General features: G+C 47.1%; 111 protein-coding genes and 1 riboswitch (2 of these 112 cut by a window edge). Of the genes, 59 read left to right on the forward strand and 52 right to left on the reverse strand.

The window, feature by feature from the left end; genetic code table 11:
• The 10 genes from rpoS to HCJ96_RS09805 form a co-directional block, all read right to left on the reverse strand.
• A protein-coding gene (gene rpoS / locus HCJ96_RS09760) for an RNA polymerase sigma factor RpoS (RefSeq protein WP_169211141.1) crosses the window boundary here: on the reverse strand, positions 1-23 show its beginning. It extends 904 nt beyond the left edge of the window; 23 of the gene's 927 nt are visible here — the first part of the coding sequence; its start codon is at positions 21-23; the stop codon falls past the left edge of the window.
• Between the two features lie 134 nt (positions 24-157).
• Positions 158-1,036: a peptidoglycan DD-metalloendopeptidase family protein gene (locus tag HCJ96_RS09765; protein WP_169210869.1), complete on the reverse strand. Its 879-nt coding sequence runs from the start codon at positions 1,034-1,036 to the stop codon at positions 158-160.
• Between the two features lie 9 nt (positions 1,037-1,045).
• On the reverse strand, positions 1,046-1,624 hold the full coding sequence (locus tag HCJ96_RS09770; protein WP_169210870.1) for a YqaA family protein: 579 nt from the start codon (positions 1,622-1,624) through the stop codon (positions 1,046-1,048).
• The gene (locus HCJ96_RS09775; RefSeq protein ID WP_169210871.1) at positions 1,621-2,256 is read right to left on the reverse strand and encodes a protein-L-isoaspartate(D-aspartate) O-methyltransferase; all 636 of its coding nucleotides are present in this window, start codon (positions 2,254-2,256) and stop codon (positions 1,621-1,623) included. Before HCJ96_RS09775 ends, HCJ96_RS09770 begins: the two co-directional genes overlap by 4 nt.
• Before the next feature lie 46 nt (positions 2,257-2,302).
• Entirely contained in the window at positions 2,303-3,052 is a 750-nt protein-coding gene (gene surE, locus HCJ96_RS09780; protein WP_169210872.1) for a 5'/3'-nucleotidase SurE, read from the reverse strand.
• A 10-nt stretch (positions 3,053-3,062) separates the two neighbouring features.
• A complete protein-coding gene (gene truD / locus HCJ96_RS09785) occupies positions 3,063-4,115 on the reverse strand; it encodes a tRNA pseudouridine(13) synthase TruD (protein WP_169210873.1) in 1,053 nt (350 codons plus the stop codon).
• Positions 4,112-4,591 carry a 2-C-methyl-D-erythritol 2,4-cyclodiphosphate synthase gene (ispF, locus tag HCJ96_RS09790; RefSeq protein ID WP_169210874.1) on the reverse strand — a complete coding sequence of 160 codons (480 nt, stop codon included), beginning with the start codon at positions 4,589-4,591 and terminating at the stop codon, positions 4,112-4,114. Before ispF ends, truD begins: the two co-directional genes overlap by 4 nt.
• A gap of 3 nt (positions 4,592-4,594) precedes the next feature.
• Positions 4,595-5,311: a 2-C-methyl-D-erythritol 4-phosphate cytidylyltransferase gene (ispD, locus tag HCJ96_RS09795; protein ID WP_169210875.1), complete on the reverse strand. Its 717-nt coding sequence runs from the start codon at positions 5,309-5,311 to the stop codon at positions 4,595-4,597.
• A gap of 3 nt (positions 5,312-5,314) precedes the next feature.
• Complete coding sequence (ftsB, locus tag HCJ96_RS09800; protein ID WP_246261286.1) at positions 5,315-5,629, reverse strand: cell division protein FtsB; 315 nt, start codon at positions 5,627-5,629, stop codon at positions 5,315-5,317.
• A gap of 62 nt (positions 5,630-5,691) precedes the next feature.
• On the reverse strand, positions 5,692-7,407 hold the full coding sequence (locus tag HCJ96_RS09805) for a TIGR03545 family protein (protein WP_169210876.1): 1,716 nt from the start codon (positions 7,405-7,407) through the stop codon (positions 5,692-5,694).
• 338 nt (positions 7,408-7,745) lie between these two features.
• Between HCJ96_RS09805 and putA the strand changes: the two genes are divergently transcribed.
• Entirely contained in the window at positions 7,746-11,549 is a 3,804-nt protein-coding gene (putA, locus tag HCJ96_RS09810) for a bifunctional proline dehydrogenase/L-glutamate gamma-semialdehyde dehydrogenase PutA (RefSeq protein WP_169210877.1), read from the forward strand.
• 60 nt (positions 11,550-11,609) lie between these two features.
• Here the strand turns inward: putA and HCJ96_RS09815 are convergent, their stop codons facing one another.
• From HCJ96_RS09815 to HCJ96_RS09825, 3 genes are all read right to left on the reverse strand, one after another.
• Positions 11,610-13,508, reverse strand: coding sequence for a hypothetical protein (locus HCJ96_RS09815; RefSeq protein WP_169210878.1), 1,899 nt, complete (start codon positions 13,506-13,508; stop codon positions 11,610-11,612).
• Positions 13,509-13,526: 18 nt separating this feature from the next.
• The gene (locus HCJ96_RS09820; RefSeq protein ID WP_169210879.1) at positions 13,527-13,811 is read right to left on the reverse strand and encodes a hypothetical protein; all 285 of its coding nucleotides are present in this window, start codon (positions 13,809-13,811) and stop codon (positions 13,527-13,529) included.
• A gap of 175 nt (positions 13,812-13,986) precedes the next feature.
• On the reverse strand, positions 13,987-14,589 hold the full coding sequence (locus HCJ96_RS09825; protein WP_169210880.1) for a TIGR04211 family SH3 domain-containing protein: 603 nt from the start codon (positions 14,587-14,589) through the stop codon (positions 13,987-13,989).
• Between the two features lie 179 nt (positions 14,590-14,768).
• Between HCJ96_RS09825 and HCJ96_RS09830 the strand changes: the two genes are divergently transcribed.
• Complete coding sequence (locus HCJ96_RS09830) at positions 14,769-16,298, forward strand: CYTH domain-containing protein (protein ID WP_169210881.1); 1,530 nt, start codon at positions 14,769-14,771, stop codon at positions 16,296-16,298.
• Between the two features lie 72 nt (positions 16,299-16,370).
• On the opposite strand, the gene HCJ96_RS09835 is transcribed toward HCJ96_RS09830, so the two are convergent.
• Positions 16,371-17,333, reverse strand: a complete 963-nt coding sequence (locus HCJ96_RS09835; protein WP_169210882.1) for an integron integrase — start codon at positions 17,331-17,333, stop codon at positions 16,371-16,373.
• 262 nt (positions 17,334-17,595) lie between these two features.
• Between HCJ96_RS09835 and HCJ96_RS09840 the strand changes: the two genes are divergently transcribed.
• Positions 17,596-18,075, forward strand: coding sequence for a GIY-YIG nuclease family protein (locus tag HCJ96_RS09840; protein WP_169210883.1), 480 nt, complete (start codon positions 17,596-17,598; stop codon positions 18,073-18,075).
• Positions 18,076-18,175: 100 nt separating this feature from the next.
• Positions 18,176-18,493, forward strand: a complete 318-nt coding sequence (locus tag HCJ96_RS09845) for a hypothetical protein (protein WP_169210884.1) — start codon at positions 18,176-18,178, stop codon at positions 18,491-18,493.
• Positions 18,494-18,981: 488 nt separating this feature from the next.
• Here HCJ96_RS09845 and HCJ96_RS09850 read toward each other — a convergent pair whose 3' ends face one another.
• Positions 18,982-19,299, reverse strand: coding sequence for a CcdB family protein (locus HCJ96_RS09850; protein ID WP_155015102.1), 318 nt, complete (start codon positions 19,297-19,299; stop codon positions 18,982-18,984).
• Entirely contained in the window at positions 19,299-19,583 is a 285-nt protein-coding gene (locus tag HCJ96_RS09855; RefSeq protein WP_246261288.1) for a type II toxin-antitoxin system CcdA family antitoxin, read from the reverse strand. The genes HCJ96_RS09850 and HCJ96_RS09855 overlap by 1 nt, the downstream gene beginning before the upstream one ends.
• A 161-nt stretch (positions 19,584-19,744) precedes the next feature.
• Between HCJ96_RS09855 and HCJ96_RS09860 the strand changes: the two genes are divergently transcribed.
• Together HCJ96_RS09860 and HCJ96_RS09865 are read left to right on the forward strand one after the other, a co-directional pair.
• Entirely contained in the window at positions 19,745-20,071 is a 327-nt protein-coding gene (locus HCJ96_RS09860; RefSeq protein ID WP_169210885.1) for a YceK/YidQ family lipoprotein, read from the forward strand.
• 134 nt (positions 20,072-20,205) lie between these two features.
• On the forward strand, positions 20,206-20,583 hold the full coding sequence (locus HCJ96_RS09865) for a DUF7674 family protein (RefSeq protein WP_169210886.1): 378 nt from the start codon (positions 20,206-20,208) through the stop codon (positions 20,581-20,583).
• Positions 20,584-20,684: 101 nt separating this feature from the next.
• Here HCJ96_RS09865 and HCJ96_RS09870 read toward each other — a convergent pair whose 3' ends face one another.
• Together HCJ96_RS09870 and HCJ96_RS09875 are read right to left on the reverse strand one after the other, a co-directional pair.
• Positions 20,685-20,987, reverse strand: a complete 303-nt coding sequence (locus tag HCJ96_RS09870; RefSeq protein ID WP_169210887.1) for a type II toxin-antitoxin system RelE/ParE family toxin — start codon at positions 20,985-20,987, stop codon at positions 20,685-20,687.
• Positions 20,984-21,226, reverse strand: a complete 243-nt coding sequence (locus tag HCJ96_RS09875) for a type II toxin-antitoxin system ParD family antitoxin (RefSeq protein ID WP_169210888.1) — start codon at positions 21,224-21,226, stop codon at positions 20,984-20,986. Before HCJ96_RS09875 ends, HCJ96_RS09870 begins: the two co-directional genes overlap by 4 nt.
• A gap of 254 nt (positions 21,227-21,480) precedes the next feature.
• Here HCJ96_RS09875 and HCJ96_RS09880 point away from each other — a divergent pair, with 254 nt between their 5' ends.
• From HCJ96_RS09880 to HCJ96_RS09905, 6 genes are all read left to right on the forward strand, one after another.
• Positions 21,481-21,714 carry a ribbon-helix-helix domain-containing protein gene (locus HCJ96_RS09880; RefSeq protein WP_163088620.1) on the forward strand — a complete coding sequence of 78 codons (234 nt, stop codon included), beginning with the start codon at positions 21,481-21,483 and terminating at the stop codon, positions 21,712-21,714.
• Positions 21,701-21,964 carry a type II toxin-antitoxin system RelE family toxin gene (locus HCJ96_RS09885; protein ID WP_169210889.1) on the forward strand — a complete coding sequence of 88 codons (264 nt, stop codon included), beginning with the start codon at positions 21,701-21,703 and terminating at the stop codon, positions 21,962-21,964. The genes HCJ96_RS09880 and HCJ96_RS09885 overlap by 14 nt, the downstream gene beginning before the upstream one ends.
• Before the next feature lie 221 nt (positions 21,965-22,185).
• On the forward strand, positions 22,186-22,404 hold the full coding sequence (locus tag HCJ96_RS09890) for a VF530 family protein (RefSeq protein ID WP_169210890.1): 219 nt from the start codon (positions 22,186-22,188) through the stop codon (positions 22,402-22,404).
• A gap of 424 nt (positions 22,405-22,828) precedes the next feature.
• The gene (locus HCJ96_RS09895) at positions 22,829-23,254 is read left to right on the forward strand and encodes a DUF4177 domain-containing protein (RefSeq protein ID WP_169210891.1); all 426 of its coding nucleotides are present in this window, start codon (positions 22,829-22,831) and stop codon (positions 23,252-23,254) included.
• A 197-nt stretch (positions 23,255-23,451) separates the two neighbouring features.
• Complete coding sequence (locus HCJ96_RS09900) at positions 23,452-23,940, forward strand: AAA family ATPase (RefSeq protein WP_169210892.1); 489 nt, start codon at positions 23,452-23,454, stop codon at positions 23,938-23,940.
• Between the two features lie 297 nt (positions 23,941-24,237).
• The gene (locus HCJ96_RS09905; protein ID WP_169210893.1) at positions 24,238-25,398 is read left to right on the forward strand and encodes a PQQ-dependent sugar dehydrogenase; all 1,161 of its coding nucleotides are present in this window, start codon (positions 24,238-24,240) and stop codon (positions 25,396-25,398) included.
• Between the two features lie 170 nt (positions 25,399-25,568).
• On the opposite strand, the gene HCJ96_RS09910 is transcribed toward HCJ96_RS09905, so the two are convergent.
• Complete coding sequence (locus HCJ96_RS09910) at positions 25,569-25,817, reverse strand: type II toxin-antitoxin system Phd/YefM family antitoxin (protein ID WP_169210894.1); 249 nt, start codon at positions 25,815-25,817, stop codon at positions 25,569-25,571.
• 220 nt (positions 25,818-26,037) lie between these two features.
• Between HCJ96_RS09910 and HCJ96_RS09915 the strand changes: the two genes are divergently transcribed.
• The 5 genes from HCJ96_RS09915 to HCJ96_RS09935 all read left to right on the forward strand — a co-directional run bounded on the left by HCJ96_RS09915 (position 26,038) and on the right by HCJ96_RS09935 (position 30,181).
• Complete coding sequence (locus HCJ96_RS09915; protein ID WP_169210895.1) at positions 26,038-26,439, forward strand: GFA family protein; 402 nt, start codon at positions 26,038-26,040, stop codon at positions 26,437-26,439.
• Positions 26,440-26,478: 39 nt separating this feature from the next.
• Entirely contained in the window at positions 26,479-26,835 is a 357-nt protein-coding gene (locus HCJ96_RS09920) for a nuclear transport factor 2 family protein (protein WP_169210896.1), read from the forward strand.
• 72 nt (positions 26,836-26,907) lie between these two features.
• On the forward strand, positions 26,908-27,267 hold the full coding sequence (locus HCJ96_RS09925) for a DUF1428 domain-containing protein (protein ID WP_169210897.1): 360 nt from the start codon (positions 26,908-26,910) through the stop codon (positions 27,265-27,267).
• 150 nt (positions 27,268-27,417) lie between these two features.
• Positions 27,418-27,738 (forward strand): DMT family transporter, encoded by a 321-nt coding sequence (locus HCJ96_RS09930; RefSeq protein ID WP_169210898.1) that lies wholly within the window; start codon positions 27,418-27,420, stop codon positions 27,736-27,738.
• A gap of 274 nt (positions 27,739-28,012) precedes the next feature.
• Positions 28,013-30,181: a S9 family peptidase gene (locus HCJ96_RS09935; RefSeq protein WP_169210899.1), complete on the forward strand. Its 2,169-nt coding sequence runs from the start codon at positions 28,013-28,015 to the stop codon at positions 30,179-30,181.
• Between the two features lie 52 nt (positions 30,182-30,233).
• On the opposite strand, the gene mutH is transcribed toward HCJ96_RS09935, so the two are convergent.
• Complete coding sequence (gene mutH / locus HCJ96_RS09940; protein ID WP_169210900.1) at positions 30,234-30,911, reverse strand: DNA mismatch repair endonuclease MutH; 678 nt, start codon at positions 30,909-30,911, stop codon at positions 30,234-30,236.
• Positions 30,912-31,016: 105 nt separating this feature from the next.
• Between mutH and rppH the strand changes: the two genes are divergently transcribed.
• The 7 genes from rppH (at position 31,017) to HCJ96_RS09975 (ending at position 38,445) form a co-directional block, all read left to right on the forward strand.
• Entirely contained in the window at positions 31,017-31,547 is a 531-nt protein-coding gene (rppH, locus tag HCJ96_RS09945; protein ID WP_169210901.1) for an RNA pyrophosphohydrolase, read from the forward strand.
• Between the two features lie 51 nt (positions 31,548-31,598).
• The gene (gene ptsP, locus HCJ96_RS09950) at positions 31,599-33,887 is read left to right on the forward strand and encodes a phosphoenolpyruvate--protein phosphotransferase (protein ID WP_169211143.1); all 2,289 of its coding nucleotides are present in this window, start codon (positions 31,599-31,601) and stop codon (positions 33,885-33,887) included.
• 65 nt (positions 33,888-33,952) lie between these two features.
• Positions 33,953-34,759: a sulfite exporter TauE/SafE family protein gene (locus HCJ96_RS09955; RefSeq protein WP_169210902.1), complete on the forward strand. Its 807-nt coding sequence runs from the start codon at positions 33,953-33,955 to the stop codon at positions 34,757-34,759.
• 3 nt (positions 34,760-34,762) lie between these two features.
• Positions 34,763-35,578: a prolipoprotein diacylglyceryl transferase gene (gene lgt / locus HCJ96_RS09960; RefSeq protein ID WP_169210903.1), complete on the forward strand. Its 816-nt coding sequence runs from the start codon at positions 34,763-34,765 to the stop codon at positions 35,576-35,578.
• A gap of 2 nt (positions 35,579-35,580) precedes the next feature.
• On the forward strand, positions 35,581-36,414 hold the full coding sequence (locus HCJ96_RS09965; RefSeq protein ID WP_169210904.1) for a thymidylate synthase: 834 nt from the start codon (positions 35,581-35,583) through the stop codon (positions 36,412-36,414).
• A 52-nt stretch (positions 36,415-36,466) separates the two neighbouring features.
• Entirely contained in the window at positions 36,467-37,489 is a 1,023-nt protein-coding gene (locus tag HCJ96_RS09970) for a response regulator (protein WP_169210905.1), read from the forward strand.
• The gene (locus tag HCJ96_RS09975) at positions 37,486-38,445 is read left to right on the forward strand and encodes a sensor domain-containing diguanylate cyclase (RefSeq protein WP_169210906.1); all 960 of its coding nucleotides are present in this window, start codon (positions 37,486-37,488) and stop codon (positions 38,443-38,445) included. Before HCJ96_RS09970 ends, HCJ96_RS09975 begins: the two co-directional genes overlap by 4 nt.
• A 19-nt stretch (positions 38,446-38,464) precedes the next feature.
• On the opposite strand, the gene HCJ96_RS09980 is transcribed toward HCJ96_RS09975, so the two are convergent.
• The 6 genes from HCJ96_RS09980 to HCJ96_RS10005 form a co-directional block, all read right to left on the reverse strand.
• Positions 38,465-39,814, reverse strand: a complete 1,350-nt coding sequence (locus HCJ96_RS09980) for an AmpG family muropeptide MFS transporter (protein ID WP_169210907.1) — start codon at positions 39,812-39,814, stop codon at positions 38,465-38,467.
• Between the two features lie 74 nt (positions 39,815-39,888).
• Positions 39,889-40,212, reverse strand: a complete 324-nt coding sequence (locus HCJ96_RS09985) for a hypothetical protein (protein WP_169210908.1) — start codon at positions 40,210-40,212, stop codon at positions 39,889-39,891.
• Positions 40,213-40,370: 158 nt separating this feature from the next.
• Positions 40,371-41,213 (reverse strand): DUF3530 family protein, encoded by an 843-nt coding sequence (locus HCJ96_RS09990; protein WP_169210909.1) that lies wholly within the window; start codon positions 41,211-41,213, stop codon positions 40,371-40,373.
• 88 nt (positions 41,214-41,301) lie between these two features.
• Complete coding sequence (rluA, locus tag HCJ96_RS09995) at positions 41,302-41,991, reverse strand: bifunctional tRNA pseudouridine(32) synthase/23S rRNA pseudouridine(746) synthase RluA (RefSeq protein ID WP_169210910.1); 690 nt, start codon at positions 41,989-41,991, stop codon at positions 41,302-41,304.
• Positions 41,991-44,813: an RNA polymerase-associated protein RapA gene (rapA, locus tag HCJ96_RS10000; RefSeq protein ID WP_169210911.1), complete on the reverse strand. Its 2,823-nt coding sequence runs from the start codon at positions 44,811-44,813 to the stop codon at positions 41,991-41,993. Before rapA ends, rluA begins: the two co-directional genes overlap by 1 nt.
• A gap of 63 nt (positions 44,814-44,876) precedes the next feature.
• On the reverse strand, positions 44,877-45,272 hold the full coding sequence (locus HCJ96_RS10005; protein WP_169210912.1) for a hypothetical protein: 396 nt from the start codon (positions 45,270-45,272) through the stop codon (positions 44,877-44,879).
• Between the two features lie 339 nt (positions 45,273-45,611).
• Here HCJ96_RS10005 and HCJ96_RS10010 point away from each other — a divergent pair, with 339 nt between their 5' ends.
• Positions 45,612-47,009 (forward strand): PhoH family protein, encoded by a 1,398-nt coding sequence (locus tag HCJ96_RS10010; protein WP_169210913.1) that lies wholly within the window; start codon positions 45,612-45,614, stop codon positions 47,007-47,009.
• Positions 47,010-47,011: 2 nt separating this feature from the next.
• Here HCJ96_RS10010 and HCJ96_RS10015 read toward each other — a convergent pair whose 3' ends face one another.
• From HCJ96_RS10015 to HCJ96_RS10030, 4 genes are all read right to left on the reverse strand, one after another.
• The gene (locus tag HCJ96_RS10015) at positions 47,012-47,779 is read right to left on the reverse strand and encodes a transporter substrate-binding domain-containing protein (protein WP_169210914.1); all 768 of its coding nucleotides are present in this window, start codon (positions 47,777-47,779) and stop codon (positions 47,012-47,014) included.
• Between the two features lie 22 nt (positions 47,780-47,801).
• A complete protein-coding gene (locus tag HCJ96_RS10020; protein WP_169210915.1) occupies positions 47,802-48,746 on the reverse strand; it encodes a hypothetical protein in 945 nt (314 codons plus the stop codon).
• Between the two features lie 97 nt (positions 48,747-48,843).
• Complete coding sequence (gene cysG / locus HCJ96_RS10025) at positions 48,844-50,229, reverse strand: siroheme synthase CysG (RefSeq protein WP_169210916.1); 1,386 nt, start codon at positions 50,227-50,229, stop codon at positions 48,844-48,846.
• 98 nt (positions 50,230-50,327) lie between these two features.
• Positions 50,328-52,052 (reverse strand): DEAD/DEAH box helicase, encoded by a 1,725-nt coding sequence (locus HCJ96_RS10030; protein WP_169210917.1) that lies wholly within the window; start codon positions 52,050-52,052, stop codon positions 50,328-50,330.
• Between the two features lie 185 nt (positions 52,053-52,237).
• Here HCJ96_RS10030 and prsT point away from each other — a divergent pair, with 185 nt between their 5' ends.
• The gene (gene prsT, locus HCJ96_RS10035) at positions 52,238-54,991 is read left to right on the forward strand and encodes an XrtA/PEP-CTERM system TPR-repeat protein PrsT (RefSeq protein ID WP_169210918.1); all 2,754 of its coding nucleotides are present in this window, start codon (positions 52,238-52,240) and stop codon (positions 54,989-54,991) included.
• 855 nt (positions 54,992-55,846) lie between these two features.
• Here prsT and HCJ96_RS10040 read toward each other — a convergent pair.
• Positions 55,847-56,662: an ion transporter gene (locus tag HCJ96_RS10040; protein ID WP_169210919.1), complete on the reverse strand. Its 816-nt coding sequence runs from the start codon at positions 56,660-56,662 to the stop codon at positions 55,847-55,849.
• Between the two features lie 210 nt (positions 56,663-56,872).
• Here HCJ96_RS10040 and HCJ96_RS10045 point away from each other — a divergent pair, with 210 nt between their 5' ends.
• Positions 56,873-57,040: a hypothetical protein gene (locus HCJ96_RS10045; RefSeq protein ID WP_169210920.1), complete on the forward strand. Its 168-nt coding sequence runs from the start codon at positions 56,873-56,875 to the stop codon at positions 57,038-57,040.
• A 46-nt stretch (positions 57,041-57,086) separates the two neighbouring features.
• Here HCJ96_RS10045 and tolC read toward each other — a convergent pair whose 3' ends face one another.
• Complete coding sequence (tolC, locus tag HCJ96_RS10050) at positions 57,087-58,442, reverse strand: outer membrane channel protein TolC (protein ID WP_169210921.1); 1,356 nt, start codon at positions 58,440-58,442, stop codon at positions 57,087-57,089.
• 241 nt (positions 58,443-58,683) lie between these two features.
• On the opposite strand from tolC, the gene nudF reads away from it, so the two are divergent.
• The 7 genes from nudF (at position 58,684) to HCJ96_RS10085 (ending at position 65,146) form a co-directional block, all read left to right on the forward strand.
• Positions 58,684-59,313, forward strand: a complete 630-nt coding sequence (gene nudF / locus HCJ96_RS10055) for an ADP-ribose diphosphatase (protein WP_169210922.1) — start codon at positions 58,684-58,686, stop codon at positions 59,311-59,313.
• A 34-nt stretch (positions 59,314-59,347) separates the two neighbouring features.
• Positions 59,348-59,743 carry a DUF1249 domain-containing protein gene (locus tag HCJ96_RS10060; protein ID WP_169211144.1) on the forward strand — a complete coding sequence of 132 codons (396 nt, stop codon included), beginning with the start codon at positions 59,348-59,350 and terminating at the stop codon, positions 59,741-59,743.
• Positions 59,743-60,477, forward strand: a complete 735-nt coding sequence (locus tag HCJ96_RS10065) for a metallophosphoesterase (RefSeq protein ID WP_169210923.1) — start codon at positions 59,743-59,745, stop codon at positions 60,475-60,477. The genes HCJ96_RS10060 and HCJ96_RS10065 overlap by 1 nt, the downstream gene beginning before the upstream one ends.
• The gene (locus HCJ96_RS10070; RefSeq protein WP_169210924.1) at positions 60,477-61,064 is read left to right on the forward strand and encodes a YqiA/YcfP family alpha/beta fold hydrolase; all 588 of its coding nucleotides are present in this window, start codon (positions 60,477-60,479) and stop codon (positions 61,062-61,064) included. The genes HCJ96_RS10065 and HCJ96_RS10070 overlap by 1 nt, the downstream gene beginning before the upstream one ends.
• 112 nt (positions 61,065-61,176) lie before the next feature.
• Entirely contained in the window at positions 61,177-63,069 is a 1,893-nt protein-coding gene (gene parE, locus HCJ96_RS10075) for a DNA topoisomerase IV subunit B (protein ID WP_169210925.1), read from the forward strand.
• A gap of 23 nt (positions 63,070-63,092) precedes the next feature.
• On the forward strand, positions 63,093-63,764 hold the full coding sequence (locus HCJ96_RS10080; RefSeq protein WP_169210926.1) for an HAD family hydrolase: 672 nt from the start codon (positions 63,093-63,095) through the stop codon (positions 63,762-63,764).
• 77 nt (positions 63,765-63,841) lie between these two features.
• Entirely contained in the window at positions 63,842-65,146 is a 1,305-nt protein-coding gene (locus HCJ96_RS10085) for a YfiM family lipoprotein (RefSeq protein WP_169210927.1), read from the forward strand.
• Here the strand turns inward: HCJ96_RS10085 and HCJ96_RS10090 are convergent.
• Complete coding sequence (locus HCJ96_RS10090; RefSeq protein ID WP_169210928.1) at positions 65,132-65,443, reverse strand: hypothetical protein; 312 nt, start codon at positions 65,441-65,443, stop codon at positions 65,132-65,134. The two genes, HCJ96_RS10085 and HCJ96_RS10090, sit on opposite strands and share 15 nt — an antisense overlap.
• A gap of 174 nt (positions 65,444-65,617) precedes the next feature.
• Between HCJ96_RS10090 and HCJ96_RS10095 the strand changes: the two genes are divergently transcribed.
• Positions 65,618-65,809: a putative motility protein gene (locus tag HCJ96_RS10095; RefSeq protein ID WP_169210929.1), complete on the forward strand. Its 192-nt coding sequence runs from the start codon at positions 65,618-65,620 to the stop codon at positions 65,807-65,809.
• A gap of 24 nt (positions 65,810-65,833) precedes the next feature.
• On the opposite strand, the gene epmB is transcribed toward HCJ96_RS10095, so the two are convergent.
• A complete protein-coding gene (gene epmB, locus HCJ96_RS10100; RefSeq protein WP_169210930.1) occupies positions 65,834-66,859 on the reverse strand; it encodes an EF-P beta-lysylation protein EpmB in 1,026 nt (341 codons plus the stop codon).
• 35 nt (positions 66,860-66,894) lie between these two features.
• Between epmB and efp the strand changes: the two genes are divergently transcribed.
• From efp to HCJ96_RS10125, 5 genes are all read left to right on the forward strand, one after another.
• On the forward strand, positions 66,895-67,464 hold the full coding sequence (gene efp, locus HCJ96_RS10105; protein WP_169210931.1) for an elongation factor P: 570 nt from the start codon (positions 66,895-66,897) through the stop codon (positions 67,462-67,464).
• A 63-nt stretch (positions 67,465-67,527) separates the two neighbouring features.
• On the forward strand, positions 67,528-68,499 hold the full coding sequence (gene epmA, locus HCJ96_RS10110; protein WP_169210932.1) for an elongation factor P--(R)-beta-lysine ligase: 972 nt from the start codon (positions 67,528-67,530) through the stop codon (positions 68,497-68,499).
• A 96-nt stretch (positions 68,500-68,595) separates the two neighbouring features.
• Positions 68,596-69,090, forward strand: coding sequence for a GNAT family N-acetyltransferase (locus HCJ96_RS10115; protein ID WP_343034702.1), 495 nt, complete (start codon positions 68,596-68,598; stop codon positions 69,088-69,090).
• Positions 69,091-69,187: 97 nt separating this feature from the next.
• Positions 69,188-70,036 carry a hypothetical protein gene (locus HCJ96_RS10120; RefSeq protein ID WP_169210934.1) on the forward strand — a complete coding sequence of 283 codons (849 nt, stop codon included), beginning with the start codon at positions 69,188-69,190 and terminating at the stop codon, positions 70,034-70,036.
• 264 nt (positions 70,037-70,300) lie between these two features.
• Positions 70,301-71,233, forward strand: coding sequence for a hypothetical protein (locus HCJ96_RS10125; RefSeq protein ID WP_169210935.1), 933 nt, complete (start codon positions 70,301-70,303; stop codon positions 71,231-71,233).
• Positions 71,234-71,243: 10 nt separating this feature from the next.
• Here the strand turns inward: HCJ96_RS10125 and HCJ96_RS10130 are convergent, their stop codons facing one another.
• The gene (locus HCJ96_RS10130) at positions 71,244-71,855 is read right to left on the reverse strand and encodes a peptidylprolyl isomerase (RefSeq protein ID WP_169210936.1); all 612 of its coding nucleotides are present in this window, start codon (positions 71,853-71,855) and stop codon (positions 71,244-71,246) included.
• 20 nt (positions 71,856-71,875) lie between these two features.
• Positions 71,876-73,069 carry a methyltransferase gene (locus HCJ96_RS10135; protein ID WP_169210937.1) on the reverse strand — a complete coding sequence of 398 codons (1,194 nt, stop codon included), beginning with the start codon at positions 73,067-73,069 and terminating at the stop codon, positions 71,876-71,878.
• A gap of 27 nt (positions 73,070-73,096) precedes the next feature.
• Between HCJ96_RS10135 and HCJ96_RS10140 the strand changes: the two genes are divergently transcribed.
• The 3 genes from HCJ96_RS10140 (at position 73,097) to HCJ96_RS10150 (ending at position 74,832) form a co-directional block, all read left to right on the forward strand.
• Positions 73,097-73,720: an alpha-ketoglutarate-dependent dioxygenase AlkB family protein gene (locus HCJ96_RS10140; RefSeq protein ID WP_169210938.1), complete on the forward strand. Its 624-nt coding sequence runs from the start codon at positions 73,097-73,099 to the stop codon at positions 73,718-73,720.
• A 2-nt stretch (positions 73,721-73,722) separates the two neighbouring features.
• The gene (locus HCJ96_RS10145) at positions 73,723-74,046 is read left to right on the forward strand and encodes a BolA family protein (protein ID WP_169210939.1); all 324 of its coding nucleotides are present in this window, start codon (positions 73,723-73,725) and stop codon (positions 74,044-74,046) included.
• Positions 74,047-74,151: 105 nt separating this feature from the next.
• On the forward strand, positions 74,152-74,832 hold the full coding sequence (locus tag HCJ96_RS10150; RefSeq protein WP_169210940.1) for a phosphatase PAP2 family protein: 681 nt from the start codon (positions 74,152-74,154) through the stop codon (positions 74,830-74,832).
• On the opposite strand, the gene HCJ96_RS10155 is transcribed toward HCJ96_RS10150, so the two are convergent.
• Positions 74,829-76,262: a sensor domain-containing diguanylate cyclase gene (locus HCJ96_RS10155; RefSeq protein WP_169210941.1), complete on the reverse strand. Its 1,434-nt coding sequence runs from the start codon at positions 76,260-76,262 to the stop codon at positions 74,829-74,831. The genes HCJ96_RS10150 and HCJ96_RS10155 overlap by 4 nt on opposite strands.
• Before the next feature lie 392 nt (positions 76,263-76,654).
• On the opposite strand from HCJ96_RS10155, the gene HCJ96_RS10160 reads away from it, so the two are divergent.
• Positions 76,655-78,220 carry a SulP family inorganic anion transporter gene (locus HCJ96_RS10160; protein WP_169210942.1) on the forward strand — a complete coding sequence of 522 codons (1,566 nt, stop codon included), beginning with the start codon at positions 76,655-76,657 and terminating at the stop codon, positions 78,218-78,220.
• Between the two features lie 183 nt (positions 78,221-78,403).
• Here the strand turns inward: HCJ96_RS10160 and HCJ96_RS10165 are convergent, their stop codons facing one another.
• The 4 genes from HCJ96_RS10165 to ccoG form a co-directional block, all read right to left on the reverse strand.
• Positions 78,404-79,030: a thiol:disulfide interchange protein DsbA/DsbL gene (locus HCJ96_RS10165; RefSeq protein ID WP_169210943.1), complete on the reverse strand. Its 627-nt coding sequence runs from the start codon at positions 79,028-79,030 to the stop codon at positions 78,404-78,406.
• Between the two features lie 117 nt (positions 79,031-79,147).
• On the reverse strand, positions 79,148-81,070 hold the full coding sequence (locus tag HCJ96_RS10170) for a TonB-dependent receptor plug domain-containing protein (RefSeq protein ID WP_169210944.1): 1,923 nt from the start codon (positions 81,068-81,070) through the stop codon (positions 79,148-79,150).
• A gap of 60 nt (positions 81,071-81,130) precedes the next feature.
• Positions 81,131-81,382, reverse strand: a riboswitch (cobalamin riboswitch).
• A gap of 69 nt (positions 81,383-81,451) precedes the next feature.
• The gene (locus tag HCJ96_RS10175; protein WP_169210945.1) at positions 81,452-82,426 is read right to left on the reverse strand and encodes a serine/threonine protein kinase; all 975 of its coding nucleotides are present in this window, start codon (positions 82,424-82,426) and stop codon (positions 81,452-81,454) included.
• A 9-nt stretch (positions 82,427-82,435) separates the two neighbouring features.
• Positions 82,436-83,869 (reverse strand): cytochrome c oxidase accessory protein CcoG, encoded by a 1,434-nt coding sequence (ccoG, locus tag HCJ96_RS10180; RefSeq protein WP_169210946.1) that lies wholly within the window; start codon positions 83,867-83,869, stop codon positions 82,436-82,438.
• 279 nt (positions 83,870-84,148) lie between these two features.
• Between ccoG and HCJ96_RS10185 the strand changes: the two genes are divergently transcribed.
• From HCJ96_RS10185 to HCJ96_RS10195, 3 genes are all read left to right on the forward strand, one after another.
• A complete protein-coding gene (locus HCJ96_RS10185; RefSeq protein ID WP_169210947.1) occupies positions 84,149-84,514 on the forward strand; it encodes a hypothetical protein in 366 nt (121 codons plus the stop codon).
• Between the two features lie 156 nt (positions 84,515-84,670).
• Positions 84,671-85,195 (forward strand): DUF3016 domain-containing protein, encoded by a 525-nt coding sequence (locus HCJ96_RS10190; protein WP_169210948.1) that lies wholly within the window; start codon positions 84,671-84,673, stop codon positions 85,193-85,195.
• A gap of 313 nt (positions 85,196-85,508) precedes the next feature.
• Positions 85,509-89,045, forward strand: a complete 3,537-nt coding sequence (locus HCJ96_RS10195; RefSeq protein ID WP_169210949.1) for an ExeM/NucH family extracellular endonuclease — start codon at positions 85,509-85,511, stop codon at positions 89,043-89,045.
• 56 nt (positions 89,046-89,101) lie between these two features.
• Here the strand turns inward: HCJ96_RS10195 and HCJ96_RS10200 are convergent, their stop codons facing one another.
• The gene (locus HCJ96_RS10200) at positions 89,102-90,856 is read right to left on the reverse strand and encodes an acyl-CoA dehydrogenase family protein (protein WP_169210950.1); all 1,755 of its coding nucleotides are present in this window, start codon (positions 90,854-90,856) and stop codon (positions 89,102-89,104) included.
• Between the two features lie 249 nt (positions 90,857-91,105).
• On the opposite strand from HCJ96_RS10200, the gene HCJ96_RS10205 reads away from it, so the two are divergent.
• Positions 91,106-92,164, forward strand: coding sequence for an efflux RND transporter periplasmic adaptor subunit (locus HCJ96_RS10205; protein ID WP_169210951.1), 1,059 nt, complete (start codon positions 91,106-91,108; stop codon positions 92,162-92,164).
• A 2-nt stretch (positions 92,165-92,166) separates the two neighbouring features.
• A complete protein-coding gene (locus HCJ96_RS10210; protein WP_169210952.1) occupies positions 92,167-95,277 on the forward strand; it encodes an efflux RND transporter permease subunit in 3,111 nt (1,036 codons plus the stop codon).
• 3 nt (positions 95,278-95,280) lie between these two features.
• Here the strand turns inward: HCJ96_RS10210 and HCJ96_RS10215 are convergent, their stop codons facing one another.
• A complete protein-coding gene (locus tag HCJ96_RS10215; protein ID WP_169210953.1) occupies positions 95,281-96,843 on the reverse strand; it encodes a sodium:solute symporter family transporter in 1,563 nt (520 codons plus the stop codon).
• A 33-nt stretch (positions 96,844-96,876) separates the two neighbouring features.
• Here HCJ96_RS10215 and HCJ96_RS10220 point away from each other — a divergent pair, with 33 nt between their 5' ends.
• A complete protein-coding gene (locus tag HCJ96_RS10220) occupies positions 96,877-97,230 on the forward strand; it encodes an FkbM family methyltransferase (RefSeq protein WP_169210954.1) in 354 nt (117 codons plus the stop codon).
• Between the two features lie 175 nt (positions 97,231-97,405).
• Complete coding sequence (locus HCJ96_RS10225) at positions 97,406-98,215, forward strand: hypothetical protein (RefSeq protein WP_169210955.1); 810 nt, start codon at positions 97,406-97,408, stop codon at positions 98,213-98,215.
• Positions 98,216-98,346: 131 nt separating this feature from the next.
• Here the strand turns inward: HCJ96_RS10225 and rpoD are convergent, their stop codons facing one another.
• The 4 genes from rpoD to rpsU form a co-directional block, all read right to left on the reverse strand.
• Entirely contained in the window at positions 98,347-100,182 is a 1,836-nt protein-coding gene (rpoD, locus tag HCJ96_RS10230) for an RNA polymerase sigma factor RpoD (RefSeq protein WP_169210956.1), read from the reverse strand.
• Between the two features lie 254 nt (positions 100,183-100,436).
• Positions 100,437-102,215 carry a DNA primase gene (dnaG, locus tag HCJ96_RS10235; RefSeq protein WP_169210957.1) on the reverse strand — a complete coding sequence of 593 codons (1,779 nt, stop codon included), beginning with the start codon at positions 102,213-102,215 and terminating at the stop codon, positions 100,437-100,439.
• Between the two features lie 76 nt (positions 102,216-102,291).
• Positions 102,292-102,738, reverse strand: a complete 447-nt coding sequence (locus tag HCJ96_RS10240) for a GatB/YqeY domain-containing protein (protein WP_169210958.1) — start codon at positions 102,736-102,738, stop codon at positions 102,292-102,294.
• A 112-nt stretch (positions 102,739-102,850) separates the two neighbouring features.
• On the reverse strand, positions 102,851-103,066 hold the full coding sequence (gene rpsU / locus HCJ96_RS10245; RefSeq protein WP_012517258.1) for a 30S ribosomal protein S21: 216 nt from the start codon (positions 103,064-103,066) through the stop codon (positions 102,851-102,853).
• A gap of 235 nt (positions 103,067-103,301) precedes the next feature.
• Between rpsU and tsaD the strand changes: the two genes are divergently transcribed.
• Positions 103,302-104,315 (forward strand): tRNA (adenosine(37)-N6)-threonylcarbamoyltransferase complex transferase subunit TsaD, encoded by a 1,014-nt coding sequence (gene tsaD, locus HCJ96_RS10250; RefSeq protein ID WP_169210959.1) that lies wholly within the window; start codon positions 103,302-103,304, stop codon positions 104,313-104,315.
• 13 nt (positions 104,316-104,328) lie between these two features.
• Here tsaD and plsY read toward each other — a convergent pair whose 3' ends face one another.
• Entirely contained in the window at positions 104,329-104,931 is a 603-nt protein-coding gene (gene plsY, locus HCJ96_RS10255; protein WP_169210960.1) for a glycerol-3-phosphate 1-O-acyltransferase PlsY, read from the reverse strand.
• Between the two features lie 127 nt (positions 104,932-105,058).
• Here plsY and folB point away from each other — a divergent pair, with 127 nt between their 5' ends.
• From folB to HCJ96_RS10275, 4 genes are read left to right on the forward strand one after another with little or no spacing between them, the layout of a single operon-like run.
• Positions 105,059-105,415, forward strand: a complete 357-nt coding sequence (gene folB, locus HCJ96_RS10260; protein WP_169210961.1) for a dihydroneopterin aldolase — start codon at positions 105,059-105,061, stop codon at positions 105,413-105,415.
• The gene (folK, locus tag HCJ96_RS10265; protein ID WP_169210962.1) at positions 105,412-105,909 is read left to right on the forward strand and encodes a 2-amino-4-hydroxy-6-hydroxymethyldihydropteridine diphosphokinase; all 498 of its coding nucleotides are present in this window, start codon (positions 105,412-105,414) and stop codon (positions 105,907-105,909) included. Before folB ends, folK begins: the two co-directional genes overlap by 4 nt.
• 3 nt (positions 105,910-105,912) lie before the next feature.
• On the forward strand, positions 105,913-106,713 hold the full coding sequence (locus HCJ96_RS10270) for an undecaprenyl-diphosphate phosphatase (protein WP_169210963.1): 801 nt from the start codon (positions 105,913-105,915) through the stop codon (positions 106,711-106,713).
• A 42-nt stretch (positions 106,714-106,755) separates the two neighbouring features.
• Positions 106,756-107,124, forward strand: coding sequence for a histidine triad nucleotide-binding protein (locus tag HCJ96_RS10275; RefSeq protein ID WP_169210964.1), 369 nt, complete (start codon positions 106,756-106,758; stop codon positions 107,122-107,124).
• 43 nt (positions 107,125-107,167) lie between these two features.
• Here HCJ96_RS10275 and HCJ96_RS10280 read toward each other — a convergent pair whose 3' ends face one another.
• The gene (locus HCJ96_RS10280) at positions 107,168-108,874 is read right to left on the reverse strand and encodes a dipeptidyl-peptidase 3 family protein (protein WP_169210965.1); all 1,707 of its coding nucleotides are present in this window, start codon (positions 108,872-108,874) and stop codon (positions 107,168-107,170) included.
• Positions 108,875-109,260: 386 nt separating this feature from the next.
• Here HCJ96_RS10280 and HCJ96_RS10285 point away from each other — a divergent pair, with 386 nt between their 5' ends.
• A complete protein-coding gene (locus HCJ96_RS10285; RefSeq protein WP_169210966.1) occupies positions 109,261-110,097 on the forward strand; it encodes an HDOD domain-containing protein in 837 nt (278 codons plus the stop codon).
• A gap of 65 nt (positions 110,098-110,162) precedes the next feature.
• Here the strand turns inward: HCJ96_RS10285 and rdgC are convergent, their stop codons facing one another.
• Positions 110,163-111,068: a recombination-associated protein RdgC gene (gene rdgC, locus HCJ96_RS10290; RefSeq protein ID WP_169210967.1), complete on the reverse strand. Its 906-nt coding sequence runs from the start codon at positions 111,066-111,068 to the stop codon at positions 110,163-110,165.
• A gap of 84 nt (positions 111,069-111,152) precedes the next feature.
• Complete coding sequence (locus HCJ96_RS10295) at positions 111,153-112,886, reverse strand: sensor histidine kinase (RefSeq protein ID WP_169210968.1); 1,734 nt, start codon at positions 112,884-112,886, stop codon at positions 111,153-111,155.
• A gap of 323 nt (positions 112,887-113,209) precedes the next feature.
• Between HCJ96_RS10295 and phoB the strand changes: the two genes are divergently transcribed.
• On the forward strand, positions 113,210-113,899 hold the full coding sequence (phoB, locus tag HCJ96_RS10300) for a phosphate regulon transcriptional regulator PhoB (protein WP_169210969.1): 690 nt from the start codon (positions 113,210-113,212) through the stop codon (positions 113,897-113,899).
• 75 nt (positions 113,900-113,974) lie between these two features.
• Positions 113,975-115,273, forward strand: coding sequence for a phosphate regulon sensor histidine kinase PhoR (gene phoR, locus HCJ96_RS10305; protein WP_169210970.1), 1,299 nt, complete (start codon positions 113,975-113,977; stop codon positions 115,271-115,273).
• A 17-nt stretch (positions 115,274-115,290) separates the two neighbouring features.
• Here phoR and HCJ96_RS10310 read toward each other — a convergent pair whose 3' ends face one another.
• Positions 115,291-115,343: the 3' end of a substrate-binding periplasmic protein gene (locus HCJ96_RS10310; RefSeq protein WP_169210971.1), read on the reverse strand. Its footprint extends 616 nt past the window's final position; only the last 53 of its 669 coding nucleotides appear in the window; the start codon falls outside the window, past its right edge — the gene reads right to left on this strand; the stop codon is at positions 115,291-115,293.

Consider the following 115,343-nt stretch of genomic DNA (forward strand, 5'->3'; position numbering starts at 1 on the left):
TCAGCTTTTAAGTCAGCTGGCATTTCTATATCGTCGAGTTCATCCCGCGATCTTCTTGCGACTACAGTGTTTTTATTTTGATCCACAACTGCATCTCCTGCTTTAAGGTTTATTTATAACATTCGCTCCCTTGGCTTATTATTGTTGTTTATAGTTTTTATGGACGTGACGTTGGCAGGTATCGCATCGGATCTAACGACTTTCCCCGATACCTCACTTCAAAATGAAGTCTGACCGAATTTGTACCGCTATTCCCCATAGTGGCAATTTGTTGACCAGCGTCAACCCATTGCTGTTCGCGCACCGTAATGGTGTCGTTGTGTGCATACGCACTCAGAAAAGTGTCAGTATGCTTTATAATTATTAAATTTCCGTAGCCTCTTAGCGCGTTACCGGCATATACCACTTTTCCAGTGGCGGCTGCTCGGATAGGGCTACCTTTTTCGGCACTGATATCAATTCCTTTGCTGCCGTTTTCTCCTGCTGAAAATGTTGCTACCAACTTGCCATAGGCTGGCCAGACCCACTTGTCAACCTGCCCAGGGAACCCATTTTTAGCGGGTTTAGCTGTTTTAGGCTGCGTGTTACTGACAACCTTAACTGGCTGGTTGTTAACATTATTTTCACTTTCACCATACGCCTGCTGTTTTCTACGGTCAACTTTATTTGTAGATTTATTAGCTGAGGTCGGACCAGAAGTGGATCGGGGTTTGGATCCGGCAGATCGGCTGGATCGACTGGAAGCCACAACGGGGTTGAGTTTCAACTCCTGGCCGGGGAAAATATTGTAAGGAGGCTGCAAATTATTATAGCGCGCGAGATCAAGATAATCTTTTCCGGTGAACCAGGCGATGGCATAAAGTGTTTCGCCTCGGTTCACCGTGTAGGTGGGTTCTGTGTAACCTTGTTCTTCAACGGGTTGACTGTCCAGCAGTACCAGCGGAGCTGGTGCGCGTCTGCCGGCGCATGCGCTCAACAGCACCAGCAGACAAAGTGTCATCCAAATCGTTTTATTGATAGTCCTTGATCCCTTCATTAAACAACGTCAGCGTAGAAGGAGATATGCGCCAATTGCCAACAAGACGGTTGCCCAGCCCAACACCTCCACATACTGGCGCAGTTTTGCCTCCATTGCTGCGCCACCCCATCTCATCAGTCCCGCTACCAGAAAGAAGCGCGCGCCGCGACCAATGGCCGACGCAATCACAAACGGTAAAAACGCCATTTGCATGACACCTGCCCCCACGGTAAACACTTTGTAAGGAATCGGCGAGAACCCGGCGATGAAAATGACCCACACCCCATATTGTTCAAACCACGAAAGTGCCATGTCAAATTTAGGTTGATAGCCTGATGACGCAATCCAGGGTTCGATCCACGCATCAAAAGCAAAATAACCCAGCAGGTAACCGCCAATCCCTCCCAGAACTGAGGTTAGCGTGGTCAGAAATGCGAAAAACCACGCTTTGTCTGGACGCGAAAGCGACATCGGCGCCAGCATGACATCAGGAGGAATGGGAAAAAACATCGATTCAGAAAAGCTTAAGCCTCCCAGATAAACACTGGCGTGGCGGTGGCGCGCCCAGCGTAAAACCAGGTCGTACAAAGGTTGAAATACCTTCAAAGAATATCTCCAGCAACAAGAGGAACAAATCGCACCGATTCAATCGTTTGTGTAGACAGCTCACCTTCTTTGGAATCCACACAGGTCAACGTTTGCTGTTCACTTCCGATAGGAATGATGAGTCTTCCACCCTCATTTAGCTGATTGCAGAGATCGGTAGGAAGTGAACTGGCTGCGGCAGTTACGATGATGGCATCGAATGGACCTTTGGATGCCCATCCTTTCCAGCCATCGCCGTGTTTCATAGATATGTTGTGCAAATCCAATTGGTTCATTCTGCGTTTAGCCTGAAACTGCAGTGATTTGATTCGTTCTACAGAGAAAACCTTCTTAAATAGCTGCCCTAGTATAGCGGTCTGATAACCAGAGCCTGTGCCTATCTCCAACACATTTTTTGCCTCGTTATCAGCAGATAACAGCAATTCAGTCATTTTAGCGACAATATAGGGTTGAGAAATCGTTTGTCCCTGTCCAATGGGGAGGGCGGTATTCTGATACGCTTTATGTTTTAACGCATCGGGCAAAAACAGTTCTCTGGGCGTCGATGCGATAGCATTGAGGACTTTCTGATTACGTATCCCTTCTTTGAACAACAGTTCTGCAAGGGCATCTCCTTTACGTGTCGATCTCATAATGACGTTACTTTTAAGATTAATTGTTCTAATTATTAAGTGGTTGCTACAATTTTTCGTCCAGCCAGACTTTCATGTCATCCAGACTCTGATACGCGGTCATATCCACCGTAAGCGGGGTAACCGAGCAGTAATTATTTGCAATTGCATCAAAATCGGTGCCGGGACCCGCATCCTGTTCCGCTCCCGCAGGTCCGTACCAGTAAATGGTGCGACCAAAGGGATCGGTATCCGCCACCATGCCTTCGGCTCTGTGACGTCGGCCCTGACGGGTTATTTTTATTCCTGCCAATTCATCATAAGGGATATCAGGCACATTAACATTTAATATTTGATTAGGTGGCAATGGGTGGGTTTTAAGTTTGTTAACAATGTCCAGTGCAACCCTGGCGGCGGTGTCAAAATGATTGCCCTCACGACCGACCAAAGAAACGGCAATTGCCGGCAAACCCATGTAGCGTCCTTCGGTAGCAGCGGCGACTGTACCTGAATAAATAACATCATCCCCAAGATTTGCACCATGGTTAATGCCCGATACAACCAACTGTGGGTCGTCATCCAAAAAGCAGTTCACGCCCAGGTGCACACAATCGGACGGTGTGCCGTTAACCGAGTAAAAGCCATTATCCATTTTCTGGATGCGGAGCGGACTATGTAGCGATAACGCGTTACTTGCGCCACTACAGTTTCGATCAGGCGCGATTACAGTGACATCGTGTTCAGCAGAAATTGCCTTGTACAATTCCGCCAGGCCCTTCGCAAACACGCCATCATCATTACTTAACAGTATATTCATGCGTTCTCCGTTAACTGGCGTGTTGTAATATCACGCACTCGCGTAGCACGCTCGTGGCAAAGCAACCGCCGGGTAAGGCAAAAGAAACCGTTAATTTATCACCCTCACTTTGCCATTCAAGCTCACGCGGCCAAATTTTTATTGCCCGGCGTTCCTGCTCCATACCAACTGAGGCTAAAAACGCTTTTACAGCAACATGTTCAGTGCTTTCCAGCTGCTCTAATTTTTTCGCATCAGCAGTGACGATACTGTCCCCTTTACCCCACAGGGGGGCGGTGGGCGACACGTCGCCTTGTTGATAACGCGACTGTTCTTCATCGGTGGGCTGCTCACACAGAAAAAAGCTGTTGGAACCGGACAGCATCAACGCATCGCCAGACAAGATCGTTTCAAAGCGGTTCGCACCGAGACGCGCTGAGACAACCTCATTAAATAACCAGCTTCTTAATGCCGACAACACAATGTTTCGTTTATTGCGGTTGCGAATGGCTTCGCCATCCAACATCCGTTCTGCCAACTCCAGGTTGCCGCCTTTGGTTGGTTCGCCGTCTGCATTAAAGGTGACGCCAAAGCGCTGTTCACCAAAATAGTTGGGCACACCGTTTTTACTTTGTTCAAGCGCCGCGCCTAGTGCCTGTGGATCGGACACGTTACGCAGACAAATGGTAAAGTGATTGGTTTTAGCCTGACCGGTGCGTAATTTTTTATTGTGACGGGTTTGCTTGAGTATGCTGACGCCGGGCATTTTCCATTGACTAAAGTCAATGTCGGCTTTACCCGGAGTGTGAATACCAAACCACTGACGGGTAAGGGCAAACTTATCTTTGCGTCCCGCGTAAGTGACCGCGCGTAGAGGCAATTTACAGAATTTGGCTAATTGCTCTGCCACAAATGCCGTATTCGCATTTACTTTTTCAATCCAGATAAACTGATGTTCACCTTCGCCTGTTGGGCTAAAGCCTAACTGCTCTTCCACCACAAAATCTTCAGGGTGTTGTTTAAACAATGCGGTGGTGGTTGGGCTGGCATACAAATAGTGCCAGTGTTCGGTCGCTAACTTCATGTGGTAACCCTGGTTAACAACACCACTGCATGAGCAGCAATGCCTTCTTTCCGCCCGGTGAAGCCCAATTTTTCGGTGGTGGTGGCTTTGACATTAATGTCACTGATAGCGCAGCGGCAATCGTCCGCCAGCGCTTCGCGCATGCTATGAATATGCGGCGCCATTTTCGGAGCCTGGGCAATAATGGTCATATCTGCATTGCCCAGTGCGTAGCCCGCATCAGCGAGCAGCTGAATCACATGTCGGAGCAAATTACGGCTATCAGCATTGGCATAGGCATCATCAGTGTCAGGAAAGTGCTGACCAATATCACCCATGGCAGCGGCACCTAACAGGGCGTCGCATAGTGCATGAATGAGCACATCGCCATCGGAATGGGCCAGCAACCCCTGTTCGTAATCAATTTTCACACCGCCTATAACAATGGGGCCGTCGCCACCAAATTTATGGACATCGTAACCATGGCCAATGCGCATGTTTTATTCCTTATTATGTTGCTGTGCCAACTGAGATAAATAAAATGCCGCCAGCGGTAAATCTTCCGGATGGGTAATTTTGATATTGGCCGGATTGCCCGCTACCAGCTTCACCTGATGGCCAACGGCTTCCATCGCGGATGCTTCGTCGGTAATCAGGGTGCCACTGGTAAGCCCGGCCTGGATCGCATGGGTTAATTCCCCCGCTTTGAATAATTGCGGGGTAAGCGCATGCCATAATGACTCGCGACTTTCCGTATGCGAAACAATCTGCGATTTAGTGGGGTGGGCACGTTTCATGGTATCGCGAACCGGCGTGGCTAAAATTCCGCCTGCCACTGACTCATCTTTCATCAAGGCCAAAAGCTTACCGATATCGTCTACGCTCAGGCAGGGTCTGGCGGCATCGTGCACCAGTGCCCACGCTGTTTCCGGAAGCGTGCTAACAGCATTTAGCACCGAATGCGCCCGTTCACTACCGCCTTGAACCACGCTCAGCCAACTTTTTTTATAAAAGGGCAGTGTGGGCAAAATGGTGTCGTCGGGATGCGCGGCAATGATGGTGTGGTTCACCAGAGGATGTGCCATCAACGCATTCAACGTATGTTCAAGAATCGTTTTGCCCGCGATCTCCAGGTACTGTTTAGGCTTGCCCGCCTGCATGCGGGTTCCGATACCCGCAGCTGGTACCACGGCGGTAACAGATAAATTAAAACTCATTGATTAGTTCGCTTCTGCAGGCAGGATACGATAAAAGGTTTCACCTTCTTTGATAAGCCCCAATTCGTTGCGAGCCCGCTCCTCAATTGCTTCAAGACCAATTTTCAGATCGTTTATGTCAGCTTCCAGCAACGCATTACGCTGTGCAAGGTTGGCGTTTTGCTGAGACTGTTCTTCTACCTGACGGGTGAGCGCATGGTAATCTGGAATACTGTGCTTGCCCAGCCACAGGCGATACTGGAGTAACCCCAGTAATACCAGCAACACCACTGTAATCCACTTATCCCGCCACACGGCCATAACCTGAAATTTCGACATAGCGGTTATTATGCCCACTCAACTGGGGCGCGTCTATGCTGGTTTTGACACAAAGCTGCCGGTTAATCGTTTTTACCTAATTTATCCTTTAATTTATCAAGCAGTTTCGATTTTTTCTGGTCAATTACATCGGCCAGCTTGGCTTGCAGTAAGGCTTGCAAATCGTCGCTGTTACCATTGGCCGCGGCAAGCATAGTGTTGAGTTCTTTCAATGCATTATTGGCTTGCTTTTGGTCGTCGGATACGCGCGCCGCAAGTTTTTGTTTCAACTCGTCAAGTTTATCTTTTTGCGAGGCGCTTAATTCCGCTAAGGCCAGCTTGGCAAACTGATTATCCAGATCAGAACTGAGATTGAAGCCTGGGTTATCCACCTGACCAGAAAAGCCGATATCGAAATTAAGCTGCTTCAGTTGGCCAAGCACATTGGCGATAGAAGTGGTCAGCTGGTTCTTACCTTCCGCCTGCATAGCCAACTCGGACAGTTTCACCGCACTGCTGCCACTGACCGCATTGTTGTCTACTATGAAGTTGCCGGAACTGGCCAGCAGCGCAGACTGCAACAGCGCCGACAGTTTTTCCGCCTGCACCACAGGAATGCTGGCTAAATCTATTCCTTCTAATGTCCATTGCTGTTGCGCATCCACGCCTTCATCATCTAGCCAAAACTGGCCGGTCGACTCGAATTGTTTAAAGGTGTTGCTATCAGCAAAAATAGAATAGGTGGTGGGTTCGCCAATTAAGGGATGCGTATTGGTAATGTTTTTCCATTCGCTGGTCAGCCGTTGCCCCAGCAATTCCACTGTCATGGTGGCGTCCTTCACCCATACTGAAGGCATCTCTGTTTGTTCCGCTGGCTGGTCCTTGTCGCCGTTAATCAGAGGTAAGATAAGCTGGGTTGCCGCGGTCAGGTATTCGGTCATCTGCTCAGCCTTATCGCCAAATACCATTTGAGTAACCTGTTGCAATGCTGCCTGATCACCCGTAAGGGCCCCTTTTAACAGCGCGTAATCCTGTTGTGGCGCTTGCTTTAGCGTATCAATCGAAGTCTTCAGCGCTGTTCTCGCCCTTTTTGCCTCATTGGTGAAGGCTTTTATGCGCTGCTGGTCCTGCTTTATTTCCTGTTTTATTTTATCCAGAGTTTCCTTTGCCCTGGCTAAGGCTTCAGGCGATTTATAATCCGTATTTTTAAGTTGTTCTATCTGCGCTTTATATTCGTCAATTCGGTTTTTGTCGGGCAACGCCTGATAATTGCTCTTCAGTGACTGATCAAATTGTTGATATTGCTGTTTCGCCTGTTCTGCAGCTTGAGTAGATTTAAGTTCAGAACGGGCGAGCAGTTCATCCACCGTGGGGATTGCCTCTTTAGCGCTGGCTTTTATATCGTCAAGCGTCATCGAATCAGCGGGCTGACGATACACTTCGCCTGGCGCCTGTCGCGGTTGATCAAATCGTATGGCCAGCAGATTGAGTTTTGACACCACAATCTGATCAGAAAGCAGCGGCAGTACTTCGACATCCGCGCTGGCTTCATCTATCTGCACTTTATTGTTAGCTGGTTGCGCGGGGTCGGTAAGTTGGATGTCATACAAACTGGCAGTGACGGGGATCAGCGTATGGGACACTTCGCCGATATTCACCTCTGCGCCATAGGCTTCGCTGACCTTATCTTCAAGGACCCATTTGATGATGGGATTAGCCAGAAACCAGTAGCCAATCACCAGGATGATCAGGATACCCAATAGAAAATACCAAAAGCTTACGCCACGTTGAGATGTCATATCAGCCTGCTTAAAAATTGTCTGTAAAAAAACTGTTTGCGCGTTTGATACCACTATAGTTCAGTTACTTAGGGAAAAAAACCTCACTTTGCGATGAACAACACAGATAAACTCGCTGGTAAGCTTGGCGTACGGCCAAATTGTGCTAGTATCCGCGAAATTTGCGCCGCATCTTGATCTTTGTCGCAGTGCAAGAGTTAAAAGAAACATTCATCCAGTTATTTGGTGGAAATTGAACATTTGAGTTGCTGTGCGATCCTGCCCTGTTTTAGCTGTCCTGCATTGGGGTCCGCGGTGACAATTTTTTAAAACGCATAGTAAATTATTGAAGGGTAGCAATGCTCATTAACGACGACCTCTATACTACGACACCTCTGCGTCAACGCATCCGTGATTATTATCGTGTGGGCGAATCCACCGCAATAGACCAAATCCTGCCTATGGCTGAAGTAAATCCCCGTGCACGAAGTCGTGCGTGGGAACGCGCCAGGAAGATGGTACTCAAGATTCGCAAAGATCAGGAAGGTCACGGTGGCATCGATGCGTTGTTAAATGAATTCTCGCTGTCCACCGCTGAGGGCGTGGTACTGATGTGTCTGGCCGAAGCCCTGCTCAGGGTGCCAGATGAAGATACCCAAAACGAACTGATCCGCGACAAATTATCTAAAGGGCAGTGGACTCCTCACTTAGGCAACTCGGATTCTCTGTTTGTCAACGCTTCAGCCTGGGGTTTGCTGATGACCGGTAACATGGTCAATTATGCCGACCGCCGCAAGAGCGAGCACTTAGGCATTCTTAAGCGTACTTTAGGGCGTTTAGGCGAGCCGGTAATTCGCCGGGCAATGAATGTCGCCATGCGCATCATGGGACGTCAGTTTGTCATGGGTGAAACCATCGAAACTGCCGTTGAGCGCGCAAAAGATAAAGAGAAAAAAGGCTACGTCTATTCATACGATATGCTGGGCGAAGGTGCGCGTACCATGGCCGATGCCGATCGCTACTACAAAGCCTATGAAGATGCGATCAAGGTTATCGGTGAAAATGCCCATGGTCGCGGCCCCATAAAGTCGCCGGGTATCTCGGTAAAATTGTCAGCTATTCATCCGCGTTTTGAATTCGTCAAATACGAGCGGGTGATGGAAGAAATCCCTCCGCGCCTGAAGGCGCTTTGTTTAATGGCTAAAGAATACGACATCGGCCTGACCGTCGATGCGGAAGAAGCTGACCGTTTAGACGTGTCGCTGGATATTATTGATAAGGTTTTCAGCGACCCGGATCTGGACGGCTGGAATGGCTTTGGCCTGGCCGTGCAGGCGTATCAAAAGCGCGCCCTATATGTCATTGAGTGGTTACGTGCATTGACCCTGCGTGTCGGCCGCACCATGATGGTACGTCTGGTGAAAGGGGCTTATTGGGATACCGAAATTAAACTGACTCAACAGGCCGGTTTAGAAGAATTCCCCGTGTTTACCCGTAAATCGTCGACTGACGTGTCATATCATGCCTGCGCTAATCGCCTGTTGGATTATCGCGACACCATTTATCCGCAATTTGCCACGCACAATGCCTACACGGCTTCGGTGATCATGGAGTTGGCGGGTGATGACAAGCAAAATTTCGAGTTTCAGTGTCTGCACGGCATGGGCGACACCCTCTACGACCAGATAGTGACTGAAGAAAAAATTCAGTGTCGGGTGTATGCACCGGTAGGTGAACACGAAGATCTGCTTGCTTATCTGGTAAGGCGGTTGTTAGAAAACGGTGCCAACTCATCATTCGTTAATGCGATTGTCGATGGTTCCAAGCCGGTTGAATCGCTGCTGGAAGATCCGGTCGAGAAAACCCAGCGCCTGAAGATTCGCTACAACAAACTTATCAGCAAACCGCGTGATCTGTACGCACCGGAGCGTGACAATTCACGCGGCCTGGATTTGTCTGATCATAATGCCGTGCACGCATTAAGTCATGAAATTGAGCGCTGGCAAAGTGTTTACAGTGTTAAACAAAGTGACTTGCCTGAAGGGGCGACAGCGGTCAGAAGCCCAACCAATCATGATGATCTGGTGGGGTATCATGTTTACGCCACCGAAGAACAGATGTCCGCGTCGTTAGATAAGGCGCATCAGGCATTTCAGGGGTGGTCGAAAACGCCCGTGTCAGACCGCGCTGAAATTTTACATCGCACCGCAGATGCGTTAGAGCGTCATATGTCCGAGTTGATTGCTATCTGTATTCGTGAAGCCGGTAAAGTGACGCAAGACAGCATTGACGAAGTGCGGGAAGCGGTTGATTTCTGTCGCTACTATGCCGTGCGCGCGAAAGAGCTGGATGAAGATCAGCGCTTGTTGCCGCGTGGTGTGGTGCTGTGTATCAGCCCCTGGAATTTCCCGCTGGCAATTTTCTTAGGCCAGGTGGCTGCCGCGCTTGCTACTGGTAATACAGTGGTTGCCAAGCCTGCAGAACAAACCAGTATTATCGCCAAACGGGCGATTGATATTATGCGTAACGTGGGCTTGCCTGATGATGCTGTGCAACTGATCATTGGCCCCGGTAAAGCGGTGGGCGACTTGCTGCTGCCCGATGAGCGCATTAAAGCGGTTATGTTTACCGGTTCAACCCAAACAGGCACATTGATTTCGCAGACGCTGGCCAACCGTGGCGGTGAACAAGTGCCACTGATTGCTGAAACGGGCGGTCAGAACTGCATGATCGTTGACTCAACCGCACTGCCTGAGCAGGTTGTGGATGATGTAATCCATTCAGGTTTCCAAAGTGCTGGTCAACGCTGTTCTGCCTTGCGCGTAATGTACGTGCAGGAAGATATTGCTGACAAATTGATCACCATGTTAACTGGCGCCATGAAAGAGTTAAAAATTGGTGACCCGGCAATGCTACGCACCGACATTGGTCCGGTGATTGACGAAAAAGCACTGAAAAGCTTAAAAGATCACGAAAGCTACATGGAAGACAATGGCAAACTGCTGTATCGAGCGGAATTGCCACAGGATGCCAAAAACGGCACCTTCTTCCCGCCCACCCTGTACGAGATTGACAATATCGACGTGCTCAAGCGTGAGGTATTCGGGCCGGTTATCCATATTATTCGCTTTAAGTCGAAGAACCTGGAAAACGTGATTAACGCAATCAATGGTACTGGTTTTGGCCTGACTATGGGTGTGCATTCGCGTCTGGAAGAACGCGCTAACGAGTTGGCAGCTAAGAGCCGCGCGGGTAACGTATACATTAATCGCAATATGATTGGTGCTATAGTAGGTGTGCAACCCTTTGGTGGCCGTGGGCTGTCGGGAACCGGCCCTAAAGCCGGTGGACCAAACTACCTGCCACGTCTGATGATGGAACGTGCCACGCCTAAGCCTTCCACTGTTGATAATATGGGGCAATTGGATACCGCCTTAACCGGTGATGAAGCAGAACGCAAAGCGGCGCAAAGGTTAATGGATCAAGCCACAGCAGTTGAGGCGAAATGGCGTCACACACCATTGAACGACCGCATTTCTATGGTGCGCCAGCTGCTGGCCAAAATTGCTAATGTGGACATTCTGGAAGAGTTTGCCGACGATTTAAACCGCACTCTGGCAACCTCGCGCCAGCAAATTACCAATGTTGAACGCAAATTAGCGAAAGCGACAGAATTGCCCGGCCCTACTGGTGAGTCGAATAAACTTTATCTTGAGCCGCGAGGCGTACTGGTATGTTTTGCCGATAAAGAGGTCACGTTCGAATACTGGACGCTGTCGATCGTAACTGCGCTGGCGACAGGTAACGTGGTGGTTTCAGTGGTATCAGAAACCTTCTATGAAGAAGCGTTGGAATTTCAGAGAAAATTTGAAGATACCGGTGCCGAGAAGGGTATTTTCCAGGTTGCGCGTTTGCAGCATCTGCACGATCTGGTGATGAATCCCCATCTGGCTGGCGTGGTCGTTGATTCCAACACAGAGCGTACTGCCCAGATTTCTGCGATGTTAGCCTCGCGCGAAGGCGGAGCGATTTTGCCAGTGATCAGTGCCGAATATAACGACAATCTGATCCAGCGTTTGATGACTGAGAAAACCATTAGCATTGATACCACCGCTTCAGGTGGTAACACATCGTTAATGACCCTGGTCGAAGACGACGAGTAGCCTTGGCAGACACTATGTCCTAAGTATCAAGCCCTCTTTACGAGGGCTTTTTTGTGCGCGTTACTTATTCTCTTCAGTATTGCTATCGTCTGCACTGGTTGGGTTATTGCGCAGATAACCCGCGGCCTGCTCATCTTCCTTAACGGTAAGTTTCTCTTTAGCAGTAGATGTCTCGCCATCCAGCGCACGGGTTTGCTGGTTAACCTGATGGATGGTGCTGGCGTTGCGCAAATCGGCCTCACTGGTGATCGAGGCGATTGACTCTCTTCCTTTCAAGAACGCTTTAAGTTCTGCAACAATTTTACCCAGTTCAGTGTCGTCTCTGGACATATTCATAATAAACCGGGGAGACTCAAGGTTAGAACGGCCGCTGGTGGCAAAAATAGACGAGGTGATGCGGGAAATAATAATCCATGGGGTGATAGAGCTTCTGACCACGGTATTTTCAGAGCGCGTGGAATCATGAATAGACATCCCCGTAGACACTTTAGACTCAGTAAAGGTGCCTTCTGTTTTCATAAACATTAACAGCGAAGAAAATTGCATCTCACCCCAGAACAAGTGTGACGCGCGGTTAAGAATTTTACCGGCCAGGTAAAAGGTCAGCCAGCCGAAAAAGTAAAACTTAGCGTCATTAATAATGTTGATGCCCGGTGTCATTTCTTTCATCGCAGGTAAGCGATCCTGTGCCTGAAAATATTCTATGGCAGCGCCGATATTAAGCAAAAACATGGCGAATAAGGCGAATCCGGTAAGCACACACAGTTGCGCCAGAAAACTAGTGAGATAGCGAAAACCGTTGTTATAGCATGGTTCGCTATCGGCTAACGCAGGCTGAGTTTCAATAATTAACTCACCGAAAAATGCGCCCTTATCCACCGCTTCAGCTTTAAGTTTGGGATCGAAATTCTGATAGACACGGTTTGGGATTTCCTTATAACGCCGGTTGGTGAGGATAATATTTTCAACATTAATGAACACTTCGTTAGGATGAATGCTTTCCTGCAAATTGTCGCGGTATTCACTGACCTCGGTTTTGGGCGTGGCTTTTTTCAGGCGTGTATACAGGTTGGGCATGATCCCCATCATGACCACTATGCAGGCGCCCAGCAATAACGCTAAATTGCTCCACACACTAAAGGTCAGCAAATGGCGGTTAATTTCTTCGACGGTTTGCAGATCAGCGGCAAAGATGTGATCGAAAAAGTAACCTGTTACCACAGGAACCAGGATGCTCAGTGCCAACAAAATGCCAAATGAAAGGCCACCGGTGCTATGCAGCGACTGATTGCCTTCGTTATGAATACGGTTGGCCGTATTGCGCCAGGTCACCATAAAGAAAATCAGCAACGCCAGTGCCATAATGGGCAAGGTAATTTGCTGAGCCACTTTTCCGGCCAGCCCGGAAGACACAACAAACCACACCACGGCAAATAAAATCAGACCGGCGACAAAGTTAATTATTAATGAGCCCATTTCCTGCGCCAGGTGGCGCAGAGGGTAGGGTAAAAACGTCAGGTTAGGTGAAAGCGAATGCAGCAGGCGCGCCATCCAGCCAACCGGCTCTGCAAAGGTGATATTTTTGCGCCCCATCAACATCGAGAACAGATCCTGACTGTCGTACAGCAAGGTGTTGTTATCTTTCTCCTGCTGGGCAACATCGCGTTCAGAAGGCGAGTGATTGAATGCCAGTGAACTGGGCACCGAGCGACCGACAAAGTAGCGAAACAGTTGCAGTAAGCCACGGCCCAAATGCCTGGCACCATCAGCTATCAGGATAAACCCCAGCACTGCATATATGTAGCCCAACACCGACCCCTGCTGCACCGCAGTGGCTACCTGCATTAATGGAAACACCCCGGCGCCGATGAGGATGGCTCCCGTAATCACCCTGAAGCGTCCTTCTGCCTTAAAAGGGTTTTTAATCCCTAAGGTTGCCGAGCCAAAATCATACGCCATACTTCACTCCCTGCTTTATTATTGCTTTTTAAATGTTATACCCATTGGGCCAACCAGGTCACCCGCTTCATTTATATGATAAACAAGGTTTGCCTGCTCGGATACTGCCACAACAATCTTATCGTCCTCTACTTTATAATCAAATGCGACTTCGGTACCCAGGGTGCGCTGGGTAAATTTACCGTTTTCAATGACCACAGTGGCCATGCCTTCTCCGTAGGTGCCTGCAACATTGGGTGAGCAGGCACTTAGGATGCTGCAAAGCATGATTGTGAATAATAGTGTGAGATGCCTTTTTGGCATGAAAATCTCCTGACGCAAAACATTTTTATAGCATTGCTTTTGTTTACATTAATGTAAGTCAGAACGATTTTTTTATTTTGTGCAGAGGAAGAAGTGGGCGAAGAAAGCGGTGTTCAGGAGCTGATGGACACCGCGTTTACTTTACAAGCATTGTTGGTAATAGTGACTCAATGACTTACATCCACTGATCATCCCGGCGTTTTTTCTTGGGCAGGTAAGTTAAAATAACACCCAGTAAAATGCCTGCACCTGCTACCATACCGCCACGGGTAAACCAGCGCACCAGTTCCTTTTGCTCGCTGTCATCAACCTGCTGCGAGAGCTGCTTAATTTCGCGTTCCTGCTCGCTGACCTGGGCTGAAAGCTTCGATACCTGTTGGCGTGCGTCATTAAGCTGCTGGTTCAACCGCTGGTTTTCTGATTGTAAGCCTTGCGTGCCCGACTCGGCTTGCGCTAAACGTTCAGTTAACACCGGCACCAGTTCGCCACGGGAAATTTCGTTACTGACAAACTTGGTTTCTACCCAGCCAGTACGGCCTTCATTGTCGCGTATTTCGGTAAATTCCTGTTCGCGGTTATGTTGCAACACCGTGATGGGGGTACCCGCCTCCACTGAGCCGAGAATACGATAATTTCTGCCAGCGCCAGCATGTAAAAATACAAACAAATCATCTCTGATATAGTGATTTGAAGATGGTTCGATATCCAGCGTATTTTCCTGTGCGATCACAGGCGCTGATAAAGAAATGACAGCAATTAGCAGCCAATTTCGAAACATAGAAAATCCGTCATACAATTTAAATCAACTCCCGATGGTAGGGCGAAGCCCGCATAAAGGCAAGCCCGTTGTGTTTTATCCAGGATCAGTGATAAACAATTTTATCCCGGTAGATTGCCAATGATGAATGACACGGGTAAGGTGTCGCATCATTATTATTACATTTGCCAGCCCTTCATATGGCCGAAATAGAAATTAAGTTTGCCACCCGTCAGTCAAGTCACCAACTACTTGAAGAGCGTGTTGCGCCGTTTGTTGAAAAGGCAGGGGCAAGATTACAAAAATTGCCGCCACAGTCACTGCAAAACGACTATTACGACACGCCAGATCAAGTTTTTCACGAGCATAAAATAGGCTTTCGCGTCAGGCAGAGTGACGAACTAATCGAACAAACGGTTAAAACTCAAGGCAAGGTTGATGCCGGATTGCACGCGCGGGGCGAATATAATGTCAAACTATCTAAGCCGGTACCCGATCTCACCCTTTTTCCTGACGATATCTGGCCACAAGATTGGAACATCGTCGATATTAATACGCAGTTAACCCAGCAGTTCACCACACATTTTGAGCGTGAAGGGTATCTTGTGCATTGGCACGACAGCCAGATTGAGATGGTGGTAGATAAAGGGGAAGCCGCGACAGAGAAAATCAGCGCGCCCATTAACGAAATTGAACTGGAGCTAAAATCGGGAAAGGTTGAAGACCTGTTTGCACTGGCAAACCTGGTCAATCAACAGGCTGAGGTACGCTTAAGCGATGTATCCAAAGCGGCCCTTGGCTATCAGTTGCTGCACGGCTGGTCACTGCATGTTGAGCCGTTACCCGCGGTGCTACCGTTGCATAAAGATATTTCTACCGAAGCCGCCTTTGCAGAAGCGGTAAAATGTGCGCTTCGTCATTGGCAACATCACGAACATCTGTTTATCGAAACCGGCTCGGTGAAAATGCTCAAAGAAGTGGGTATCAGTGTGCGCCTGTTACTACAGAGCGTGTCGCTATATCTACCCGTACTGCAATGTCCAGAAATGCTGGCGCTGCACAAGCAGCTGATGGACTACGCCCAGCAATGGAGTTGGGTGGACGATTTACAGAGCTTGCGTTACCTGCTGTCTAAAAAAAGTCTGTTCGCCCGTTTTCTAACTAAACAACCGGCGCTGGTAAGCTACCTGCAAGGCAGAAAAGCGGGCCTGTTACATGCTCACGAGCCTTCGCATGCCTTTTACGCCACCGAATCAACGGCAATTAAGTTAGGTGCCGCACAATTACTGGAACTGAAACCCTGGCAGTCCCATGCGCCGGGGGCAGATGTGCCGGTGATGGAACACGCCAAAGGCTGGCTTTCGCAAGGCTGGCAAACCGTGCAACAAAGCATGCCAAAACAGCGGAATATGAAAGAGGCAAACTATGCCGCGATTGAAATGTTGTTGCGTCAGACCCTGTGGAACGGCTTTTTGCTGGCCGATTTATTTCCCCGCGAACACCGACAGTTTCGCGCTCCCTGGCTTGATATAGTGATGGGAATCGACGAGTTAAAAGCATTGCTGATGTTGCAAAATGCGCTTAACGGTACAGAATTAACCGCCCCCGAGGAAGCACGAGCCTGGGTGAACAACAAGATTGCCAGTTTAGTGCAAGTGATGGAAAGAACCCGTGAAGTGGCCGTGCAGGGCGACCTGTACTGGCAAAATCTAAACTTATCCAGCGATTAGCCTAATGCGTAGCGGCAAATCATGTTACAGACAAAGCGAGCTTTGTTGGACATCAGCGACACATCACCTGCGTTAAACATGATTAAGCGGACTGACCACGCCGCCAGCCCCTTGCTGCAGTATATGGGTGTAAATTTGTGTAGTGCGCACATCGGAATGGCCTAATTGCTCCTGCACTGTGCGAATATCTGCCCCAGCCTGTAACATATGCGTTGCAAATGAGTGACGCAATGTATGCGGCGAGACTGGTTTATCGATGTCTGCCGCCGTAGTAGCGATATTCACGGCTCGCTGAATTTGCTTTTCATTAATGTGATGGCGACGCAATTTATTGCTTTCGGGGTCAAGGCTAAGCGCAGGGGCAGGAAATAAATATTGCCACTCGACCTTAAAAGGGTACGAAGGTGACTTTTTTCGCATCGAGTGAGGTAGCCACACACCCGCAAAGTCATTCACAGTGCGATCCTGTCTGTGCACAGTGGCGACTTTATCCAATTGGATTTTCAATTGCGGAATCAGTCTTTCAGACAGCGTCACAATGCGGTGTTTGCCACCTTTGCCAAACCAAATGCGCACGCATTTATACTGCAAATCAATGTCTCCAGCGCGCAGACGCGCACATTCCATCGACCTCAAGCCACTGCCATACAACATGGCCACCGCCAGATAATGTTTTTGCGGAACATGCTGCAATAACCGGTTTATTTCATCGCGCGTAAGCACAACCGGCAGCTTTTTGGTCTTGCTGCTGCCCACGAACGCCATGTCTTTTGGCAGCGGTTGCTTAACCACGTTCGCATATAAAAAAACTAACGCATTAAGTGCGATGGCCTGCGACGCAGTAGACATTTTGCGCTTTGTAGCAAGATAAGTAAGGTACGCTTCCACCGCATCAACATGCAGTTCAGCAGGGTGTTGGTATTTATGAAAGCGGATATAGTCGGTAATCCAGGTCAGATAAGTACTGATGGTGCGTTTGGCATAGCGCTTCATGCGCATAAAATCGGCAATGTGGGTTAGAAATGGGCTTTGCATAGCAATTAAAAATAAAAATATGCTAATCACAAAACAGTCTAAGAGAAACTGGCTGTGAGCCCAGTTTTAAACAGCAGAAATAAGTTAATTCTTATATTGGTATGTTTAAACACGACAATGTTTCTGAACCAACCTTTAGACTATTAAAATCTGAAAGCTATGGCATACTGAAAATATTAAATGAACAAATTACCCCGTTTTTGGGGTATTTAGACACCACAAAATTGGTGTCTAATAATATGTTAGCTGCCTAGGGTAAGTTATGGACATACCATCCTATAAGATGAAATTCAGCGGACAAGTTCTTGAGCGTGGATTCTGGCTTTATGTCTGGAAAATATGCTATGAATCAAATTCATATTTTTATGTTGGTAGAACTGGAGATAGCTCTTCTCCCAATGCTGCTTCACCATTCAATCGGATAGGTCAACATCTAGATTTTAGGATGAATGCAAAGGGTAGCTCGATGGCAAAACGTCTAAAGCAAGCAGGTATCGATCCTGTTCGAAGTGAATTTGAGATGATTGCTTTGGGTCCATTTTTTGAAGAACAATCAGATTTTGAAGCCCATAAACCAAAGAGGGACTTTATGGCTACCTTAGAGGTCGAAGCAGCAAATTTCCTATCAAAAAGATGTGGTCAAACTGTGCTTGGCGTTCATTATAAATCTGCTGAAGTTCCAGATGATATGGTTTTACATATTCAACAGAAAATTGAGTTGTTTTTAAATGAAGGCAGCTAACAAGAACTTTAAAACGCGCGCGGGCGCGCTGGGACAAAAACACTGTGCCGCAAAGAGCTTAGCACAGTGTTTTTGCCCTTTAAGTAGAAGTTAGGTGTACATGAAGAAGTGGTCCGCTCTTTTAATTTTGGTTGTATTTGGCTGCAGCACTGAGCCGAGTTTCAATTACCAACCCGTCAAATTCGGACTGGGCGAAGGATATGAAGAAGTTGAGCTGCAAGACGGCAGAGTGCAGCTCAGAGTTCTTTCTTTTTATGGCCATAGTGCAGAGACTTTACATCAATACTTTTATCGAAGGGTTGAGGAAAGTTGTGGTGGCCCCGAGTACCAAGTATTTGAACTTAACGAAATGATTGACGTATGTGCGGACGCCAAGTGCTTTAAAAGTGCAGTGCAAGGGCTCTATAAGTGCACCTAACAAGCGCATAAACACTCGCTTCGCTCGCGGGGGACAAATACACGTAGGCTCCCCTCGCTCTGCTCGGTATTTTAGCCTACGTATATTTGCCCGTTATGCGGGAAGTTAGGTGACCCTTGGAGAGAGTCTTTAAATTTACATGCCGAGTATTAGGCAAAACAGACTACTATACCGCAATTGAACTTGTAGCAATGGTTTGGGTTCTCGTAATCGCTTTGCTTGCTCACGGTTTGTTTTTATATTTCATCTTCGCTTTTGATCTAGATTGGATGGTTCTAGAGCATGGAAAGCTTTTGTTAATGTTAAGCTTGGTTGTGTTTAGTGCGCTCTATTTTTATTTAGTATATTCCTTTAGGAAGTTGCTCAAATAAACCAGAGTCTAGTTCACCTAACAAACAAATTATGGCACTCGCTGTCGCTCGCTGGGACACAAACACGCGGGGCGCTTCGCTATTATGCCCCACGCGTTTGCGCCCCATATTTGGAAGTTATATTCCAGTGATAGCGAAGTCTATTGCATCTATCAGCAGTTCTCTGGATTGCTCCAACGAACCAATGCGATCCTTGAGCACGTCTTCGGGTATAGAACTAAGTTGTTGTGCTAGAAATAGATATGTTGTGCCCTCGAATTCTATTTCCGGCGTCAGCTTCTTCATGTAAAAACTGTTTTTAGTATTGCTAGTTGTTAACGGTACAACCAGCCTTGTTGCCAATTGGTCAATTACAGAGTTTTGAACATCAACAAGAAAAGGGTAAGCTTTGCTAGTTTTCTTGCTTGGGTTTCTGTAAACATCAAATTGCGCCATTAGAAGTTCCTGTACTCATCACCTATACAACCGTTCTCAGCAACAAACTCGTTGTATGCAGCTATGGCAGCTTTGTTTTCTTTTTTCCATTTCTCTGCTTCAATACTTTTTAGCTTGTCTCTAAGTGCTTGCTCTAAGGTCGCAGACAGGTTAACTTTTAAACTTCGAGCTTTTTGCAATAAGTCGCTATTCAAGCTTAGATTTGTCGCTTTCTTGGGGGCATGGACGTCATATAAATCTTGCATTTTATCACTCCAACTAATTTCACCACCAAGTATACGCATGCAGATGCGCATTGCAAAGCATGGTTGTAATATAACGCATTAACACTCGCTGCGCTCGCTAGGGACAAAAACACGTAGGCTCCCTGCGCTTCGCTTGGTATTGTAGCCTACGTATTTTTGCCCGTTATGCGGGCCGTTATGTACTTAAAGGACTTGATAAAGTGAAAAGTATTGTTCTTCTTTTACTGTCTTCACTATGTTTCTCTTGCGCAACAGTTAAAACCATCGATCCGGTTAATAACCATGTTCAAATCGAACACCGAGGCAAAGAAAGTTACTGTTCAGAAATCCCAAGAATATACAGCGGACTTGTGTATAATTTTTGTCTGCTCTATGGTGAACCTAGCAGAGTCGAAAATCTTGGCTCAAGATTCGGCAATGTTCCATTTTTCGTCATAGACACAGCATTCTCGGTAGCCGCTGACACAATTGTCATTCCTTATACTGCGGTACAACAGGCGAGCAAAGGTAACATCAAAGTTAATTAGGAAGTTTATAAACGTACATAACAATCACAATAAGTCGCTCGCAGGTTCGCTGGGACAGTAACACGTGGGCTCTGTCGCTTCGCTCGGAGTTTAGCCCACGTGTTACTGCCCCTTATGTGGGTGTTAGGTGCTACTTGAAACATCTACCAGAATTTAAAATACGAAGGTTTATTCGAGAGATAAGAAAGAAGTTTCCCGATGTTATCCCATTGATGGAAAGGCATGAAATTTGGGCGCTAACGTTCCGAATGGGAGAGTTCGCAAATTTAACCAGTATTGCTTTTAATGATGGGGATTTGGAAACAGCTAAATCCCACTTGCACTACATGAGCGAAAAACTAAATGGTGCAAGTGAGATAGAGTTTGAATATATTGATGTTTACTACGTTGAGCATCTTTTTTGGAAATCAAATCAAAAAGGTATCGATCTAGGATGGCCATTGGTTCCAGAAAATCTAAAACAATTATATTTGTCTTATCATGGCAAAAAACCAGAACCTGTGAGGCGGTAGCACCTAACAAACGCATAAACCACTCGCTGCGCTCGCTGGGTACAATAACACATAGGCTCCCGTCACTTCATTCCGTATTATAGCCTACGTAAATTTGCCCGTTATGCGCCAAAGCGTAAAGGGTTTACATCCATACTTTTATGAAGGATTCTTATGATCAGAATTTCCTGACTGCCTGTTTGTTTGTAAAAAATAACGTGGCTACCTTGCGGAAATTTTCTGTATCCTTCTCTTATTTCGTCGCTGCTTTTGCCAATATCAGGATTTTCAGACAGCATCCAATATGAATCGTCGAATTGCTTAAGGTATACATTACGCTGTTCTCGGCCCCATTTCCGCTGCGTAAACAAAGCGATATCTTTCAAGTCGGATTTTGCTAGTACAGTTAACTTAAATGGTTTCACTCTTTCAATTCACCGTCTAATTCTGATATCAGGTGCTCTAGGTCGTATTCAACTTCGCCGCTTTCTTCGCCTGCTACAAGTAATTGACGTAAAGTGTTTAATTTGGTTTCCTGTGTTTCGAGCAAGCGGAGAGCTGAACGAATCACCTCGCTCGCTGAACCATATCGACCAGTTTGAATCTGACTAGCTATAAAGCTATCAAAATGGTCTCCAAGGGTAATGCTGGTATTTTTAGCCATTTACTTTCTCCAAGTACCAATATATACCTAATTATGGTACCCATACATTGTAAGTCAATAGCGCATAACAATCACATTAAGCCGCTCGCAGGCTCGCTGGGACAGTAAAACGTGGGCTCTGTCGCTTCGCTCGGTATTTTAACCTCCGTCTTTTTACCCATTATGTGGTAAGTCAGGGACCTTGGAGCATAAGTTAGCCAGAATAACATTTTGACGCTATAATGTTTTAACGTTACTTAAGTGAGGACTCATTCATGAGTACTTTATCTAAACGATCAACCGTCTATTTCGAGCCAGCAATTCACAACGCCCTCAAGCTGCGAGCAGCATCATCAGACACCTCAATATCAGAACTGATTGATGAGGCAGTGAGACTTCTCATGAAAGAAGATCAAGAAGATTTGGCCGCGGTAAGGCAAAGGGCCAAAGAGCCCGAAATTTCCTATGAGGACTTGCTAAACAGTTTGGAAGCTGATGGAAAAATATAGAATCACTGTCAAGAAATCTGTAACAGAAGATTTTAGGACAATTCCCAAATCAGACATTAAAAAGATCCTTGCAAAAATTGACCCTTTAGCTGAAAACCCGCGAAGAGATGGAACGATTAAACTTGGTGGACAAGACTTGTATCGTATCCGGCAGGGCCTTTATAGAATAATTTATGAAATCCGAGAAAACGAGCTTGCAGTACAGGTAATAAAAGTCGGGCATCGCTCTGATGTTTATAAACGTACCTAACAACTTAATAAACTCGCTCGCGTTGCTCGCTGGACGCATACACGGCGGCAGTGTCACTTCGTTCCGATTATAGCCGCCGTATTTATGCCTTTTACGCGGGTGTTAGCTGCAGGACTAACCCAACACAGTTCTTGGAAGCACTATATATGCAACGAAACATGATTACTTAACAAACTTCAACGGCTATCGTATAGCGCTAGCTAAAACTTCTAAGGTGCGTGATGAATCAGCAACAAATTAATAATCCTTTGCATGGACTTACGTTGGAAACAATTCTGACCCGATTACATGAGCACTATGGTTGGGATGGTTTATATCAACGGATAAGGGTTAATTGCTTTAGTAATGACCCTTCAATTAAATCATCTTTAAAATTTTTACGTAAAACACAATGGGCCAGGGATAAAGTAGAGTCGTTGTACATAGATACATTTACGTAAATAGGATTGCGTTGCTGTTCAGCAAGTCCTTCATAAGGCTCTCAGCAAGCGTCGCGTAAGGTAAGACTTTTCTTTCAGCCAGCATTCAAGCCGCGGGTTTGGTTTCTGCATCAACTCAAAATTGTGTGCGACTATTCATTGCAAACTTCTAATCCATATACACACAGAGTGAGCGCGTGCATTGAGTGAACGGCAATCAACAGACCCATTAACACTCGCTGCGCTTGCCAGAGACAAAATCACAGCGCCGCCTCGCGATGATAACAATGTACTTTGCCCATCAATGAGATCGAAAACCTTCCGTTATTGCAAGCTGTCGTAAAATGTCGTAAAACTTTCGTATTAGTGTCGTAGTAAATACGTAAATCTTTCCGCAGTTTTATCGAAAACTATAGCTGTCTCCCAAAATGGTCAAAAGGAATTTATGAAAATAAATGCAGAGCTTGTTCTGAACCTCAGAACAGAAAAGTGTTGGTCGCAAGAAGAGTTAGCAATGGCCTCTGGTTTAAACCTGAGGACCATTCAGCGTATAGAAAAGGAGGCAACGGCTTCATTGCAATCAAAGAAGGCTTTAGCTTCTGCATTAGATGTAGATTTCAGAGACTTAGAACACAAGGAAATATCAGCTATGAAAAGATACGAATTTAAAACTCTGGAAATCGAAACAAACGAAGGATTCTTAACGGGACTGAAAAAATCGAAGTTGCCCGATTTACCGTCAATACTGAATCAAGAAGGCAAGGAAGGTTGGATGGTAGTCCAAATATTAGCGCCAGAAATTGCACAAACAGCGTGGACAGCAAAAACGGGGAAACTTGTTGCTCTGCTTCAGCGGGAGATTCAGGGTTAGGGGGCACGGGAAAATTGTTAGTATCTCAGCGTGTAATAAGCCTGCAAACTATAGTCCGTAAGATGAAAGTAGATTTCTATAATTAAGACGTGCGCGGTACGCGACGGGGTAAAGGCTTAATGTCGCAGCTGTATTATTATCGCATTGTGTTTATTGCTCTTTAGCTGGTGCTAGGATGCAGAACTTAAAGAGAAGTTATGGCAAGAGTTGTTATCTTTGGTAATTCTGGTTCCGGTAAATCTACGCTGGCAACCAGAATGGCAAAGGAAAGTGCGCTTGCACATCTGGACCTTGATACATTGGCCTGGGAGCCGGTGTCACCACCGGTTCGTCGCCCTGTTGCCCAATCATGTGAATCCATTAAGCACTTTATGAACAATAACAAAAACTGGATAATCGAAGGGTGTTACTCCGATTTGCTGGCGTTTGCGATGGAGGGCGCCACAAAGGTTATTTACCTTTGTCTACCAATTGAACACTGTGTTGAAAACGCAAAGTCCAGGCCGTGGGAGCCGCATAAATACGAATCCAAAGAAGCGCAGGACGCCAACCTGGATATGCTAATCCATTGGATAAGACAGTACGAAAACCGCAACGATACGTTTAGCAAAACACCACACGAGCAACTATTTAGCCGATTTAGTGGCCAAAAAGTCAGATGCATTTCGAATGATCAGATTGTGTGAAAAGGTTCTAAACAAAGCATCAACTTAGATAACATTCAGCCCGTAATTCTGTATATCGCTAATTAATCTAAATCAGCCTGACAAAAAAACGTAGACTCACTCATATCGCTTGTTGCAAACCAGCACATCACCGCAAAAATGTTTGTCATGCTTTTGCAACGCGTAAGAGAATGGCTGAAAGCCAGAACAAGTTGAGCCTAAGCGAGTAAAAACCGTAACTACTACTATTGTTAATTATTTGCATGCCACCTCACCATGTGGCGGATGTTGCGCGAACCTAAAAAAATGAGAATCACCATGCTCAACAAAATTGTGTTTTTTATTACGCTGCTAACGATGTCATTTGTTACCTTTGGTCAGTCCGACCAGTCTGCGCAGGTTGAAATGAAGGGAAGTCAGGGCACGTCACTGACAGGTGATGTGATAACAACTTTCGATCAGCCCTGGGCGATGGCGTTTTTGCCCGATGGACATAGTCTGGTAACGGAAAAAGCAGGTAAATTGTGGTTACTGGATAAGGACCAGCAAAAACGTTTCTCCGTGTCTAACGTGCCTGAGGTCACCGCGCGCGGGCAGGGTGGTCTGGGGGATGTGATCATCCATCCTGACTATGCCACCAATAACATTATTTATCTGTCCTACATTGAGCGCGATCCGCAAAATGATGAATTCAGTGGCGCGGTAATTGAACGCGCCAAACTGAATATCACCGATAGTGGCGCAAGCTTGTCGGAAAGAAAACTGATTTGGCATCAGTCGCCCAAAGTAACTGGCAATGGGCATTATTCCCATCGCATGGTGTTTTCCCCTGACGGCTACTTGTTCATCACCTCCGGAGAACGACAGAAGTTTACTCCGGCACAAAATATGGCGATGAACTTAGGAAAAATATTGCGCTTGAACGATGACGGCAGTGTACCGGAAGACAATCCATTTTATGGTAATGGCAGTGTGACTGCACAAATCTGGACCCTGGGTCATCGTAATTCATTGGGCATTGATTTTGATGAGCAGGGCAATTTGTGGGCGCACGAAATGGGGCCAAAGCATGGAGATGAACTCAATCTTATTGAAAAAGCCCGCAACTACGGTTACCCCATGGTGTCACAGGGCGATCATTATTCTGACGTAAAAATACCCAATCACGAGGACTACCCTATTTTTAAAGCCCCCGAGCTTGCCTGGGTACCGGCCATCAGCCCTGCGGGATTTTTCATTTATAAGGGCGACTTACACGCTGACTGGAAGGGCAATGGCTTTATTGGTGGCTTGTCCTCCAAAGCGCTAGTGCGCGTAACATTCAATCAGGACGATGAAGGCAACTGGAAGGTTGAGGAAGCTGAACGATACGAGTGGGGCGAACGGGTGCGCGAGGTAGTGCAGGATGATATGGGTAACATTTATGCGCTGGAAGACCGCGAGGGCGGACGCCTGATAAGGCTTCAGCACACTAATTAGCGCACGATGAAATTAAAGCGCTGAAAGGCTTTAATTTCATTTCACTATGTTACGTCGAAGGACACGATGTTATGCGTGAGTTCCTTGCGGATTTCGACTTTACAATCATTGAGCAAGACGAGTTCGACGAGACGATTATGGAGCTGCCATACGCGTAACAGTCGGCTCGCTTACAAGTCATCCAGACTGACTGAAATACTCTCTTCACCTTTCCGTTCCTCAAATAGTTGGAAAAGATCGAGATCTTCTAATCGGTCCATCATTTTTTCATACGCATCCGCAGGAACACAGTAGAACGCCGGCTTATTTCTATTCAGTATGGCCACCGGATCGCCATATCCACTGCTTGCAACTTTCATCGGGTTAGCTTTTAATTCAGTAATGCTGGCTGCTACTTCGGCTAATACTCTGGCAGTCATAAAGATCTCCTGATCGGTCTTTTATTACGTTATTTTTAATAAGGTAAAAGCGTCTTACACTCATTTCACTCTGCGCGCCGAGAAGCGTAATGTGTTGAGTGTCCTCGTGCTTTTCGCTTTTATACGGGCTAAATGCACATTAAGGATAATTTTTTTATGAATGACGCCATAATTCGCAGCTCGTGTGTCCAATGAGTGCGATGACAACGGAAATAGTACTATGAATTACTCAGCCTCCTGTACTTGCGGCAAGGTCAGTCTGTCAATCGATTTACCCTCGCCGATAGACACTTACCAGACGCGTGAATGTGACTGCGATTTCTGCGTCGCGCGTGGCCTTGCTTACTTTTCAGACCCGGACGGTACGCTATCATTTGCACCCGAAGAAGCATTGAACCCACTCGAACAGGGTTCCGGGCAAGCAACATTTTGGGAGTGTGATCATTGCCATCAGGTTGTTGCTGTTACCAATGAACAAGATGGCGAAGTGAGAGGCGCTGCGTCCAGGCAACTGTTCGCACAGCAGTACAGGTTACAGGCCTCAATAACTGTTAGCCCTAAACAGTTGTCGCCCGCTGAAAAAGTCGAACGCTGGCGAACTGTCTGGTGCAAGGTGGTTTAATGTTAAGGCAAATCAATAAGTAGGCGAGGAAAGCAATTAATGGATAAGAATGATGTGCATCCGGTGATTAACAAGTGGCTGACGTGTTGGGAAACGGGCGATATCGATGCGTTGCCAATCGTCGATAGCTTTTGCCATACCAGTCCGTTTGGCACCATTAAGGGTAAACAACGCTATCTGGAGATTGTAGCAAAGAATAAATCTGATTTTCTGGGCAACACGTTAACCGTTATCAATCAGATAACAGAAGCAAATCAGGTCTGCGTGCAGTTTGAGCAGAAAAATGCGAATACCGGCCTGGAAATGGTGGTGTGCGAATGGTACACCCTGCAGGGCGATCAGATAAAAGCGATACGTTCTTTTTACAATGTTGGTGATGCACAAATAAAAGGCTGAACGTAAAAAGCTGCAACCAGTAAGCATTCTCCTCAACTAACAAAGCAATTTTACCCCAATGGAGTTAATCCGATGCAATATATTGATGGCTTTGCTTTTCCAATCGCCAGCCATTGTTTGGATAATTACCGACAGCTGGCAGCAGAGGTTGCGCTGATATGGAAAGAGCATGGCGCACTGCACTACTGTGAGTTTACGGGCGACGATATGCTTTTAGCAGGTACCCGCTCATTTACTGACGCGCTTGAGGTTAACGAAGATGAGACGGTGATTTTCGGCTGGGTGGCGTTCGCCTCTCGAGAAGATCGGGATAGGGCGAATGCCAAAGTGGCAACCGATAGCAGAATGGCGTCACTGATGGCGTCCATTGAGACCGGTTTTGATGCGAGCAGAATGGTCTATGGCGGGTTTCACGCTTTTACTGACCGCTAACGCGGCGTACCCCGTTACCCCTCGGTTAACGGGTGCAGCTGTCCATATGATTGCCTGACAATTTTACCTGTGCTACCTTGCCGCGGTATTCAGGGACGACCCTGAAAATATCGTTTAACTAATGGGGACGACCCCAGAGAAGGGTTCGTAATGAATTGGTTATTACTTGTCTTTGCTGGCTTGCTTGAAGTGGTGTGGGCGATAGGGCTCAAATACACCGATGGCTTTAGCAAACCCGTGCCCTCTGTGATCACCGTTGCCGCGATGGTCGCCAGTTTTTATTTCTTAAGTATTGCCATGCGCACTATCCCTTTGAGTATTGCATACACCGTATGGGTGGGTATTGGGATGGTAGGTGCCGTAATCGTGGGTGTATTTGTGTTTAAAGAAACCTTATCAATGGTTAAAGCAATCAGTCTGCTGCTGATTATCGCAGGTATTGTAGGGTTAAAACTTTCCTCGGTCAGCTAATGTGAAGGGGGGCGCGCATTACAGGTTGTGTACCACGTCCTCGCAGGTCTTCGCCAACTGTGTAGTTTTCATCGCGTTATAAAATTCAATCGTTGACGCATGCAGAGCGGTTGTTTACTCTGATAAATCTTTGCTCATGGACGAAGCTTGCGCAACTGCATATGCGTAAAGAGTGAAGTGTTTGCGATAATACATCCAGCTGACATTAACTTACATTTTCGCTCATTTTGTCCTGAATCCATGCTCCAAATCCTTTGTATTGATAGGACAATTTATGAATAAAACCTGGCTGCCATTTGCTGTTATCACCTTGCTAACGGCGTGCAATCAACATCCCAGTGAACCGTCTACACCGCCTGAGCCTGCGCAAAGGTTGCAAAGCGCTACCAAGATGACCCCACCCGTTGCGCGTAAAGAGGCGAAAGAACTTATTGCGCATGGTGACACGCGCATTGACCATTACTATTGGATGCGCGACGACAGCCGCACAGATGCTGAGATAATTGCGCATCTGGAGAAAGAGAATGAGTATACCGACGCCGTACTTGCACCGCTAAAAAACGATATCGAATCCCTGTTTGATGAGTTGGTTTCGCGCGTACCTAAAAGCGATGCAACGGTACCCTATTTACAAAATGGCTACTGGTATCACAAAGAATACGAAGACAATAAAGAATACCCTTTGCATTATCGCAGAGCGACAGATGCGGATGAGCCCGAGCTTCTGATTGATGAGAATAAACTGGCGACGGGACATGAATACTTCCGGCTGGGAGAGTTTGCCGTTGCCCCCAATAATGCTTTGCTCGCTTATTCTACGGATACAGTAAGCCGTCGAATTTATACCATTGTGTTTGAAGACTTGAAAAGTGGAGAAAGGCTCAACGACACTTTAGCTGATACTTCAGGGCAAGTGGTATGGGCGAATGATAGTGAGCATGTCTACTACATTAAAAAAGACCTGCAAACCTTACTGGGTTATCAGGTTTATCGCCATAAAATCGGTACGCCGCAGGCATCCGATGAACTGATCTACGAAGAAACTGATCACACTTTTTATACCAGCCTGGATAAAAGCAAAGATGGTGACGTGATTTATATTTACCATGACAGCACCGATAAGCGCGGTGTCAGTATTATTAATGCCAACGATACGAAGGCCAAAGCGCGACGCTTCACCCCAATGAAAGAGGGGCTGGAGTACGAAATAGCTAAACTCGACGATACCTACTACATCCTTACCAATTTAAACGCCACAAACTTTCGCATTATGAAAGTCAATGCCAGCCAAACAACCAATACCTCGGCCTGGCAAGAGGTAGTCGCGCATGACCCCGATGTATTTATCAGTGATATGGAAGTGATGCGCGGACATTTGGCGTACAACGAAAAAGAAGCCGGGTTAACACGGTTAAAAGTGCTTAACCTGGATAATAAGCAAACCCAGTTACTCACAATGCCTGATCCAATATTTGGGGCGTGGTTTAAAGAAAACACCCAGGTCGATACAGATAAACTGCGCGTTTATTATAGCTCGTTAACCACCCCGCCCTCGGTCTACGATGTAGATTTAAATAGCCTGGAATTGACACAGTTAAAGCAGGAAAAGGTTAACGAAGAGTTCGATGCAAGTGCCTATGAATCCAAACGTATTATGGTGCCTGCGCGTGATGGTAAAGAAATTCCAGTTTCGCTGGTTTATCGCAAAGCTGACTTTAAACAGGACGGCACCAACCCGCTTTATCAATATGCCTATGGCTCCTACGGTTCTACCATTGAGCCGCGATTCGTGCGTAACTGGATTTCGTTGCTTGACCGTGGTTTTGTAGTTGCACTGAGCCATATTCGTGGCGGACAAATGCTGGGGCGTGAATGGTACGAAGACGGCAAAATGTTCAATAAAATTAATACGTTCACCGATTTTATTGACGTCACCCGTTATTTAACGACAGAAAACTATGCTGATAAAGAGCGCGTGTTCGCCCAGGGTGGCAGCGCGGGTGGCTTACTGATGGGCGCAGTAGCTAACATGGCACCTGAAGAATATACCGGTATCGTGGCAAACGTACCATTCGTTGACGTGGTGACCACCATGAGTGATGAGACCATACCGCTGACCACCGGAGAATACAGTGAGTGGGGTAACCCGGCAAATGCTGACTCCTATCATTATATGTTGTCGTACTCGCCGTACGATCAGGTGAAAGCGCAGGATTATCCCCACATGCTGGTAACCACCGGCCTACATGATTCTCAGGTGCAATATTTTGAACCGATGAAGTGGGTGGCCAAGCTGCGTGAAATGAAAACCGATGAAAACCTGCTGTTGTTTGAAGTTGAGATGGATGCGGGACACGGTGGTGCTTCGGGCCGGTTCGAACGGTTGCGACTTTATGCGATGAGTTATGCGTTTATCTTTGAATTGGCGGATGTCGATATTTAGCCAGTTGCTGGTTGGGAGATTCCCGCCTGCGCGGGAATGACGGATAGGCGCATTAATTGGCAAACGCGTCCCGCAGTATTTGGCCGGTAAAGGTTTTGCGTAGATAAAAACCCCGCGGACGGGTTTTTATTTTCTCTCCTTCGGGGCCAAATGCATCCGTCAATACACTGCCATCTGCGGCCTTGGGGCGTAGTTGCATCACTTTACCGTGGCGTGCGGTGATGCGTTCAACTTCGCCTAATACAATCATCTCAGTTATTTCTTCCCAATCCTGTCTAAGGGCGGCATCCTGCTGCGCGGTGGGGGTCCACAAAACAGGCATGGCGATCCTTCTTTGCGCTACAGGAATGGCACGCTCACCCTCCACAGGCATCCACAACACGTTGGCTAATTTGTTGCGTACATTGCAGTTTTCCCAATTGGTGCCTGGAGGGATGAGCAAAGGCGCGTAACAGGCATACGTGGTTTCCAGCGGTTCGCCTGTGGCGTTGATGGGAATGGTTTTTAACTCAATACCCAGTTCCGGAAAATCCTGAGTAGGTTTAGATCCAGCACTTGCACCGAGCCAGGTTTCGATTAGTAGTCCCGTCCATCCCTTGTGTCGCTTGAAGTCAGGCGGGATCTGAATGCCCGCCAATGTCGCTAGTTCACCCAGGCTGAGCCCGGCAATTTGTTGACAGCGGGCTAGTAAATCGCTGGTATCAGCCGGTGGTGTGGTTGGAGGAAGCACGGATATTTTGCCCTTTTTGCGTTAGAAAAATATTAATACTTTGAAAGGGCTATAGTTTATGGAAGAATGCAGAAATAGAAAAGTTTATCGTGCCCGGGAGTCTAAGTGATAGATGCCGATGGATTCCGTGCGAATGTGGGTATAGTGATTTGCAACAGAATAGGACAAGTATTTTGGGCAAGGCGTTATGGTCAACATTCATGGCAGTTTCCACAAGGCGGAATTGATGAAGGGGAAACTGCAGAACAAGCTATGTATCGGGAGTTGCACGAAGAGGTAGGGCTAAATCCTGAAGATGTCTCTGTGCTAGGGGTTACCCGCAACTGGTTGCGCTACAAGTTGCCGAAACGGTTAGTCAGACAAGGTAGCAATCCGGTGTGTATTGGGCAAAAACAGAAGTGGTTTTTACTGCAACTGGAGTGCCCTGAAAAAGATGTAGATGTGCTCAAAACTGGTCATCCTGAGTTTGATGACTGGCGTTGGGTGAGCTACTGGTATCCCATCCGAAATGTGGTGTCTTTTAAACGCGATGTATATCGACGGGTGATGAAGGAGTTCTGCCCGGTGGTGATGGCACCGGGGCGAACGCAGCCTGCTCATCCCAAACGTTCCCGTAAAAAACGTAGAAGCGGTTAGGTTATGTAGTCGGTCAGGCAACACAAGGTGGCGACAATGCAAAGCGGCAGTATGCTGACAACTCTCAAGCGTATCGTTCAGGAGATGATCCAGATCCCTGTGCTTGATGAGGCATTGTTCCGCCTGACAACACGGGTAAAACAAACCACCAATGTTGACTCCTGCTCCATTTATTTAGCCGATTATGACAATCAGGAGTTTGTGCTTAAAGCCACTGACGGTCTGGCGCTGGAGTCGGTTGAGCTGGTGCGCATCGGCTTTTCTGAGGGCCTGATTGGGCTAGTCGGGCAAAGAGAAGAGCCGCTGAACATTGAAAACGCTCCAGCCCATCCGCGGTTTAAGCACTACCCGGAAGTCAAAGAAGAAAATTACCACGCCTTTTTGGGCACGCCGATTATTCATCAACGCCGCGTATTGGGTGTTATCACCATGCAGCAGGGTGAAATGCGCCGGTTCAGCGAAGACGAAGAAGCCTTTTTGGTTACCCTGGCGGCACAGGTTGCGTTAGAAATTACCAATGCCGATATTCGTGGCGCGCTAAGCAACACGTCAGTTGATGCTGCGCCCCGACAAAAAAATGTACGCGGGGTAGCTGGTTCACCGGGTCTTGCGGTGGGCAAAGGGTTTGCCTTTGACACCAAAATTGATTTACGTCAGTGGGTGGCGCGTAAAGCGCGTGGCGATATTGATGAGGTCAAAGCCTACCGTACGGGGGTGGAAGTTACCCGCAAAGAAGTGGATACCCTGTCGGAGGGCCTTGATGACGGCATACCGGATGATGTTAAGTCGATTTTTCAGCTTTATCATCACCTGCTGGATGCCAACAGTCTGGGGCGTGAAGTTGAGGCCAAAATTCATCAGGGCTGGGATGCCGCCTCGTCGTTAAAAATGGTGGTGGAAGATTACGCTGCGCGCTTTGAGAATATGGAAGATCCCTACATGCAGGAGCGCGCCATTGATATTATCGATTTGTCCAACCGCATCCTCACCAATATCCTCATCACCGTTAAAGGTCAGAAAGTCGAGCGTAAAGTACCGCAGGAAGATAGCATCCTTATTGCCAATGAAGTGTCGGCCTCCATGCTGGCTGAGTTTCCACCGCAGTACCTGAAAGGCATCGTCTCAGTGCGCGGTTCAAACAACTCACACGCGGCAATACTGGCCAGGGCAATGGGCGTGCCTGCGGTCATGGGCTGTCAAAACGTGTCGCCCGCGTTACTGGATGAGAAAGAAATTTTACTCGATGGTTATGCTGGCGAGGTCATCGTTACCCCTTCACCCACCATCCGGGCGGAGTTTCTGCAACTTATTCAAGAAGAACAGGTGCTGGCCGAACGCATTGCAGAAGAGGCGGATAGTCCTTCGGAAAGCCCTGATGGCTGGAGAATGTCGTTGTACATGAATGCGGGGCTGTCTACCGAAATCGAGATGGCGGGCAATTCGCAAAGTGCGGGCATTGGTTTATATCGCACCGAGATCCCATTTATGCTGCGCGAGCGTTTTCCTTCTGAACAGGAGCAGGTGCTGCTGTATCGGCAAATTCTTGAGTCAGCGCCTACCCAGCCCATTACCATGCGTACCCTTGACGTCGGCGGAGATAAGCCGCTTCCGTATTTTCCTATCAGCGAAGAAAACCCGTTTCTGGGCTGGCGGGGTGTGCGCCTGACGTTGGATCATCCGGAAATATTTCTGGTGCAGGTTCGCGCCATGCTACGCGCCAGCCTGGGGCTAAACAATCTGCAAATTATGTTGCCCATGATTACCTCAGTCAGCGAGGTAAAAGAAGCGAAGCGTCTTATCGACCAGGCTTTTTACGAAATTGGCGATGAAATAAAAGGGCAGGATGTGATACTGCACAAACCCCTTATCGGGATTATGCTGGAAGTTCCATCTGTGCTTTATCAATTACCGCAGCTAGCCAGGCAGGTGGATTTTTTCTCGGTAGGCAGTAATGATCTTACACAATATCTGTTGGCGGTGGATCGAAATAATTCACGTGTCGCCAATTTGTATAATTGCTATCACCCGGCAGTTCTCAGTGCCCTATATGACATCGTAAAACAAGCTGATCATCACAATATTCCGGTCACCGTTTGCGGCGAGATCGCCGGTGAACCCGGTGGCGCTATTTTATTAATGGGCATGGGCTATCGCAAACTGAGTATGAATGCGTATAATTTGAGAAAAGTGAACTGGCTCATTCGCAACGTTACACTTAAAGAAAGTAAGCGTTTACTCTCATGTGCGTTAACAACCACCAGTCATGAAGAAGTGTTTCAACACATTAACGAGTTTTTAGAACATAAAGGGTTAGGGGGTCTAATCCGCGCAGGTGGATAATTTCCGCTCATCTCGTACGCATTTTGTGATAGGCTACGCGCAAATTTTTTCGCATTGGAAGTGGCATGGATCCAGCAGCAATAATCTTTGCTTGTTGTTTGGTGATCGGGTTAATTGTGGGCTTTCTGGCCGGTATGTTCGGCATAGGCGGTGGGCTCGTTATTGTTCCCGCGCTGACCTATTTACTGATGAGCGTAGCAGGGTTACCGTTGGAGCAGGTCATGCCCATGGCTGTGGCAACCTCGCTTTCGACCATCATCTTTACTGGATACTCTTCAGCCAGAGCGCATTATAAATTGGGTAACCTAAAGCGTAATATCGTGATCTGGTGTGGCGTGGGAATATCCGTGGGTGCGATTGCTGGCGCTCAAGTAGCCAGCGCTATTTCAGGCGCAATGTTAAAAAACGTGTTTGCTACCATGCTGATTGTCATTGCCTTGCAAATGATATTTGGAAAGCGCACTACCTCTTCACATCACGCCAATCGTGCCACACTGAGCACCATCGGCGCAGGCAGTGGCTTTGTCAGTGCGTTGATGGGGATAGGTGGGGGTGTGTTACTGGTACCTGCGCTAGTCTGGTTTCGGGTGAACATGCGTCAGGCCATCGGTTGTGCTGCATTGTGTGGCCTAATAGTGGCTGTTTTTGGTACCGCCAGCTTCATTTTTGCAGGGCTTAAACAAACTGATTTACCGGCAATGACACTAGGGTACGTGTACCTGCCAGCAACATTTGGTATTGTAGCAACGTCAATTTTTACCGCCGGTATTGGCGCACGTGTGGGTCAGGGTGTTGACACTGAATTATTAAAAAAACTGCTGGCAGGGTTACTCATCCTGGTCAGTATTCGAATGATTGTAGGAATAAATTAAAGCATGGCAGAAAGCAGTTATCTGGTATTTCCCAGTATCGACCCCATAATTTTCAGTTTAGGGCCACTGAGTGTGCGCTGGTATGGGTTGATGTATCTAATTGGATTTGTTGCCGCCTATATACTGGCGCACAAACGTCTGGAACGCACGCCATGGACCAAAGATCAGCTTAGTGATTTGCTATTCTGGGGTTTTTTAGGCGTGATTTTGGGTGGCCGATTAGGTTATGTGCTGTTCTATCAGTTTGGCATGTTTTTAGAAGACCCGCTGTATTTGTTTAAAATATGGACCGGCGGCATGTCTTTCCACGGTGGTCTGTTGGGCGTTATTATTGCCCTGGTCATTCAGGCTCGACGTATGAACGCATCGTTATTGCAGGTGGGTGATTTCGTTGCGCCGCTGGTACCAATTGGATTAGGCGCCGGACGTATTGGTAACTTTTTAAATGCCGAATTGTGGGGCCGCCCCACCGATGTGCCCTGGGCCGTCATCTTTCCCGACGCGGGCCCTGAACCCCGTCACCCGTCGCAGCTGTATGAATTTGCGTTAGAAGGGGTCGTGCTGTTTGCCATTCTCTGGATTTACTCGGCAAAACCGCGACCTGTGGGCGCGGTGGGCGGGCTGTTTCTGCTCGGCTATGGCGCATTCCGGTTTATTGTCGAGTTTTTCCGCGAACCAGATGCGCACATCGGTTTGTATCAGATGGGGTTAAGTCAGGGGCAGCTACTGTGCTTGCCAATGATATTGATTGGTTTGTTTCTCATTATACGAGCGTACAAGAAGGGTGAGTATCCGCCCGCTGCAGCACAGGCAAAGTAATTATGAAAGAATATCTGGCACTGATGCGCCATGTGAAAGAGCATGGATTTAAAAAGGAAGACAGAACAGGAACCGGCACCTTAAGTGTATTTGGGTATCAAATGCGCTTCAATCTGGAGGAGGGGTTTCCGCTGGTGACCACTAAAAAATGTCATCTGAAGTCGATAATTCATGAGTTACTCTGGTTTTTGCAGGGTGAGACCAATATTGCTTATCTAAAAGAGCATGGCGTGTCGATTTGGAATGAATGGGCAACCGATGCAGGCGAACTTGGGCCTGTCTACGGCAAACAGTGGCGCAGCTGGGACGCCGGTGATGGTACCAGCGTGGATCAGATCAAAGCGGTAATAGACGAAATTAAAACGAACCCGGATTCCCGGCGTCTGATTGTCAGTGCATGGAATCCCGCGGTGTTACCTGATACCCAGTATTCACCGAAAGAGAACGCGGCGATGGGTAAACAGGCGTTACCCCCCTGCCACACCATGTTTCAATTTTATGTACTGGATGGCAAATTGTCCTGTCAGCTCTACCAGCGCAGCGGCGATGTATTTTTAGGTGTACCGTTTAATATTGCCAGCTATGCATTGTTAACGATGATGATTGCACAGGTATGTGAGTTGAAATTAGGTGACTTTGTACACACTTTGGGCGATGCTCACCTCTATTTGAATCATCTGGACCAGGCTGAAGAACAATTAAGCCGCGAACCGTTTGCACGGCCCAGGATGCAGCTAAATCCAGCGATAAAAGATATATTTAGCTTTACCTATGATGATTTTACACTAACCGACTACCAGTCCCACCCTCATATTAAGGCACCGGTAGCGATATAAAAAATACAAAGAAAAAGTAAAAGCGATAAAGTAAAAGGATCATGAAACCGTTATGACCACGCCTGTACTTATTTGTGATGATTCAGCATTTGCACGTAAGCAAATGGCGCGTGCGATCCCTGATGGCTGGGACGTGAGCTTGTCCTATGCCGAAAATGGCCAACAAGCTCTGGAATGTATTCGCCAGGGTAAAGCCGACATCATGTTTCTTGATCTTAATATGCCTGTCATGGATGGTTATCAAACCATGGAGGCAATCCGCAAAAATGATTTGCCATGTCTGGTCATCGTCGTGTCCGGCGACGTGCAGCCCGAAGCCCGCGAACGTATGGTGGCCATGGGCGCACTGGATTTCATTCGCAAACCCATGGATAACGATAAATTAACCACGCTGCTCAAGCAGTATGGAATTTACGATGGCGAAGGGACTGCATTAAACCGACGTGATGATGCCCAGCTGTCGCGGACGGCTACGCAGGATGAGCGTCTGGATGCGTACCGGGAACTGGTCAACGTAGCCATGGGAAGGGCAGGCGAAAACCTGGCAAAATTGCTGAACGAATTTATCGATCTTCCTATTCCCAATGTGAATGTCATTGAATCGAATGAACTGCATATGGCGATAGCCGAAATTAATCATAACGACAGTGTTTCGGCAGTTTCGAAAGGCTTTGTCAGCGCGGGCATCAATGGCGAAGCGCTGGTCATTTTCAGTGATGCCAACACCGCAGACATGGTCAGAATGCTCAAGTACGATGACGAAGGCGATGAGTCGCTGCAGCTTGAGGCATTGATGGATGTATCGAATATTCTTATCGGCGCCTGTCTGAATGCATTATCCACTCAACTCAATGTGCACTTCAGTCATAGTCACCCGATTCTGCTGGGGCGAAATCGAGGACTGGATTCGTTGCTGCATGACTCCATCTCCCGCTGGACGAAAATTATGGCAGTGGAAATTGCCTATTCAATCAAAAGCCGTGACATCAGTTTTGATTTGTTGCTGTTGTTTCCTGACACCTCGATGGAGAAAATTTACACCCGCCTGGTTGATCTGACGGAGGATGATGTATGACAGACAGTGAAATAGCGCAACTGCATTGGCAACATCACCTGTTAAGCTCGATAGAAGTGGGTATTGTTGTGCTCGACAGAGAGTGCAACGTTGAGGTGTGGAACCAGTTTATGGAAAACCACTCAGACATTTTACCCAGTGCGATCTGCGGTACCTCACTATTTGACCATTTTAAAGAAATTGATGAAAAATGGTTTCGAGCTAAGGCCGATCCTGTTTTCTCGCTGGAATCGCCGGTGTTTCTAATTTGGGAGCAACGTCCTTATTTATTTAAGTTTGGCAGTAATCGTCCGATCACATCAGATTCAGAATTCATGTACCAGAATGTCACCATGTTTCCTCTGACCTCTCCAACCGGTGAGGTAGAGAAAATCTGTCTGATGATTTACGACGTTACTGATCAGGCACTAAGCAAACTTCGGGTCGAACGCTTAAATGAAGAACTGAAGATCATGAGCCGGGTTGATGGTTTAACGGGTTTGTTTAACCGCCGTTACTGGCAGGAACGCTTCGATTTGAATTTTAAACTGGCCAAACGTCGTGACCGTCCGGTGACCGCCATGATGCTGGATATCGACCACTTTAAGAAAGTCAACGATACCTATGGCCATCAGGCAGGCGACAAGGTAATACAGGCACTGGCAGCGGTAATTAGACAATCTGTGCGCGAAACCGACCTCGCAGGACGCTACGGCGGGGAAGAGTTTGCCATAGTGCTGACAGATTCCAATGCCAAAAATGCCCATATAGTGGCAGAACGAATTCGCTCTACTGCGGAACTAACTCAAGTAGAACATGATGGTAACCTGATCTCATTTACGGTCAGCATTGGTCTTTCGGAGTACGGTAGCCACTGCCAATCTGCTTTAGGTTGGCTGGAAATGGCCGATCAGGCACTTTACGATGCCAAGGTCAGTGGTCGAAACCAGATCATCACCAAAAATCATCCAGACTAAGGGCACAGTCTTACAGCCACTAGCCATTGACCAACGGCCTTGCTTCAAGCCGCTGAATATCGGACTTAATTGCGCGTAAAAACAGCAGGCTGGGAATGACCATTGCCGCGGTTAACATAAAAAAGAGGCTCCAGTTTCCATCCAGGCCATCTACCACAAAGCCACTTGATGAGGCCACCAAAGTACGCCCTAAATTGCTTAAGGACGCCATCAGTGCATATTGCGTAGCACTGAACGAGCGATTGCAGAGTAACGAGATAAACGCCACCATCGCTACTGTGCTCCAGGCGGCAGTAAAGCCATCGATGATCACCGCGGCCGCAAACAGCGACTTGTCCGGCCCAGCCTCGGCAATCCAGGAAAACATCAAATTACTGCTGGCCATGGCAATACCGGCAACCATTAAGCCTTTGTAAATGCCGTAGCGAATGTTGACCATGCCACCAATGATAGAAAACACGATGGTCACCCACCAGTTCAGCAATTTCGATAGTGTTCCGATTTCAGCATTGGTAAAGCCAATTTCTTTGTAAAAAACAATACTCATGCGTCCCAAAAAGGCTTCGCCAATTTTGAACAGAAAAATAAACAACAATAAAGACAGCGCAAGTTTGACGCCGTTGCGTTGAAAAAATTCGCGAAACGGCTCGACCACAGTGGCCAGCAGCCACGCCATCATGCGCGAGAACATCGTGCTATGACTATATTTATTCAGATTTGCCTGATAACGTCTTTCTGCCGCTTCCAGGGTGGCCGTGTTATCAATCTCAGGTTCTTTGGCGAACAGTGTCGCCACCGTTAGACCAAGCATGATTACTGCCAGCACCGCATAAATCTGGGGCCAGGCCCAATTGTTCATGTCTGCCATAAAGAAGGGTATCGCGCCTAGCCCGCCATAACCTGTCCACCATCCTGCGGTTGCCATTGATGACCCAGCAGACAGCTTTTCTTTTTCATCCTCATCAATGATATCGATGCGATATGCATCAATCGCAATATCCTGCGTGGCTGAGAAAATGGCAATGAACAAACCTGTTAAGGCAATTAGAAATAAATCGTTTTGCGCACTGTGCACAGACATTAAATAACAACAGGCAGCAATCAACAGTTGCATGGTGATGATCCACCCCCGCCGCAATCCCAGCCAGGGCAGGTGAATTTTGTCGAGAAACACCGACCATAAAAAATTGATTGAGTAGACCGCAAAGATGGCACCGAACAAACCGATTGATGAGCGCGATAAACCCTCATCTTTTAACCACGCAGACAGCACAGAACCGATCATTACCCACGGGAAACCACTGGAAATACCAAAGATAAATACGCTGAGTAAACGTCGGTCAAGAAAGGCTTTAATAGATGCTTGCAAAGGTTGAACTTATTTGGATAGCGATAGCGCTATTGGATCACGAATTGATTAGCAGTGCAATAACAGTGAAAGGGTCAGGGGCGAATACCGACACAATCGAATGGGCAAATACCTTTACCCTCCAGAAATACAATGCAGTTGGCCAGTTCCTCTACCAGATAGTTATCGTAAGCCAGTTTATCTTCAGCCCAAAAATGCATCTGGTGTAATAAATGCCAAAATACCCGTTCTTTCTGCGAGTAGGGCTGGTCCAGCTGATAATCCACCTGTGACCATTCTTCCATCGTATCCCAAAAAAACAGCTCCAGCTCAGCATGCGGTAAATCGCCCTGCCAGAAGGCACGCAGGTAATAGCATAGCTGTTTGGCTTTGGTGTCGATAAAAGAGGTTACTTTCACTGTACTGCCGTATTATTCTAATTCGGTTTAAGTATAGTCTTTTCTTTTATTTTTTCTCGCGATTCACCTGAAGCTGCAACAGGTACATGAATTTTATCAAAAAATATTTGCCTGTCACACGATTGTCATCTCGCAACCTCTGCCTGGACAGAGCGTGGTTACCAGCCCAGGTAACTGGTCCAGCCATAGATTTCTTTACTTAGTTGCACGATTTGCGGAGATATAGTTTCAGCATAAGCGTAAGAGGAAAAGTTGTCGGCATGAATAGAACGCTGACGATAATGCAATTTCAGCGCGTTGTTTGCGTCTTGTCTACGTTTGCGATAAGTGTGAGCGTCCCACAGGTTACTGCGGATGAGGTTGATATCTAAAACCGGGAATTCGGTCTTCGCCAATGATTCGCCGATAGCGAGGTTTTTGCGTCGGTCAGGCCAAAACGGCGAAATTACCACCATGCTATCAGGCGCAGCAATTTGTTCTTCGGCGGCAAGTTCAATAAGATGAGCCGCTGTCATCCCCTGACTAACAATAAGTTTAAAACCGCGTTGGGATGAAACATGATTGAATAACGCATTTACCAATAAGGACAGCTGTGTTTTGGTGCGGTCAAAATCATACCAGGCCTGGTGACTGGCACTGCGCGGATGAACTGTGGTGTTGTCAGTTTGCTCTGCGGTAACCAGCGCTACCTCAATCAGTGATGGTGCAATCAGAGTATGCCAGCCTAGTTGGTTCAGCTGTTTTGCCAATTGCTGGGCAGCGGCTAAACGAAGTCCCTGGTAGCCAGCATCCACCAGTAAAATGGCAACTCCACGGGATAACGGAATGGCAGATTCCTGTGGTATTACCGACAGGGTTAATTCGCCTACCAGTACCTGTTCAAGTTCTTCTGCGTGGAAGCGTCGCTCCAGATCTTCTGACAGCATGGAGGGCTGCGCTAATGATAGCGGAGCCAGAACAGCCAGAATCAGACCAAAGAAAGAACTACACAGGTTTTGCATAGTACACCCCTCACGAAAAACGATATCCAATCTATCGGCATAGACACCAAAAAGTTGACTATAAAATAGTAGACGCGGGTATATTTATTTACAAAAATGGCTCAGGTTGGAAATTGCCAAACGGCAACGGCGTCTCAAAAGAAAGCCACTGGTTGCTGACGGGGTGAAACACCTGTAATGCACTGGCGTGCAGTTGCAAGCGCTCGGCAGCCAGCCGACTTTCGTCGGTACCATACAGTCTATCACCCAAAATGGGATGGCCCAGTGAAAGCATGTGCACACGAAGCTGGTGTGAACGTCCGGTAACAGGATACAGGGCGACCAGACTCTCCTGCTGGGTTTTCTTAACTACCTGATACCGCGTCTGCGCAGGCTTACCACTGTCCACATCCACCTTTTGCTTTGGCCGGTTGGGCCAGTCACAAATCAGCGGCAAATTGACCTCGCCGCTTTCCTTTTCAACTTCTCCCCATACCCGGGCAAAATAGCGCTTGCGGGTTTGACGGGTTTCAAATTGGCGCGACAGATGACGGTGCGCTGCTTTATTCATCGCCAGGATCATTACGCCTGAAGTGGCCATGTCTAAACGGTGCACCACAGTGGCGGTGGGGAACACCGCGTTAACCCGCTTGATCACCGAATCACGGTGTTCGGGCGCTTTTCCAGGCACACTAAGCAGCCCACTTGGCTTGTTAATCACCACAATATCCTCATCCTGATACAAAAATTCAAGATAAGGATGTAGCGGTGGGTTATAAATAAATGCCGGGTTTGCCATCAGGGGTTGTTCACCACAATTCGCAGCGCGTCCAGTCTGACATCCGCTGATGTCAGCGCCTTTTCCAGCGCGGCGCGTTGTAGGTCAATAAACTCTATTTCTTCATCGCGAACGGCGGGGTTACGCTGTTGCAGCGATCGTAAGCGCTCAGCTTGCTCTGTCATGCTCTCACGCATGGTCACAAGCGCACCCTGCAACACTTTGTTCGCCTGTGAATGTGCCAGCGTGGTGGCCTGGCTGATGTGTTTTTCCAGTTGTGGCTTTAGCGCACCCACCAGTTGCTGAGCTATTTTTTTACCCGTTGGGCGCACATCGTCAAACTGTGCATCGGTGGGTTGGCCTTTTGCATCCATGCAAATACGCAGTGGCGTAGGCGGCAGATACCTGCCCACCTGCAAGGCTTTAGGTGCGCTGCACTCGAGTACGTATAACGCTTCCAACCAATAGATACCCGCGGGCTGAGTGGTATCAGCAACAAAGCCTACGCTGCTTTTACCCAATACTTCAGTGAGCACCAGTTCGATCGCACTGTGCACCAGCGGATGATCCCAGGTTAAAAAATGCACGTGTTCCAGCGTGGTGGCGATACGGCGGCGATAGGTCACTGTCATGCCTTCATGATCAAAGCCAGGCAGATGATTTACCATGGATTCGGTTGGCGTGAGAATGAAACAGTCATGCCCTTTCTCTTCCTGATGAATACCTATGGCGTCGAATACCCGGCTCATAAATTTGGGTAACGCGATTGAAGTATCCAGTGCCACCATATCTTCAAGCAATGAGTCCACTTTACCAATACCCGACGCATTGAGTTCAAGTAACCGGTCGCGCCCTTCATCCAGTTGTTTTTTCAACGTGGTGTTTACCTGTTGGGACATGGCGATAAGCTGTTCACTCAAATGTGTGTCAGCCGGTGAATGACACGCGGTAAGCAGGGCTTCACTCACTTCCTCAAATACGCCAGAACCCGTGGGGCAGGTATGCCTGAACGCATCCAGTCCCTGATGATACCAATCTAACAATACATGTTGTGCGGAGCCGGTCAGGTAAGGCACATGAATCTGCACATCGCGGGTTTGTCCAATTCGATCCAGACGACCGATGCGCTGTTCCAACAGATCAGGTGTTAGCGGTAAGTCAAACAAGATCAGGTGGTGAGCAAACTGGAAGTTACGGCCTTCACTACCTATTTCACTACACAGTAACACCTGCGCTCCGGTTTCAGGGTCGGCAAAATAGTGTGCAGCCTTATCGCGATCGACGATGCTCATACCTTCATGAAAAACACTATGACGGATACCGGTTTTGGTGCGCAAAACCTCAGCCAGCTGTTGCGCAGTGGTGGCACTCGCGCAAATAAGCAGGACTTTAGCGGGCTTAATATTACCGAGAAACTCAATCAGCCACTCCACACGGGGATCAAAATCCACCCAGGCTTCTGCTACTGACGGATGGCGCTCTGGGAATAGTTTGTCGGATAAATCGGCACCGTCGACAATGGCAGAATATTCCGCCGGCAGATTTAACGCATGTGGATTTAATGCCCGGGCGGGAAATCCTTCTATGCTGGCACGACGATTTCTAAACAGAATTCGACCCGTACCGTGCAAATCGATCATTTTATGCGCCAGTTCCAGTCTTTTTATCTCAGTATCGAGATCGTTTGCTTCGATGAGCAATTCAGGTGCCAGTGCCCGAAGGGCCGCGATATGCTCGGTGGTGAGTGGCGCTTCCTCTAACAGCGGGGTGACAATTTCAGCTACCTTTGCATAGCTCGCTTCCTCTGCCAGAAAACTTTCATAGTCTACGAAGCGCGCAGGATCGAGTAGACGCAAGCGGGCAAAGTGACTTTGGTGACCTAACTGATCCGGTGTAGCGGTTAACAGCAGCACTGCTGGAATAACCTTGGCTAAGGCTTCAATGCGTAGATATTCTGTTGATGGCTCGGCTTCAGACCAGCCTAAATGGTGCGCCTCATCTACTACCAGCATGTCCCACTGCGAATCCATTGCCTGCTGATGATGCTTAGGGTGTTGAACCAGAAAGTCCAGGCTGCAAAGCACTAACTGTTCATCGTCGAAAGGATTGCTTCCCTCTTCGAAAGCGGCGGCACAGCGACTTTCATCAAATACAGAGAAATGTAGGTTAACTCTGCGCAGCATTTCGACCAGCCATTGATGCACCAGCGAGTCAGGTACAACTATTAGCACCCGTTGCGAGCGGGCAGTTTGCAACTGTTGATGAATGATGAGTGCCGCTTCGATGGTTTTACCCAGACCCACTTCATCTGACAGCAGAACGCGCGGTGCGTAACGTTTGCCGACTTCGGCGGCGATATGCAGCTGGTGGGGAATAAGTTCTATGCGTGCACCCGCCAAACCAATGGTGGACGACTGTTGATAGGCGTAGTCGTGTTCCAGTGACTGTAAACGCAGCTCAAACCACTTGGGTAAATCAAGCTGATTGTTAAACAAACGCTGTTCGGGCTCGTTTAACTGCACCAGCGGACTCAGCAGCGCTTCGGTTATGGTGACGGATTCCTTGGTGTCCTCACGAATGGCTTCGTACACCAGCACGCCTTGCTTTTCAGTGACCGCGGTGACCGTTGCCTGCCACTCTTCGGTATGTGTAATACGATCGCCTACCGCATAGGTCAGCCGGGTTAGTGGGGCTTCGTTTTTAGCATAACGACGGATTTCACCCGTGGCGGGGAATAAAATTTCTACGGTTCGAAAGTCAACGCTGACGATGGCACCCAGACCTAATTCAGTTTCAGTATTGCTCAGCCAGCGTTGGCCTATGTGGAACCCGTCGTTTTTCATAATGTGTCGTCTGCTTGTTTAAAATGGGGCGGTATTGTACAGACTAGGCTTTAACTTATAAAGTCAGCAGCCGTGGGAAGTCCATAGCTTTTTTAAACGTTGGGTTGGAAGCGTTTGATCGTTATACTTTTTAATTTGACGCAGGACTCTGCAGATTTCTTTCTCGGCCGCACGGATTTGGCGCTCTTTGGCTTTTCGATCTGCCTTATCATCTTTGAATACGGCCAGCAGATTTTGCTGGTGTTGGTATACCTCAGCATTGAGCGTATGTAAAAGCTCATCATCGATCACCGCCTCTACCTTTTTGGTGCCAATCTTCAACGGTGTATTGGCGCGTTTTTCTGCTGCTTTTACCGTGGCCGGTGGTATGTTCTTATTTTTTTCTTTCGCACTATAGTAGGCTTGGATGAGGGTGCCCATAGCACTGATTCCAGCAATGATTAAGCCTGCAAAATCCATGTTCTTTCCCTGCGTTCGCGATGCCTCTACAATAATTAAAAACCTATCTTTAGTGCAACCACCAAATTAAGAATAATATTTCTTATAATTTTCCCTTCAGTTTCAGCATCAACAGTGACCTGGTAATGTAATGATTGTAAAGATGTTATTCAGGTCACGAAAAAAATTATTGAGTAAACCAGCAAAAAATAAGTGATTCTGCTTTCAAACTGGACTATGGTGAAAGTGTAAGTCGAAGAGACGGAGTGGCAGTCCTGTTCGACCGCCCACTATGTCATCTTGGCTGGTGCTCGCACATGAGTAATGGGGCGAGTCTGGTGTACATTACCGGAGCGACGGATGCCAAAAAACAACCCTAAAGAAACCAAGATTTACGTTTTAGATACCAACATACTGCTTCACGAACCGCATGCTTTCCTCTCTTTTAAAGAACACGACGTTGTCGTTCCGATGACGGTGTTAGAAGAACTTGATTACATCAAAGACAGCAAAAAGGATGTGGCACGCGATGCCCGTGTATCGATTCGTTCCATGGAAGATTTACTGCACGATGCCACCCCGGAAGACATGATCAATGGCGTTTCCATGGAGGGCCTGGCTGCTGGCGAAAACAAGCCAACAGGTTCGTTGTCTATTTACACGGATATGAACATGGCGGAGTCTCAGCAGGTGTTTACCAGCAACGAGAATGATAACCGCATCATCAATGTCGCACTGCAACTGCAAAAAACATTTTCACGGCGTCAGGTTGTGTTGGTTACCAAAGATCTGAACATGCGGCTAAAGGCGAAAGGTGCCGGACTGGCTCATGTGGAAGACTATCGTACCGACCAGCTGGTGAGTGATATCAAATACCTGTCAAAAGGTTATCACACCTTTGAGGGGGACTTCTGGGAAAAAGTGAAGTCGGTGGACAGTCGCACTGAAGGACGCGATACCATTCATACCGTTTCAAGAGAACTGCTTCCAAATGCCTTTATCAACGAATTTTTACTGGATGACAGCCAGCATTTTGCTGGTCTGGTAGAATCGATAAACAGTGAAACGCTGGATGTGCTGGATTTAGGCTTTGAGCGCTTGATGGGCCGACATGCCTGGGGCATCAGCCCGAAGAATATTGGCCAGGCGATGGCGTTACATGCGTTACTCGACCCTCATATTGACCTGGTGATACTAACTGGTCCAGCAGGTAGCGGCAAGACCTTGCTGGCACTGGCGGCGGCACTGGAGCTGGTGGTTGAAAAAAACATGTACGAAAAAATCATCGTTACTCGTTCCACCCCTGAAATTGCTGAATCAATTGGTTTTTTACCGGGTACTGAAGAAGAAAAGATGTTGCCCTGGCTTGCGGCAATCACCGATTCGCTGGAAGTACTGCACAAACATGATGAAAACGTAAAAGGCTCCATGAGTTACATCATGGAAAAAGCCAATATTCAGTTTAAGTCGGTTAACTTTATGCGCGGGCGTAGTATTCAAAACTCCATCGTTATTTTAGATGAATCGCAAAACCTGACTGCGGCTCAGCTTAAAACCATCATTACCCGCTGTGGGGAAGGGACCAAACTGATCTGTAGTGGAAACCTGGCGCAGATTGACAGTAACTATCTGAGCCCGGTTACTTCAGGTTTGACCTATCTGGTAGAAAAATTTAAGAATTTTTCTGGCAGCGCGACTATCAACCTCGATGGTGTTGTACGCTCCCGACTGGCAGAGTTTGCTGAGGAAAATCTCTGATTTTAGTCTACTATGGTCGGCTCAATACCATATTTGGTGGCGAGCCTGACTACCTCACCCTGTTGTTTTAAGATGGCGTAACCCCGGTTGAATGCATTTAACTTTTCTTCGGCATCTTCGGCTTTACGCGAAATTACCAGGTATTGATTCAGTAATGCGATACTTGGCTCAATATAAACAAGGTCATCTTTATGCTCGGGATAGAGCGAGACTAAAATATGTCTGCCTACCGCTCTGTCTACTAGGGCAATATCGATACGTTGCTTAATGAGCTTGGCAATATTCTGGTTGAGGTGGGTCACTTCCTCAATCACTGCACCTGCATCATTAATTTCAGGCGGGTTGATAAAGCCTCGTACCGTGCCCACCCGCGCCGACGCCAAACTGTCTACTCCTTGCAGCGTAAAGTCTGATTCCACATGCTTGTAAAAGCCTACTTCGTTAGCGGGTAGAGGATTAGAGAACAAGAACCAACGTTCCCGATCCGCTGAATGCCACATGCTAATCAAACCATCAAAGCGCCCGTTTTTGGTTTCTTCTACCCGCCGTTGCCATGGGGGTAAGTACACCAGCTCAACCTCATATCCGGCTAACGTATAAGCTTCAACGACAATTTCACTGATAAAACCCTTATTATGAAGATCGTTGCCGTAGTAGGGCGGGTATTCACCAAAAGCCAGGGTGACGCTGGGCTTTGCTGAGTCAGAGGATGGCTGGGCATGAATCGGGTTTGACAGTACAAATACAAGCAAGCATAAAATTAAGCGCACAACGCCTCCTAAAGATTAACGCCTACTGGATGCGCTCCAAGGTGTATTGGCCATTTGCAAGAACCTGACGTGTAGTGGGGGCAACCTGACCAAAAGGAAGCAGGGCGGGTCCAGTGGGCTCCATCAGTATATATGTTGTACCCTTGTCCATCACAGTTAGTTCATTCCCTTTCGGTGGTAATGCGACCCCCAGTAATGCGTGCTCTGGCAGCAAAACCATTACCATTGCCGTGGTAGGAAGAAACGCGCGCACAATGGCGGCGGTGATGACCGTCTTACTATCACAGTCGCCCTTATTTTGAGATAAAACCTGGGCGGGGGGCGAGAAGCCTGAGCCGTTGCTGCCCGTTCTGTCTTCCAGCGCATCATACGGAATACTTTGCACCCAGCTGAGCAACAGGTTGAAATATTCACGCGCATCCGAGTCTTCGATAAGCTTCTCATAGAAAGCTTGCGAAAGAGGGATCAGAGCTTCTGTGGTTTCAACAATATAGCGCACATGATCAGGTTTTACTGCCTGCTCGTTCAGTGGGGTGATAAATTTGGTGTAGTAGTGTTCGTACAGATATTCCGAATAGGCTTCTTCGCGACGCTCGTGCAACTGTTTTTGAATGATTGCTGCCTGTTGCTGGCTGCGCGCCCGCACTTTTACTTCAATTGACTCATTGCGCGGATTGATATCAATTCTTGCCCGTTTTGGATTGATTTGGCGGGCGGCTTTCAGCAGTGCAACCGTGACGTAGCGTTGCGCCAACGCCGGTTGAAATGTGCGCTGTAAATCGGGCGTTTTGTCTATCTGGTTCGTTTCCAGGGCAAACTGTAACGACTGTTCCGCACCATAATGATCCAGCCAGCGATAGGAATAGTTGACAAATTCTTGCGTGCGCTCTCGCTTAAAAGCGGTTTGCTGAGCATGACAGCACATGCTCAACAGTAGTAAAGGTATAGTGACCAGCCTACGAACCACAATGCATCAACCTTATAAAATGATTTAGTAATCAACCGAATGTAAAACAATTGATGGAAAATCTAACACATTTTTATTATGGCTGAAAATTAATCAGTCAGGTAGTGTACCAGTTGAGACTAGGATGCAGACTTACAACGCTGCCAACGATAATGAGCGCCGGTGGCTGGATATTGGCTTGTTTGCTACGTTTTTCAATGTCATTCAGGGTTCCAGTAACCACACGCTGTTCGGGTAACGTGGCATTTTCAATTAACGCTATTTGCGTCTCACTGCTCAAGCCGTGCTCGACCAGCTTCTGACAGATGATAGGCAGACCGGTCAGGCCCATATAAAAAACAATAGTCTGATTGGTATGTGCTAACGCGGGCCAATTCAGGTCCACGGTGTCATCTTTCAAATGACCCGTGGCAAAAACCACCGATTGCGCGTGGTCCCTGTGGGTTAGGGGAATTCCCGCATAACTGCTTGCACCACTGGCAGCAGTAATGCCCGGCACCACCTGAAAACTTATTCCCGCATCCACTAACGAAGCAATCTCTTCGCCGCCACGGCCGAAGATAAAGGGGTCGCCCCCTTTTAAACGCACCACGCGCTGACCTTGCCGGGCTTTTTCAATGATTAATGCATTGATCTGATCCTGAGGTACGCTATGCAGACTCTTTGCTTTCCCAACATACAGCTTTTCTGCGTCGCGCCTGACAAGTTCAAGAATTTGCGCTGACACCAGTCGATCGTAAATCACTACATCCGCTTTTTGCATCAAACGCAGTGCGCGAAACGTTAACAGATCAGCATCACCCGGCCCGGCTCCGACCAGGTACACCTCGCCCACGGCTTGCTGGTCATTCGCAGCGATGCTGAGGGTTTGGTCAAACAGGCTTTGCGCCTTTTCATACTGATTCTTTTCGATGAGTTCAGCGACGTCACCCTCAAAAATGTCCTCCCAGAAATAGCGTCTTGCGGTCACGCTGTTTAGTGCCTGTTTAACTTTATCCCTGGCCGCCTGAGCAAATTCACCGAGCCTGCTGATGTGTTGCGGGATCAGGCTTTCTAGTTTCTGGCGCAAATGACGCAATAAGACGGGGGCGGAACCGCCACTGCTCAGAGCAATGGTAATTGGACTGCGGTCAATAATTGAGGGTGTGATAAACTGGCACAGCGGAGTATTATCCACCACATTCACCAGAATATTGCGTTGCCTGGCCAGCGCATAGATGTGTTCATTCAACTCGCTGTCAGCGGTACACACAAAAACCATTTCTATGTGCGCCAGATCACTCTGCTCAAACTTTCGCTTATGCAATGTGACTTGAGAAGACTCAGCCAGTTCGGCCACCGCAGGGCTTACCTGATCAGCCACGATGATGATGCGGGCCTGGGTTTTTAACACCAGTTCTAACTTGCGTGCGGCCACATTGCCCGCCCCAACAATGAGGCAGGTTAAAGAGGTGGTGTCGATAAACGCGGGAAAGTACTGCATAGCTCTAAAAGTTGTTCATAAAAACACTATTTTGCCAGTACCCTTATACAAAATTAAAAAAGAAATAACGAGTTGTTATTTCTTTTTGGAATAAAAACCTACTTCTTACGCTTTTTCGGGGGCGTGTCCTGCCACTCACGCAGCGCTAGTTTTTGCCCTGCTACGCGGGTATTTTGCAAGATGTCGCGGGTTTCGTTAGGCATACCTGCAGGTAAATCTACAGTGCTGAACTTGTCATAAATTTCAATTGCACCGATATGCTTACTCTGAATATTGGCTTCGTTAGCGATAGCGCCAACAATATTACCCGGCTTAGCACCATGTGAATGGCCTACATCGATTCTAAAGCGTTTCATGCCCGCTTCAGGTTTGCGCTGTCCTTTATTGGGGCTTTTGCGCTCGCGTCCACCACGACCGTCACGACTATCTCTGCCACCCCTGCCTTCGCGACGCTCACCGCGGTCATTCTGGGGTGGTTTACTATGCAGGTCGGGACGATCAGACTCTTGCAGCATTAAGGGTTCATCACCCTGCGCTAATTGCACCAGCGCCGCCATCAGGACTTCTGGGGCTGCTTCGGTTTCCTTCTGCAACATATCGACGATTGGCATTAGCTTTTCCAGGCTCTTACCATCTATTGCCTGGGCAACTGCCAATTTGAATTTACTTAAGCGTGTTTCATTTAATTCGCTAACCGAAGGAATCGGCATTTGCTCGATTTGTTGTTTTGTGGTTTTTTCGATCGCAAACAACAAGCGTTTTTCACGGTGTGAAATAAACAAAATCGCATCACCACTTCGTCCTGCCCGGCCCGTTCTGCCAATTCGGTGTACATAGGATTCAGTATCATACGGGATATCAAAATTGATAACGTGGCTGACACGTTCTACGTCCAATCCTCGGGCAACGACATCGGTCGCTACCAGAATATCGATGGTGCCATCTTTTAATTTTTCTACTGTGCGTTCGCGGGCATTCTGCGGGATATCACCATTTAACGGCTCTACATCGTAGCCTCGTGCTGCTAATTTATCAGCCAGCTCAACCGTAGCCGTTTTGGTGCGAACGAAAATAATCATGCCATCAAATGGCTCGACTTCCATAATGCGAGTCAGGGCTTCCAGCTTGTGATGACCGGCGACCTGACAGAAACGCTGACGAATAGTGCTCGCCGTGGAGACCTTGGAAGCAATTTTCACATGCTTAGGGTCTTTAAGATAACGCTGAGTAATCTTTTTGATTGGCCCTGGCATGGTGGCAGAGAAAAGCGCGGTTTGACGTTCTGCCGGAGCGTGAGAAAGAATGGTTTCAACGTCGTCGATAAAGCCCATGCGCAGCATTTCGTCTGCTTCGTCGAGCACCAAAAACTTTAACTCACTTAAATTCAGTGTTTTACGGTTGATGTGATCAATGATTCGCCCAGGGGTACCAACAACGACCTGTACGCCCCGCTTAAGCTGTCTGATCTGATTGTCATAGGACTGACCCCCATACACAGGCAGAATTCTAATGGTTTTAGAAAAACTTGCGTAAACCTGAAACGCTTCGGCAACCTGAATGGCCAATTCGCGGGTGGGCGCCAGCACTAACAATTGCGGTAATTTTGATTCAGGTTGAATCTGTGCCAGCATGGGTAATGCAAATGCAGCAGTTTTACCTGTGCCCGTTTGGGCCTGCCCTAACAGATCATGTCCTTCCAGCAATAAAGGAATACTTTCTGCCTGGATCGGGGAGGGTTTCTCATAACCAACTTTTTCAAGTGCTTGCAAGATGGGTTGTGGTAAATTAAGGTCTTTAAAAGTCAGCTCGACATTATTGGTCATTCATGATCCTGGGAGTTAGGGGGGCGCGGCTGGAGATGGAAGCCGGCAAATTGTTGCAAAACGCTTATTATATTCCATTAATAAACTTGTATCCAATTAAATGGGAACGGGATTTGATAATTTACCCCAAAAATCATAAAAAAAAGCCATTTTAAAATGGTAAAACATTTGAAGGTAGGACGAAAATGAGAAAAACCAGCGTAGGTTCGTTGATACTGTTAGCCGGTCTTACAGGGTTGTATGGTTGCGGACAATCTTCGGTAGAAGAATATATCAGTGCAGCTCGCCAATATCAGGAAGCCAATGATATTGATGCCGCAATTATAGAATATAAAAATGCAGTGCAACTTGATCCTGCGGCACCTTTACCTCGCTTTGAGTTGGGTAAGCTATATCTGGAAAAAGGAAACTACGCGGGTGCTGAAAAAGAACTGAATCGCGCTATGGAGCTGGGGCACCCCGCATCCAAAGTGCTACCACATTTAACCGTCGCTTATCAGTACACGGGTGCTGAAAACGCGCTTACCGCTGTTGATCATAATGCGCAGGGAATGACAGCGGTTGAAAAGGTTAAGGTCGGTTTCTATAAAGTTGAGGCCCTCATCAAGCTGGATAAAGAAGATGAAGCTAAAAGCTTAATTGCAGAATTGACGAAACTGGACACGTCGTCTGTGTATCAGGGATTGTTGCAGTCGATGCAACATATATTAGATGAAGATTACGAAACTGCGCTTGCAAATACACTGTCTTTGCAAGCGCAGTCGCCAGGCAATAAAGATGTCCTGTTACAGCTGGCGCGCTTGCATTTGACGCAGGGCCAAAAAGCGGAAGCGACAGACGTTTATCTGCACTACGTTGAACAGTTCCCGGAAGATATCAACACCAAATTTTCTCTGGCCGCATTACTCATTGAGCAGCGCCAGTTAGAGGAGGCTGATCCGCTGGTTACAGAGTTGCTAAAACTGGGTTCGGATAATGGCATTTTAAATCAGTTTAAAGGGATTATTGAGGCGTCAAAGAGTAACTATGAGTTAGCGCTGACCCACCTTGAGCGGGCAATTCAAAATGGTAGAAATGAGCCTGCCGTTCGACTACTGGCCGGCCATAGCGCCTATCAGTTGGAGGACTTTCCTGCGGCCAGTCGTCATTTATCCATGATTGCCGCAAAATTACCGGATAACCACCCTGGCTTGCGCATGCTGGCAGACAGTTTGTTGCAACAAGGGTTGAGCGGCGATGCCACCGATGTATTGAATCGGCTGGAAGGTGAAATGCAGGCTGACGCGGCACTCTTTTCCAAGGCGGGGTTTGAGTTACTCCGCGAAGGTAATGTGGAAGATGCGCGAAAGATGGTTGAACGCAGCAGCGAGTTAAGCTCTTCAGCAGAAGATCTGGCGCGCCTGGGAATGTTGCAGTTATCGTTGAACGACGTAGATGGCATTGTTAATCTGGAAGCGGCAGCAGAGAAAGCGCCGGAATCGGAATTAACCCAAAAAACATTACTCGCTGCTTACGTGTCAACAGACCAACTGGACAAAGCCAAGGCGCTGGCAACCGAATGGACCAGTAAGGATGCGACAGCAATCAACCCATGGTTAGCGTTGGTTGATATTGCAATCAAAGAGAATAATCTTGAAGAGGCAGAGCGGGCATTAGCCAAAGCGGCCGAGATCTCTTCTGAAGATATACGGGTCAATCTTTCCAGAGCGCGCATTCACGTTCAACAGGAAAATCTCGAGCAGGCGAAAGCTGAACTGAATAAAGCATTAGATAACGAACCCGCCAACGTTGCAGCGCTTTCATTTCTATTTGCTATTGAGAAAGAGCTGGGCACTGAGAATGAAGCGCTTAAAAAAGTAGCGGCGGTGCTGGAAGACGATGCGGACAATATCCCGTTGAGATTATTGCTGGCGCGGATGCAGTTTTCGTTAGACGAAATCGACAATACCCTGACTACATTGAAGCCGCTGCAGAAACAGGAAGATTTACCCAAGCTTTACTGGCAACTACGCGGTCAGTCGTTGCTAAAAAGCAACCAGATCCCTGCCGCGCTTGAGCATTTCGAACAATGGAATAAAACTTCACCGTTAAATAAAAGTGCGATTCTTGGTCTATTGCTGATATATGACGCACAAAATAAATACGACGAAGGCATCGACGTACTTAGCCCATTTCTGCAATCGCGCAGCGATCGTCAGTTGTCGGTAATTAAAGCCTATTTTCATGCTATGTTGCGCCAAATTACTGAGGCTCGCCAAATAATTGAGCCTCTTCCTGAGAACGTAAAAGCCGTGCCTTTTGTTCGCGGCATTCAGGCGCGTATCGCGCTTCAGGAAGGCAAGGGTGAGTCCGCGGTCGATGATGCGCTTGCAGCTTATAATGCGCTGCCCAATGCGAAGAATCTGATCTTGGTTATCGCCAGTTATGAGGCTACCAACCAGCACGAGCAGGGTTTTTCGGTGTTAAAGAAACACGTGGATAACAATCCAAATGACGTGCGCGCAAACATGCTGTATGCCGAGCGCCTGATTGGAAAAGATGCGAAAGAGGCGCAAAAAGCCTACGAAAATATCCTCACAGTAACCCCGGATAACTTTGTTGTGTTAAATAACCTGGCGTATCTGTATCTGGAAGATAATAAACTTGATCGCGCTGAGGAGCTGTCACGCGAAGCGGTAGAGTTGCGCCCCGATAATGCCGATGCGGTGGATACACTTGCACAGGTGTTAATAAAGCTCGAACAACCTGATGAGGCGCTTGCACTTTACGATCGCGTCATCGATAAGAACACCCGCAACGAAGAAGTTTACTTAAATTACGTTGAGCTGCTATTTCAACAAGGAAGATCCGAACTGGCCGAACGTAAATTATCTGAACGCGAATTCAAGCGTCGAGATGCAAAAGAGCGTCAACAGGCACTTAAACAACAATATCTTTAATATATGCGGGTCTACGCTAAAGCATGCAAAGAAACCTTGCTTAGCTACACGGATGTAGCGTTAGAATAAAGGTAACGGCTTTCCTACGCGCCCTCATCTATGTGTCATCCTCCCGTAAGCGGAGGATGCCTTCTACCCTATGTTAAGTCTATGACCCCCCCTATGCTCTGCACAGATTAGTGAGTTTGAAGGCGCGCGCCCTCTTAGAAATGATGAAATTTGTGCGAAAGTAACAAGATGGCAGGAAAAATCACAAAAAAAACCGCACTTTTGTGCAATTAAAAATTTTTTAGGATTGGCATTATTGCGGGTTAATTTTGTATTAATTTTTAATTATCAGCAGCATACGTAAGTAAGGAGGGGCGTTAATTGATTTAAATTGAATCGCTTAGCATCGACATAATGTGTGCCATATCTGAACCGGTAGATGGGCAACTTAAGCGCCAAAATTTTCGATATATTTAAATAATCTTTACAACTATAGTCTAATAAAATAACCGTCTAACCTGGCCCTAGCGCAGGTAATTTTTTTCCCTATACTCTCACTATTGTTCAATGCCTGATGACGTTTTAGCCTCTGGTGTTAGCAATGGAAGAAGTAAGAAGTTACACGTTGTTTGTATTTTTCATTTTTCGAGGAAATTTATTATGGCTACTAATCAAGACAAGAAGCAACAACAGCAGAAAGACTCTTACAAGGATTCTCAGCGCAGTCCGTCTAAAAACAAGCCTTCCGGACAAGAACCAAACCGCTGATTTTTTTTATTCCTTAGTTTAAACTTTTCAACTCTTAAGATTATAAACATCCGTTATTAATGGATTGTGAAAGGGGAGCTTGCTCCCCTTTCTGATTTTCTATTTATGGACAACCATGGATTGCGCTTCTACCTGTTTGCGCAAACGCACTATCTCTGTCATCAGGTCCTGCATGGTAGGTTCATTGCTGGCTGCTTCTTCAAGCTTTCTGGCTTTCGCGCTTTCCTGTTCCATCACGTTAACCACAATTCCTATCACCATATTTAGAAATGCAAATGCGGTGAAAAAGATAAACGTTAAATAGTAAATCCAGCTAAGTCCATACACTTCCTGGGTTTCATACATAACGTCAGTCCAGTCTTCAAATGTCATCACCCTGAAAAGCGTCAACAGCGAAATGGTAATATCGCCCCATAGTACAGGATTGATGTTTTCGAACAGGGTTGAACCGATTGCGGCGTAAATGTAGAAAATAATGAACATCAGCAGCATTACGTAGCCGAGCTGTGGCAATGCTTTCACCAGTGAAACCAAAAGTACGCGCAGTTCGGGGATAATTGAAATCATCCTGAGAACGCGGAATACCCTGACTAACCGGGCAACCACCGCCAGTTCAGCGTCATCGGCAGGGATCAGACTGATCAATACGATCAAGGTATCAAACCAATTCCAGAAACTCCTGAAAAACCGGCGCTTGTTGGGTTCAGCGAGAAATCGAATCGTTATTTCGGTCAGAAAAAACAAGCTGATAAACCAATCCAGGATCAGAGTGACGCTGGCAAAAGAGGGGGGCATATCGTAAGTTTTTGCGCCAACCAACAACGCTGAGATAACGATGACCGCTATAACAAAACTTTCAAATAGTTTATTAGCGCGAATTTTTTCAAATTTATCGTGAAGCTGGGTAACGTTCATTTTGGTACATGTCGTGACTACAGGGGCGCGGATTATAGCAACGCTGGCCTGCTTTATGAAAATGCTTTTACTCCTCAGCGTGTGATTGATACCGGCAACAACGGTTAATTTGGGCCATATAATATTGAAATATAACAAACTGCTTGCGTAAGGTAATTAGAGTTAGCTAATATATTGCGTTAACACTCTATCTTCATATAAGGTGAATTCATGGAAGAGAAAATGCAGCTTATACAAGGCAAGTGTATTCAACTATCCAAAGAGCTGGAAAATTACAAAGTGGCGAAGGGAAACGTGTCAGAGCTAAAAGAAAAGCTGGCCGGTTTTCTGGAGTTGCTGGAACAGTTCGATGGTTATTCAGTAAACGAAACACTGTAAGTTGAAATAGCCAAACGTCCGCTGAGAGACGTCTGGCTGATTGTCATTATTCTTCTGTGGCTGGTTCCAGCCCCTTGTTAATCATTTCAATATCGTTTTGAGTCAAATTACCCGCCGCTTGTTTAAGATTCACCACAGCCTGAATAAAGTCATAACGTGCACCTGACAGGTTACGACGGGCATCAAATAAATTCCGCGTACTGTTCAGCACATCAACGATAGTTCGGGTACCTACATCAAACCCTGCTTCCGTCGCTTGCAACGCACTGCGTGCAGATACCACGGCCTGCTCTAATGCGCGAATTGTCGAGATTGATGCTTTGACATCATTATACGAGCTGCGTACCGACTGAACTGTCTGGCGATAACTGAATTCTAAATCTTCACTGGCTGACACATAAAGATGGCGTGCCTGATCCGCCGCGGCTGAAGTTCTGAACCCGGAGAACAATGGCACGGAAAGCTGCACAGTTGCACTGTAGCTATCCTGATAAGGTGTTTCATATGCTATGCCATCTTCTGATGACACATCATTCTTCGATTTACTGGCGTTTGCCTGTAATCCCAAAGTGGGTAAGTGCCCTGATCTGGCGCTTGAAATATCCTCTTTGGCAATATCGACAGCAAGACGATCGGCCAGTAATGTCAGGTTCTTATCTTCTGCAATACCCAGCCATTCACTCACATTTTGCGGTGCTGGCGGTTCCGCTGAAAAGTTTTCGGTATCCAACCCATACAACTTGTCATGGTACTTTCCGGTAATAACCCGTAATGACTCCAGCGCCGATTCCAGTTGGTTTTCAGCCTGAATTTCCTGGGCGACGGTATTATCAAAATTGGCCTGCGCTTCATGCACATCGGTGATGGCGGTTAATCCAACCTCAAAACGCTGCCGGGTCTGTTCTAACTGGCGCTCAATGGCACGTTTTTCTGCGCGTACAAATGTAACATTGTCGCGTGCGCGAAGTACGTCAAAGTACGTGGTGACTACCCTGACAATCAGTTCCTGCAGGGTTGCTGCATACTGCGCATCGCTCTGTTCTGCTACTTTTTCGGCACGGTCGAGACCAACCCAGTTAGCGTGATCATACAGGGACATGGACAAATCGATGCCGTAAGCGGTGGTATCAGTGTCTGAATCTAAGGTAAACGTCTGGTTTTCACCAATGTACTGCGTACGCTCACCACCTGACATGGTATAGGCTACGTAACCAGACAATTGTGGAAGTAAATTAGCACGGCTGATTGAAATCCCTTCAAAGGCTGCATCTCGCTGCGCTTTTGCTCGGTTGACCAGAGGATCGTTTGCCATCGCCTGTTGATAAACTTGCATTAAATCATCAGCCAGTGCAGACGTTGTCAGCCCCATTCCAATGATCAGCGACAATAGAGTTTTTTTCATGAATGCGCCTTCCAATATTATAATTCGGCCAAGTTAGACCTAACAATGTGCCAAGTGTATGAAATTTATTTGGTTGTAAACAGCAACTTGTAGTAACAGTCCATGTTTATCTGTAACAGAATATGTTTTTCATTAATCTTTCTTATTCTGATTGGACTGATTTCCAGTGAGGCCGTGTGCTAAAGTGAATTAGTATCCAATATAAAGATGATAACTGTTTTATCAATGGAAGTGACAGCAAATGAGCAATGAAATTTTAACTTTCACCTCAAAAGATATCGAAATTATTGAAAAAAAGCGGGTTTATGACGGCTTTTTCAAGATGGTTCGTTACGATTTCAGACACAAACTCTTTCAGGGTGGCTGGAGCGATGTGGTGCGCCGTGAAATTTTTGAGCGCGGCCATGCCGTCGCGGTGCTGCCATATGATCCGGATACTGACGAGTTTGTACTGATCGAGCAGGTCAGGATTGGCGCACAAGCAACCTCTGACACGCCCTGGCTTATGGAAGTGATAGCTGGCATTATCGACGACGGTGAAACACGTGAAGATGTATGTCATCGGGAATCGCAGGAAGAAGCCGGGATTGCCTTGTCCAGTCTTACTAAGGCGCTGAGTTATCTGGTCAGCCCGGGGGGCACCACAGAACGCGTGCATATCTATGTTGCCCAATGTGACTCCACAGCCGCTGGAGGCATCCATGGCTTAGATGATGAATCGGAAGACATCAGAGTACATAGAGTAAGTTCTGCCACGGCGAAAGAATGGTTGGAAAATGGCATTATCGACAACGCAGCAGCGATAATTGCGCTACAATGGTTTTTGATGAACCAGGAATCGTTAATGAAAAAATGGCGTGATTGTGAGTAACCGAAGTCGTAAATATGTACCCCCGTTGGCAAGCATGCAGGCCGTATGCGAGCACAATTACAGCCGATTTTTGCGTATGTTGCCGGACTGTGACACTGAGGAATTGAGCTATCGCTTTACGGTAGCGGACAATCTTGCCTATTGTATCACCATTCTCGATTCAGCCCGTTATACCAGCACGGTTTCTATTGAGCAGGTCAATCATCGTGTGCCGTCCTTTATGAAACCCTGCATGGTGGTACGACTTTATCATGATGCGAAAATGGCAGAAGTGATAAGCAGCCAGAATACCGGAGCCATTGCTGCGTCTTATCACTATCCCAATACGAAAATGCACGCGAAAAACGAAAAGCAGATGGTCAATGTGTTTTTGGCTGAATGGCTACAATTCTGTATCAAACTGCAACCGCAAATTTTAGATGAGGTGTGATGCGCCTCATCCAGTTATCTGATTGTCACCTGTTTAGTGATATCCACCGCACTGGCTATGCCTCAGTCAACCCATACTCAAGTTTATCCAAGCTGCTATCGTTAACGGCCTCTTTGCAACCCGATGTGGTGCTTGTGACCGGCGACATCAGTGGCGATGACACTGAAATTAGCTATCAGCATTTTCGGACATTAACGCAGGATGCGTTAAAAGACATTCCTCTGCTTGTACTTGCTGGCAACCATGACTGCAATCCATACTTCGATTCAATGCTAAGTGAGTATTCACTTAATGAAGGTTGTATGTTGCCGGGAGGGCAGTGGGTATTGCACGGGTTAGACACCCGACACGAGGGAACGTTGGGCATGGTAAAGGTTGATCAGCTTAAACTTCTCAGTGCATCGATAGCCAGTAAACCTGAGACGAATCATATTGTTGCCTTGCATCACCACCCACTGGCAGCAAACAGTTGGATGGATAAGCACGCCTTATTAAATGCAGAGCGCTTGATCAGCTTTATTAAGACCACGGCAAACGTTAAATTAGTCTTACACGGTCATCTGCATTTTCCATTACATCGGGACATTAACGGTACACCTGTACTTGGGGTACCTTCGACGTGCTGGCAATGGCAAATGACCGACGAGTTTGCTTTTTCAACCGAACAGCCTGGATTGCGGATCGTCGATTTGCATGACGATGGCTCGTGGACCACCCAGATCAGGAGAGTGTAGTGCAGGAAATTTTATACTTGCATGGTTTTTTAAGTTCACCGCAGTCTCATAAAGCGACGCAAGTGAAAGATTACTTTGCGAAATATCATCCCGACGTAACGCTGTATTTTCCGACATTACCAAACGTGCCGAGTAAGGTAAGTGAGTATTTACTACAGTATGTAAAGAGAAATGTTAAATCGGCACCGCAGGGTCTTAAGGTGATAGGGAGTTCTATGGGAGGATTTCTGGCCACCTGGTTGGTAGAAAAGTTTGGTGGTAAAGCGGTACTGATTAATCCTGCGGTAAAGCCATTTGAGTTATTACAGGACTATTTAGGTGAACACCTAAATCCCTATAGTCAGGAGAAGTTCACGCTCACCCAGGAGGATATTACCTTTTTGAGGCAACTCGACACGCCCACGGTGTCTGAGCCTGATCGCTATCGAGTCATGTTGCAAACAGGCGATGAAACGCTGGACTATAAACAGGCTGAGGCGAAATACAGGCACAGTTTGCTGGTGGTTGAAGAAGGGGGTGACCATAGTTTCCAAGGCTTTGAGAACCATCTCGACGAAATTGCGGGTTTTCTGATGCCCCCTGCGTAATATAAGCAATTGCCGGAATCCTGCACCCCTGATAACATCTTTAGTAACTTGAACATTTGTAGTAAGTGTGAGTCTGTTAAAACAGGCTACCCAGCATAAGGCACATAATAAAATGTCAAATCAATATAACGCCGAGGCAATTGAAGTTTTAAATGGCCTGGATCCCGTCAAACGCCGTCCGGGTATGTACACCGATACTACGCGCCCAAATCATATGGGTCAGGAAGTTATCGATAACAGTGTGGATGAAGCACTTGCGGGTCACGCTTCAAATATCAAAGTTATTTTACACGAAGACCAGTCGCTGGAAGTCATCGATGACGGTCGCGGTATGCCGGTAGATATTCATCCAGAAGAAAAAATATCCGGCGTAGAGTTGATCATGACCAAGCTGCACGCGGGCGGCAAGTTCTCCAATAAAAACTACGAATTCTCCGGAGGTTTGCACGGGGTAGGTATCTCGGTAGTCAACGCGCTTTCCACTAAAGTGGAAGTCGTCATCAGACGGGATAGTCAGGTGTATCAGATTGATTTTGCCCATGGTGACCGAACCGAAGACCTTCGCGTGATCGATAGTTGCGGTCGCAGAAACACCGGAACCCGGGTAAGGTTCTGGCCCGATCCGCAGTATTTCGATTCAGCCAAATTTTCTGCCAGTAAACTTATACACAACCTGCGTGCGAAAGCGGTGCTGTGTCCCGGGTTACGCATTAAGTTTGAAGATAAAGTCGGCAAACAAACTGAAGAGTGGTGTTTTGAAGATGGATTGAAAGATTATCTTTATCAATCGGTTCAACAATATGAAACTCTGCCCCAGGACACACCTTTTGTCGGCGCTTTCAGTGGCAACAAAGAAGCGGCAGACTGGGCAGTGATGTGGCTACCGGAAGGCGGTGAACTGACCACTGAGAGTTACGTGAATCTTATTCCAACTGCGCAAGGCGGCACGCATGTTAATGGACTGCGACAAGGCTTGCTGGAGTCGATGCGCGAGTTTTGCGAATTTCGCAATCTGATGCCACGGGGAGTCAAATTGACCCCGGACGATATCTGGGACCGTTGTGCGTATATTCTGTCGACCAAAATGCAAGACCCACAGTTTGCCGGACAAACTAAAGAACGCCTGTCTTCGCGGCAGGCATCTGCATTTGTTTCAGGTGTGGTAAAAGATGCCTTCAGCCTTTGGTTAAATCAACATACCGATATTGCTGAATCGCTCGCTGAGATGTGTATCAACAATGCCCAGCGTCGCTTACGTCAGACCAAGAAAGTCGCGCGTAAAAAGGTCACTCAGGGCCCGGCATTACCGGGCAAACTGACCGATTGTTCATCGCAGGACATCAATTACTCTGAACTGTTTCTGGTGGAAGGGGATTCTGCTGGCGGGTCTGCAAAACAAGCCCGTGACCGTGAATTTCAGGCCATTATGCCGTTACGTGGAAAAATTCTTAACAGTTGGGAGGTAGACTCCTCGCAGGTGTTAGCTTCGCAGGAAATACACGACATCTCCGTGGCCCTGGGGATCGATCCTGATTCAGAAGATTTAAGCGGTCTACGTTACGGTAAAATATGTATTTTGGCGGACGCTGACTCAGATGGGTTGCACATTGCCACCTTGCTGTGCGCATTATTTGTAAAGCACTTCAGAACGCTGGTAGATAAGGGGCACGTGTATGTGGCGATGCCACCCCTGTTTCGTATTGATATTGGCAAAGAGGTTTATTACGCTCTGGATGAAGGTGAAAAACAAGGCATATTAGATCGTATTGAAGCGGAAAATAAACGCGGTAAAGTCAATGTGCAACGCTTTAAGGGGCTGGGTGAAATGAATCCATTGCAGTTAAGAGAAACCACTATGGATCCCAATACCCGCAGGTTAGTTCAACTTACCATTGATGATGCCGAAGGCATGCTGGAATTAATGGATATGTTATTGGCTAAGAAACGTTCCGGCGACCGTAAAACCTGGCTAGAGAGTAAGGGGAATATGGCAGAGGTCGTATAGATCAAAGCCTGATCATCAGTAATATGTCAGCTACTTCACCTCTAATCAAACACGCCAAGGCCGTACTTTTTGATCACGATGGTACGCTGGTGGACTCGGAAGAAACTCATTTCACACTATGGGCGGATATCCTTCGCCAGCACGGCGTAACCTTGTCGCGTCAATTTTACAGTGATGTCATGGCTGGCATTCCCGTGGCAAAAAATGCACAGGATGTGGTTTCCGCATTTTCACTTGATGTTAACGCTGACGAGCTCATTGAAGAAAAGCAACAACGCCTCCGAGACTTTCTTTCGCATCAAGCCTTTCCGCTAATGCCTGGATCCAGGGCTGTGGTAGAGCGATGCATTCAGCAAGGTCTACACTTGGCAATTGTGACCGGAGGCAGCCGTTTAGCAGTTGAAAAGACATTGAGTGAAAATGGTTGGCAAGATACGTTCTGCGTGACCGTTGCGGTTGAGGATGTGCGAGTGAGTAAACCAGCACCGGACTGCTATAAAAAAGCGCTTGCTTTATTGGGTATTAAGGCTGCTGAAGCAGTTGCACTCGAGGATACTGAACACGGTATGCAATCTGCACTGGATGCGGATCTTCGTTGCATTGTCATCCCCACTTCGCTTTCAAACGGGCAAGATTTTACGAATGCGTCGTTTAGGTACACTTCGCTTGATGCCTGTATGGCGAGTGAGTTTTAAGCGTATGCGTGAGTGATGTTTTTGTCTGACAACAGATTTTTTTTACGTAATGCTGCACCTAGTAAGGCGGTAATGTTGTGAAGATACTTCGCGGGTTATTGATAACAGTAAGTATATTGATTGTCCTGGTGTTGGTGTTGGTAGTTTTAGCTGTCGATAGCAAACCTGAGGTGGAAGCGACTGCACCGGAGCAAATTCATAATGCAGAAACAGTTAAACAGCTATTGTCGCAGATCAGTCAAAGCCTGAATGAACGCACCACCGAGCAAGAAATTAATATTTCAGAGGACCAGCTTTTAAGCATCGTTGGCTTTATCCAGCGAGCAAGCCCGCGGTTTAAGGGCAATGCTTTAATCGCCGACGAAAGCGCGTCTGTGTTTGCCAGTATCGCCCTGCCTAACGAGTTCACTCCGCTCTTCATCAACTTAGAAATAACCGTATTACCCGATGACAAGCTCAATGTCAGCCATGTAAAAGTGGGAAGCCTGTCGCTTTCTGGTGATCTTGCCGTGCTGCTGGTAGAAAGATTGGCAAATGCATGGACAAATAGTGATATCGCCACCCAGGCCAAACAGCAGATCACCCAGGTCTCCATTGGCCAAAACAGTGTTACCGTGAAATTAAAACCGCTTGATGCCTTCTTAAATAAACTGAATGAAATACGCACCGGCATCAATGTTGAGCAAGACGATGAACTTAGAGATTTAACCGCTTACTATCTGCGCTATGCGTCCTGGCAGGACATTGCGCTGGAAAAAAAACCCCAACCCTTTATCGACTATCTGAGTGCGGTCATGAAGCGCGCTCAGGAAAGGAGCTCGGCAGAAACCGCGGTGTTACATAACAAAGCGGCGATTCTTGGATTAGCTATTTTCATCGGGCATCATCGTATTGCTAATTTTGTCGGTGATGTACATCCTGATGCACAACGAGCACTTAAACCAGCATCGCCAGCATTATTAGGGGGACGAAACGACCTCGCGCGTCACTTTATCATTTCAGCTGCCCTGAAAGTGTTGAGTGAGCAGGGCGTTTCACTGGCCATAGGGGAATTTAAAGAACTCATGGACCGGGCCATGGGCGGAAGCGGTTATAGCTTTGTCGATTTGATGGCTGATATGGCCGGAATAAAATTTGCCAATATTGCCACTAAACCAGCCACCGCAGTGCGACTGCAGGAGGTGATGAGGCAAATAACTGATGAATCCATGTTATTACCCTCATATGCAGGATTGCCTGAAGGGTTAAGCAAGCGTCAGTTCGAAGCTGATTATGGTCGTGTAGACAGTGAAGCCTATCGCCAACGTGTTAATGACATCGAGCGACGCCTGGCAGAGCTAACTTTGTATCAGTTAGATACGGAGGTTTCATTTGCGCAGTGAGGCCTGAAACTGGTTAATAGTGGTTAACAACTGTTCAAGCTTTTGCACCAGCGCGGGCAACTGCTGTTTAACGGTTTCCTCATCTTTCTCCTGCAAAGTGTTCCACTCAGTGGCCACTTCTTCCACGTAAGGACCAAACCTTTTCGCCTGGGTAGAAAACCCGCTTTGCTCAGGAAAAATAGCCTGAAATTTTCCTTTTTGTTCTCGCTGTAATGCGTCAAGCGCGGTGTCAGCGTCGATTGCTTTTCGATATAGAACCTGCAGGGTTTCCTGCAGAGCCTGAATGATGTTTTCCATGGCGGTATCTTTTGTTGCTGTGAAATCGGCTGCATAGTAGCTTAAATAGCGTGTTCACTCCATCGCGAACACCTTCTTTTCGCTGCGCGCTAAAGAGTTGTGTGATCCTGCCGATATAAACAAAAGCGGGTAATCCTGCCCGTTTTTGTAATGCTTAAGCAAAGAGGAAGTGGTATGGATCTACAAGGTGTAAGTGCCTCGGGAACCGGTGCGGCGCTTGAGTTGGCATCTCTTAAAATGGCTAAAAACCAGCAAAAACAAGAGGGTCAAGCGACGCTTCAACTGTTAGAGTCTTCTGCAGTTGACGTACCTAAATCTTCATCCGCAAATCCAGCTGTAGGTGCCAACATCAATACCTACGCGTGATTTGAACTGGTGATAAGCCAGAGATTACGGGTGTAAATGTAAGTCTATAGGCGTTTTGCCAGGTTGGCCGCCAATCTCTCTGACGAGCTTGGGGACCAGAAATCCTGGCTGGCGCTTTATCAATTCTGCCATGATGTGCCGCGCTTTATCATCGCTCACCTCAAAATGCGCCGCACCCTGAACTTTGTCCAGCACGTGTAAATAATAGGGTAACACACCGGCGTCAAATAACGCTTCATGCAAAAGCTCTAGCGAATCAGCACTATCGTTTATTCCTTTAAGCAACACAGCCTGATTTAACAAGGTTACCCCAGCTTGCCTTAATCTACGCAGATTTTGCTTGAGATCCTGGCTGATCTCATTTTTATGATTTGCATGGATGACCAGAATTTTTTGTAAGGGTAGACGTGCAAACCAATCAAAAAACTCATTATTAAGTCTGTTTGGTATAACAACCGGTAGTCGGGTGTGAAGACGCAAGCGTTTAATGTGTGAAATATTCGCAATCTGCTCCGCCATCCAGGCGAGTTGAAGATCCTTTGCCATTAACGGATCGCCACCTGAAAATATAACCTCATTAATTTCGTTGTTCTGCTTAATGTAAGTGAGTACTTGCTCAAACTCTTGCTTATTAATTGCGTTGTCGCTGTAGGGAAAATGTCGTCTGAAACAATATCGGCAGTTAACCGCGCAACCACCCCGCACTATCAATAAAACACGGCTCTTGTATTTATGTAAAACGCCCTGACCAGCGGTATCATGTTCAAGCAATGGGTCGCTGCTAAACCCTTTTGCCTGTGTAAACTCCGCTGCCAGTGGAAAAACCTGGTTCAATAATGGGTCATCAGGATCCGATTGTCGCATCAGCGAGGCAAAATGCTGCGGCACGCGCATTGGAAAAAGTCGTCGCGCTTCGATATGGTGGGTAAAGTCGTCCACTGGTAAGTTCAAATAGTGCAATAACTGAACCGGGTCGGTAAAGCTGTCAGCTAACTCTTTTTGCCAGTTATGCTCTACACCAGCACGATTTTTAGGTATTATTTGCGCCACTAAATTTTTACACCTTTTATTCAGTCAGAGGAATTATGGCTAATTACAGTACAAACGAATTCAAGGGCGGTCTGAAAATTATGTTAGACGGCGAACCTTGTAACATCCTTGAAAATGAATACGTAAAACCTGGTAAAGGCCAGGCCTTCAATCGTGTGAGAATTCGCAAGTTGATTTCCGGTAAAGTACTGGAAAAGACGTTTCGTTCTGGCGAAACCGTTGAAGGTGCAGATGTTCTCGACACCGAACTTGCATATCTGTACACAGACGGTGAATTCTATCACTTTATGAATAACGAAACATTCGAACAAATTGCTGCCGATGAAAAAGCGGTGGGCGACAACGTAAAGTGGTTAAAAGAAAACGACGTTTGTACCATTACCCTGTGGAATGGTTCACCTATTACGGTGACGCCGCCTAACTTTGTGGAATTAGAAATTACCGAAACTGATCCTGGACTAAAAGGCGATACCGCGGGTACAGGTGGCAAGCCTGCTACATTAAGCACGGGCGCGGTGGTTCGCGTGCCGTTGTTTGTGCAAACGGGCGAAGTCATTAAAGTGGATACCCGTTCCGGCGAATATGTTTCCCGTGCACAAAAGTAAAGCATAACCAGTATCAAGTAATAACCATTAGCGCCAGCACTTTACTGGCGCACCATTACCTTTATGACTCATACCTGGCAACCAACTGCATCGCTTTCAAACATTCGTGCTCGAGCTGATCTGTTGCACTCTGTTCGTCAATTTTTCGCTGCACGCAACGTACTGGAAGTTGAGACACCGCTGTTGTCTAACGGCACCGTAACAGACATTCATCTGGCTGCGTTTTCCACCCGCTTTGAGCATGCCTCTGACGGTAAAACGAAAACCCTTTATCTGCAGACCTCGCCGGAATATGCGATGAAACGCTTGTTGTGCGCTCAGGTGGGTGCCTGCTATCAAATTGGCAAGGCGTTTCGTCATGAAGCGGAGGGACGCTGGCATAATCCGGAATTTACCATGTTGGAGTGGTATCGACCTGGTTTCAATCATCATCAACTGATGGATGAAATGGATGAGTTATTACAGCTCGTTCTCGCAACTGGTTCGGCTGAACGGAAAAGTTACCAGCAGGTTTTTTTAGATCAGCTTCAGCTCGATCCGCTTACTGCCACAACGGCATCACTGCAACAGGTGTTAACCGCTCACGATATTGATGTTCATGGTGACATGGCGTTAGATAAAGATACCCTGCTGCAATTACTTTTTAGTTACCTGATTGAGCCTGCGATTGGTCAACAAGTACCCTGTTTTATTTATGGCTTTCCGGCCAGCCAAGCTGCGCTGGCAAAATTGAGTCAGCATGATGAACGGGTAGCAGACCGTTTTGAGGTGTATTTTAAAGGCGTGGAGCTGGCTAATGGGTTTAATGAACTTAGCGATTCAGATGAACAGCGTCGGCGATTCAATAACGATGTTGCTCAGCGCAAGCAACTGGATCTGCCAGAGGTTGAACATGATGAGCGTTTTCTGCAGGCACTGGAGTCCGGACTGCCTCAATGCGCCGGCGTTGCTTTGGGTATCGACAGGTTGTTAATGCTTAAAGTGAATGCCAGTCATATTGAACAAGTTATCAGTTTCCCACTATCACGCGCCTAGCCAATGTTGCTATGTTTATCGTACACGTCGTTTGTTATGTATTTAATGAAAAACTATACAATGATAAATGATTTTTAATACCGATTGAGCAAATACGTGAATACTCCATTGATTTTTAGGAAGTTACACTTGGATGACACTCAGTTCATCATTGAGCTGCTCAACGATCCTTTGTGGCTACAGTACATCGGTGATAGAGGAATTTACAGCGAGGCCGATGCCAGACGCTATATCGAACAGAGCCTGCAGCATTTTGACACTCATAAATATGGCTTATGGGCCGTGCAGCCGCATTTTGGAGAACCGCTCGGCTTGTGCGGGCTAATCAACCGCGGGGTGTTTTCGTGTCCCGACTTAGGGTTCGCGTTTTTACCTAAAGCGAGAGGAAAGGGAATAGCGGCAAAAGCAGTGAGCGAGGTAATCAGGCGAGCCAGAGACCAGTTCCACTTTCCGTATTTAACCGCGGTGTGTGATCCTGACAATCAACGCTCAATAACACTTTTACGTAACAACGGATTTAACCGCTATGGCCGCTACTTTTTTCCTAAAAGTCAGCAGTCGACCTGTTTTTATTGGTTAAATCTAATATAAGCCATTGACTGTAAATTAAATTTAATAAAAAAACTGAGCGAGCAGGGGGATTCTCAACTAGCGTTAAATTAAATCTATATATCATGGAAGACTGCCAATGAAACGGCATCGTTATTTAAGGCTGGTTAAATCAATTGGCGCACTAATCTTGCCCTTAGCGACGGTGGTGCTGACGCTCTCGTCTTTGTCAGTTGCCGGCTACCTGTTTCAAATTGAGTTTTTCTACCGGCCTATTGAAAATGGGCCAGCAACACATCCATTTACTGCGCTGTGCTTTTTCTTCACTGCAATTGCATTACTGGGAAACTATCCTACCTATCGCTCCGGCCTGTTACAAAATATCAGTGCGGTAATAGTCCTTGTGCTGTTGTCAGTCTGGGTTGTTAGCGAAGTTTTTGACCTTACACTGGTAGGCAAGTTTACGCCATTTTTAGACATCGTCGAGGGCGATCTTGAGCAGGGAAACCAGAACAGCTTAGGGCTAAACACTGCTGCGATGCTGACTTTTGTGACTACCGCTATTCTTAGTTGTCGTTTGAATTACCTATTGGCAGCTTTGCTGCTAGCGACAGCAGGATTCGCGATCCCATTTGCTGCGTTATTCGGGTATGCCATTGATGCGCCGTTTCTTTATGGTGATATGTCGTTTATGACACTGACGATGGGATTGTTCAGCACTTTTGTAGGTATCGCAACGGCCTCACAAACTATTCTTGTTAAGAAGCAACGCCACGATCAGCTCAAGCTTGTATTGTCTTTAGGTTTAACACTGGTTTGTGCGGTCTCCCCTATTATCATCAGTGTGCTACTTTTTACTACTGTAATCACTGACAAAGGCAATCCGTTCGGCTTATTAATACTTGCTATTTGCTGGCTGTTAATACAAATGATTGGGCTGTTTATCTACGCAGTGGAAAATGTTGAGGTAGAAAAAGCCCGTTTCTAAAGATAGTTCTGCATCGCCAGCATCACCTTTCGGTAAATGAGATTAATTTAGTTCACAAAAGTAGTCTATTCTTATAAAGAAACCATCTAAATAACCACTGAATGTTGGCGAAGCATGCTAAATGCTTTTGCTATAGGTGTAATTGAAGTAGGTATTGAGGTGTAAAAAATGAATATCACGCGGTGGCGGAGTCTAACGGACACTCGATGCCGCATAGCTTGCAAGGATTTACGACTCGCTTTAGTTTGCAGTGTAATGCTGCTTATGCTGTTAAGACCGCTGGCAGCAAAGCCGGATGAGCAAGCTGATGTTATTCGAATACCACAACATGACGCCGGTAGTGAACTGTTTGATTACTATCACGGCCTGTTGATCATGGCTCTGGAGATAACAGAAGATGCATACGGTAAAACCATCGTAGAGGTTGAAGACATTCCTACGCAGCAAAAACGACAACAGATGGGCTTGAAAAGCGCAACAACCGATGTGATTTGGGGAATAAATACGGAGGTACAGGAAGAAGAATTTATTGCGGTACCATTCCCACTTTCCGCAGATTTATTCAGCTACCGAATGTTAGTCGTCAATGCAGAAGACACACGTTTTCGCGAACCCTTATCTAAGCAAAAACTGAAAGCCATGAAAGCCGTGCAGGGGCATGACTGGCGTGATTTTGACGTGCTCAAGGACAATGGTTTTAAAATATCTGGAGCCGACTACCATATGACCTATCGATTACTGGAAACCGGGTTCGTCGATTATTTTCCACGCTCCATCCTTGAAGTATGTGAAGAGTTAGATAGCCATCCCAAAGCAGTTATTTATCCTCATGTGGCGCTTTACTACCCCAACGTTATCCGCTTTTACACAAATAAGCAAAGAGCTACGTTGGCTAAACGACTAGAGCAGGGGCTGAACAAAGCGTATGCAGACGGTGTCGTGTTGCACAGGCTGATGGCGCAGCCTTTCTTCCGCGATTTTGCTGCGTTAATTTACCAAAAGCGCATTATTAAGTTAAAGTCTGATGTAAGCGCTCAAACAAATGCTCTGCTTTCGCACCCCCTGATTGACGAGGTTAACGACGTCATAAGTGCGCTGCCAGAGGAGTGGTATCAACCTGAAAATAGCGGTCGCTGTGATTGGCGGGAGAGTGACGTTCCACCGCCAACCGAAGATAGTAGTCAACCAAGCAACTAGCCCTAGGGGCTTACTGTGGCGGCAGAACCGACGCTTTTTTGAGAATAATCATTTCTTTTGGTGCATTTTGCTCGCCTAAGGCCACAAGGTATTCTGTCTCAACTTCCGCCATCTTGTCGGCGATTGCTGAACCTTCCACTATCATGCCAAATACAGCATAACCCCAATTTCTACCCGGATTTAAACTTTCATTATCATTCACATTGAGAAAAAACTGACGGGTGGCAGAGTGCGGTTCATTCTGGCGTGCCATTGAAATGGTGTGCAGGTCGTTAGTTAGACCATTACCCGACTCATTAAAAATAGGATCGTAAGTGACTTTCTGCTCCAGTTCCGGAGAATAACCTCCCCCTTGCACCACAAAGCCCGGGACCACGCGATGGAAGATGGTGTTATTGTAGAGCCCGTTGGCGGTATAACGAAGAAAATTGTTTACCGTGATAGGCGCGCGACGGCGATCAAGTTCCACGATGATATCACCCATTGATGTTTCCAGTTTGACTCTGGGGTAATAATTATCTGGTTGTACTTTTGCACCATCATCAATGGGTTTAGCTAATGCCATCGATGACGCAAAACCGAGACAGATTATTAGACACGTGGCGAAGAGATGTTTCAACATTTTTTGATTCCTTTTTTACCTCACCGTTTCACGGCGCTTAAAATAACAAACTTTTGATTACTGGCGATAAGCTTAACGCCCCCATATATTCGCTTCAACTTGCCATGGTAATCCAGATGCCGATTTCCAACGACCAGCAGGTTACCCCCTCTGGCCAGAATGTCTCTGGCATCTTGAAACATCTGCCAGGCAATATGGTCGGTGATAGCATTTTGCTGATGAAATGGCGGGTTGCAAATCACCTTAGTTACCGGCGATGTATCTTGCGAGTTGATTAACTCTTCTAAACAGTTGCTGGCAATGAACTGACAGTTTGCTAGCTGAAGTGGAAAGTTATCCTCTACATTTTGTTTCGCTGATGCCAGCGCCATGAATGATTCATCGACAAAACAAACTTTCACACCATTCGTCTGTGATAACGCATGCAGGCCCAAAATACCGTTACCACACCCTAAATCAACCACATGATCTGACGCTTCAACATGCATGTGTTCAAGCATTATGCGTGCACCGATATCGATTGACTGACTGGAGAACACGTTGGCATGATTACTCAGGCGTAGCCCGGTGCCATCTGGCAGCGTATGTTGCCAGACACTGGGGTAGGGTGAAGGCGGGGGCGAAGTACATTTGGCGTCAGTCGGTAATGCGAAAACTAAGCGGGATTTTTTCCTGGCAAGGGACGTACTGGTGGGGCCAACGTATTTCTCGAACAGCTGCAACACATTACGTGTAATACTTTTTGCCTTGGCCGCAGCAATAACAATGGTTTCAGGGGTGGCGACCTGCATTAGTGCAATCAACTGATGTTCAAGCAAGCTGAGTGTGCGTGGAATTTTAATAATGGCGAGCGATGGCGTGTCCGTCAGTGCAGCGACACTGGTTATTGCTGTTACCGGTTGCTGTACAAGCTTTTCGCCAGACAGGGAGACCGCGTGAGCGTTGGCTGCCAGGTTTTCATGCAATGAACGGTGGGCGATCCAGGAATCAGACACCCATACCGGGTTACAGTGTGCAAACCAGCAGCCCAGTGCACCGAAATCGTCGTTAAATACCACCATACGCTGTAGCCGTTCAGGCTCGACAGATTCAATGATATAATCAATCAATAATTCGTCTGCGCTGTCCCACGCCTGCAAGCTGACGTGCTGCGATTTAGCAGGGTAGCGGATCAGTTGTAAAGTCTGATCACGAAACGAAAATGTTGTGTTCATTTTTATCAGTTCTATTGAGGAGCGAAGTTGAAGCAGCAAGGCTTATTTGAGCAATCAACCGTAGATGGCGAAAGTTTACCTCTTCCTGATGCAGATGTAACTTATTATGCAAACTGGTTATCTCAAGAAATGGCCGATGAATTGATGCAAAAGCTAAAAGGCGGAATTAACTGGCAGCAGGAATCAATCACGCTTTATGGTAAACGCCATAGGGTGCCCAGATTGCAGGCGTGGCATGGTGATTCTGAGTGCCTTTATCAATATTCCGGACTGACATTAGAGCCAAAACCCTGGGATACGCCGCTGACTTTTCTGAAAAACCGTTGTGAAAGCTTAATCGGCAGCAGATTTAACAGTGTGTTGCTGAATTGGTATCGGAATGGGCAGGACAGCATGGGCCTACACGCTGATGATGAGCCGGAACTGGGCAGGCAACCTGTTATTGCTTCTGTAACGCTGGGGGCAGAAAGAGCCTTCATTTTTAAGCACCGAACCTTGTCTCAGCGACACACGATAACACTGCATCACGGCAGTTTGCTGATAATGGCAGGGTCAACACAACAACATTATCTGCACGGCATCAACAAGACCGTCAAGCCGGTAGGTGATAGAATTAATTTAACATTCCGCTATATACATCCACAGGATTGAAAATGCAGGTAAAACCGTTTATTGAATCAACTCTTACTGCGAATCTTCAGCCAATTGTTCTTGAGGTGCTGGACGAAAGCTTTATGCACAATGTTCCAGCAGGGGCGCAGAGCCATTGGAAAGTTACCGTTGTCAGCGAAGCATTTTCAGGTCTTCGCCTGATACAACGGCACCGAAGAATAAATGAGTTACTTAGTGAGGCGCTCGCGGGCCCGGTCCATGCGCTGTCATTACATACATTTACCCCACACGAGTGGCAACAGCGGGGAGAAAGTGTCACCGCCTCGCCGCAATGCCTTGGTGGCAGCAAAGATGCATCCAGTTAAATATATTAAGGGTGACGAACGATATTCTGAATGAAGACAGCCTTTGTGCTGATCACTTTATTTGCTGAACAGGTACAAAAAGAAAACATTTTTTAGCGGGTAGTTATGGTCACTGACAGATCAACCTTGTTTTCTCCTAGAACACTTCTTCTTGTATGGCTCATTAGCGGATTATGCTGGGGCTTTTTACAGCTTGCCATGGTCATCATGGCTGGTGAAACCTTTGCCATTGATTCCACGATCATGTATGCGTTGCGAAGTGGCGCTGATTTATCTGATCCTGTCGGGCCTGGGTGGTTAGAAGAGATCATGCGCGATGCCACTGCGCTGGGTAGCAACTGGCTTTTAATAGCGATTACCCTGGTGGTCGCCTGGTATTTAGTATTGATAGATCGAAAGCGTATGGCTGCTTTTCTCATTCTCGCCATTATTTCGGGTATTGCGGTCAGTTTTGCGTTGAAACTGGGCTTTTCCCGTCCACGGCCAGACCTGGTTCCTCATCACACGCGTATTTATACCAGTAGCTTTCCATCAGGTCATGCGATGATGTCAGCGGTGACTTACCTCACCCTGGCCGGGCTGTTGGCGCAGATACAAAGCCGTCGCGTAATAAAGGCCCTGGTGTTTTTCGTAGCTATTTTCACCATGGTGCTGGTGGGAGCTTCACGCGTCTATTTGGGTGTACACTGGCCCAGCGACGTGGTGGCAGGATGGTGTGCGGGGGCATTCTGGGCAATGATGTGCTTTCACGTCGCCAAATTTTTCCGCCTGCGGCGCGCAGATTAGCCTTTTCGTAATATCTCCGGGTGTCCATCTACTTTCGCTTCCTGCTCCTGGCGCTCGGAATGCCAGGTACGGGTAGGTCGTTGCACACGGTTTCTGCCTGAACGCTTGGCCAGATACAGGGCCGCGTCGGCACTTTTAATCAGTTCATCGCCATCAGAGACTGATGTAGGTGTCAGGCTAGACACGCCTAAGCTAGCGGTGACTGTCACATGGTCACCATCGGCAAGTCGAAACGGGGTATTACTGATATCCTTGCGGATATCTTCGGCCAGTTCAAACGCTGAATGCTCTGCTGTATCCGGCAACAGCACCGCAAATTCTTCCCCGCCGTAACGTGCGGCTACATCTGCAGGGCGGCTGATAAATTTGCGAATACTGGCAGCAACCTGTTCGAGGCATTTATCGCCCGTCTGGTGCCCATATGAATCATTGAATGATTTAAAAAAATCAATATCCAGCATAATCAGACTCATCGTTTTTCTTTCACGCGTGGCACGCCTGATTTCTTCCGCTAAGCGTTCGTCAAATTCTCTACGGTTAGATAATTGAGTCAACTTGTCAATTGAGGCAATTTTTCGTAACTCTCGGTTCTGGTCAATCACCCTTAAATAAAGTGCCATGGTGTCGAGCAATAACGCTACAAACACTGACCCAGAGGAGATAAGGCTAAGCACCCGGGCTGCATACCAACCCACGCTGAAGCGGGAGCCGGAATAAACCGAAACTATGCCTTCACAAAATGCGGCCAGCATGGCTACCGCCAACCAGGCATAAATATCAGTTTGAAAACGACCTTTTACTACCACCATAAAAAGCGCAGCTGCACAGCTGATGGCTACCAGCGGACCGATGACCTGAGTCAGAAGGTTGCCAAACTGGTTGTCGGTGCCCACCATCTCTGGGAAGGAAACCCAGCCGAATAATGAAAAAGAAAGTACGATGGCAATAATGATGAGTTCAGCGGTGTACAGATACCAGGCCCAGAAAACAGGGCGGTGGGTTATCACAGGATTGGAGCCATTTAATCCCAACGCAATTGCAATGATGACAGGAAATCCTACATGCCAGAATGTCCATAGCCAGGATGCCTCTTTACCGCCAGCTCTGAATGATGAAGTGAGCGAAATGGTGTCATTCAGCAGCATGATTTGGACAGGTGAAATCAGCGCTACCCACAAATAGGCCATGGAAAGAAATGCGTAAGTAAAGCGGCCAGTGCGTAAGAATTGCGATAGTAACAGTAGCGAGGTAATGACTTCGAAAATAAATACCGCAGTTCCGTAAGATCCTAGAAAGGAGGGCGAAACTGTGCCTTCCGCTGTCCCATTAACAATAGCCCAGCCACTGCCCAGCAACAGTATAATGCTGACAATTGCGATACTGATGTATTGCTTTGTACCGGGTTGGATATCTAACTGTCTTACAGGCATTTTAACGTTTCGCGAACTTTTAAGGTTAAATTTTTTTTAATAATTACTTGCAAGCAAGAACTTTGCCCATTGGGACAGAAAAGGCGATAAACACAAAAAACGCAGACGATATGGTTAACACACAAGTACGAATTCAAGCGGTAATTGATACGACATTTGTCTCACTGCGGGTTCAAAACGCGGGCAGTGATTGCTGAAAAGATACGCACCATAGAATGCATCAATGGAGATGCGAGCCGGGTTGCATCTGCAACGCTGTATACCGGCTAAAGGGTGGCAAAATGTAAGAAAAGCAGGAAATTCGCTAGTTTAACATTCTGTTAAAAGATTTTAATCCTTGCGCGTGATAGTATTAGCGCCGCTAAATTTCGAGAATAATCAAGTGAAAAGACATGTTTGATATCATAACCCGCCGCGACGGTAACGTTAAGAATGACGTGCTGTCGGGCATTACCGTCGCACTGGCATTAGTGCCCGAAGCGGTCGCCTTTGCGTTCGTGGCCGGGGTAGAACCCATGATCGGTTTATATGCAGCATTTATGATGGGGCTGATCACATCTGCCATCGGGGGCAGACCGGGCATGATTTCTGGCGCTACCGGCGCTATGGCGGTGGTCATGGTGGCTCTGGTGGCAAATCATGGCGTGCAATATCTGTTTGCCGCGGTGGTTTTAGCCGGAGTTCTGCAAATTCTATGTGGCGTGTTTCGACTGGGCAAATTTATACGTCTGGTGCCATACCCCGTGATGCTGGGCTTTGTAAACGGCTTAGCTATAGTAATATTTCTGGCTCAGCTGGGCCAGTTTCAAGTATTGAGTCCGGCGGGCACAGTCGAGTGGATGCAAGGTAGCATGCTTGCCTGGATGGTGGGGTTAGTGGCCCTGACTATGGGGATCATTTATTTCCTACCTAAGTTAACCACCGCCATTCCGGCCTCGCTGGTCGCCATTGTCACTGTGACTCTGCTGGTTCACGGCTTGGATTTGGAAGCACGTACGGTAATTGATTTTGTACGTGATCTGCTCCCTGCTGAGCAACGTGACAGTGCAACTTTGGCGGGAGAGCTTCCCAGCTTCGCCATTCCTATGGTCCCTTTGACCTGGGAAACATTTATGATTGTACTGCCAACATCGGTCATTTTATGCCTGGTGGGCTTAATTGAATCATTATTGACACTCTCGTTAATCGATGACATGACCGATACCCGCGGACGTGGTAATCAAGAGTGCGTAGGTCAGGGCGTCGCTAACACGGTTAACGGCTTCTTTGGTGGCATGGGTGGCTGCGCAATGATTGGTCAAAGTATGATCAATATCAATTCTGGTGGTCGCGGCCGTCTTTCGGGAATAACTGCCGCATTGGTGTTACTGGGCTTTATCTTATTCGCTGCGCCGCTGATTGAAATGATCCCGCTAGCAGCATTGGTTGGGGTGATGTTCGTGGTCGTAATTGGCACCTTTGAGTGGGCGTCATTCCGTATTATTCGCGGTGTAAACAAGGAAGATGCATTCGTTCTATTTCTGGTTACCGCGGTGACCGTGATTGCCGATTTAGCCATAGCGGTGGTTGTCGGGGTGATTGTTTCAGCGTTGGTGTTTGCCTGGAAACATGCTCGTCACATTGTTGCCGAGACACACATTGATGATGACGGCTGGAAAGTATACGAATTGAACGGGCCATTGTTCTTTGGATCAGTGTCACATTTTCGTGATTTGTTTAATATCGACAGCGATCCGGAACACGTGGTCATCGATTTTAATGAAAGCCGGATCTGGGATTCATCTGGTATCGATGCACTCGATACGCTGGCGGACAAGTACGAAGCTAAGGGCAAAAAATTGCACATTCGACACATCAGTTCAGAATGTCGTGGTCTACTCAATCATGCTGACAAGTTTGTTGAGATAAACGTAAAAGAAGATCCCCGTTACCGAATTATGTCGGACGAACTAGGTTAGTACTAACCAATAGACAATAAAAAAGGCGCGATAATTATCGCGCCTTTTTTTATTCAATTATCTCGTCTTAAACTACATTAATATAAAGAAATCCTCTTTATATCAACCAATTCCCAGACGACACCAACCTCTTTGAATACACACCACCGACACCCTATAGACTGTATTGGTTTTGCTGGATCGCTAGTTTTGTGAGGTTAGCCACACAATCAAATCAACCATATCATCAGGCGTCATATCACGGGTAAAAATTGGCTTGTATTTGCCGTTGATAATAAAAGTCGGCACGCCACTTAAATATTCGCGGTACATATCAACTTGCTGATTATTTTTCTTGAACATGCTGTTGACGCCAAAACTGTTGGCGAGTTTATCAAATTCAGCTTTATCAATACCATTGACCACAAAGATGTCTTTTAAATCTTTCATGCCAGTAACACTGCCGCGCTGCTTATGAATATAAGCAAAGATTGCTTCGTTGAGTTTTTCTTCCTGTTTGACGGCCTGTCCAATCATCATTGCGCGCGTGGCATCATCCTGAACGTCTGGTCCGGTGAAACGCATAAAATTCACGTGTACCTTGGTGAACTTGGCATCTTCTGCAAGCTTGCTTTTAATTTGGGCGACTAACGGCTCAAAGTTATAGCAGTGGGGACACCAGAATGAAAAAAACTCCTTAACTTCAGGTGACGCGGTCGCCTCTTCATCCAGTACTTCGAAATGTGTGCCTTCTTGCCATTTGGCTGGCTGAGCACAAGCCTGTAATGGAACTAAAATGGCCATCAACATTAGTAACGCAAACTTTTTCATCTTGTTTTTACCCTTATAAAAAAACCGCTTAAGATTATCACAGCGAAATTAACAGGCAAAGCGCCATACCGTCAATTGGTTAGCGCTTTACTTTACAGCAGCTGAAGACAGCTGCTATCAATCAGAATCCGCATATGTCAGGGTGAGAAGGATGCTTCGCCTCTCACCAGCGAAACCTACAATATTCTCGTAATCCTGATTCAGCGCATTCTCCACTCTGATGGACGTTGCCCACGCTGGAGTCAATTGGTAGTTAATATTAAATGATAATAATGAATAGGGCCTTAACGCCGCTGATTGCGAAGCAAACATCGGCGGTGGGAAATAAGCATCTTGTTGACTACCCGTGTAAGTCCATTTTACATAGGTGGACAGCTGCTCTGTTAGTGCTCCTGCGACCGATATCCCGCCGCTGTGGCGAGGCCGACGCAGTTCCACTTGTTCTGCGTTATCTGCCCCTTGGCTGGCATCAAGGTAGCTGTAGGTGGCGCGCCATGTCAGCGCACCCCAATCAAAAGACATTTCGCTGTCCAGACCGCTGCGGTCGCTGTTGAAAGCAGCATTCTGAGCAGTCATCAAACCCGAAGCAGGATCGAAGACAAAACCTAAAATCTCATCTTGTAATTCGGCTTGATACACACTCACCTGGCCTTGCAATGAAGGTGAAAGACGTGCGCGCAGTCCCAGCTCCCATTCCTGAATGTGCTCTGGTTGTAAGTTCTGATTACCTAAAAAAGTGCCAGGGAAATAACCAAACCGTTCCGTGAACGTGGGATTTTTGATGGCCTTACCGACACTTAAAAACGTCGTAAGGTGGGCATTATGTTGCCAGCTTATGCCACTGCGGTAACTGAACGCATTGTCAAATTCACTATTTTCGTCAAAGCGTGCGCCAACGGTTAAATCAATATTGTCAGATAACCTCGCTAATGACTCAACAAAAACACTGGCTGTTTGGTCATCCTGCTTTTGATTGGGATCGGCAAAACCGATGCTGCCCCGTTGTGTGTAAAGCCGTTGTAAATACTCTGCACCCACCACAACATCTACCTTATCCCATTGCATTGAATGGGTATTTGCAAATTGGAACCGCTCTGACTCCGCTGAAGAAGTAAACGTGCCAAGCTCAAAATTATCATTTTGATGGCGTGAATAGGTCCCTGATACAGATGTCGCATAATCAGACTGTGCTGGCGCGTAGGTTAAGTTGACCTTGGCTGTGGCTTGCTGGCCTTCGGTATAGTTATTGGCGTCAATCGGCAGGCCGGTCTCCATAAAATCGACCGTATCGTAATCGTTCTCAAAATTAACCAACCTTGCTATAGTACTAAACTTAATGTCATTGATCGCATACCGATAGTGAGCATTCACTGTGTTTCTTCTGTAGCCGTCCTTTTCATTGCCACTACGCGCTATATTGTCACCCTCGGTCGTTACGTGTTGCAAGGACACGGCATAGTGATGGGCGTTGGCGCGTCCATTTAAATTAGCATAGCCCTGTCGGGTATCTTTGTTGCCCGCTGAAACTGATGCACGCAGTCGGGCATCGTCAGCCTGGTGAGCAAGGGTTTGGATGTGCAGCACACCGCCAACAGCGCCGCTGCCCCACGCCGATGCCTGGGGACCCCGAATAAGTTCTATCTTAGCAACGTCTTTGATGTTTATATGGGCTAAATCAATAAGCCCCCCTTGACTATCATCATTGATGATGACGCCGTCTAAAATGACAAGTAAGTGGTTACTTTCATTGCCACGTAAGCGAATTTCGTTGAGTGCGCCCAGGCTTCCGGAAGAAGAAATGGCGACGCCTGGCAATCCTCTTAATATTTCGCTCAATTGTGTCGCACCGGATAACCGTATTTCTTCTTGAGTGATTACCGATAACGAAGCCGCGACTTCCTGTATATCGAGTGAAAGACGGCTACCCGTGATGGTGATTTTTTCGATTGATTCGTTTGCATTTGTAGTGAAAGCAGCGGTTTGTGTGGCAATAAAAATGCCACAAAGCGCCAAGGTTGGCTTTTGTGTGTGTAAACCCATTTTTAATTTTCCGATTTTACGCTCCCACCGAGCGTGATTGGTGTCAGATATCAGTCAGCGACTGAAGGTGTGGATCAGGCCGGTATCCGGGCTTACTCATATTGCAGTGCAATACCATTTTCCTTCCCATCCCTGCTGGCAATGAGCAAGTGACAGTGGCTGCTTGATGAAACCTAAAGGTAATAAGCAGTTAAATGAAACATCAACGTGGATCCTGTCAATGTAGAGTTCACCGTTGCGGGGGCAGCGTCAGTTTTTCACTGACTTCCCGTTTAACCTGCTAACGCAGGCACCAGATCAGGTCAGAGTATACCTGTTACCGAAAAATCAGAAAAGTGCACTTATAGAACAAAGTGTTACAGCATAATCAGAATTGTTTTATCAATACGGGCTCAATCTGAGTGGAGGTTCGTTAAGGGCCGAAAGCTGCTCTTTCAGTGCAAGAATCTGACCTTCCCAATACTTTTGCTCGGCGAACCACGGAAAAGCGCGGGGGAAAGCCGGATCTTGCCAGCGATTTGATAACCAGGCCATGTAATGGATCATTCGCATTGCGCGCAACGGTTCAATTAAGTTTAATTCTGTGGGGTTAAATTCACTGAATTCTTCATAAGCTTCAACCAGTGTTTCCAGTTGCAGTTGCTGTTGATTGCGGTCGCCACTTAGCATCATCCACAGGTCCTGAATTGCTGGTCCGCTGCGACAGTCATCCAGATCGACAAACGTGGGACCGTCACGCCAGAGTATGTTGCCGGCATGGCAATCGCCGTGCAAGCGTATCTCACCGTTCGTTGTGTATTGTCTTTTCACTGTGTCGATTATGGGATCAAGAATGGCAAATAACGCTGTTTGCAAATTATGTGGGACCAGTTCGCTGACTGACAATGCGGCGCGTGGAATATCCAGGTAGTCTGCCACTGATATTCTGGGGCGATGCGCAAAATTGCTGGCTTTAGCCACTTGATGGATACGACCGATAAACCGACCCATCCATTCGAGCTGATCGAGGTTATCCGCTTCAAATTGCCGGCCACCAACCGACGGGAAGACACTGAAACGAAAATGTTCATGGTGCAACAGGGTACGGCCGTCAAACGCCATGGGGGCCACCACGGGTATATCGGCACCAGCCAGCTCAAGTGCGAAGGCATGCTCTTCTTTAATGGCATCATCAGTCCACCGCTGAGGGCGATAGAACTTGGTTACCAGCCTGCGACCATCATCGTCCTGAAATTGATAGACGCGGTTTTCATAGCTATTAAGCGCCAGCAAGCCCGTACGCGGATAAATACCAACACTTTCCAGTGCGTTTAATATTGTATCAGGGTCAAGACCGCTGAAGTCGAAATCTGCCATTAATAAAATCTATCTATACAAAAAGTTAGTGGGTTCGCGAACTGAGATTAGTTCACCGTCGGCGGTTTGAGTGGATACATGAAAGTGAATTTCTGTCACCGGATCGGTCAGGTTGTATGCATCGGTCGCAATTGAAACGGGGATACTAAATATCTCCCCACCATTGACAGTCACCGTTTGCTCACCGATGAATCGATAATCAGGCAAACCATCCACGGCTATCTCATACTGTTGTCGTTGTTGTGATTTGTTGAGTATTTTCAACGTATAAACATTCTCGATTAAGCCATCATTGGTTTCACGATAAAGCGAGTTGCGATCGCGTATAATGTCGACTTCCAAAGCGGAGCGAAGCAAAAAGTTGGCGATTAATATACCCAGCATTACCACCATTACAAACGCATAGCCAATCAGTTTAGGTCGCAGGATCTTGGTTTCTCCCCCCTGCATTTGAGCTTCTGAAGAAAACCGAATTAAGCCTTTGGGATAGTTCATTTTTTCCATTACGCCATTACAGGCGTCAATACAGGCACCGCAATTGATGCATTCGTATTGGAGACCATTGCGAATATCAATACCGGTCGGACAAACCTGCACACAGAGATTGCAGTCGATACAATCGCCAAGACCCTTATCTGCCAGTTCACTGTGTGGAATCTTGCGGGGTCGGGGGCCGCGTCGTTCGCCACGGTTTACATCATACGCTACTGTGAGGGTGTCTTTATCAAACATGACTGACTGAAAACGTGCGTAAGGACAGATATGTGTGCACATTATTTCTCGCATCCATCCCGCATTACCATAGGTACAGGCTGCAAAGAATATGACCCAGGTGGTTGTCCAAAAGCCACTGCTGAAAGTGAAAAAATTAACGAATAGTGCGCTGATTGGCGTGAAGTAGCCAACAAAGGTCAGCGCGGTTAACAGCGCTACGACTACCCATGCCACATGCTTTAGCGCTTTACGAAAAAACTTGTCGGCATCCAGACTACGCTGATCCAGTGCCATCCGTTGATGGCGCGAGCCTTCAGTTTTCTGTTCAATCCAGACAAAAATATACGTCCAGGTGGTTTGCGGACACATAAACCCGCACCAGACTCTACCGGCAAAGGTGGTGACAAAGAAAAGCGCAAAGGCTGCAACGATAAAGATGTATGCGAGCAGGGTGAGATCTTGTGGCCATAAAGTTAATGCAAAAAGATTAAAGCGTTGTTCGTTCAAATCAAACAACACTGCCTGCTGACCGTTATATGAAAGCCACGGCAGCACCGCAAACAAACCCAGAAAAATAAACCCGAAATAGCGACGAAATGATTCGAGAGGGCCTGAAACAGAGCGCACATAAATACGGTTGCTCGACGAATAGCGAATTGACTGATCAGACCCGTCAGGTTGGTGAACTTTTACCGGAGTGACATCTTTTACCGGAATTCTTTCGCTCATTCAGAAGCCTCGATGAACAGGAAAATGCTTCAAGAGTATACCAGTTGATAACTATCAGGGCTAAGTGGAATTGGATTAAAATATAGGGTTATTACGCGAAATCGATGGCTGATCCCCAGCGCGCTGGTAGGGAGCACGCCATGTGACTTTAAGGTAAGCTTTAATAATGAAGATATAAAAGCGGATATTAAGGTATGAATCCGGTTATTTATTTTTTCGACAGCGCTGGCTATTCTCACTATCGGAAACGTGTTTGCGGAGCGCGGTGGAGGTTTTGATATGTTTCGCTCTTTAATTGTTCTGGCAGAAATAGCACTGTTGATTACTGTGCTTCAGACTCCTTTTGCCCAATATTTATTTAAAGACATTCAGGATACAGTGTCTGACTGGCTGGTTACTTTATCGGAGCTACCAGAGAAGCGTGCGCTGACGTCAATCCGCAACGATGCGACTCATCAGTTATCGTCGCTACGTCCTTTTCAGCAAGATTATTTGTACGAAATTACTGAGAGTCGTACATCGTTAAGTCATTTCCATTTGCAGTATTGCAAAGGAAAGGAAATCAATCCCTTTATCAATGGGCAAAATTTGTATCAATTCTGTTCGGTTATCCAGAAATCGACGCTTCTGGACGTGCCTTCCTAAATTCGTCTTTTGAGGAAGAGCCTTTGAGCAAGAGGCTGAGGCACTAGAGACGGTACTCGCTCAACTAAAGGTATATCATTGGTACGTTCAGGTTTTATTCATTTCCTGTCGCTATACTGTAAAGTGAAGAATAACTGTATTGTGTCGAGGTGGAAAATGCGTAAAATTTTGATAGGAGCACTACCCGCTCTGGCAATGTTAGGTGTTTCACCTGTGAATGCCGCAGAGTTAACCGTAAACTGGGACACACCTGAAGATTTCACAGATGTCAGGCCGGTAAACGAAAGTCGTAAAGGTTTCAGAGAGCGCACCCTGGCGTCGCTTGAAGAATATTTAGTTAAATTAGCTGCGACCCTTCCGTCTCAACAAAAATTAACCCTTACCGTCACTGATCTGGATTTAGCCGGTGAAGTGTGGCCTTCCAGTTTCGTGGGTTTGGGCAATACCAGTGCGGATGTCAGACTGGTGAAGCGTATTTACATTCCGCGCATGACGTTCAGCTATTCACTTGCCGATGAGACCGGCGCGCTGGTCAAAGAGGCTGACGTTAACCTGAAAGACATGGGGTTTATGGATGGCGTCTCTTCCAGATTCAAAGAGCATCCACTGGGCTATGAAAAACAAATGCTCAAAGAATGGTTCAATGATGAATTCAAACCCGAGCTTTCGGCAAAGTTGTAAATCGGTTTTTACACATTATGCCATCAAATGTCGGTTATTTTAACACCGGCATTTGATGGTTTTTTTATGCTTATTGCTTATTATCTAATAAGTTAATCTTTTCTAATCCCGATATCAGTGTCAAAATAATTTACAATCTTCTAAAATTACCCATCAAATCAGTCATTTTTACTTCCATTTGCTGCTTTTTATCCACTTGAATTAATTGTTGTATAACATTTGACCTGAATTAAAAAAACTGTCACAAAGTACAGGTATTTTGATACACCCGACACTCACCCATCCGCAGAATTGGGATAACAGGTTAATTACAATGAAAATTAAATATCCTGCATTGCTGATAGCAATGACAAGCACGCCACTCTTCGCAACCGATATCTTCATTAACGAATTTCACTATGACAACAGCGGTACTGACACTGGTGAATTTATTGAGGTGGTTGCGCCTGAAACAACTGACTTAAGCGCCTATTCACTGGTGCTGTACAACGGTTCTAACGGTTCAAGCTATGACACCACGTCATTAGGCATGGTAGCCAGCCTGGGTAACGGTTACGGAGCTTATTCGGTCAGCTACCCTTCTAATGGTATTCAAAATGGTGCCCCCGACGGTATCGCGCTGGTCGATGGTGAGGGCACGGTTGTTCAGTTCATAAGCTACGAGGGCATTTTTACCGCTGCTGACGGTCCCGCGGCTGGTATGGAAAGCGTCGATATAGGAGTGGCACAGGACTCATCTGCTGCGGTAGGGAGCTCACTGCAATTAAGTGGTGAAGGTAAGATTTATGAGGATTTCACCTGGCAGCTGACAGATAGCAATACCCAGGACGCAACCAATACTGACCAGACCTTCGTTACTGAGTCGGTACCGTTCATTAACGAACTTCATTATGACAATGCCGGTTCTGACGAAAACGAATTTGTGGAAATTGCTGCGCGTGCAGGTACCGATTTAGGCGGTTACAGCCTGGAGTTCTATAACGGGAATGGCGGCAGCGTTTACGGCACATTGACTTTGTCTGGCGTTATTTCTGCTCAACAAGGCGGAATGGGTACACTCGCATTTGCCTTTGCCGGTATTCAAAATGGCAGCCCGGATGGCGTGGCGCTTATTTCCCCGGAAGGTGACGTCATTCAATTTCTTAGTTACGAAGGGCAATTTACCGCCTCCAGTGGCACTGCCGCAGGCATGGATAGTACTGATATTTTGGTGGCGGAAGAATCCAGCTCGCCAGTGGGCTATTCGCTGCAGCTCGGCGGGCAGGGAAGTACTTATGCTGAATTCGCATGGCAAACCAGTAATGAAGCCACTGCTGACGCAGTTAACCTCAACCAGATCTTCGGTAACGGAAACCCGGGTGATGGTGGCGGCGATGGTGGCGACACCGGCGATGTTTCGGGAGTTAATGGACTATTTATCAATGAATTTCACTACGATAACGAAGGTTCTGATATCGATGAAATGATTGAGATTGCGGGGCCTGCGGGTACTGACCTGTCCAATGTCAGCGTGGTACTTTATAACGGAAATGGCAACGGTCCTTATCAAATCCTTAGTTTGTCAGGAACAGTTCCGGATCAGCAAAATGGATTTGGTACAGTGGTTATATATCATGCAGGTATTCAGAACGGTGCGCCTGATGGAATTGCGCTAGTGGCCGGTGATGAGGTTCTGGAATTTATCAGTTACGAAGGCACAATGACTGCGGAGTCTGGCCCGGCAGCCGGTATGACCAGCGAAGATGTCCTGGTCAGTGAGACTGGCGGTACGCCCGTTGGCTTCTCGTTACAGCGCACGGGCGAAGGTAACAAGAAGTGTTCGTTCAGTTGGCAGGAGCCTGCAGTCGCCAGTGCCGGTCAGGTTAACTCGGGACAAACGTTTTCTGTCACCGATGATGCTGACTGCAGCGGTGATGGTGATGGCGGCGATACTCCCGGTGAGCTAGGACAATGTGGAGCACCAGCAACCTTGATCAGTACCATTCAGGGAAATGGCCTGACTACGCCGATGCCAGACGCTATGGTGGTCGTTGAAGCGGTTGTGTCAGTGCGCGCACCGGGTTTGAGTGGCTTTTACATGCAAGAAGAGGACGCGCAACACGATGGCAATGCAGCCACGTCGGAAGGTGTTTTCGTCTATGCGCCGGCGTTGCTGGAAAGCGTAGCTGAAGGTGATGTCGTTCGATTAGCGGCCACTGCGAGAGAGTTTTATGATAAAACCCAGCTCACCAGTGTCACCGACCACGCAATGTGTGGAACAGCGTCAATCAGCCCTACAGCGATCAGCTTGCCACAAGGTGCTTCGCCAGGCTTTGAAGCACTGGAGGGGATGCTGGTTACGTCAGAGCAGGAATGGGTCATTTCCAGTAACTACAATTACAACCGCTTTGCCGAGTTAGTTGTTTCCGGCGAACGACTCTACAACCCAACTCAGATACACCTGCCTGGGAGTGAAGCCGCGATTGCGCAAGCCAATGCTAATCGTCTGAATCAGATTTTGGTAGACGACCTGGTCAATGGCTCAAATGCAGAATTTTATTTGCCCGCAGGCGAATTCGGACCTCTTAATCCGGTTCGTGCAGGGCAAACCATTACCAACGTTACTGGTGTCGTTGACCAAGACTTTGGTGCGTACCGTATTCGCGTTTCTCAGCGTCCCGGTTTAATAGATACCAATCCACGTGAAGACAATCCGGTTATTGCTGAGGGTAACCTGAAAGTGGCCAGCTTTAATGTGCTTAATCTGTTTAACGGCAACGGTGCCGGTGCGGGTTTCCCAACTTCACGGGGAGCTGATTCTGTCAGTGAATATCAACGCCAGTTAACCAAAATTGTGAATGCAATCGTGCGTATTGACGCAGACATCGTGGGCCTGATGGAAATTGAAAACGACGGCTTTGGTGCAGACAGTGCAATTGCGCAACTTGTTGATGCCTTGAATGCTGAGTACGGCGAAACCACGTATCAGTTTGTTGATTTGGGCGGTCCGGTAGGAACAGATCAAATCACCGTCGGTATAATCTACAAGCCCGCCACCGTTGAACCGGTCGACGCCGCGAAAGTTTTGACCGCGTCCAACAGCCCAGTTGATGGCAATGGCGCTTTATTTGATACATCACGCAACCGCCCTTCAGTGGCTCAGTTGTTTGCTCATGGTGACAGCGGCCAGCAATTTGTGGTTGATGTGAATCACTTTAAATCAAAAGGGTCGAGCTGTGGGGCTGGCGATGATGACAATGCTACCGGTCAGGGCAGCTGTAATCTGACCCGCACGCGTGCGGCACAAGGGGTCAGTCAATGGTTAGCCAGTGAATACCCGGAAACGCCGGTGTTACTGTTGGGCGATCTTAACAGTTACGCAATGGAAGACCCGATTCAAGTGTTGGCGGATGCAGGGTATGCGGACACGGCCAGGATGGTCATTGGTGAGAAGGCATATAGCTACACCTTCAGAGGTGAGGCCGGAACCCTTGATTATCTGATGGCTGATAGTACCGCCCAGGCATGGCTGGTGGATGCCACGGAATGGCATATCAATACCGACGAGTCGCTAGCGTTTGATTACAATGAAGAAAATAAACCCACAGACTGGCTTAACCAATTGGTTTATCGTGCGTCAGATCATGACCCAGTGATTGCAACCTTTAGCCTGCCATCCTCGGTAATTCTGGGCGACTTTGACAGAGATGGTGATGTCGACATTGCGGATATGCGTGGGTTGTTGCGTGCCATCTTGCTACGTCAGGACATCGACCCGGCGTTCGACTTGAATAATGATGGTCGAATCAACTTCAAGGACGTATGGGCAATGCGTAAGCTCTGCACAGATCGCAGCTGTTACAGACGATAAAAAAGGGCCGTTGAGGCCCTTTCTGACGTTACGCGCCCTGTTATGACAGGGCGTTTTTATAGGTAATCAAACTCAGCGCCAGCTACGGCTAATACCGACTCTGCTCCGGCTCTGAAAGCAAGACGATGAGCATCACGGCGCGGTAAAATACGTGCTTCATAAAAGGCGCAGGTTTTACGCTTTGACTCGGCCAGCACTTTATTATCTGTTCGCTGCGCGGTGTCAGCCATGCTGTACCACAGTACACCAATCAATGAATACGCAGAAAAGGCCAGATAGTCACATGCGGCCGCCGCTACATCTTCTGCCTTCATCCCTAAACATTCTGCAGAGCTTGCTTTGAAGTCATCCAGCAATGCCTGCGCGCGGGACTGCTGCTCAGCATCCTGAATATCATTCACTAATTCGGCAAATGCAGTGTATGTCGATTGCAGCATTTTACCGCCATCTCGGGTCAGTTTACGGCCAATCAAATCCAGCGCCTGAATACCGTTTGTGCCCTCGTACAACATCGCGATACGGACATCGCGCATTAATTGCTCCATGCCCCATTCACGAATGTAGCCATGGCCGCCAAATACCTGAATGCCTAAACTGGTGACTTCAAGCCCCATGTCAGTCATAAACGCTTTACAAATTGGGGTGAGGAATTGCAATACATCCGCTGCCTGCGCATCGTTCGGGTTGCTATGCGATTTGTCCATATACTTGGCATAAAATAAGGAGAGCGCACGACAACCTTCTGTTAACGACTTCTGGGTTAACAGCATGCGCGCCACATCAGGCTGAAAAATAATCGCATCGGCTTTTTCATCGGGCTGTTGAATGCCTTGCGGAGCACGTGATTGCACGCGTTCCCTCGCATAGTTCAATGCACCTTGGTAAGAAGCTTCTGCCGCGCCTAGTCCCTGCAGCCCAACTTGAAAACGCGCATCGTTCATCATGGTAAACATGCAGGCTAACCCCTGATGCGCTTCACCGACTAAAAAGCCTTTGGCACCATCGTAATTCATCACGCAGGTGGGGCTGGCTTTAATACCCATCTTATGCTCAATACTGCCTACGGAGAGTGAATTGGGCGTTGCTGGATTGCCCTGCTCATCAAGCAGCAATTTGGGCACCAGAAACAAGCTGATTCCCTTTACTCCTTTGGGTGCATCGGGCAAGCGGGCAAGCACCATATGGATCACATTTTCGCTCCAGTCATGGTCCCCGCCAGTGATAAAAATTTTGTTGCCGGTGATAGCGTAACTGCCGTCATCCTGGGGGACCGCCTTGGTATTCAGCAATGCCAAATCAGTTCCAGCATGAGGTTCAGTCAGGTTCATGGTGCCTGTCCATTCACCGCTGACTAACTTTTTTAAATAAGTTTGTTGCAGTTCGGCTGACGCGTGTTTACACATGGCAAGTACAGTACTTTCCGTCAGCATGGTGGTTAAACGCCAGCTTAAATTGGCTGAATTTAACATCTCGTGCACCGGCACAGCGATGGTGTAAGGAAGCGCCTGACCGTCAAATTCTTCGGGGCCTAACATCGTATTCCAGCCATTAGCGACATATTCCTGGTACGCGGCGGCGAAACCTTCCGGGGTGGTTACCTTACCATCCTGCAATTGACAGCCTGCTTCATCACCGGGACGGTTTAGCGGAGCGATAACGTCAGTAGCAAATTTAGCGCCCTGGGCAATAATTTCATTAGCAAGCTCGAAATCAAAATCGGTATAGCCTGATTGCTGATAGTGGGTATCTAACTTCAGCCAGTCACGCAAAAGAAACTGAAAATCAGCGAGAGGGGCATGATATGAAGGCATGGGTGGCTCCTATTTTTCAAACGAGCGTTTAAATTTTTCTTATTATAGGCATAAATTGCTTCTCACGAGTATAGGCAAGCAAAAAAATAGTTATGGATAAATTATGCTTCCCAGCCGCTTGATTGCTCTACACATAAGGTAAAACGGATAAAAATAGCGTTGAAAGTAATCTATGAACGCCTCGACTCAAGTAAAATAGCGTGTCCAATTCTGCTACGCTTACTTTGTTTATTTTATTAGGAATATGTCATGTCCCGATTAGTGCTATCGCCACTCGTTATCGTTGTTGTGTTACTTGCGGGATTATTGGCATATTTATATTTTCCCTCTGCAACTGAAGAACGCAAGGCAAGCCCCTCCGCAACCCCGGTCAAAGTTGCAATTGTTCAGGAACAACCATTCCCGATTACAGTTGATGCGTTAGGCACAGCGAAAGCGAGCGAGTCGATAACTATTACCTCCCAGCAAACGGAGGTGGTTAGTACGATTAACTTTGATGACGGCGATCGCGCAGAGGCCGGGCAGGTGTTGGTGCAGCTGAACAATACCGAGGAACAGGCGCGGATCAGTGAGTTGGAAGCCAATATTGCAGAAGCTGAGCGACAGTTCACGCGGGTTAAAAATCTGGCAAAATCCAGCTCAGCATCAGAGCAATTATTCGATGAGCAACAAGCCCGGGTGCAATCGCTGCAGGCGCAACTGGATGTGGCTAAAGCACAACTAAACGAATTAACTATTAAGGCGCCATTTGCCGGGCTGTTAGGCCTGCGCCAGGTGAGTATTGGTGCGTTAGTGCAGCCAGGCGATGTGATCACGACGCTGGATGACACCAGCGTAATTAAAGTCGATTTCAGTGTTGCCGAGGCACACCTGGCCTCTCTTGCCAAGGGCCAGATGGTTTCGGCACTTTCTTCTGCTTATCCTGACGAAACCTTCAAGGGCGAGATCAGCACGGTGGGAACCCGTGTAGACCCGGTTTCCCGTTCCGTTCAGGTACGTGCATTAATCGATAATGAAAATGCTAAATTACGGCCAGGCATGTTGCTTCAAATCACCCTGCAAAAACGGGTGCTGAATACGTTAATTTTACCTGAAAAGGCGCTTGTTCCAGTAGAGGAAAGACAATACGTTTTTGTAGTAGACGGCGAAATCGTTCGTCAGCAGGAAGTTAAAATCGGAGTCAGACGACCGGGCATAGTTCAGGTGTTAGAAGGACTGTCAGCCGGTGAAAAAGTAGTGACCGAAGGCACACTTCGTGTACGTGACAAATCTACGGTGAGAATCCTGAATGAAACGGTAGGAGAATAACTATGTTGCTCTCTGATGTCTCCGTCAAACGTCCTGTATTTGCTTCTGTAATCAATCTACTACTGATCATTTTTGGTATCGTGGCTTTCACTTCGCTGTCATTGCGCGAGTATCCTGATATTGATCCGCCTATTGTTTCTATCAGCACAAATTATGCTGGCGCATCTGCCAATATTGTCGAAACCCGCATCACACAGCTCCTCGAAGATCGCATCAGTGGCATTGAAGGCATCAAAAATGTTACCTCAACCAGCAGGAATGGACGTTCTGATATAACTATCGAGTTTAAGCTGTCCCGTGACATTGATGCCGCAGCCAACGATGTTCGCGAGCGTGTCAGCCGTGCACTGAACAACTTACCTGATCAAGCCGATCCGCCAGAAGTCGCTAAAGCCAGCTCCGATGAGGATGTGATTGTTTGGTATAACCTGCGCAGTGATAACCTGGACGTGATGGAACTGACTGACTATGCCGAACGCTTTTTGGTCGATCGCTTGTCTGTTGTGGACGGTGTGGCGCGTGTTCGCATCGGCGGAGGGCGTACTTATGCAATGAAAGTCATGCTGGATCGCAATGCGATGGCAGCACGTGGGATTACCGTAACTGACATCGAGCAGGTGATCCGCTCAGAAAATGTTGAACTGCCAGCGGGGCAGGTAGAATCTCTGGATCGAAACCTTGAGGTGCGTGTAGCGCGCACGTATTTGACTCCCGACGATTTCTCTAAAATAACTGTGGCAGTAGGTAGTGATGGCTATCTGGTCAGACTGGGCGAAGTGGCAAATGTCCAACTGGCATCAGAGGATGACGAGACCGAGTTCAGAGGCGATGGAGCGAATATGATTGGCCTGGGAATTGTGAAGCAATCAAAAGGCAATACCCTTGAAGTCGCTAAAGCAGCAAAGGCGCAAATGGAATTAATTGAAGCCACGCTGCCAGATAACATTTTTATTGTGCCAAGTTACGACTCTTCTGTTTTCATCGAAGAGTCTATCAATGAAGTATACAATACGCTGGCTATCGCGATAACCATGGTGGTTATCGTTATCTATCTTTTTCTGGGTAACGTCAGGGCCACGCTTATTCCCGCACTTACGGTGCCGATTTCCCTTATCTCAGCATTCATTGTTATGTTCGTGCTGGGATTTTCAATCAACTTGTTAACATTACTGGCCATGGTGCTCGCCATTGGACTGGTGGTTGACGACGCTATTGTGGTACTGGAAAACATTTACCGCCGAATTGAAATGGGCGAACCACCCATTCTAGCTGCCTATCGCGGTGCGAAAGAGGTCGGCTTTGCGGTTATTGCCACCACACTGGTACTGGTATCCGTTTTTGTGCCCTTAGTTTTTCTGGAAGGAAACATTGGCCGTTTATTCACCGAGTTTGCCCTTGCTATTGCCGGTGCGGTTGTCTTTTCAAGCTTTACTGCGCTGACCCTGGCACCGATGCTCGCGTCGAAAATACTAACCAAACGAACCCGTAGTGGTGGCTTTGGGGCCTGGGTAGATAAACGCTTTGCCGGTATTGAACGCAATTACTTTAACAGCCTGAATAAAACGCTACATCAACCCATTATCATGACATTACTGCTAATTGGCTCAGTGTTCGCCATCATGAAATTATCTGAACGTGTGCCAGAAGAGTTTGTACCCCAGGAAGACCGTGGTAACTTTTTTATTCTGATGCAGTCTCAGGAAGGCGCCAGCTTTGAAAGTAATGCCGAAAACTTACGTAAGCTTGAAGCTATCTTAATGCCTTACCGAGATGAAGGTAAAATCAGTCGGTTGTTAGTACGTACGCCGGGCTTTGGTGGCAGCGCCGGTATAGCTATCGTCGGTGCCGCACCCTGGGATGAGCGTGACTACAGTACCTTTGAGTTGATGGAAGAGATCAGCGTTAAGTTGAATGAACTGCCAGATGTGCGCGCATTCGCCATCATGCGCAGTGCCCTCGGCGGTGGCGGATTTGGTCGTCCTGTGCAGTTTGTATTGCAAGGCGATACCTACGAAAATCTGGTCAGCTGGCGTGACACGGTAATGGAAAAAGCCAGCGAGAACCCTAACCTGGTGCGGATGGATTCAGATTATAAAGAAACGTCGCCACAGCTTTTGGTGAAAATTAATCGCGACAGAGCCGCAGATTTGGGGGTATCGGTCAGTGATATCGGGCGTACGTTGGAAGTCATGCTGGGTCAACGCCGAGTATCAACCTATCTGGATAGGGGAGAAGAATACTACGTGATCATGGAAGGCATCGAAGAAGATTATCGCAGCCCGCAAAGTATTGATAACCTGTATGTTCGCTCGCAGCGCACTGGAGAATTGATCGGTATGGATAACCTGGTGACGTTCTCCGAACAAGCCACCTCCGCACAGTTAAATCGCTATAATCGTATGCGTGCAATCACCATTGATGCCAATTTAGCTCCAGGGTATACCGTAGGAGAAGCGTTGGCCTACTTGGAAAATATTGTTAAAACTGAATTACCCGACGCAGTCTCAATCGATTATAAAGGCGAGTCTCAACTATATCAGGAGGCCGGTAACTCCTTTATCTTTGTCTTCGTTCTGGCGCTGGCAGTGACTTTTTTAATTCTGGCTGCGCAATTTGAAAGCTGGATCCATCCATTGGTGATCATGCTGACCGTTCCGCTGGCACTGTTGGGCGCGTTTATCGGATTGGATTTAGCGGGAATGAGTATTAACATTTACAGCCAAATTGGGCTGGTGATGCTGATAGGTCTGGCGGCCAAAAACGGTATTTTGATCGTTGAGTTTGCCAACCAGTTACGCGATTCGGGCTTTGAATTTGAGGATGCTTTGAAGCGTGCTGCTACGCAGCGCCTACGGCCTATCGTAATGACAGGTTTCACTACGGTATTCAGTGCATTGCCGCTGGTACTCGCTTCAGGCCCGGGTTCAGAAAGTCGTATGGTTATTGGGGTGGTTATTTTTGCCGGTGTGTTAGTGTCTGCCTTCATGACCTTATACGTGATCCCGACGGCGTACGCATGGCTGGCACGCAAAACCGGTTCGCCACTTGAGCGCACCAAGCGAGTTGCTGAGTTGAATGAAGAAATACCTTACAAAAAAGGTCAGATGCATTAACATTTAAAACCAGGTCAGCAGGGCAGGCAATGATAAGCACAATGCGATCAATATGCCTGTCCAGCTAACTAAAGACATACCCTCCAATCCGGATAAGCCACGTGTCGCGGTGAACATTGTATTGTTGCGAGACGCAAAATACGAAATCGAAACAGCAACACTGATGCAAGTGAGAAAGCCTGTAACATTCCACCAGAACCAGAACAACTCGCTGCCTGACAACCAGAAATAAAGATTAACTGCAACACCCATTAATAGTCCTGCATTGACGGCGAAAGCAGTGGTGCGAGTGGTATGCACTCCGAGAAGAAACGTGGCCAGAACCGGCCCATAAAAAACTGACCCTATTTTGTTGATGGCCTCAATGATGGTGGGAGCGATATTTCCTGCATATAAGGACAGAGTCAATGTAACGATCCCCCAGACCACGCCAGCGATTCTGGCAGAACGTAAATAGGCGCAGTCACTTAATTTTTGCTTTCGCACCCGCTGAATATCTTCAGTGGTAACCGCTGCCAGGCTATTTATGGCGGAACTTAACGACGACATCGCCGCTGCCATTATCGCCACAACCAGCAAGCCCTGTACCCCGTTGGGTAAATATTCAGTGATAAAGATGGGCATCATCCAGTCGGGATTATCCAGTGGTATGCGCTGCCGCAATTCGCTATTAGTTACTACCAGTGCGCCAATCACCAGACCTGATAAACAGTAGATAATGACGATAGGGAAACGCAGCAAGGCAATCGCAAACATCATTTTTCTTAAATCACCAACAGAAGAGTTTGACAGCGCGCGTTGCGCTTCCGATTGGTCACAACCATAGTAAGAAGCATATAAAATCATACCGCCAAATAGCATTGGCAGCAGGCCAAAGTCATTGCCATGCAGCCCAAGCGCTGCTACATCGACAGCTTGCAGCCGCTCGGTTGAGGTAACGAGAGTAACCGCATGCCAGCCTCCAATTGCATCCAGCCCAACCCACAGACAAACAGTAGCTCCAATAATGATAAGGAGCATCTGAATGACATCGCCGTACACCACCGCTTTCATGCCACCCATTGCGGAGTAGACCAGTGTGATAAGGCCAATTGCCGCCAGAGATAGATACTGACCAATGCCCAGCGTGCTTTGCAGTAAGATGGAAACTGCGTAAATCATGATCGCCGTGGCGAAAGAGCGACTCAATTGAAACACTGCGCTTATGAGTAAGCGGGTAAAGCGCGAAAAGCGTTGCTCTAAAAAATCGTACACACTTACCACACCGAGGCGGTGTAAGGTTGGCAACAATTTCCACAGCATCAACGCCACAGCAATAGGGAGCGCTAACTCGTAGGACAGCCAGATTAACCCGCCGCCCTCCCGCAACCCGACAAAAGCCGGGGCTGAGATAAAACTGACCGCTGAAAGCTGGGTGGCCATTACCGACAGGGTCAGCGCAGGCCAGGCAAGCTTGCGCCCTGCAAGAAAATAGTCCTGTCGGTTATGCTGATGGCGAAGAACAAATCCTAACAGAAGGAGTCCGGTCAGGTAGCTTCCTATTATGATGTAATCTAATGTGTTCATTGTTTGCTTACAAAATCGTCTATGTAGAGTACCGTGAGTATTGGTTATTCTTCAAAAGCAGCCGCTGCTGGTAGTGAAAGTGTAGAACAGGTGACGCTAGATTCATTCTGTCAGTTCGATGTGCTGCTTCCTACTTATCTTAATATAGACGTGGAAGGGAGTGATTTAGAGGAGTTAATTAGGGCAACAGTCGTGTTGTTAGGTTGTCGGCCTACTATTGCGGTATCCATTTATCATCTTCCCGAGCAGGTATACAGCATCCCTCAATGGCTAACAGAAACGCTGCCAGACTACTCAATTTTTATTCCACATCATCGAGATTCGATTTACGAGACAATATGTTACGCAATCCCGAATGAGAATATTAAACAGGGCTCGACTATCTGACCCACAATTATCATCGAAATTAGGCTTTCTTTTACTCACTTGCCAGCTAAATGAAAGACAATCTTTGGGCTCATTGATAATACGATTACATATTTAGCTACAATTTACTGATTTACTCTCAGACCTGGCCTCACTATCTTACATATATAGTGTCATTCTGATGGTGTTGACTAGGGTGGGAAATTACGTAACTAAATTTACTTTGATGATGCTGGTTGCGATTTTGGCAGTCATCAGCTCTGAGGTGCACGCGGCGAAGCTTACGGTAGAACCTGAATCTCACTGGTGGTTAAGTTTTGGCGCAGCAGTAATTTTATATGCTCATATTGGCGCAGGTGTTATAGGGGTCGTTACTGGATTTGTGACCAGCTTCACATTCAAAGGCGGACGAACCCATAGAATGACTGGCCGGCTTTTCGTCGTCGCCATGCTCGTCTGTTATCTGCTGGCCGCCATTGTTTCGCCTTTTTTAGAGACTCAGCAGAGTACTAATTTTGTTGCGGCCATACTGGCATTATATCTACTTATCTCTGGCACTCGTGCAGCACAATGTAGAACATTTGTAGCCGGGCTTGGCGAGAAAATTGGACTGGTGTGTGCGCTTTTCATCACGATGCTGGGCGCGACCTTTATGTACCTTTCGTATCAGAGCCCAGATGGCTCTTTTGATGGCTCGCCTGCGCAAGCCTATGTATTATTTATTGTGGTGGGTAGCCTGGCATTTGCAGGTGACCTTACTGCATTGGTCAAAAAATCTCTTTCACATAAAATGCGCATAAGCCGGCATTTATGGCGGATGTGTATGTCGTTTTTTATTGCATCGGGTTCACTATTTTTCGGACAGGCGCAGGTGTTTCCAGATTGGTTTAACGCCAGTCTATTACCACTGGCTTTAGGTTTTTTTCCTATTGCCATTCTCATTGTGTACTTCGTGAAGCGTTTTTTAACAGGTCGTATTGTTAAGGCGCAAGTGAAAGCTGCGTGAACAGCGCTTTTTCCAACAGAACTTGTTTTCCGTAAGAGTGGGGGACAGTGTCGGTCTAACGGGCAGAAGGACTGGTCTCTCAGACATAAAAAAACCGGCATGAAAGCCGGTTTTTTGTTCATTAATAACGACTACTCGTCCAGGAAACTACGCAACTGCTCAGAGCGACTTGGATGGCGAAGCTTACGCAATGCCTTTGCTTCGATCTGACGGATCCGCTCACGGGTTACGTCAAATTGTTTGCCCACTTCTTCCAAAGTATGGTCAGTGTTCATGTCGATACCAAAACGCATACGCAGTACTTTAGCTTCACGGGCAGTTAAGCCTGCCAGTACTTCTTGCGTCGCATCTTTGAGGCTACCACCGGTTGCTGAATCGAGAGGCTGAATAATAGTGCTGTCCTCGATAAAGTCGCCAAGATGTGAATCTTCATCATCACCGATAGGCGTTTCCATTGAGATAGGCTCTTTGGCTATCTTCAGTACCTTGCGGATCTTATCTTCCGGCATCAACATGCGTTCTGATAATTCTTCCGGGGTAGGCTCACGACCCATTTCCTGAAGCATCTGACGCGAGATACGGTTCAGTTTGTTAATGGTTTCAATCATATGCACAGGGATACGAATAGTACGTGCCTGATCCGCAATTGAGCGGGTGATGGCCTGACGAATCCACCAGGTAGCATACGTTGAGAACTTGTAGCCACGACGATATTCGAATTTATCTACCGCTTTCATTAGACCAATGTTGCCTTCCTGGATCAGATCAAGGAACTGTAGACCCCGGTTGGTGTATTTTTTCGCAATCGAGATAACCAAACGCAAGTTGGCTTCAACCATCTCTTTTTTAGCCCGGCGTGCTTTCGCTTCGCCAATGGACATACGACGGTTAATATCTTTAATGTCGGCGATGACCAGGCCAGTTTCCTGCTCAACCTGATTCATTTTACTAACGCTGCGTTCGATATCTTCCTGATAGGCTTTAAGCGGTTCAGCGTATTGCGCATCAGAGTTCAGGATCTCAAATAACCACTTGGTTGATGTTTCATTACCAGCAAAAGCCTTGATAAAGTCTTTTTTAGGCATTTTTGCGTTCATCACGCAGTTTTTCATCACCAAACGTTCCTGGATACGCACCTTGTCCATCATGTCGCGCATGTTTCTGACCAGGCGGTCGAACTGTTTAGGAACTAAACGGAACTCTTTGAAAACTTCACTCAATGCTTCAATTTGCTTGCGTGAGTCCTTATGTGCGCGGCCTTTTTTCTCGATGACCGTACGCGTAATAGCATACTGGTCGCGCAGCTTGGCGAATTTTTCACGTGCTTCTTCAGGATCGACACCGCTGTCATCTTCATCACTGGAATCATCGTCTTCATCGTCTTCGTCTTCTTCTTCCAGCTGTTCTTCGGTCAGCTCAGAACCAATGTGAGTAGCGGTAGGTGCCAGATCCTGTTCGTCGTCTGGATTGACAAAGCCTGAAATGATGTCACCTAAACGGATCTCTTCGGCTTCGTAAAGGTCCCATTGCTCAAGCAAATAGGTAATCGCTTCAGGGTATTCTGCAACCGAACATTGCACCTGATTGATACCATCTTCGATACGTTTAGCAATTTCAATTTCGCCTTCACGTGTCAACAGCTCAACTGTGCCCATTTCACGCATATACATGCGCACAGGGTCGGTCGTACGGCCAATCTCACTTTCAACGGTGGCAAGTGCTTGTGCTGCAGCTTCAGCTGCATCTTCGTCAGCGGTCGCTTCTTGCATGAGTAGTTCGTCAGCGTCGGGAGCCGATTCGCCTACCTGAATACCCATATCGTTAATCATGCGGATAATATCTTCGATCTGATCAGAATCGACGATGTCTTGCGGCAGGTGGTCGTTTACCTCTGAAAAAGTTAAATAACCTTGCTCTTTACCTTTTGCAATCAGGAGTTTAATCTGAGACTGCTTGCTTTGCGCCATATACCCTACACTTCTCACATTCAATTATTTAGCAAAAAAAAGCACGTCATGCGAAGGATTAACTTGCTATGACATACTTGCTATGATTTATTACTACTCTCACCCGGCTATTGTATTATTCTTGCCAGTATGAAAAATGTGCCGCTATTGCTTTTTTATACCTGAGCTTTGTCGTACTCGTAGCGAATTAGCCAGTATAGCAGTAAAGGTACTGTTTTGACCAGTTAAGCGGTTCACATTTTGCTCAAATTTAATTAGTTCTTTCGCTCTTTCATCAGTAATGTCAGTTCAGCTTTTTCTTCTGCACTTAATTTCTGAATACGTGCTCTGGATAACAAAGTTTCAATGCGACTGTCAAAATGCCAGTCTAATAACTTGGCGAAACTGCCTCGATACACTTTCTTTGCATCCGCGTCGCTAACCAGTTGCTCTTTCACTAACAACTTGTGGATTACTGAAGCATGGGGGTGATCACGGAAATATTCAATGATCTGTGCTGTAGTTTTAATGTGCTGCTGCTGGCAATAGGTGAAGACTTCAATGAGCAGATCGATCCCCGATAAGCCACTACCTCGCAGTACAGCAGGGTTTACGTCATTGCACTCGCGGGAAAACTGAGGATTTTCTAATAATAGTCTAAGTAGCATGCGCGCAGGTGATTGCTCGGTTTTGGCGACATTCTTAAAGCGGCTTCCTTGAGAGGGGGCTGCACTTTTACTCTGCGCCAGGCGGATATCCTGCTGCAACCGAAAGCGGTCATACTCACCCGTATGCTTGGCTAACTCCTCTTCCAGTAAAGCACGCTGATTATCACCTAACACCTTTTCAATCAGAGGCTTAACCGCGGTCTTTAAAGCCAGCTTACCTTCCGGCGTTCCTACCTGATGCTGTTTTAACATGCTTTCGAAGAAGAAATGCGAGAGCGGCTTAGCTTGTTGAATTAGCGTTTCCAACGCTTCTTTACCCACACTCCGAACCATTGTGTCGGGGTCTTCGCCGTCGGGCAGAAACAAAAACTTCATGCTGACGCCATCTTTTAACACCGGTAGCGCATTTTCCAGTGCGCGCCATGCAGCGTCGCGTCCAGCGCGGTCACCGTCGTAACAGCATACGATGGTTGAAGTACTGCGCATTAATAATGAAAGGTGTTCAGGTGTAGTGGCGGTGCCCAGTGCCGCGGTGGCATTGTTAATCTCAAACTGGCTTAATGCCACCACATCCATGTAGCCTTCTACCACCATTACATAATCGAGTTGGCGAAGTTTGTTTTTAGCCTGATAGAAACCGAATAGTTCATGGCCCTTGTGAAAGATGCGGGTTTCCGGCGAATTTAAATATTTCGGACCGCCATCGGTGAGCACCCGACCGCCAAATCCTACGACTCTTCCTCGCCGATCGCGAATAGGAAACATAATGCGATCGCGAAAGAAATCGTAACGCTTGCCATTGTCGTTTTGGGTAATCAGTTTTAGCTCCAGCAACTGCTGGACGCGCTCGCTGGATGTACCAAATTTACTCAGCACGGCATCCCATTCAGCGGGGGCATAACCAATTTCCCACTGCTTGACAATCTCACCTGACAAACCGCGTTGCTTCAGGTACTCAATTGCATTGGTGCTGTTTTTGTGGTGCTTGAGTTGATGCTGAAAAAAGCGGGTGACTTGTTCCATCAGCGCAAAATCGTCCTGTTTTTGCTGTTTTGCCTGCTCACTGACAAACGGGCCAGAAGATTTTTCCCTCGGTACCTCTACGCCATTAATTTTCGCGAGCTCTTCAATGGCTTCAACAAACTCCATGCGATCGAACTCCATCAAAAAAGAGATCGCATTGCCGTGCGCGCCACAGCCAAAGCAATGATAAAATTGTTTTTCCTGGCTGACGGTGAATGAAGGCGTTTTTTCGTTGTGAAACGGACAGCAGGCCTGATAGTTTTTGCCCGCTTTTTTCAATTGAACACGGCTATCGACGATGTCTACCACGTCAGTGCGTGATAACAGATCATCAATAAAATCGCGCGGGATTTTTCCTGCCATTTAACTCAACAACTAAGCGAACAAACAATTATTTTTACTGTATCAGGATATGTGGTGGTCAGCGATGCTTTTGTGCTTAACCCGCTAACTTGGCTTTTATCGCTTTGCTTACGGCACCCATATCGGCGCGGCCTTGCATTTTAGGCTTCAGCATAGCCATCACTTTGCCCATGTCTTGCATAGATTGCGCCTGGGATTGCGCAATGGCATCATCAATTAAGGTATCGATTTCTGCTGCACTCAAGGGTTGGGGGAGGAAGGTTTCCAGTTCGGCAATTTCAGCCCGTTCGTTGCTGGAAAGATCGTCACGACCTGCCGCATCAAACTGACTGGCAGCGTCCTGACGCTGCTTAACCATTTTAGTTAAGATGGCCAGTACCGCAGTGTCATCCAGGGTAATCTGTTCGTCAATTTCACGTTGTTTAATTGCAGCCAAAGCCATTCTAATGGTGCCCAGACGAACTTTGTTTTTCGCTCGCATGGCATCTTTCTGTGCTTCTTTTAACGTTTCTGTTAACGACATAGTCTGCTCCACAATGACAATAAGGGTTAAATCTTACTTTTGCCCAGGCTTGCTTTTTACAGCACCCAGAAACAACAAAGGTGTCTCAAGGACACCTTTTGCCACGTCAATCTTAGTAGAGTTTTACGCGACGTGCGTTTTCACGAGCAAGCTTCTTCAGATGACGCTTTTTCGCTGCAGCTTTCTTACGCTTGCGTTCCCAGGTCGGCTTTTCAAAAAATTCACGACGACGAACTTCTGAAAGGACACCTGCTTTTTCACAAGAACGCTTAAAGCGACGAAGAGCGACATCAAACGGCTCGTTTTCTCTTACTTTAACGATAGGCATTAAATTCTCACCTCAAAATTTTACTGTCTTTCCGGGATAAGATTGCCTGCAAAAACGGCCCCGGGTTAAAAATGGTGCGAAATTCTAATCATATCCGCAGCGAATGTAAAGTCAGAATTGATAAAAATTAACCAGTTCAGGTCAAATTCGTTGCTTTCAATTCCAGTTTGATCCGCCAGCAGGTAAAAAGTAAACTTGCGCTCATTAATGAAAGGTAGGTTTGTGGGTTGCAATAATGCGGGTTTTAGGAATTGAGACGTCATGTGATGAAACGGGCGTGGCAGTATATGACGATGCCTCAGGGCTACTATCACATGAGCTTTACAGCCAGGTAAAGCTGCACGCCGATTATGGGGGGGTGGTGCCTGAACTGGCTTCCAGAGATCACGTACGCAAGTTGATTCCACTAATTGAAAAAGCGCTGGCTGACGCCAACACCACGCCACAGCAACTTGATGGTGTCGCATTTACTCAGGGTCCAGGATTAGTCGGGGCACTGTTAGTCGGATCGTCAGTAGGGCGTTCATTGGCCTACGCGTGGGATTTGCCCGCAGTAGGGGTGCATCATATGGAAGGGCACTTACTTGCGCCCATGCTGGAAGAGAATGCCCCGCAGTTTCCTTTTGTTGCATTGCTGGTATCTGGCGGTCACTCGATGCTGGTGGAAGTTAAAGGTATAGGGCAATACACCGTATTAGGCGAATCGATTGATGACGCGGCGGGCGAAGCCTTTGATAAAACGGCTAAGTTGTTAGGGCTGGATTACCCAGGCGGGCCCTTACTTGCAAAATTGGCTGAGCAGGGAGAAGCAGGCCATTACCAGTTTCCACGCCCGATGACAGACCGCCCCGGGCTTGACTTTAGTTTCAGCGGCTTAAAAACCTTTGCTGCAAACACCATTCGAGATTGTGACAATGCACCGCAAACCCACGCCAACATTGCTTATGCGTTTCAGGAGGCGGTGGTAGATACACTGCTGATTAAATGCCGCCGGGCGTTGAAACAAACGCGTTTGAAACGTCTCGTTATCGCCGGTGGGGTCAGTGCGAACACTATGCTTAGAAGCAAGCTGGCAGAATTGATGCAGTCATTGAACGGTGAGGTGTTTTATCCGGATTTGGCGTTCTGTACTGACAATGGGGCCATGATTGCATACGCCGGGTTACAGCGACTGAAAGCAGGCCATACCTGCGAACTCACCGCGCAAGCCAAACCCCGCTGGCCGTTGGATTCGCTAGAACCCGTTTAATAGCGTAAGGGCGCTACTGTTTTAGTTTGCCCTTATTCCATACCTTACTTTCTTCGCCTTTGAGTAACCTCATAATGTTGGCGCGATGGCGAAGGATAATCAACAGTGAAAGCATAGCCACCGGAATGGTATACATGGGTTTGATAAACCAGGTAAACAGCGGAGCCAGGCCGACTGCAATTATGGCGCCCAGCGAAGAGTAACCGCAAAAGAAGATGACAATCCCCCAGGTCACAATCAATAACCCCGCCAAATCCAGGCCGATGGGCAACATTGCGCCAAAGGCGGTAGCGACTGCTTTGCCGCCTTTAAAACCAAAGTACAGTGGAAAGATGTGACCTAAACACGCTGCGATTGCGATAAAACCCAGCCACAACGGTTCGATCCCCATAAAATAGCTTCCATAGACCGGAATGGTTCCTTTTAAAATATCGACTACCAATACTAAGAGGGCGGGAAATCGGCCACCCAGCCGATAGACATTGGTTGCACCCGGGTTTTGGGAGCCAGCGGTTCTGGGATCGGGCAGCTTGAACAGGCGACAAACGATGATTGCACTGGAAAGTGAACCGCACAAATATGCCACACAAACCATAAGAATTATTTCTGCAACCATATATTACTGTCACGCTTCACGTTAAACTTCTGTCCACACTACTAAAAACTGGCAACATACGCCATAGCTGGCTTCATGCTAATGCAAAAAAGCCTACTGGTCTGATGTGGCGAAAAGGTTCTAATCAATGGAAACAATATGTATTCAGGGTTTGCAGGTAAGTACGCTGATTGGCGTGTATGACTGGGAACGAACACAAAATACCGATTTATTATTCGACGTTGAACTGGACGCTGATCTAACTGCAGCGATGACCTCAGATGATGTGAATGACACAATTGATTACGCTAAACTGGCCACGTTTATTCAACAAACCGCCGCGAAAGCCCGGTTTGAATTATTAGAAGCGTTGGGTAATCAGGTAATGGACGCCATTTTAGCAAATTATCCCGCACACACCATCCGATTGGCGATAACCAAACCCAATATACTCCCTGATGCCAATAACGTTACCGTGCGGATGAGCAGGTCAATAACGCAATGACACATACTATTTTAATCAGCATTGGAACCAATATCGATCGCGCCCATCATGTAAGGGCAGCGAAAACCGCCTTGGATGCTTTATTCAGTGAAGTAGCAGTTTCGCGGGTATATGAAAGCGAAGCGGTGGGTTTTGAGGGTAAAGCTTTCTACAATCTGGTGGCATCAGCTAAAACCGAGCTGGACTTGGACACGGTGTGCAACCTGTTAAAAGAAATTGAAGCGGACAATGGCCGCCAACGTAACGAAAAAAAGTATTCTTCACGCACATTGGATCTGGATTTGCTTACGTTTGATGACGTGTGCACGCAAAGCCCAACTGTTTTGCCCAGAGAAGAGATCCTTTTCAATGCATTTGTTTTATTACCATTGGCTGAATTGGTACCGCATTGGCAACATCCGCTGGAAAAACGCACCTATCAAGCGCTCTGGCAGGATTTCGATCAGTCCAGCCAGCAGTTGAAACCGATTAACTTTAACTGGAGTCCGCAGTAAAGGATGACACTTTTTGAAATTATAATTCTTGCGATTATTCAGGGGATTACTGAGTTTTTACCGATCAGTAGCTCAGCTCATCTTATTTTACCATCAGCACTTTTCGGGTGGGAAAATCAGGGCCTGGCGTTTGATGTGGCCGTTCACGTGGGAAGTTTGCTGGCCGTGGTCATTTATTTTCGCGAAGACATTCGCGAAATGACACATGCCTGGTTTACCAGAGGATTCACTTCACACCAGTCCCCGCAAAGTCGATTGGCCTGGTGGGTTATATTAGCGACAATCCCCGCGGTGATTGTCGGTTATCTGTTTAAAGACTGGATTGAAGATTATGCGAGAAGTGCGCTGATCATTGCTTGCACCACCATTTTCTTTGGGCTGCTATTGTGGGTGGCCGATATTTCGGCTAGCAGACACAAGCATCTGAATTCGCTGAACTGGTGGCAGGCGCTTATTATCGGTCTGGCGCAAATTCTGGCATTGATCCCAGGTACTTCCCGTTCAGGTATCACCATGACGGCTGGCTTGTTTTTGGGGCTGGACAGAGAAAGTGCGGCTCGTTTTTCTTTCTTACTGTCAATTCCGGTAATTTTGGGGGCGGGCACCCTTGCCACCTTCGATTTGCTGGCGTTAAACGAGGCAGTTGACTGGCAGGCGTTGTTTTATGGCGCGGCCTTTTCATTTGTTAGTGCTTATCTGTGTATTTATCTGTTTCTAAATTGGATTGCCAGAATCGGCATGCTACCTTTCGTGATCTATCGTTTATTGCTGGGGGCTATTCTCTTAGTATTTGTGTTTTACTGATTCTATACTCATTACAGATTATTAGGCTGAAAAGGAAAGGTTATGTCTGAGACCATTTTTACCAAAATTATAAACCGGGAAATTCCGGCTGACATCCTCTACGAAGATGACCTGTGTCTAGCGTTCAAAGATGTCAATCCCCAGGCACCCATTCACTTTCTTGTGATCCCCAAAAAAGCTATTGCTACGATTAATGACATTACTGAAGAAGATCGTGAAGTTGTCGGTCACTTGTCGTTGGTCGCAGCTAAAATCGCCGATGATTTGGGCGTTGCTGAAGAGGGATACCGTACAGTAATGAATTGTAACGAGTTTGGCGGGCAGTCAGTTTATCATATTCACTTGCACGTGCTTGGGGGCAAGCTAATGGGCTGGCCTCCCTATACCGACAAGCCGAAGAGTTTAGAATAGTAGAAATCAAAAGGGCAGCCAATGCTGCCCTAACTCATCCTGATTATTCAAGACCCAAGACATCTTTGCCCTGTTTGAAATGAATATCGACCGGAATATTGGCTTTTTCCAGTTTCGCTAAATCTTTAGCCAATTGAGGTTTTATCACCCCTTTTTCTTCTACCAGCTTTGTCACTCCCGCGTAGTCGCCGTCACCCTGCAGGGTTAAGATGGTTTCAGACAAAGCCTTGATTGCTGCATCCATTTTTTCCATATTGACGCTATACATACCGTTTTCGTCTTTCTCAAATGCGCCCATCTCGGCAAACACATTGAAGCGGATCATATTGGCTTTGCCGTGCGCGCTGGAGGCGCCAAAGCGCACCGAGCGGAAGATACCCGCCATAAAAGTAACATAATAGTCTTCGAGGGTGCCTTCGCTGATCTCACCTTTCTCAAGCAGACTCTGCACCATATACAAGCCTAAAATGTCCGCTTTACCTTCTTCTAACGCTGAGGCATGTTCCTTCAATGCGGCTCTCACTGTGCCATTGCCGCTTAACGTATTTTTAATGCCCAGGCCATGAGCAACTTCATGAAACATGGTGTTTGCAAAAAAGGCATCAAAGGTAATGTGATCCCGTTGCTCCTCCGCAATCAATACCTCAGCAATAGGTTGCAGAATATGGTCGAATTTAGCCTGCATCGCATTTTTCAATTGCAGACGACGAGTGCCTTTTTCCAACTGAACCTGTTCATCATTAGGTAAGTTTATTGCAATGGTTTTGCTGCCCGCATTTGAGTGGCCGGCGTAGTAAATTACATCGTAAGCATTGAGATCTGCGTCAGACCCCGGGACTTCCGCTTTGTATTCGGCAGCCACAGGCAACCCTTTTTGTAATTCAGGCAGGAACTGCGCGTATTTTGCTAACTTCTCGCTCCACTGCATATCTTTGAGTAGTACGTAAGATTCGAATGCGGCGCGATAACCAAATAATTGATCTTCATATGTTTCAATGGGGCCGATGACTACTTCAACCGGATTGGTCTTCATATCCATCCACGCCATATCAGATTTCTGATACTCATCGGAAAGCAACGCTTCGGCGCGCATCATCAGGTAATTGCCAAATTCGCGGTTATCCGCAAGTTCGGAAGCATGGCGCAACAGTTCCGCCGCCTTCGATAATTGTGCTTTATAGGCAACCGAATAGGGCACGGCTTTGAGGTTACCCTGCTCATCTTTGCGAATAACGGAGTAGAGGCCGTTAGCGTCATCTATGGGGGCGTTTTCTAATTCCTCTTTTTGCATGTCGTGTGGATAAAACTCAGCACCGGCTGGTTTGTCTTCGTAGCCCGACAAGAAGGGGGCGTCGCCATTGAGTCTGTCCCAAGGACCATAATTGATAGCGGCAAAGTGACGGACTTCTTCGTCTTTAATGGAGGATAAAAACTCATTCTTATCCTGATAAAAGGCTTGTTTCCAGAACAGGTCATCCATAATCATTGACGCATCAATCAATAATGCGACCATTCTTTTTTGGTTGCTGCTTAATCCTGAAAGATCGGCTTCAAGTGTTACTGGGTGATAAATTTTCAGTCTGTCTCTATCAACTAATAGTTCAGTCGCAGTTTCCTGTGCTGACTGTTCCGGCGCTGCCTGCGAAGATTGTTCCGTTTGCGTGGCCGGTCTATCGCTACAGCCAGCCAAAATTGAAGACGTAATCAAGGCAACTAACGTCAGTTGTTTGAAGGGTAATGTCATTTTCATTTTTCTATCGCCACTGTTGTTCAGATATGAGTACAACAATCTGATCTATTATTATCTGAGCGCTAGCATAGCGAAGGAGCCGCTGAACTTCTATCACTTCCTCGTGCCTCTGGTATACTAAGTGATCGATTTACGGCTTGCGTAAGTTAAAACTCAGCAACTTACTTGCGAATTCTGGCGTTTTATAACTACTATTTGCAGTACTCAAAGATCGTTAATGCGAATTACGTGTAGCGTGGGTATATTTCGCATTCAGTTGTATTTTGTCGGCCAGCCATACCAGGCCATCCAAATGAAATAACCATGCGGTGCAGGCCAACCAGGTGTGGTCTGCTACTGCTTCGCACGTTGCGGCATTGTAAAATAACACGGTAGGAAGTTGGTTTATGTCTACACAAAATGCGCTTTTGACAATCCTCATAGAAAAAATTAATAACGACACGCTGGTGTTACCGACACTACCGGCAATTGCGCTAAAAGTCAGGAAAGCAGCGGACAACCCAGATATAAATCTCAATCAGATGGCGGACGTGGTCGGTCAAGATCCGTCTTTGAGTGCGCGCATGATCAAAATTGCCAACAGCGCGTTTATGGGGCGTTCAGTCAAGGTCAATTCAGTCAGTCAGGCGGTAACTCGAGTCGGCTTGGTCTACATTAAAAATATTGCGACTGCGTTGGCCATGGAGCAGCTATTCGTGTCGAAAAACGATGTGGTAGCAGATTATATGAAAAGAGAGTGGGACAATACGGTGGCGGTGGTAGCCAATGCCATGGCGACGTTACAAATCTACGTGAAACGCACCAAAAAACGTGACTTGAGCCTGGATACTGTCACTCTGGCTGCATTGGTTCACAACATTGGGGTGTTACCCATATTAACTGAAGCCGAACGACATGAAGAGGTGTTCGCCAACCCAACCTTCTTAGAGGTCGCGATTGAAAAACTTTCGGGTCGAATTGGTGGCAGCATTACCCGTGAATGGGGGTTTGGACAACCTTTCGTCGACATCGCTGAATATTGGCGCGATTTGTCGGTGCAGCCCGAAAACGTGGCTTATATCGATTTCGTCAGAATAGGTGCGGTGCTGGCTGGAAAAATAGAAAATCAGAAAGATGCAATTTTAAACCTGGCGATTCAACGGGGAGTCATTGAAGATATTCACGAATTAAGTTCTGACGAATTTGTTGCAATGCGTGATGTGGCTAAGCAAATCTTTGATTAATTTACCAATAACATCATTCGTCAACAACGCCGCTGATTATCGCGGCGTTGTTGTTTGAGCTAACGCTATTCAGCCTGCAGATTGAGCTTGTCTCGCATGTAAGAGACAAATTGTGCAAGTTCAGCAGACATCAACGCAAACTCCGCATCCAGCCGTGCAGCGGCCTGATCTTTGGGAATATCATCGGTTTCTTCTTTAATACGATCAGTAAATTTAAGACGCTTGAACGAGCCGTCTTCAGCGATCACTGCGGTCAGCGTATCCTGATATTCAAAGCCGACCTTTTGCACCAATTTACCGGCATCCAGATGCATTTTAATTTCATCACTGTCAAGCGGCTGGTTTTTGCAGCGAATGATGCTTTCCAGATCATCGGTTGACTTAAATTCAGCTTCTTCAAGTAACGCAACACCCTCAGGTGTTCCCTCAGTTAACCAGTGGGTTAATTCTGATTGCAGACTGCTTCTGGCCAGTGGTACCACAGGTAGCGAGCCTAACGCTTTTCTAATCAGCGCAAGGTAACCTTCCGCTTTTCCATCGGCCGAGGCATCGATGATCACCAGACTTTCTGGCAGCGAAATAAAACCATGAATGTAGCTGTTCTTGGTAAACGCTTGTGGGAGTAACTTATGGATAATTTCCTGCTTGATGTCCTGCTGGGCTTTTTTACCTACAGGAGAACCGGTTTCTTGTTCAATCTGCGCCACTTTTTGCGCTAACTCTTCGTTTACAACGGAAGAGGGCAATAATTTCTCCTGCTTCTTTACAGTGATCCAGTAACGCTCCGCCACATTGTGAAACATCATTGAGCCTTGTCCGGTTTGGGCGAACGGTGAAGCAAAACCCATGGTGGCGGTTTCCTGATTACCGCAAGGGCGAAAGGCATTTTCTGTCAGGGCCCGTTGCACGTCATCATCGCTGAGTGACATTGGCTGGGTAATTTGATACGCCTTGATATTTTTAAACCACATAACTTTTGTTACCTAAATCTGCGAGGGCGGCAAGCGTACCAACCTCTGACGATTCAGGCAATGTTGAGTGATTGATATCTGTGATTAGTGGTGCAGATTTGCCGGAAAACGAATAAGGTAACGCAATCCTTTACCGGGCTCACTTTCGGCTTCAATCTGGCCCTTGAGCGTCTGAGTTACCAGATTATACATAATATGGGTGCCAAGACCGCTGCCTCCTTTACCTTGTTTAGTGGTAAAAAAAGCGTCAAAGAGTTTGTCGAGGCTGGCTGCATTCATACCTCGACCGTTATCCGCATAATCAATAAGCACATCTTCGTCTTCCTGCGTGACCTTCAGTACGATATGCCCACTGTCTTTATCTTCAAAGCCGTGCACAATTGAATTAACCAGCATGTTCGTAGTGATTTGCGCAATTACTCCTGGCGCGCATCGGATTTGCAAGTCCTCAGGACAACTGATATCAACCTTAAAGTCACCTTTTTTAAAGGTGGGTTGCAGTGATTGCAAAATTTCATGCAGGTAATTATTGAGGTTAAACACACGTTCTGCTTCACTGGTTTGGTCGACCGCCACTTGCTTGAAACTGGCGACCAGTTCGGATGCGCGGTTTAAATTGGTCAGTAGCAGCCGCGTCGTTTGTTCGGCCTCATCCACAAACGATGCCATCGTTTTGTTCGTCAGGCTTTTATCTTCAAACGCAGACTTAACTAAATGAAGTCGCTCAGTGAGAAAACTGGCAGCAGTGACACTGACTCCCAGCGGCGTATTTACATCATGCGCAATACCGGCAACCAGCCCACCCAACGAGGCCATTCGTTCAGACTCTACCAACTGATCTTTGGCCATTTTTAATGAATTATTCGATTGGGCAAGTTCCTCGTTTCGCTTACGTAGCTCGTCTTCGATATAACGGCGGTTTTCGTTCTCCTGCCTCAATTCCCGTTGGTTGGCGATGAGCTCATCTTTTTGTTGCTCTAAATCAAGCATGATTTGAGAAAGCGATGCCGTTTTTTTCGCCACTTCCTGTTCCAAAATCAGATTCTGGTCATCCAGTTTTTTGTTGGCTTGCGTCAGTTCTTTCTGGGCATTGTGCAATTTGCTCTGAGACGCAATCAGGTCATCAATTACCTGATTATAAGACTGTTGTAATTGCAGTAACTCATTATCATCATCAATAGTGACATCAATCTTTGAATCCTGAGGATGTTCAGGATTGAACGCGCTCATCTGATCGGTAATTTCAGATAATGGCTCAGACAGCATACGTCTGAATGCGGTCATGAATAAGAACACCAGAAAAGCAGTTTTAACGATGGCATTACCAATCAGGAAAAATACGCCCACCTCAATGCGACCGAAAATGATGTCAAAACTGGAATAAAGGGTTACGTCCCCCACGTTGGACGCGCGTCCGGAAAACTCAAAAATAAGCGGAAAGCTATAGCCGAATACGCCCCCACTATGGTCCTTCATGATACCCGTTTCAACAGGCTGGCGAGGTTGTTCAATGGTCAGGCCCAGGTCAGCAATGTAATCACCATTTTCATCGCGGATCTGTACGCCTTCGACAATGGGAAGTTCCATCAATCCTTCAGCGATGGAAATTGCCTGTGGAGTGTTCAATTCCCAAATAGCGCGGGTGAGAGAGGTGGAGAAGGTATTTTTAAGCGTGCGAAGTTCGCCTTCAATGTGACTCTTGGTGCTTAAATACTCGGTAAAAATCTGGCCTATTGTAACGATTAGCGTCAGTACAAAATAAACCGAAAGAACGCGAGTTAATAACTTTCTCGACAAACCTGTCTTCACGGTCGTCATCTATACTTAACCTTCTATCACCATGATTTCACATTATAATGCCAAGAATATGCGTAATTCGACGAAGACACAAGCTGATGAAAGAATATGCCGCATTTTTTACCGCTATTATGTGTTTAAAATGAATTATTTCGGCGCCTGGTTATGTCAATTTTTAATGGAATAGTGAGTAAAACCAAATTGTTAGCGGGCGAATGCCCAAACTCGCATGATCGACGGCCTTACGCTGGTGGTAACTTGACACATTTGTGTCATCATTTTAATAAAACTGTCACAGTCCAGATTAATAATAGCGGTGATTCAACAATGAATAGGAAAACCTAATGTCTCGTACGGTTTTGTTAGTGGAAGATGAAGCGCCGATCCGGGAAATGCTGAAGTTTGTGTTAGAACAATCAGGATTTAATACGGTTGAAGCGGAAGACATAGACGCAGCACAGCGCCAGATTTGTGAACCTTACCCAGACCTGATTCTGTTAGACTGGATGCTGCCTGGCGGCAGCGGAGTGCAACTTGCCAAAAGCTTAAAACAGCACGAATACACCCGCGATATTCCGGTGATCATGTTAACGGCCAAGGGTGAAGAGGAAGATAAGATCCGCGGTCTGGATGCAGGGGCTGATGACTACGTTACCAAACCTTTCTCTCCCAAAGAGCTGGTAGCGCGCATTAAAGCCGTTATGCGCAGAGTCACACCCACCACCAACGAAGAGCCAATTGAGTTCAATGGTCTGAAATTGGAACCCATTTCTCATCGGGTTACTGCGAATGATGAACCGGTAGAAATGGGGCCGACCGAATTTAAATTGCTGCACTTTTTCATGACTCAACCGGAACGTGTGTATAGTAGAGAGCAGCTACTGGACAACGTTTGGGGCACCAATGTCTATGTAGAAGATCGCACGGTTGATGTGCATATTCGCAGATTGCGCAAGGCGATTTCCACTTACAGTCACGATCGAATGATTCAAACTGTTCGTGGCGCGGGATACCGCTTTTCTACAAAAATGTAAATTGATGCTTTGCTAGCGTGCGTGGACGCGCTAGCATAAAGCTTCTGAACTCTGGCAACAGTGCTGTAATTTTCTATGTATTATCCGTTTTCCTGGCTCCGCATTGCCTTTGGACTGGTTGCTTATCTGATGTTGTTCGCCCTGATCGGAGCGGTACTGGATAAGATGGCACTGGTCATGTGCCTGGGCATATTGGCGTTGTTGCTCAATAACTACTGGCAGCTTTATCGGTTAAACCGCTGGTTATGGCATAGCCGCAAAATGAGCCCACCCACAGTGAAGGGGGTATGGGAACTGATCTATGAAGGGATCTACTTTTTGCAGCGCAGAAACAGAAATAAGCGCAAAGAGTTGGGTTCCCTGGTCACGCGCTTTCGCGATGGAGCCGAGGCACTGCCCGATGCGGCGGTGGTGATCGATGATAAAGGTACCATTAGCTGGTGTAACCGACTCGCACGCATTGAACTTGGCTTTAAATGGCCAGCTGATGCGGGACAGCGGCTCAATAACCTGATTCGTCACCCTAAATTTATCAGTTATTTTCAAGCCCGCGACTTCACCTTCCCGATTGAAGTTCCTTCTCCGGTCAATCCCAGTAAAACGCTTGAATACCGCATCATGCCCTACGGTGAAGATCACTTATTATTGATTGCCCGCGACGTCACCCGGCTTTCTCAATTAGAAGCTATGCGTAAGGATTTTGTGGCCAATGTGTCACACGAATTACGCACGCCATTAACCGTTATAAACGGCTACCTTGAGTTGATGGAAGGGTTGGATAATACCAATCCGATGCTGAGCAAGGCCATTAACGAAATGGACGCCCAGTCTAAGCGAATGAAAAGCTTAATTGAAGATTTATTGGTGTTGTCACGCATTGAAGCCAGTGCCGAACGTATTCATGATCGGGTAGTGAATGTGCCGAAAATGCTGGGGCAGATAGAATCTGAAGTACAGACCCTAAATAAGGAAAAGGGGCACACCATTACATTTCATATTGAGCCAGATTTACAGGTCTACGGCATCGAAACTGAATTAAGAAGCGCCTGTTCTAATCTTATTTTTAATGCAATTAACTATACACCAAATAATGGCACTATTGATGTGTACTGGAAACGCGCGCAAAACGGCGTGAAGTTTGCTGTCGTAGATAACGGTTATGGCATAGAGCAGACACATTTGTCGCGCCTGACCGAGCGATTTTACCGGGTTGATAAAGCGCGTTCACGCAGCACTGGTGGCTCTGGTCTGGGATTATCCATTGTGAAGCACGTGTTAAGCCACCATAACAGTAAACTTGAAGTGAAGAGCAAGGTGGGGCAGGGCAGTGAGTTTTCGTTCAGGTTGGCCGCTGAGATGGTGAGCGAAAATTAATTCGCGCATGAGGTACGCTAAATCGTTTCAGAAGAGTACAGTAGCGCTTCAATGGTGCCGTTTTTTTGCA

Origin of the sequence: Alteromonas ponticola, from assembly GCF_012911815.1 — a bacterium.
Lineage (GTDB): Bacteria > Pseudomonadota > Gammaproteobacteria > Enterobacterales > Alteromonadaceae > Alteromonas > Alteromonas ponticola.

What these genes read in the sequence shown, in the direction of transcription:
- HCJ96_RS10030 (WP_169210917.1), bottom strand. Translation starts at nt 52,052, where the DNA reads ATGACCAATAATGTCGAGCTGACTTTTAAAGACCTTAATTTACCACAA.
- HCJ96_RS09855 (WP_246261288.1), bottom strand. Translation starts at nt 19,583, where the DNA reads ATGCGTATACTTGGTGGTGAAATTAGTTGGAGTGATAAAATGCAAGAT.
- HCJ96_RS09970 (WP_169210905.1), top strand. Translation starts at nt 36,467, where the DNA reads ATGACCACGCCTGTACTTATTTGTGATGATTCAGCATTTGCACGTAAG.
- HCJ96_RS09850 (WP_155015102.1), bottom strand. Translation starts at nt 19,299, where the DNA reads ATGGCGCAATTTGATGTTTACAGAAACCCAAGCAAGAAAACTAGCAAA.
- putA (WP_169210877.1), top strand. Translation starts at nt 7,746, where the DNA reads ATGCTCATTAACGACGACCTCTATACTACGACACCTCTGCGTCAACGC.
- HCJ96_RS10205 (WP_169210951.1), top strand. Translation starts at nt 91,106, where the DNA reads ATGTCCCGATTAGTGCTATCGCCACTCGTTATCGTTGTTGTGTTACTT.
- prsT (WP_169210918.1), top strand. Translation starts at nt 52,238, where the DNA reads ATGAGAAAAACCAGCGTAGGTTCGTTGATACTGTTAGCCGGTCTTACA.
- folB (WP_169210961.1), top strand. Translation starts at nt 105,059, where the DNA reads ATGGAAACAATATGTATTCAGGGTTTGCAGGTAAGTACGCTGATTGGC.
- HCJ96_RS10120 (WP_169210934.1), top strand. Translation starts at nt 69,188, where the DNA reads ATGAAACGGCATCGTTATTTAAGGCTGGTTAAATCAATTGGCGCACTA.
- HCJ96_RS09920 (WP_169210896.1), top strand. Translation starts at nt 26,479, where the DNA reads ATGGATAAGAATGATGTGCATCCGGTGATTAACAAGTGGCTGACGTGT.
- HCJ96_RS10065 (WP_169210923.1), top strand. Translation starts at nt 59,743, where the DNA reads ATGCGCCTCATCCAGTTATCTGATTGTCACCTGTTTAGTGATATCCAC.
- rpoD (WP_169210956.1), bottom strand. Translation starts at nt 100,182, where the DNA reads ATGGCGCAAAGCAAGCAGTCTCAGATTAAACTCCTGATTGCAAAAGGT.
- HCJ96_RS10090 (WP_169210928.1), bottom strand. Translation starts at nt 65,443, where the DNA reads ATGGAAAACATCATTCAGGCTCTGCAGGAAACCCTGCAGGTTCTATAT.
- HCJ96_RS09845 (WP_169210884.1), top strand. Translation starts at nt 18,176, where the DNA reads ATGAAGAAGTGGTCCGCTCTTTTAATTTTGGTTGTATTTGGCTGCAGC.
- HCJ96_RS09805 (WP_169210876.1), bottom strand. Translation starts at nt 7,407, where the DNA reads ATGACATCTCAACGTGGCGTAAGCTTTTGGTATTTTCTATTGGGTATC.
- HCJ96_RS10150 (WP_169210940.1), top strand. Translation starts at nt 74,152, where the DNA reads ATGGTCACTGACAGATCAACCTTGTTTTCTCCTAGAACACTTCTTCTT.
- HCJ96_RS10175 (WP_169210945.1), bottom strand. Translation starts at nt 82,426, where the DNA reads ATGGCAGATTTCGACTTCAGCGGTCTTGACCCTGATACAATATTAAAC.
- HCJ96_RS10125 (WP_169210935.1), top strand. Translation starts at nt 70,301, where the DNA reads ATGCTGTTAAGACCGCTGGCAGCAAAGCCGGATGAGCAAGCTGATGTT.
- HCJ96_RS09990 (WP_169210909.1), bottom strand. Translation starts at nt 41,213, where the DNA reads ATGCAAAACCTGTGTAGTTCTTTCTTTGGTCTGATTCTGGCTGTTCTG.
- folK (WP_169210962.1), top strand. Translation starts at nt 105,412, where the DNA reads ATGACACATACTATTTTAATCAGCATTGGAACCAATATCGATCGCGCC.
- HCJ96_RS10145 (WP_169210939.1), top strand. Translation starts at nt 73,723, where the DNA reads ATGCAGGTAAAACCGTTTATTGAATCAACTCTTACTGCGAATCTTCAG.
- rdgC (WP_169210967.1), bottom strand. Translation starts at nt 111,068, where the DNA reads ATGTGGTTTAAAAATATCAAGGCGTATCAAATTACCCAGCCAATGTCA.
- lgt (WP_169210903.1), top strand. Translation starts at nt 34,763, where the DNA reads ATGGCAGAAAGCAGTTATCTGGTATTTCCCAGTATCGACCCCATAATT.
- HCJ96_RS10045 (WP_169210920.1), top strand. Translation starts at nt 56,873, where the DNA reads ATGGAAGAGAAAATGCAGCTTATACAAGGCAAGTGTATTCAACTATCC.
- rluA (WP_169210910.1), bottom strand. Translation starts at nt 41,991, where the DNA reads ATGGCAAACCCGGCATTTATTTATAACCCACCGCTACATCCTTATCTT.
- HCJ96_RS09885 (WP_169210889.1), top strand. Translation starts at nt 21,701, where the DNA reads ATGGAAAAATATAGAATCACTGTCAAGAAATCTGTAACAGAAGATTTT.
- HCJ96_RS10130 (WP_169210936.1), bottom strand. Translation starts at nt 71,855, where the DNA reads ATGTTGAAACATCTCTTCGCCACGTGTCTAATAATCTGTCTCGGTTTT.
- HCJ96_RS10270 (WP_169210963.1), top strand. Translation starts at nt 105,913, where the DNA reads ATGACACTTTTTGAAATTATAATTCTTGCGATTATTCAGGGGATTACT.
- HCJ96_RS10285 (WP_169210966.1), top strand. Translation starts at nt 109,261, where the DNA reads ATGTCTACACAAAATGCGCTTTTGACAATCCTCATAGAAAAAATTAAT.
- HCJ96_RS09840 (WP_169210883.1), top strand. Translation starts at nt 17,596, where the DNA reads ATGGACATACCATCCTATAAGATGAAATTCAGCGGACAAGTTCTTGAG.
- rpsU (WP_012517258.1), bottom strand. Translation starts at nt 103,066, where the DNA reads ATGCCTATCGTTAAAGTAAGAGAAAACGAGCCGTTTGATGTCGCTCTT.
- HCJ96_RS10080 (WP_169210926.1), top strand. Translation starts at nt 63,093, where the DNA reads ATGTCAGCTACTTCACCTCTAATCAAACACGCCAAGGCCGTACTTTTT.
- HCJ96_RS09975 (WP_169210906.1), top strand. Translation starts at nt 37,486, where the DNA reads ATGACAGACAGTGAAATAGCGCAACTGCATTGGCAACATCACCTGTTA.
- cysG (WP_169210916.1), bottom strand. Translation starts at nt 50,229, where the DNA reads ATGCAGTACTTTCCCGCGTTTATCGACACCACCTCTTTAACCTGCCTC.
- HCJ96_RS09835 (WP_169210882.1), bottom strand. Translation starts at nt 17,333, where the DNA reads ATGCAAAGCCCATTTCTAACCCACATTGCCGATTTTATGCGCATGAAG.
- HCJ96_RS10060 (WP_169211144.1), top strand. Translation starts at nt 59,348, where the DNA reads ATGCAGGCCGTATGCGAGCACAATTACAGCCGATTTTTGCGTATGTTG.
- surE (WP_169210872.1), bottom strand. Translation starts at nt 3,052, where the DNA reads ATGAATATACTGTTAAGTAATGATGATGGCGTGTTTGCGAAGGGCCTG.
- ftsB (WP_246261286.1), bottom strand. Translation starts at nt 5,629, where the DNA reads ATGTCGAAATTTCAGGTTATGGCCGTGTGGCGGGATAAGTGGATTACA.
- HCJ96_RS09775 (WP_169210871.1), bottom strand. Translation starts at nt 2,256, where the DNA reads ATGAGATCGACACGTAAAGGAGATGCCCTTGCAGAACTGTTGTTCAAA.
- tolC (WP_169210921.1), bottom strand. Translation starts at nt 58,442, where the DNA reads ATGAAAAAAACTCTATTGTCGCTGATCATTGGAATGGGGCTGACAACG.
- HCJ96_RS09880 (WP_163088620.1), top strand. Translation starts at nt 21,481, where the DNA reads ATGAGTACTTTATCTAAACGATCAACCGTCTATTTCGAGCCAGCAATT.
- HCJ96_RS09930 (WP_169210898.1), top strand. Translation starts at nt 27,418, where the DNA reads ATGAATTGGTTATTACTTGTCTTTGCTGGCTTGCTTGAAGTGGTGTGG.
- HCJ96_RS10200 (WP_169210950.1), bottom strand. Translation starts at nt 90,856, where the DNA reads ATGCCTTCATATCATGCCCCTCTCGCTGATTTTCAGTTTCTTTTGCGT.
- HCJ96_RS10010 (WP_169210913.1), top strand. Translation starts at nt 45,612, where the DNA reads ATGCCAAAAAACAACCCTAAAGAAACCAAGATTTACGTTTTAGATACC.
- ccoG (WP_169210946.1), bottom strand. Translation starts at nt 83,869, where the DNA reads ATGAGCGAAAGAATTCCGGTAAAAGATGTCACTCCGGTAAAAGTTCAC.
- HCJ96_RS10040 (WP_169210919.1), bottom strand. Translation starts at nt 56,662, where the DNA reads ATGAACGTTACCCAGCTTCACGATAAATTTGAAAAAATTCGCGCTAAT.
- HCJ96_RS10170 (WP_169210944.1), bottom strand. Translation starts at nt 81,070, where the DNA reads ATGGGTTTACACACACAAAAGCCAACCTTGGCGCTTTGTGGCATTTTT.
- HCJ96_RS09765 (WP_169210869.1), bottom strand. Translation starts at nt 1,036, where the DNA reads ATGAAGGGATCAAGGACTATCAATAAAACGATTTGGATGACACTTTGT.
- HCJ96_RS09825 (WP_169210880.1), bottom strand. Translation starts at nt 14,589, where the DNA reads ATGTTTCGAAATTGGCTGCTAATTGCTGTCATTTCTTTATCAGCGCCT.
- HCJ96_RS09820 (WP_169210879.1), bottom strand. Translation starts at nt 13,811, where the DNA reads ATGCCAAAAAGGCATCTCACACTATTATTCACAATCATGCTTTGCAGC.
- HCJ96_RS09915 (WP_169210895.1), top strand. Translation starts at nt 26,038, where the DNA reads ATGAATTACTCAGCCTCCTGTACTTGCGGCAAGGTCAGTCTGTCAATC.
- HCJ96_RS09935 (WP_169210899.1), top strand. Translation starts at nt 28,013, where the DNA reads ATGAATAAAACCTGGCTGCCATTTGCTGTTATCACCTTGCTAACGGCG.
- HCJ96_RS10005 (WP_169210912.1), bottom strand. Translation starts at nt 45,272, where the DNA reads ATGGATTTTGCAGGCTTAATCATTGCTGGAATCAGTGCTATGGGCACC.
- HCJ96_RS10215 (WP_169210953.1), bottom strand. Translation starts at nt 96,843, where the DNA reads ATGAACACATTAGATTACATCATAATAGGAAGCTACCTGACCGGACTC.
- HCJ96_RS09815 (WP_169210878.1), bottom strand. Translation starts at nt 13,508, where the DNA reads ATGGCGTATGATTTTGGCTCGGCAACCTTAGGGATTAAAAACCCTTTT.
- phoR (WP_169210970.1), top strand. Translation starts at nt 113,975, where the DNA reads ATGTATTATCCGTTTTCCTGGCTCCGCATTGCCTTTGGACTGGTTGCT.
- HCJ96_RS10095 (WP_169210929.1), top strand. Translation starts at nt 65,618, where the DNA reads ATGGATCTACAAGGTGTAAGTGCCTCGGGAACCGGTGCGGCGCTTGAG.
- HCJ96_RS10280 (WP_169210965.1), bottom strand. Translation starts at nt 108,874, where the DNA reads ATGAAAATGACATTACCCTTCAAACAACTGACGTTAGTTGCCTTGATT.
- nudF (WP_169210922.1), top strand. Translation starts at nt 58,684, where the DNA reads ATGAGCAATGAAATTTTAACTTTCACCTCAAAAGATATCGAAATTATT.
- HCJ96_RS10240 (WP_169210958.1), bottom strand. Translation starts at nt 102,738, where the DNA reads ATGTCGTTAACAGAAACGTTAAAAGAAGCACAGAAAGATGCCATGCGA.
- dnaG (WP_169210957.1), bottom strand. Translation starts at nt 102,215, where the DNA reads ATGGCAGGAAAAATCCCGCGCGATTTTATTGATGATCTGTTATCACGC.
- efp (WP_169210931.1), top strand. Translation starts at nt 66,895, where the DNA reads ATGGCTAATTACAGTACAAACGAATTCAAGGGCGGTCTGAAAATTATG.
- ptsP (WP_169211143.1), top strand. Translation starts at nt 31,599, where the DNA reads ATGCTGACAACTCTCAAGCGTATCGTTCAGGAGATGATCCAGATCCCT.
- HCJ96_RS09910 (WP_169210894.1), bottom strand. Translation starts at nt 25,817, where the DNA reads ATGACTGCCAGAGTATTAGCCGAAGTAGCAGCCAGCATTACTGAATTA.
- phoB (WP_169210969.1), top strand. Translation starts at nt 113,210, where the DNA reads ATGTCTCGTACGGTTTTGTTAGTGGAAGATGAAGCGCCGATCCGGGAA.
- HCJ96_RS09925 (WP_169210897.1), top strand. Translation starts at nt 26,908, where the DNA reads ATGCAATATATTGATGGCTTTGCTTTTCCAATCGCCAGCCATTGTTTG.
- HCJ96_RS10135 (WP_169210937.1), bottom strand. Translation starts at nt 73,069, where the DNA reads ATGAACACAACATTTTCGTTTCGTGATCAGACTTTACAACTGATCCGC.
- HCJ96_RS10155 (WP_169210941.1), bottom strand. Translation starts at nt 76,262, where the DNA reads ATGCCTGTAAGACAGTTAGATATCCAACCCGGTACAAAGCAATACATC.
- HCJ96_RS10275 (WP_169210964.1), top strand. Translation starts at nt 106,756, where the DNA reads ATGTCTGAGACCATTTTTACCAAAATTATAAACCGGGAAATTCCGGCT.
- HCJ96_RS09965 (WP_169210904.1), top strand. Translation starts at nt 35,581, where the DNA reads ATGAAAGAATATCTGGCACTGATGCGCCATGTGAAAGAGCATGGATTT.
- HCJ96_RS10185 (WP_169210947.1), top strand. Translation starts at nt 84,149, where the DNA reads ATGTTTCGCTCTTTAATTGTTCTGGCAGAAATAGCACTGTTGATTACT.
- HCJ96_RS09875 (WP_169210888.1), bottom strand. Translation starts at nt 21,226, where the DNA reads ATGGCTAAAAATACCAGCATTACCCTTGGAGACCATTTTGATAGCTTT.
- parE (WP_169210925.1), top strand. Translation starts at nt 61,177, where the DNA reads ATGTCAAATCAATATAACGCCGAGGCAATTGAAGTTTTAAATGGCCTG.
- plsY (WP_169210960.1), bottom strand. Translation starts at nt 104,931, where the DNA reads ATGGTTGCAGAAATAATTCTTATGGTTTGTGTGGCATATTTGTGCGGT.
- HCJ96_RS10210 (WP_169210952.1), top strand. Translation starts at nt 92,167, where the DNA reads ATGTTGCTCTCTGATGTCTCCGTCAAACGTCCTGTATTTGCTTCTGTA.
- rapA (WP_169210911.1), bottom strand. Translation starts at nt 44,813, where the DNA reads ATGAAAAACGACGGGTTCCACATAGGCCAACGCTGGCTGAGCAATACT.
- HCJ96_RS10165 (WP_169210943.1), bottom strand. Translation starts at nt 79,030, where the DNA reads ATGAAAAAGTTTGCGTTACTAATGTTGATGGCCATTTTAGTTCCATTA.
- HCJ96_RS09955 (WP_169210902.1), top strand. Translation starts at nt 33,953, where the DNA reads ATGGATCCAGCAGCAATAATCTTTGCTTGTTGTTTGGTGATCGGGTTA.
- HCJ96_RS09895 (WP_169210891.1), top strand. Translation starts at nt 22,829, where the DNA reads ATGAAAATAAATGCAGAGCTTGTTCTGAACCTCAGAACAGAAAAGTGT.
- HCJ96_RS10160 (WP_169210942.1), top strand. Translation starts at nt 76,655, where the DNA reads ATGTTTGATATCATAACCCGCCGCGACGGTAACGTTAAGAATGACGTG.
- HCJ96_RS09890 (WP_169210890.1), top strand. Translation starts at nt 22,186, where the DNA reads ATGAATCAGCAACAAATTAATAATCCTTTGCATGGACTTACGTTGGAA.
- ispF (WP_169210874.1), bottom strand. Translation starts at nt 4,591, where the DNA reads ATGCGCATTGGCCATGGTTACGATGTCCATAAATTTGGTGGCGACGGC.
- ispD (WP_169210875.1), bottom strand. Translation starts at nt 5,311, where the DNA reads ATGAGTTTTAATTTATCTGTTACCGCCGTGGTACCAGCTGCGGGTATC.
- HCJ96_RS09900 (WP_169210892.1), top strand. Translation starts at nt 23,452, where the DNA reads ATGGCAAGAGTTGTTATCTTTGGTAATTCTGGTTCCGGTAAATCTACG.
- HCJ96_RS10295 (WP_169210968.1), bottom strand. Translation starts at nt 112,886, where the DNA reads ATGACGACCGTGAAGACAGGTTTGTCGAGAAAGTTATTAACTCGCGTT.
- truD (WP_169210873.1), bottom strand. Translation starts at nt 4,115, where the DNA reads ATGAAGTTAGCGACCGAACACTGGCACTATTTGTATGCCAGCCCAACC.
- HCJ96_RS10195 (WP_169210949.1), top strand. Translation starts at nt 85,509, where the DNA reads ATGAAAATTAAATATCCTGCATTGCTGATAGCAATGACAAGCACGCCA.
- epmA (WP_169210932.1), top strand. Translation starts at nt 67,528, where the DNA reads ATGACTCATACCTGGCAACCAACTGCATCGCTTTCAAACATTCGTGCT.
- HCJ96_RS10190 (WP_169210948.1), top strand. Translation starts at nt 84,671, where the DNA reads ATGCGTAAAATTTTGATAGGAGCACTACCCGCTCTGGCAATGTTAGGT.
- HCJ96_RS09830 (WP_169210881.1), top strand. Translation starts at nt 14,769, where the DNA reads ATGGCCGAAATAGAAATTAAGTTTGCCACCCGTCAGTCAAGTCACCAA.
- tsaD (WP_169210959.1), top strand. Translation starts at nt 103,302, where the DNA reads ATGCGGGTTTTAGGAATTGAGACGTCATGTGATGAAACGGGCGTGGCA.
- HCJ96_RS09905 (WP_169210893.1), top strand. Translation starts at nt 24,238, where the DNA reads ATGCTCAACAAAATTGTGTTTTTTATTACGCTGCTAACGATGTCATTT.